We start from the raw sequence: 115,343 nt of genomic DNA, 5'->3' as shown, positions 1-115,343 counted from the left end.
GCCGTGTTAGACATAAACATCGAAAAGATACCAGTGATCAACATTAAGCCGAGCATCACAAACTTTGGATCTTGTCCAAATGGCTTCAACAACACGCGAGCTAAGTTGACGTCTAAGCGATACTTAGTGGCGGCCATCGCTAAGAAGAAACCACCTAAAAACAGCATGATGATTGGGCTAGCGAATGTCGCCATGATATCGCTGTATTTTAACAACTCACCAAAATGTTCCTCCCCATGCTCAAACCTTAAAAAGATCAGCCCTTTATCCGACAACATCAATAATTGCAGAACGATAATAACAACAGACGTCGCGTAGATCGGGATAGGCTCGAACACCCAGCACAATGCCGCTAATAAAAAGATCGCGATAACGCGTTGTTGAATAATCGTGAGGCCTTCAAATGGAAACGCTGATAGCGGCATTACGAGGATAATGAAAGGAATTAAAATAGGGATAATGTATTTAATATAGGGGCGCATAGCACACAAACTCTTCCTGAGATAACAACTACTTAGAAATTAGATTCACAGTTCTAATTTAGATCCGACAACGAATTATCGACCTCTTATCACTATCTCACTATCGGCTAGATCAATGATTACGTGATCACGATATCCCCTTTTTCGATTCTGTGCGCTACCTCTACGTTTGTGTGTGATTTACTGTTGCAATTAAATTCAGGAGAGTGGTTTCTACGTTTCTAGTAATAATCCGTTCCAGTTACTCTAGGTACTGTCAGAACAGATCAGTCACTTAAAGTCATGCCCATAAATTAAAGCCATGCCCATAAATTGAGGATCACTTCTGATAAAAGCGCGGAACAACCTTTTAAAGGATGAAGTAATGGATGCTGGCACTGCTATAAAGTGCCTTTTCCAGTAATTGGGCGCTTGTCATGTTTCCTCCGTGAAACTAATGCTGGATAAGGTGGTGGTTATGTGACTAGCATCTTTGAGAGGCATATCGAACGGTCTACACCGACATATTTGCCATACGCACTGGATTCTGAGTAAGCGTGGCGACAATAAAAGCTCACCGCTTTTGAGTTAACTCTACGTGTCGATAAAATAGCTTTTCGATACCCTTTTTCAATCGCAAAACATTCGAGCTGTTTCAATAAATATGAGCCAGCACCACCTTTGTTAGAGTACATTCGCTTAAGTTCACAAACTTCACTTTCGTGATATCTAAACACCCCACATGCCACAGCGCTATCATTCAGATACACCACGATACATCCATCTTTTGATGGGTCAAAAGCGTCAGATAAAAAAGAGCTTTCGCCTGTGTCATTAGTAGTCTGACGAAGTGACAAATTCAGCTCAGCGATTAATGACTGAAAATCTCTATGATTTGGTTCTACTTTCTTATATTCGAATTCCATACCTGCCACGCACACCGAATCAATCTTAAATTTTTGTTAGTCCTCAAATCCCAACTCTTTGCGCATCGTCTTGATTATCAAGTTTCTAGTTTCAACTAAAGAAGCTCCCAGCTCATTCATCTGAATTTTACTCGGAGTTTCGAAGTTGAATTGACCAGTAATAAAGGATTCCGGAGTAAGAGATAGCTGAATTTCCTCTATCATCTGAGGTTGTAAGCTCATCATAGCTTGGTATGTCCCCTCAAAGTCATCTAACAGTAAAGCTAACTGATTACTACATACAATTCTAAGACTAACAAGCTCATTCGTAGCTTTCATAAACCCGTCATTAATGTCTTTGGTGAAAGCATTTAGTGTTTGCTGATATTCGACTAGAGCTTCTGGGGAAGAATGGGCTTCATAGAGCTGACGTGAAGCGTTAGGCAGCGTCTCAGTCAAATATTTATCGTAGTCCTGTCCCGCTAACCTCGCGGCTTCTTCCATTTTCTTAAAGTACCCCTGATACTCTTCTTTTCTCGTATCAAATAGCTTTTCTTCTCGTTCTCGTTTCACTTTATATTTATGTAGGAGAAACGGGAAAAGACCTGACGACAACAAAACCATGAATGCTGGAACAACGTATTTTGGTTCGATCCACATAGATGCAGTTGAACATACTTCCTCTATAGCCATTTTTTACTCCTGAGTACCAACATCCCGGAAAAGTGTGAGTGAATGTGTACCATCGGGATGAAAATACAGTCCAAAATTAATGATTGACGCTATAATCGTTATTTATGATCAGGGAGGCTAATCAGCTAAAACAGCCTCTATCTTAGCTACTATTTCATCTGGACCGATTATTTTTAGTGATAGTTCTTCGATATTATTCCCAATAATATCGATTTTTATTTGTAGTGCTTCATCTTTTGAAATAGCAGACTCAACTGTTTCTTTAATTCCTTCAACTGCTGCTTCTAACATTGCTTTTTCTAGTTCATTTTGAATATTGGCTTCCGTCATCGGTTTGCCATTTATAGTCATTTCAACTTGGAACATCTTTGTATCCTTTTAAGTAAGTTGATACTTCTAATAATATTAATAAAGCTCATAGCGCCAAATTAAGTTGTGAACAACGCAGAAACCTTACCTAAACTATTTTGTGTTTTAAACACTAAACTTGCTTAAGGTAAAGGCTTCAGCGTTTCGAATCACTCTTAAATACTTTATTTAATCACTTCTTAGTACTCAACTTTTTTGAGTCTTCTCTCGGCAGTATCTTTGTAGAAGTTATCCTGACCATTAGACTTCTCAATGATAGCATTTAACCATAGGCGAGTATTATCCCATTGCTTTGCGCTCCAATAAGCTTGAGCAATTTGATATCTAAAGGCTTGCAAAGTAGGTGCATTTGGAAACTCATTTTCTAGTGAAGTAAAAGTTTCTAACACTTGTGGCATATAAGTATCAAAGTCTCGTTTTACTCCGTAAGATGAGCCATATTTCCCTCGCTCTTCCCAACCAAGTAGAGTTCTTAATTTTTCTTCATGCGCAATTCTAGCAGCCTTTGAATTTGGAAACTCAACAATAACTTTATCGTACCACTTATTAGCAGCCTCTACTTTTGGAATCCAGCTAGAGTCAATAACAAATGTATTAGCTCGGTCATCAGCCCAGAAGTCTGCATGCTTAAGATATGAGGCTGCAATTGCATTATCCACACTCTCCTTAGCATTCTCCCCAACAATTTGAGATAGCTCTTCAAGGCGGCCTTTTACAAGTTTAGCTTCGGGCGAACTCGGATAAATTTCTACTAATTTTCTCCAAGAACTTAAAGCTGGTGATACTTGATTATTTTCGAAAGAGATGTTGCCAAGTTCATAGTATGCTTTAGCTTTCACTTTACTGTTTGATTTACTGAAGATCACATCAATTAATTCTTCTTTAGCTTGTGCATGCAAGCCATGTTCGGAGAGCAGGTTCGCCTTATCTATAGATGCAGCGAAAACACTAGAGCAAGACAACGCGATAGTTAAAGCTAGTACAGCTTTTTTCATAGTTAAACACCTTTAAAAATAAACTTTACAGAACACAACACCAAGAGGTTTTCTAGCTGTAAATTAGAGCTATTAGGTGAATAATCCAATATCTAAATACATAGATTTTCAAGCTAGTCTCTTATGCTGTCTATCTTAAGTGACTTACTTCATCCACAACAATGGCTTATGTTTACTAATTTGTGATTGAACAAGAAAATGTAGATTTTTTCCTGTCTAACGAGACTAAGTGTTAAAAAAAGTGAGATCTGTGCTTAGTGGTATTGTTAAAACAAGTTTACTATTGATAATAAAGACAATATTTCCATTTCCAAAACCTGATTACTTACTCATTTGTAAATAAGATAAAAACCGAAAAATATCGAAGTTAGCTTAGACAAAGGTATTCTATCGATTCAAACAAAGCGGATTTTAATAACTCCCGACCCTTCATACGTTTACGATAAATAATAAAATTAAATTTTATAAAAACAATTTGTTCAATAAGTGCTTTTGTAAACTTTGAATTACATACTCTAAAATTTAATCTCTAATAAAAACTTGTCATAAGCCGAAATGCTCTTCCAATCTTGATTCGTAACACATGGCATTAGTGTGTTGCATATAGACTTCCTATAAAGCCGTTGGGAAGAAGGAGTTTATATTAAAATCAGGAACGAAAAATGAACCAACAACGTCAACTAAGCTGGAAAATAGCAGCCATTCTAGGTACATCTTTTGGCTTTAATGCACACGCTGCAGAAATGGTCAGAGTCGATAACGATGCATTACTACAACAAAGCCTCGTCGCTCAGTCGAAGAGTGTTGCTCCACTTGAATTAGGTTTTTCTGAAGTGAAACGGGTGGTATTGCCCAATGGGAAAACGAAAGTCCGCTACCAACAAACTCACTTAGGTTTACCCGTCTTTGATACCTCCGTTGTCGCCACCCTTTCCAAGAACCAACCCACTCAGGTGTTCGGTTCCATGGCACAAGGGATCAGTGGAGACTTATCCAGTATCGCGCCAAAGCTGAATCAGGAACAAGCGATTGAAGCTGCGATATCCTCTCACCGCACGTTTACTGTCGGCAAAAAGTCGATTGAAAATAAAAACGCGAAACTGATGGTGAGATTGGATGAGAACCAAGTCGCCCAAGTGGTGTATCTGGTCGATTTCTTTATCGCATCCTCTATGCCAGAGCGCCCTTTCTACTTTATTGATGCCACGACTGGCGATGTACTCCAAAAATGGAATGGATTAAACCACGCTAAATCGTCTGGTACAGGCCCCGGTGGTAACCTCAAAACCACTCGATATGAATATGGCAGTGACTTCCCTAGCTTTCCCATCGACAAAACAGGCACAACTTGTAAGTTAGAAAATGAATCAGTTAAGACCGTCGATTTGAGGAACGGAACGTCTGGCAGCGCAGCCTACAGCTACAACTGTGCCGACGGAACCAACTACACCGATCATAAATACATTAACGGGGCTTACTCGCCTCTTAACGATGCGCACTACTTCGGTAATGTCGTGTTTGATATGTACAAAGAGTGGATGAACACCTCGCCGTTAACCTTCCAGCTGACGATGCGAGTTCATTACAGCACGGATTATGAAAATGCTTTCTGGAATGGTACATCCATGACTTTTGGAGATGGCAAAAATACCTTTTATCCATTGGTCGATATCAACGTGAGTGCTCACGAAGTCAGCCACGGGTTCACAGAGCAAAACTCCGGCCTTGTGTACCGAAATATGTCGGGCGGTATGAATGAAGCCTTCTCAGACATTGCGGGCGAAGCGGCTGAATATTACTTGCGTGGCAATGTAGATTGGATTGTTGGTAGCGACATATTCAAATCGGAAGGTGGCTTGCGTTACTTTGATCAACCTTCAAAAGATGGCCGCTCGATTGATCATGCCTCTGAATACTACGACGGTTTGAACGTTCACTTGTCTAGCGGTGTTTATAACCGCGCCTTTTACCTTTTAGCGAACAAATCGGGTTGGAATGTACGTAAGGGCTTTGAAATATTCACAGTCGCAAACCAACTGTATTGGACGGCAAACAGTACCTTTGATGCCGGTGCTTGTGGCGTAGCGAAAGCCGCAGCCGACATGGGCTATGTGGTTGCCGATGTCGAAGATGCCTTTAACACCGTAGGCGTGAATGCTAGCTGTGGTGTCACGCCGCCAACTGGCAATGTATTAACGAAAGGCACACCGATTGCGAACCTAAGCGGGAATCAATCCTCAGAGAGCTTCTACACCTTCACTGTGGATTCTGCATCCAGCGTGACGGTTTCAATGTCTGGCGGTTCAGGCGATGCCGATCTTTACGTGAAATCGGGAAGCAAGCCAACGACATCGAGTTACGATTGTCGCCCTTATCGCGCTGGCAACAACGAGCAGTGCAGTGTGAGCGCACAACCGGGCATAACCTATCATGTATTACTGCGCGGATACTCAAACTACTCTGGCGTAACATTGCGTTTAGATTGAGTTAGAACAAAAAGTGAATCGCGTTAGTTAAATGGAGATCAACAAGGCAAAACTGTTTTGCTTATTAGGTCTTGAAATAAAAAACCTCCGGTTACCTAGGCGTGACCGGAGGTTTATTGGATAAGTTGTCATTGATACTGCAAGTAAGATAAAGCGAGTAAGATACAACTAATAATCGAGCAGTGATTAGAACTCTTCAGTATCAATTTCACGTTGAGTTGCCGCGTTATAACGTCCACCGGAGATCTTATTTTGGGGAATCATACCGTCTATCACGCGCAGCAATTCATCAGAAACCGATAACTGCTGTGCATTCCAGTTGTCCTCTAAGTGTTGAAGGCTTGTAGTACCCGGCAATGCGATAGAGTTCGGTGCTTTTTTCAAAGTCCAAGCCAATGCCAGTTGTGCCAGAGTCGGAGTTGAACCGCGATTGTCATTAATCGAAAAACCATTCTCTTCTGCAAACAACGGCAACACAGACTCAAACTGTCGTACTAAAGACAAATTAGACTCGAAGTGTTCATCAGAGAAACGTGGCATGGCTAAGCGAATATCTCCAGCTACAAACTGGTTATCTTTCACTTCACCTGTCAACATACCGCGGCCAACAGGACTGAATGACACAAAAGTTGCATCTATCTTTTGGCATTGCTCGATAACCGCGATTTCTGGATTACGTGACCAGAGCGAATACTCCGATTGCACGGCTGCTATCTTATGAACCGCATTAGCTTTGGCGATGGTCTCGGCAGAAACTTCTGACAAACCTATGTGTTTGATCTTACCCTCTTCGACCAAACGAGAAAGTTCACCAATGCTCTCTTCAATCGGCACGCTTTTATCCCAACGATGCAGGTAGTACAAATCAATGACGTCAGTATTCAAACGTTGTAGTGAATCTTCACACGTTTTACGAATCGTTTCTGGCCGCCCATCAATCGCTCGCTTGCCATCAAGCCCTTTGAACATTCCACATTTACTGGCGAGGAAAAACTCATGACGACGATGACCAACCGCCTCAGCTAACAGTGATTCATTCGCACCAAAGCCATACAACGCAGCCGTGTCGAGCATGTTATAGCCCAAATCCAACGCTTGATTGAGTAACTTAATGCCATCCGATTTCTGTGGTGGAGTGCCATAAGCATGCGACAAGTTCATACAACCTAAAGCCACTGGCGCTAATGTCTGCCCACCAATACTAGCCATCATCGTTTATCCTTTTACTGCTAAAAATACCAACTGTTCACTAACACGACTTTAAAGAACGGTTCTTCTTTAAGTCACTACTGAGCGTTAACTTACTACTCAGTTTTAATTACTCAGCTTCAAGTAACTGTTCAAGCTTGTCTAGTGTTTCCATTGCAGGAAGGCAGCTCGCCACACTTGAATTTGGCTCACGACCCGTTTTGATTGCATCGAAGAATTCACGGTCGATAAGTTCAATACCATTATTAGAAACCGCCACACCCTCTAATGAGATAGGGTTTTCTTTGCCGTCATAAAGGTCATCATAACGCGCTAGGTAAGTGCCCTCTTCACAGATGTAACGGAAGAACGTACCAAACGGGCCATCATTGTTGAATGACAGTGAAAGCGTACAAATTGCACCTGATGGCACTTTCATACCAATGCTCATGTCCATCGCGATACCCAAGTCTGGGTGAATTGGACCTTGAAGTGCTTGAAGTTTTGTTGCCTGTTCACCGGTTTGGTATTGGAAAAGATCAACAGTGTGACAAGCATGGTGCCAAAGCAGGTGATCGGTCCAACAACGAGCTTCACCTTTAGCGTTGGTGTTTGTGCGGCGGAAGAAATATGTTTGTACGTCCATCTGCTGAATATGAAGTTCACCTGCAGCAATCTTGTTCTGAATCCATTGGTGGCTTGGGTTGAAACGACGAGTGTGGCCAGCCATTGCGATTTTGCCAGATTTCTTTTGAGCTTCTACCACACGGTAGCTATCTTCGATGTTGTCCGCCATTGGGATTTCAACCAAAACATGTTTGCCTGCTTCCATACATTCAATCGCTTGTGCTGCGTGCATTTGTGTTGGCGTAGCAAGAATTACTGCTTCCACTTCATCAAGTGCAAGTGCGTCAGATAGGTTGGTAAAGCCCTTTGAATCATGACCATACTCTGTGATCAGTTGATCAAGCTTATCTTGCTCTGGAGAAACCATCGCAGTTACGCGAATGCCTTCAATTTCACGGATAGCATCCAAGTGTTTACGTCCAAAGGCACCTGTCGCGCCCACAACACATACGTTCATATTCATTCCTTTAATTTAGTACCCGCCCTGTTTGGCCGGTGTTGCTTAATGCTTTTTACTTAATGTTTGATTACTTAATGAATTACTTAGTTGCTTAGTTGCTTAATAATCGATGGCTTCTACGTTTAACCCAGTTCCGCATTCAGCTACTCACAACATTCGCTTGCTGAGATTTTCGATTTTTTGGTTATGCCGTTATTCATTCAATGCGCGAGTTCCAGTATTGGCCAATTGCCCTAATACCAAATCACTCAATGTAGATAGGTCTTGCCCTTGATACTCGACTGGCATCTTACCGAGTGCGCTATGCCACTCCATCGCACCATTCACCATCGAGCCATTCAAATTTAGTTCGCTTAAGGTATTAGATACCTCTTTAAGCTCGTTAGAACGTCGCTCCCCATGAGATAACATACGTTCCAAGTGATATTGGCCGAGATCGTTCAATGGCAGAGCTGGATACGTTGTACTGAGTGATTCGAACACATGATTTTCAACCCCCGCTTTACGCGCTGCCAACAAACATTCCGTAGTGAGAGCTTCAAGTCCTTTTACCATCACAGAACGGATCATTTTGATGCTTGATGCCTCACCCACTTGGTCAGACACCACTTCAACTTTGAAGCCAAGTGTGGTCAATATTGGTTCAATCTCTAATGCTTTTTTTCCAGAGATCAACAATGGGATCGCAGATGTTTTCTCCAACACCGGGGCCATAATTGCAACATCAAGGTAGCTTGCACCACATGCTTCAATAAGCTCAGCATTCCTTTGTTTTACTTGGGGTGAACATGAATTACAGTCCAAGAATATCTGTTTGGACGTGAATGTTTTCGCTACGTTTTTCGCCACAGCTTCAGCTTGATCGGCCGTCACCAATGAAAAGACTAACTCAGCACCATTTATCGCCTCGTGAGCTTCAAATGCACCTTGAACGCCATGCTTAATGTATTCAAGGAGAATGCTTTCGCGGTGCTGCACATGGTTACTTTTGATATCGAATCCACTGATCACTTGCGGTGCTTTATCACCCCAGCTCACCAAAAATGCTTGTGCAGCTTCACCAAAACCAATGAACGCAGCTCTTGTTATCGTCGCCATAATTCTCTTTTTACCTGCCAACTTATCTGCGTTTTTCATGACAGTTACCTTAGCATTGGCACCTACAGAGCGATAATCAAATAAATATAAGGGGTATTCAATTTTGGAAAAATGCCTTCACTTTTAGATCGCACTTGAGTGTCATAATTTAAGTTGAAAATAGAAAGCCAAACAGAAAACACAACAAGCCGAACTGAACTCAACTGAGAATAACTAAAGCTGTACACCTTTCTCACGTAACAACGTCAGAAAATGGTTTTGAACCGAGGTAGCAAACCAGTTTTTCCGCATGGTTAAACCGATTGGGCGCGACTGCTTTTTGCAATCAAATGGCAGAATGGTGAAGTGCCCCTCTTCAAGTTCGCGAGTGATCTGGTGCTGAGAGAGAATCGTTAATCGATCGCTGCCTAAAAGCAGTTCTCTTACCAACATCTGCGAGCTCGCCTCAACAATTCGAGTAGGTACATCGCGTTCCTGAGACGTAAAAATGTCTTCAAACATTCTGCGTCCAGGTGTGTTTACATTAGATACAACCCAACTCGAACCTTGTAAATCATCAAGTGTTATTTGCTCTTTCAAGCTCAATGGATGATCGTTTCTAGATAGGATTTTGTTATGTGATTGAAACAGAGTTTCTTGGCGAATATCGGTACTCGGTGATGGGAAACGCAGCGCACCAATGAGGATATCTAGGTCACCGTGGCGTAAGTGATTGAGCAAGTCTTGATACGGTCCGTCGATCACATGAATTTGGCAATCAGGGAACTTACGAGAGAACTCATTGATGGTGTTTGGTAGTAAACATGTACGAGCAAGAGGCAAACAGCCAACCGTAATCACACTGTTATGGCGGTTGCTCAATAAGCCAACCTCTTCGATGCCTTGCTTGATTTCTACGAAGGCTAATTTACTCGACATCACCAGAGCGCTACCAGCTTTACTAATCGTAATACCCGTGCTGTTTTTTTCGAATAAAGTGATACCAAGGATCTCTTCAAGATCTTTAGATGCACGATAAACTGACGACTGCGACACTTCCAAAATTCGACTGGCTTCAGTAAAGCTTTGACCGTTAGAAACCGCGATCAATGCTTTCAATTGAGTGGTCGTTATATTGAACAAATAGCGCTGAACACTGCTTTTTCGCTGGCCTTTCGCGACTTTTAGCGAATCAGCAATGCCTTTACTGATGTACTCTAACGCACGTTCAATTCGAAATGAAAACGCTTCTCCTTGTTCGGTCGGTTTCATGCCATCGGTGGTGCGTTCGAACAGCTCACTATGAATGTTTTTTTCCAGTTTCGCTATCGCTTGTGTGATGGCTGGCTGAGACAAAAACACCACTTCCGAAGCCTTGCTAATGCTTCCAGTATTCACCACTTCTGATATCGCTCTTAGGTGTCTCAAGTTTGGAATATTTAACATGTTATCGCCTCAAAAGTGCTGTCAAACTGCCATTTACATTCAAATTACAAATACAAACGACACCTTCAAAAACGGTGCTAAATACCTCATTTAAACCCCGTCAACTATCGAACACATTCAGCACATTTTTTGAATACTCTTCCAGCAGAAAAGCTGAAATCTGTGAGTTGATGTAGATAAAATGTAACTTCACCAAGGTAAAGATGTGACTTCATTCTCCAAAAAAGAAATACACAAAAATTCATTTTCAATCCCCTTTTTCAATACATAACTCACAGCTATATATCAGTAACCTACTGTTTTATAGTGCAATACAAATGGAATATCAAACTGTAACCCCAGCACGAATAGTTAATGTTATCTCAAAATTGAATAACACTTTCACTATATGAATTATCGGTTGTTAATTTTAGGTGATAACTTTATCGACGTAGAAACAGGAGGTTCACAAATGAAAACAATAACTAAACTTACACTCGCTCTATCGCTTGCATATGCAGGTTCTGCTGCTGCTCTGGACATCACTATTGGGCATGTAGATTCACAAGATTGGACGATCTCTAAGAAAGGCGCTGCAACACAGGTTTTCAAGAACCTTGTAGAGGCTGAATCTGGTGGTCGAATTAATGTAAATATCTACCCTTCAGGTCAACTTGGTGGCGAGACAGAGCTACTTCAGTCGACTCAAGAAGGCATGCTAACCATGACTATGGTTTCTGGTGCTTACTCTAAGCTTTGTAAGGAAGCGAACGTACTAGAAATCCCTTACCTGTTCCCTTCAGCGCCTGTTGCTTGGGAAGTGCTAGATGGTGAATTTGGTCAAAAGTTGAATGACCAATGTTTGAAAACAACGGGTCTACGTAACCTCGCTTATGGCGAAACAGGTTTCCGCCATTTCACAAACTCAAAACGTGAGATTACTACGCCGCAAGACTTAAACGGTCTTAAAATCCGCGTAATGACAACACCACTTTACGTTGAAATGATGAAGTCATTGGATGCAGAGCCTACACCTATTGCATTCCCTGAAGTTCCTGCCGCTCTGACCACTGGCGTTATCGACGGACAGGAAAACCCTGTCAGCGTAATCAACGCGAACAAATTCTATGAACTTCAGAAATACATCACTCTAGACGGTCACGTTTATGGTACTGATTTCTTATTAATGAATGACGATTTCTACACATCTTTGAATGCCGAAGACCGAGCCATCATTGATCGTGCTGCAAAAGTTGCAGGCACAGTAGGTCGAGCTATTCAGCAAGTGAATTCAGCAGAAGGCTTAGAAGTACTTGCTCAAAAAGGCATGAAGATTACTTCGCTAACGCCAGAGCAACAGAAACAATTCCGCGATAAGACACAGCCCGCTGTGATCAAATGGTTATCAGGCACTATCGATTCAAAATGGATTGATGATGCACTAGACGCAGTAGAAACCGCGACTAACTAATTCATAACCGAATAATCAATACAAAAACCCTACAGCAGTACTTATAAGAAATGAGTCGTTATACCTCTGATGTATAACGACTCTTCCCAAGGAGACAGGGAACATGATTGAGCAATATAAAAAGCTACTTGCGATTCTCGCCGGGGCTTCACTCTTCAATTTGTTTGCAGTGATGTTGATCACCACAATCAGCCGTTACTTTTTTAATACCTCTATCCTATGGGGCGAGGAGCTAAGCAAATACTCAATGATTTATGGCGTTATGTTCGCTACATCATTGTGTTATTTAGAAGGCTTACACATCAAATTTTCTGTTCTTGATTCAGTGAAATCAAAAGCATTTCAAAAAACGCTGGAAGTCATTGTCGACCTATCTGTTTTGTTATGTTCGGTGATCTGGGCTTACTCAGCGTACCTATTTGTGATCAAACGCGGAGGCATTGAGTCAGCTGGTATTGGAGTCTCTATGTACTACTTCCAATCAGCATTGATTGTTGGCGGCGCTTGCCTATTTATAGCCGCTACACTGCGTTTAATTCAGCACGTGAAATCAGCGCGTGTATCCACAAGAACTCAAGCTATCCAAAGCGACGTATAAGGAATCGTTATGCCTTCAATTGCCTTAATGGGATCCATGCTAATTTTTGGTATTCCTCTCGTATTCAGCATCATCTTGGCGATGTCGTTCTACGTCTCTAGTACTCCCATCTCTATCAGCCTAATAGCCCAACGTATTTTTAGTGGTTTGGATTCTTACTCTATCCTTGCGGTTCCTCTGTTTGTTCTTGCGGGTGAACTAATGAACAAGAGTGGTATCACTAGCCGTATCATTGATTTCGCTAACGCATTAGTGGGTCACTTTCGTGGTGGCTTAGCTCAAGTGAATATCTGGTCTTCAGTGATGTTTGCTGGTATCTCTGGCTCTGCAGTAGCTGATACCTCCGCACTTGGCCGCGTGTTCATTCCTCAAATGGAAAAAGAAGGCTACAGCAAAGAGTTTTCTTCAGCGTTAACGGCAGCGTCTTCGGTTATTGGGCCGATGATTCCACCTAGTATTCCAGTGATCATTTATGCGCTTATTGCGAGTGGCGTATCTGTCCCTGCCCTATTCTTAGCGGGTATTGTTCCTGGTGTATTGTCTGCGGTTGCTCTGTCTATTTTCGTGTTTATTTACGCGACTCGTCACAACATAAAGAGCAACGTGGTTCGTCAAAGCCGCCGTAAAGCGTTGGTAAAAGCGTTTGTTCCGCTAACAATGCCAATCTTCATCCTTGGTTCAATCTTGATGGGTATTGTGACGCCAACTGAAGCAGCGGCGTTCGCAGCTTTCTATGCGCTACTGGTTGGTATGTTCGTGTATAAATCTCTGAGTTTCAGTGACCTACCAGAAGTGTTCATGCGTTCAATGCGCGACTCTTCAATTGTCTTGATCCTGATTGCCGTTGTATCTGTAGCGAACTGGATTCTTACTTTCTCTCGCGTTCCTCAGTTCATCAGCCAACAGATTTTAGGCAGCATCAGCGACCCAATCATGTTCCTGATTATGGTAAACGTTATCTTGTTGGTTGTTGGGTTATTCCTTGAAGGCATTGCTGCAATGCTGATTCTTATCCCAATCTTTCATCCGATTGCGATGAGCTTTGGTATCGACCCTGTTCACTTCGGTATCGTAGTTATCTTCAACCTAATGATTGGCTTGATTACACCACCAATGGGGATTTGTCTGTTTGTGTCCAACACTATATCCAAGGTCGGAATCGCTGCAATTTCTAAGCAAGTGATTCCACTGTTCCTACTTGAAGTATTGGTATTGTTCTTCATCACTTTTGTTCCGCAAAGCGTGCTGTTCTTGCCACAGCTATTCGGATACTAGAGCACACACAAAACCATGTCTGTATATGAAATATTGCTGCCGCTGATACTGATTGTCGCGGCAGGCTTTCTCACGACTAAAAATGGCTTTTTCTCTCGCCATTTCATCGGCGATGTAAGCAAATTCGTTCTTTATATCTCACTTCCTGCGGTCATTTTTGGCAGTGTCACTCAGTTAAATTTGAGCGAAGCCATCAACAAGAACTACATGTTGATCTATGCCGTAGGCGGTTTGCTGTGTATGACCATCGCAGTGTTGTATAGCCGGTTAATCATGAAGTTGAAGTGGCAAGATTGCTTCATCAACGCTTTAGGTAGCGGGATGCCAAACAGCGCATTCATAGGCTTCCCTATCGTGTTGTCGATTTTTAATGGTCAATACGCAGAAGCGTTTCTAATGAGCGTATTGATTGAAAATCTCGTGTTTATTCCAGTGTGTTTGGTGTTCCTGGAGTTCTCGAATGAAACCGACTCATCGCTCAAAGGTCAACTTATCGAGATTGGAAACAGGCTAAGAAAGAACCCAATCATCATTTCGATCACTTTAGCGTTGAGCATCAACCTATTAGGTATTCAGCTGCCATTCGTGATTGAAGAAAGCGTTGGTGTTCTCGCCAAAACTTCAGTCGCTTTAGCACTGTTTGCGATTGGTGGAATTTTGGGGCAATCACTGGTGCTAAACCAAAAATCACGCATTGCGCTGGTTACTAGCATCAAATTAATTTGCTTCCCAATTATTGCGCTCGGTTTACTTTTGGTCTGGCCAGTAGAAGGAGATTTGAAATATGTGCTGCTTATCTTTTGTGCATCACCAATGCTCTCGATCTACCCCATTCTTGGCGGGATCTATAAGCAACAAAACTTCTGCGCAAACACATTGATTATAACGACGCTGGCCTCTGGATTTACTTTGTCTATCGTTGTTTCGCTCATAACTCATAACTCATAACTCATAACTCATAACTCATAACTCATAACTCAAATAACAATAACTAAAATGTTCACTCATAAGGTCTTAAACATGGAAAAAGTTAAAATTGCTGTTGCTGGAGCAGGCTTAATCGGGAAAACACACATCAAACTCATTGTTGAAAATGAACAATGCGAACTGGCGGCTATCGTTGATCCGTTCCCAGCGGCGAAAGAGATTGCCGATGATTACGGTGTGCCCGTTTATGAGAGCTTAGAAGCGCTGTTTTCCGATGCAAAGCCAGACGGCGTGATCCTCGCGACCCCAAATAAGTTACACGCTCTGCAAGCACACGAATGTATAGCAGCGGGTGTGGCGGCTATCGTCGAAAAGCCAGTGACAGATTCTATCGAAGATGCGGTTGAGTTATTGAAACATGCAAAACATGAGAACAGTAAAATACTGGTTGGCCATCACCGCGCTTATAGCCCTCTTTTGGAAACCGCTAAAAAGATCATCGATAGCGGTGAGCTTGGCAAACTGGTTTCTATTATGGGCAGTGCAGCATTTTACAAGCCAGATTACTACTTTGATGAAGGCGACTGGCGCAAGGTAAAAGGCGGCGGTCCTATCCTTATCAACATGATTCATGAAATAGGCAACCTGCGTCACCTTGTTGGCGATATTGTCGGTGTTCAGGCTATGAGCTCAAGCAGTGCACGTGATTTTGAAGTGGAAGATACAACAGTCATCTCTCTGCGCTTTGAAAACGGTACGCTAGGATCTTTCCTTCTGTCAGATGCGTCAGCAAGCCCACGCAGTTGGGAACAAACCTCACAAGAGAACAAATCTTACGCGACGTACGAAACCGAAGATTGCTACCACGTGGCGGGCACCAATGGTTCCCTTTCTATACCAACCATGCAGGTTAAATCATTCGCGAAAGATGTTACGCCCTCTTGGTGGAACGAGATGCTTGAGCGCAAAGAAGAAATTCATCGTGAAGACCCTTTAAAACGTCAGCTTGAACACTTCTGCGCATTGATTCGCGGCGAAGAGAAGACACCGAAGGTCAGCATTTGGGATGGCCTGCAGAATCTATTGGTTATCGACGCGATCATCAAAGCTTGTGAAACCGAGCAATACGTACCCGTTCAAGACGTAACACCGCAGCTTAAATAAGGAGCCACCATGAAATATTCAATCGCGACTGTGTGCTTGTCTGGCACGCTAGAACAAAAAATGCATGCAGCCGCTAAAGCGGGCTTTCAAGCTATTGAGATCTTTGAGAATGACCTCACTCAATACCGCGGTTCAGCTTCTGACGTTAAACGTATCGCAGACAGTCTTGGCTTAGAAATTCTTGTACTACAACCGTTTCGCGACATGGAGGGCATGCCTGCTCACCTTCGCCAGAAAAAGTACAACATGCTTGAACGTAAAATGGACCTAGCCCACCAGCTAGGCACCAGCCGCTTGATGATGTGCAGTAACGTGCATCCTCAGTCATCTCCAAACGTTGAACAGTGCGCTGAAGACTTATACGCATTAGCAGAACTGGCAAAACGTGAAGATATGCAATTAGGCTATGAAGCTCTAGCATGGGGTCGCCACATTGCCGATTATGATGACGCTTGGAACCTAGTGAAAACGGTCGACCACCCTAACCTTGGTGTGGTTCTCGACACCTTTCACATGTTTGCACGCGGAAACACATTGGATACGTTGAAGAACGATATTCCAGTCGACAAGATCGCTCTGGTTCAAGTGGCCGACGCACCAAAAATGCAGATGGATATTCTTCAATACAGCCGCCACTATCGTTGTTTTCCCGGCCAAGGTGACTTCCCAGTTATTGATTTCGTAAAAGCGCTTAAAGGCAAAGGCTACAACGACTATTTATCCCATGAAGTCTTCAACGATGAATTCCGTTCATCATCGCCAATCGAGAAAGCGATCGATGGTGTGCGTTCTTTGAAATGGCTAGAAGATCAAACTAACGATGCGTTCAATGCACCTAAGATCCACGACCTTAGCTTTATTGAATTCGCAGTTAAAGAGCGCGAGAACAACCCTTTCTCAGATGTGATTGAGTCTCTTGGCTTCCGAAAGACCCATTGCCATAAGAGTAAGAATGTTGATTTGTACCAACGCGGTGACATCAACTTCATCTTCAACTACGAGAAAAACTCGAACGCACAAACTTACCGTGAAGGCCATGGTGAGTCGGTCTGCGCGCTCGGTGTTATCACTGAAGATTCAAGCCGTCTTGTTGAGCTGGCAAGCCGCTACAATAGCCCAACCATTCATCAGACGCGCCAAGAGAATGAGTTAGACATCCCTACTCTCAAAAGCTCTGGCAACTTGCTGATTCACCTTCTTGAAGAGAACGAAGCGTCTAAGTTTTACGAAGTGGATTTTGAATCCGTAGCAGATCAAGCTCCGATGAACGACAACTTCACCCGCATCGACCACATGGGGCAAGTGGTGGCACCTGACGCATTGCTGTCTAACCTGTTCTTCTACAAATCTATATTTGGCTTTGTACCAGAAGAGAGCTTTGACTTGCCAGATGTGAATGGCCTAATCACCAGCCGTACCATCAAGAGCGCTAACAGTAAGATCAAGATTGCATTGAACAGCACCAGTGCTAAGCAAACCTCAGCACAGCGCTTCTTGAACGACTCTAATGGTGCGAGCATCAACCAAATTGCCATGGAGTGTAAAGACATCTTCTTAGCGGTTCAGGATCTCTCTCCTATCTATCAGTTGAAGATCCCGAACAACTACTACTTGGATATTCAAGCGCAATTTGATTTACCAGATGAGTTGATTCAACGCCTTAGCGACAACAATATTCTATACACGGAAGACGAAACAGGCAGCTTCTTCCATTTCTACACCAAAGAGATCAATGGCTTGTTCTTCGAAGTGGTTCAGCGTGTAGGAGATTACAGTAAATACGGCGAGACTAACGCGTTCATTCGTCTAGCGTCACAAGCAAATCAGTTCTAACAGGCATTGTTGCCTAACTCGTTTCACCCAATATATCCGTCGCCATACAACCTCACTTACATGGCGGCAGATATATTAACTTGCTATTTTTCTTCTTGAGCTTTGCTGCACTTTACTCATCTTCGGTAAGTGCAGCTTTTTTTGTGTCTAGGTTCTAGTGCCTAGTTAAGGGGAGTGAGAAGCTTCTAACATGCTTTTGGATATCGCTCATGTTGTATTGTTACTAATTTAGAACAGCTCAAGTCTTAAAAGCATGGCAAAACCCGTTTAAATGGGTATCCAGTATCTCTGAAGCAGACCACAGTTCAGACAACGATTAAACTTAACGTCATTACCAGATTAGAAAAATGAATTTTATATAGATAGCTGCAATTCACCTCCATGTATAAAGTTCTTATTAAATTACTGGTTTCTAATTAGTTTTATGTTGTTGTAGTTTCAAGTAGCCGTTAGAGTACTACAGAACTTTAACACAACCATAATATAAGGATTATGTATGGTTAATAGACTTTTATCATTATTTCCTATCTGGGCTTTGGCTTTTTCTACCGTCGCCTTTATTTCACCAGAGTCATTTACTTCTCTAAAAGATTACATTGTGCCACTTCTAACCATTATTATGATGGCCATGGGATTAACACTGAGTTTTTCTGATTTCAAAGAAGTGTTTAAGTACAAATCTGCAATACTTGTTGGTGTAATTTTGCAATTTACTGTGATGCCAATCGCGGCGTTACTGCTATCAAAAGTCATAGGCTTAGACTCAGATTTATTAATAGGGATGGTTTTGGTTGGAGCTGTCGCAGGAGGAACATCAAGTAATGTAATGGCTTTCTTGGCCGGTGCCAATGTAGCATTGTCGATCACCATGACGGCATTTTCGACGCTATTAGGTGTCATATTGACCCCATTTATTATCTCTTTTTTACTAAGTACAACCATCGAAGTACCAACATCTGCGATGGTCGTTAGTTTATTTAAGATTGTATTAGTGCCCGTTATTACTGGTGTTGTTGTCAATCAATTGTTTGGACAAATAGTTACTAAAGTACAATCAGTTTTACCTTTAATTTCTATGGTTGCAATCGTCTTAATAGTTGCAATTGTTGTCGCATTAAATAAATCAAACATTCAGCAAGTGGGTACAATTGTCGCTGTAGCTGTTGTTCTTCACAATACTATTGGGTTGGCTTTAGGTTATTTTATTACTAAGGCTCTAAAGTTTGAAGAGGCTATTTGTAGAACAATAGCATTTGAAGTTGGCCTGCAAAATAGTGGTTTAGCGGCTGCACTAGCTGTAAAACATTTTACACCTGCCGCGGCTATCGCTGGCTCTATCTTCTCAGTCTGGCACAATATTTCAGGTAGTATCCTTGCAGGGTATTGGAAAAGGAAAAGAGAAAATAAAGAACTATCTGACTCTGTTAAAGTAAACTAAACCAATATAGTGAGCACGTAGGGTAACTATCGTGCTCATTCCTACTTTGTTATAGCGCTTACCGTCAGTATGAAATAACTCGTATAGAGAGTACTCGACGCACTGTGTTACTACTCCCGTCCCATTAACTGACTCCTTAGGTTGGTGTTTTACCCTACTCCAGAACTTAAGCCGTAAAAAGCCCCTAACAATGCTAGAGGCTCAATTTTGCTGCTTATATTCGATGAGAGGTATTAGTCGTCTAACAGGAACTGAATCGCTAAGCCGTAACCTTTAGTTCCCATACCAATCACTGTGCCTGCGGCTACAGGCGATATGTAAGAGTGATGACGGAATGCTTCGCGCGCGTGAACATTTGAGATATGCACTTCAACAACGGGAACATCGACGCCTTTGATAGCATCATGCAAGGCAATTGACGTGTGAGTATAAGCACCTGGGTTGAATACCACGCCTACACATTCACCGGCAGTAAATTCACGACCTGCTTTGTGTACGGCATCAATTAGCTGACCTTCAGTGTTACTTTGAAAGCACTCGACTTCGCAATCGTACTTCGCTGCAAGTTTGCGGCAGTTTTCTTCTACATCAGCCAGTGTTTCATGACCGTATTGTTGAGGCTCACGAGTTCCTAGTAGGTTTAGGTTTGGTCCATTCAACACTAATAACTTTTTCATTGTTGCTTTCCTTACTTCTATCCTTAGACGGGATTTGAAAATTGATCTTGACGAAATTGAGTCAGTTCTTGAGGCGTTAGTTCACGGTCGGTGAACAGTTGAAATGCATCCACCGCTTGATGAAAAAACAGTTCAAACCCCGTCAAAACCGCGAGGTTCGCCTCCATCGCAGCTTTGATAAATTCAGTTTCAATTGGCGTGTACACAGCGTCAAATACCCACTTCTGGTTCTCTATCCAATGACTTGAGATAGGTATGCCCGGTGTCTTGTAATGCCCTATTGGAGTGCAATTAAGAAGGCCATCCGCCTCTCTAACGTGCTGCTCTAATGTTGTCTCTGTAAGACAAGTTACCTTAACATTTCTTTTTTCTAGCAGCTGAGCTAAACCATGCATTTTTTCGGTATCACGGTCATAAAGCGCAATATGTTCGGCTTCTAATTCTGTTAAAGCCGCAGCCACCGCTTTACCCACACCGCCACAGCCTATAAGCACTGTTTTACCGGGCTTACAATGCCGAAAAACATGGTAGGCATTAATGAAACCAGAAAAATCAGTGTTGTAAGCAAACGTACCTTCTGGGCGAAAGATTAATGTATTGGATGCTTCAACTATTTTCGCTGAAGTATCCAAAAAGTCGGCCACTTGAACCGCCATCTCTTTATAGGGATAAGTCACATTAGTAGCGTGAATATTACTCTCTTCCATTCGAGATGAATGCGCTCGAAAATCGGATATATCTCCACTCTCTAATGGGCTTAATTGATAATCGAGATCTATATTAAGTTGTTCTGCTAATAGGTTATGGAACTCGGGTGACTTGGATTTATCTATATTGGCACCAATAAGTCGACAGTTGATCATTTCGCTCCACCTTATTCTGGACTTTATTCAACGCTACCAGAATCGCGTTATTTAACGCCAATCACTTTTATTCAACACCCATTCATTTTTTATTTTCTATGGCTCCAACCCATGTGGAGTATCGCTTTTTCGCTGTCGTTATTGCAACTCTCTATCTCAAAATCTTATACCTTCGAAATAAATTGAAATAGTCGAGAATAAGCCTTGGTCGTTATAGTTGTTAGCAACAAAAACAACAAAGGACTGCCGAGATGATTATCGACTGCCATGGACACTACACAACCACACCGCCTCAGGTGGGCGACTACCGTGAAAGCCAAAAAGCTGCGCTAGCTGAAAACCCAAACCACATTGGTAGCAAAGGTTCAATTCACATTTCAGACGATGAGATTCGCGAAAGTATCGTAAACAATCAACTTCGTTTACAGAAAGAACGTGGCACAGATCTAACGATTTTCTCTCCTCGTGCAAGTTGGATGGGGCATCATATTGGCAACGAACACACAAGTCGCTTTTGGACAGAGCATCAAAACGACTTAATCCGCCGTGTGTGTGACCTATTCCCTCAAAACTTTGCCCCTGTTGCTCAGCTGCCGCAATCACCAGGCATTAACCCTTCAAAATCGGTTTCTGAATTGGTTCGTTGTGTTGAAGAAATGGACTTCATCGGCTGTAACCTGAACCCAGATACAACGGGTGGTTTTTGGAAAGATGCCTCTTTGGGCGACCGTGCTTTCTACCCACTGTATGAAAAACTGGTAGAGCTAGATGTACCCGCGATGATCCATGTTAGCGGCTCTTGTAACTCGTGCCTGCACACCACAACTTCGTATTACTTGGGCGCGGACACGACGGCTTTCCAACAATTAATGACGTCTGACGTATTCAAAGACTTCCCTGAACTGAAAATCATCATCCCACACGGTGGCGGCGCAGTACCTTATCACTGGGGTCGTTTCCGCGGTATCGCACAAGATATGGGACTGCCACCGCTTGAAGAAACCGTATTGAACAATATCTACTTTGATACTTGCGTTTATCACCAGAAAGGCATCGACCTACTGCTTGATATATTGCCAGCGAAGAACATCTTGTTCGCTTCAGAAATGATTGGCGCAGTGCGCGGTGTTGACCCAGAAACGGGCCACTACTACGACGATACTAAACGCTACATCGATGCCAGCGATAAAGTAACAGCAGAAGAGAAATCAATGATTTTTGAGGGCAACGCTCGTCGGGTATTCAGCCGACTAAAAACGTCTTAATGCCACTCTGCCCATTTTAAGAATGGGCACTTCAAACAAACTTTCTCTAAAGAAAAAGAAGCATAAGCAAAGAGCAAAAGGAATTCATCATGAGTCAGAACATCGTTGTTCAACACATTAAACGTGCAGACAAAGAGATCATTGAAGGCTTACGCAAATGTGGCGTAGCAACCATTCATGAATCACAAGGCCGCCGCGGTTTATTGGCCGATTACATGCGCCCTATTTTTCAAGGTGACGCCGTTGCAGGTTCAGCGCTGACAATCTCAGGAGCTGCAGGCGACAACTGGATGATGCACGTTGCCATCGAGCAAGCGAAAGCGGGTGACTTTTTGGTGTTCGCCCCTACTTCACCTTCAAACCACGGCTTCTTCGGTGATTTACTAGCAACGTCAGCTCAGGCACGTGGTGTTGTTGGGTTAATAATCGAAGGCGGCGTTCGCGATACCCGTGACCTGCGTGAAATGAATTTCCCTGTGTGGTCAAAAGCGGTGTTTAGCCAGGGCACCATCAAAGAAACCCTAGGTTCCGTCAATGTTCCTATGACGTGTGCTGAAGAAATCGTTAACCCTGGTGACATCATGGTCGCCGACGAAGACGGTGTGGTTGTCATCCGTCGCGAAGAAGCAGAACAAGTGCTGCATACTTCACTAGAACGTATGGAACGTGAAGAAGCAAAACGCGTGCGTCTTGCTAATGGCGAACTTGGGCTAGACATCTATGACATGCGTGGTCGATTAGAAGAAAAAGGCCTGAAGTATGTCTAATCAAGCACCATGCATGTGGATGAGAGCAGGCACTTCAAAGGGTGCCTACTTTCTGAAAGATGATCTGCCAACTGATGCCAATGAACGTGACGCTTTTTTACTGTCGGTAATGGGCTCGCCAGATGAACGCCAAATCGATGGTATAGGCGGGGCTGATCCTCTGACATCTAAGGTCGCGATCGTTGAACCATCGAGTCGACAAAATGTAGACATTGACTACCTATTTCTACAGGTGTTTGTCGACCAAGCATTGGTTAGCGGCAAACAAAACTGTGGAAACATCCTTGCAGGTGTCGCTCCTTTTGCTATCGAGCGTGGGTTAGTTGAAGCCGAAGAAGGAACAACATCAGTTCGTATCTTCATGGAAAATACACAGCAGATCGCTACGGTTGAAGTGCAGACTCCCGACAAAAAAGTGACCTATCAAGGTGATTGTCATATCGATGGCGTACCCTCTTCATCGGCACCTATTGCAATCACATTTGAAGACACGGCAGGTTCAACGTGTGGAGCTCTGCTTCCATCTGGTTCTGTTATTAACACAATAGACGGTATCGACGTCACTTTAATTGATAATGGAATGCCTGTTGTTGTGATGCGTGCGAAAGATCTCGGCATTACAGGTGACGAATCACGCGAACAACTCGACAATAACCAAGCATTAAAACAACAGTTGGAGTCAATAAGACTTCAAGCTGGTCCATTAATGAACCTTGGCGATGTTTCTGAGCTCTCTGTCCCTAAGATGTCTTTGGTCAGCGAGCCTCAATATGGCGGCGCTATCTCTACTCGCACATTCATCCCTCACCGTTGCCATGCCTCTATTGGTGTACTAGGCGCGGTTAGTGTTGCCAGTGCTTGCATACTAGACAACGCTCCAGCAAAACAACTTGCTCAAATCAACTCATCGAGCCAGGCAGAACAACTCGCTACACCGACTAAAACCAGCGTGAAAGTTGCTCTGGATGTAGAACATCCTATTGGAAAAATGAGTGTGGTTTTAGATATCAAAAATAACCAAGTTCAATCAGCTGCCATTCTTCGCACTGCGCGAAAACTGTTTGATGGCACAGTATTTGGACACCAGTAACAACAAGGAAGAATAATGGACGCTGATTACCTACCGTTTCATCAAAACCCAAGTAAGCCTAAATTTATCGCTCCGGCTGGTGCTGTCGACGCTCACTGCCATGTATTTGGCCCAGCGGCGCAATTCCCATATTCACCTAAGCGTAAATACACGCCTTGCGATGCTTCAAAAGAACAACTGTTCGCATTACGTGATCACCTTAGTTTTAGCCGTAACGTAATTGTGCAGGCTTCTTGCCATAGCACCGACAACTCAGCGTTGCTAGATGCCCTAGACAGCGCTGGTGAACTGGCTCGCGGCGTGGCTTTTGTCGATGAAACCGTTACCGATGAAGAACTGCAAACCATGGACGCGGCTGGCGTGCGCGGTATCCGCTTTAACTTTGTAAAACGCTTAGTTGATACCACACCAAAAGACGTCCTTAAGAAAATTGCGGATCGCGTTCGTCCTTTGGGCTGGCATATCGTGGTGTATTTTGAATCTCAAGACATCGACGACATTGCCCCTTTTCTCGACGAACTTGATATGACAGTTGTCGTTGATCACATGGGTCGACCAGACATCGCACAAGGTATCAATAGTGAAGCCTTTGATAAGTTCATTCGCCTTATGGAAAACAATCCAAACATTTGGACAAAGGTCAGCTGCCCAGAGCGTTTAACACTGACTCCACCAAACTACAGCGATGTTGTACCGTTTGCTAAAACCTTGGTCGAAAAATTCCCAACACGCGTACTTTGGGGCACAGACTGGCCGCACCCTAACATGAAATCGCACACACCAGATGATGGTCATTTAGTTGATGTAATTCCACAAATTGCAGAAACCGCAGTCCTTCAACAAGCACTGCTCGTCACCAACCCTATGAATCTTTATTGGCCGGAGAGTAAGTAACAACGATGACTTATTTAAAGAATAAAGGAAATATCCCAGGCACCGTTATGTTTGATGGATCAATGGCCATAAAAGGCTATGGCTTAAACAAAATGTGTTACACGCTAAATGGTCAGGCTGGTCGTGATGAGTTCAAAGCAGACGAACAAGCATACTGCGACAAGTTCGGCCTAACTGACGCACAAAAAAAAGCGATTGCTGAACGTGATGTACTAGCGCTACTTAACGAAGGCGGTAGCATTTACTACCTAGCAAAGTTTGTAGGAATGCTAGGGCTAAACATGCAAGACATCGGCGCAATACAAACCGGTATGAGCGTAGAAGAATTTAAACAAATGTTGGTTGAGGCAGGGAAATAATCATGGCTAAAGTTATTGGCGGTATAAGCACTTCACACATTCCCTCTATCGGCAAAGCGATTGAAAATAATCTTCAAGAAACGGAATACTGGCAGCCGTTTTTCAAGAACTTCCCAGGTATTCACGCTTGGTTAGAACAGGAACAACCCGACGTTGCGGTCGTTTTTTACAACGATCACGGACTCGAATTTTTCCTAGACAAGAAGCCAACATTCGCCATTGGTGCTGCAGCTAGCTACATCAACGCTGACGAAGGTTGGGGAATCCCTACCATTCCAGCAATTCCTGGTGACCCAGAGTTTTCATGGCACATTTGTAACCACTTAGTAGAGAGTGAATTCGACATCACTATCTGCCAAGAGATGAAAGTCGATCACGGTCTAACCGTGCCGATGCAGTTGATGTGGCCAAACAACAACTATTCACACATGAAAGTGATTCCAGTGTGCTTGAACGTAGAACAACACCCAATGCCATCACCAAAACGTTGTTATAACCTAGGTAAAGCCATTGGTGAAGCCATTGATTCTTACGACAAAGATCTTAAAGTTGTGGTACTGGGTACTGGCGGACTATCCCACCAGCTAGATGGCGAGCGTGCAGGCTACATCAACAAAGAGTTTGACCTTTACTGCATGGAGAAGTTAATCAGTGATCCAGACGAGCTAACTAAACTGACAATTCACGATCTTGTCGCTAATGCCGGCGCTCAAGGGCCTGAGTTCATCATGTGGATGGGCATGCGTGGCGCGCTGAATGGTGAACTAAACGTCCTGCAAAGTGACTACCATGCTCCAATATCAAACACAGGTGCGGGCACGATGTTGATTGAAAATAAGTAGTTGATCGACAACTCTAGATTTGATCACTATCGAGCTTTTTCTGCCTACTCTTTCATGAGTAGGCTTTTTTGTATCACGACGCCAACTTCAGCACTCCGCTGGTAAACAGTTCGCGCAGCCACAAGTTCACGATGTCGTCATTACGGTTGCTGTGCCAATACACGCTCAATGATGGTGTAAGGTATTCAAATGGCACTTCTAACAGCTTTATCTTGTCTTTATCAAAATACGCGTCCGCGACCCCTTTTGGGAAAGTTGCAATCCAATCACTGTTATAAATGGTGTCCGAAAAGTCAGCGATGGAATTGAGCTTTCTCGCCACCTTTCTTTCGGAAAAGATCGGGCTGTGAAGCTCGGTTAACTGGTTCACTCGATAGTTATCATGTGTCAACATCACGTGCTTTTCAGCTAAGTAGCGCTCTAAAGTTATCTGTTCTTCTATTTGCGAGTGGTTTTGGCTGCATACTACACACAGTTCATCACCCCAAATCTCTTGGCTCTGCAGTGTTGGGTGAGCATTAGTAAGATCGACGACAAGGTCGATCTTCTTCTCTCGAATATCTGTCACCATATCTTCTTTGATGTTCACCACTTCGATAACACAGTTGGGTGCTTCTTTTTGAATTCTATCCAAGATACGAGGCAGGATGACACTACTTGATATGCTCATCGCAGCAATTCTGAAGGTATAATTGCACTCTTTCGGGTCGAAATCGTGAGTTTCAGGGAGTGAGTGTGAAACCAGCTTGTGAGCTTGCTTGAAGATTGGGTACAGGTCGTTCGCGACTGGCGTAGGCTCGAGTGTGTATGATTTTCTAACGAAGAGCAGATCTCGATATTCGTCTCTAAGCTGCTTTAGGTGAGCACTGAGACTAGGTTGAGATATATTGAGCCTTTCTGCTGCGTACGTCAGGTTTCCTTCTTCATATATCGCGATAAAGTAATATATGAGGTTGAGGTTAAATCGTTTCATTCGAGCTCTTCAGGCAGTCATGTATTTAAATAAGCGATATAAATAATATCGTTTAAATGACTGTGAATTATCGCTTTCCATTCCCATATTTTAGTTATGGTTATGACAGAACATTGTTAAAACGGCAAACCAAAATAACGCGAACTAGTACGGTAGTATTCAAGGGGCGAGTTCCAAATATAGATAACAGCCTGGTTTTTATAAAGATATAGGTTTTCCTGATATCTAGTATAGGCATGGCGTTATATTAGAAGACGCTTGAGTTTGACATAATTCCCGGTTCCTAAATATACACATATAGAAATAGAGAATGATGAACCGATTTGTAAAACCGATAATAATCTCAGCAAGCCTAGTGACTTTATTTGGCTGCGTAGGTAGCAACGCAGTAACAGGTAAACTAATGGAGTTTAACGTGAAAGCCGTTGATAACCGTTACGCTCGTGGTGGCCTAAACATGTTACTTGCCCCTGCTTACGGTATTACCGTTGCTGCCGATTACATCGTGTTTAACTCACTGGAATTTTGGACGGGTAAGAACCCAATCAACAAGAAGCCACACATCTTCGATTCTAAGGTTGATACTTACATTGATGTTAATGACCAACTGGATGACAGCTTAACGGAAGCGCCTATCGACCCATTGGCAAAGCATGTAATTGACCACAGTGAAATGAAAGTACTTAACCAAGACGAAATTGCAATTGAGCTAACCTACAACGACGGTACTCGCGCGACTCTAACAGGTCAACGTTTCGGCGATGAAGTTCATTACTCTATTGATAGCCAAGTGATTGCAAAAACAAGCTTGGAAGAGATGCAGATGTACGTCGTATCAGCTGAGCAGTCTTAAGCAAGTAAGCAACATAGCATTAACTGATACCCCCCCAATCAATTCAGTTAGTCAGTACCAATAAAAAGAGAGGTTAGCTTAGTCACTAACCTCTCTTTTTCGTTTGTAGTTTTTGTTTTGGCCAATGGCGAATAACCGCCATTAGTAAGCGAAATAAGGGGAGAAACGTTTAATGTTGAGCTGACGAGTCATATTACTTAACTGTTCTTCTCGGGTGTCTTGGAATTCATCCAATCTCTGGTAAATAGTGAAGTATCGATTGATGTTGGCGACGTATTTTACAGGCTCTTGGCTAATATTTTTTCTTGCGACCACTTCAACATGATTAAACCATTTATTTGGGTTGTAGCCTTGCTTGGCGGCAAGAACGCGCATTCGTCTGATCTTAGCTGGCCCAGCATTATAAGCGGCTAAGCTAAAATGAATCTTGTCGATATCCGAGATTTCCGGCAAATCGAAATATCGGTCATAGATAAAACGCAGATACTTGCTGCCCGCATGAATATTGCTTTCTAAGTCGAACACATTATCAATATCGACATACCAATCTTTGGCGGTTTTAGGCATCACTTGCATGATACCAACCGCACCACGATGCGATATTTTTGAGTGATCCAAGCCTGATTCTTGAAAAGCCATGGCTAACAAAATGAACCAATCGATCTCGAACTTTTCCCCATAAACCATGAACAGCTTTTCTAGCTTATCCCGCTCTTTGTTTTGTATCGGGTTAGACGCTCTATTCATCCATGATGTGCTTTCGAGATAACGATTGTCGATGACATTACCCAGCAATGTACCCTGCTTTGAATCTTGCAAATATTGGTCGATTTTGGCTTTCAATTGCGGGCTATTTTTGCGAATCGCCCAAGCAATATCAGCATTGTGTCTAAAGGCAAGATTACGATGGATTCTGATGTCCTGCTCTAAGTTTCCCCATAGCTCAAGCTTGTGGCTATCCACAACGGTTGCGGTAATTTGTCCACGTTTGATCAAATCTAGCAATTCGAGATCTTGGAGGTTGTCACTTAACAAATGGATATAGATGGGTGCTAAACCTTTCTTCTTTAACTGTTTATTCACGGCATGAACACTGCTGACGTAACTGGAATTTTGCTTTAACCAGACCTCTTTACCCTGTAACTGAGTGATGTCGTTAATCAAAGGGGTAGAACGGCTTGTCACTAGCAATTCATCAATGTCTCTACGAATCGGAATACTGAAATCGACTAATTGCTCACGCTGTTTGGTCACCGTTAGGTTCGCGACTGCAATATCACCTTTCCCCTGATTCAAAGCATTGAGTAACTCGCTCCGCTCAACCGGAATCACCTTAACGCGCAGTAAAGGGTCACGCAGCTTTAGCTCTTGATCAAAGTAATAAATCTGCTCAGCAAGAATCCCTTTCGGCTTACCATTTTCAATATGATAGAACCCCATATCACCAGAAACTAAAACACGCACAACGCCTTTTTCACGCAACGCAGAGAAATCACCCACATAGGATTCGAGTGCGTTGTCGGGTATTTCAAAACCAAGAGTTGATTTGGAAATAAGAGAAAGAAAAACCAACATCTTCGATAAACGTGAAGCGCGCTTAAAATTCGTCATATTCAGTATTCCTAATGCGTTTAAGCCAAAACCCTCAATAGTTCTAGGTATTGCGTGGGAGCTATCGGGCTAGAAGCGATTCAACGTAAAGGAACATTTCTTAACGTTGTACGATTGCAATGTACGTTGATGAACAAAATGCGTTGATGCGAAAAGTGTGTTTGATGTCCAGAGCAATTTGGTGAGCGTTATGGATCGTTTAGGCGTTGCTTTGATTCGTTACTTTTTATCAAGGGAGGCGAATTATACCGAAAACCATCAAGTTCGAAATAACGCAGTGGCTATAGTAGATATAGGGTGTTCCTATAGATCTCATTCCCCTCTAAAAGCTCCATCAGAAGTCACTCTTCACGATCCCGAATCCCCCCCTAAATAGGCCATACACCACTAGGCTAGTTAATGATTTAATCAGTAAGCTATTGATTGGTTTATAAATTCGCATATATCAAGCCAACATCAGCTTGATATTTTATAAATTATTTAAATTGAGATCCTGTGCTGCACAACGAAATAAAAATAAGCTGTCTAACTTTTAAACACATTCACCTTACTGATAGGTTAATCCTTATAGGGCAAATGCTCTATTAATGATAAAAATTAAAATAAGGATTATTTATGAGACCATCTTTCTCTATCAGTATGGTGCTTGCAACAACAGTGGTTGGCTTCCAGTCCTATGCAAACAATATCGACACAACAAGCTCACTCTCTCTTTCGGAGAACGCCTCAGCACAAAAGCAGTCTTTGGCGTTGCAAATCAGTGCCCGCTACTCCGATCTTGAGCTTTCTTTAAAAGACCAAATAACAGAAAAGCAACTGTCTACACCGATAGACAAGCTTAACTCAGCTAAGCCCTACTCCGCATTTTCAAGCAAGATGCAAAAAGCCGATCTTAGCTACCGCAAGATGAAAGGGGTCAACGACTTCAGTGACTCTTTGCTAGAGATTCGCATGGCTGATGAAGCGATGATTGAAGCTTGGAAGAATGGTGAAAGCCCGCTGTTTGCCTTCGAACCCTCTGGTGACGATTCAAATTGGCAATACATCGAAGCGTACGATGTGTATGGACAAGTTCATGAATTAGACGTGTACCAAATGCCCGACGTTCCTGTGTTTGTTATTGATAGTAACGGCGCAGAAGAACTCAAAGCAGGCCTAATGGCGATGCAGACCGAGATGAACAAGCTGGGTACTGCAACTCAAATCAATGCCAACAGCGATAAAAGCAACGTCCACAAGTCTCAAAAACAGCCTTTAATGAACAAAGTTCGTCGCTCTATTTCAGAATCTGAACCTGAAGAACTGAACACCACCCAATTATCGAAGATTCGTTTGGCCATTGATAGAGAACCGTGGATCTCTGGCAAAGCTGAAATCTACGCTATTGTCACTGGAGTTAATGCAAGCCGTATAGAACCACAGATCGACTTGGTTGAGATGCCTTATCTGGACTACGACAAACAGACATACTACCCAAATCAAACGGTAATCTTCTGGCCTCGCTACCGTTGGGGCGCAGCAGATATGATTTTGATGGAGCACGATGACGGCACCGATTATAAAGCGTTAGCCAAACTGCTCGTTGAAGCCGCAGAAGAGATATTGAAGATGATTCCAGATCCTGAAGTTCAGGGTTATGCGATCATTCCTCAAATCACAAGTAAGATCATTGATGTGATTCCTGAAGGCGTATTAGTGAATGATGATGACTTCGTAGACGTGTATTACACCTTAATGCAAAACACTCCTTATGTTGATCGCCCGGGTGCTGGCGGTAATGCGGTTGCTTCGTTCACCCCTGTTACGATTTCACCGACAGAGTAAATCGCTCCTTGTTTAGTTAGGGCTTAGTCACATAAGCCCTAACTCTTCATCATCAAAGGTGAGTAAATCATAAGAGACATACTGAGAAGCTGGTTACAGGGAGTAATCAAACACAATGATGTCGTCTAAAAGCGGACGAAACACATCTTTCAGCGCATCATGCTCTGGGTGTGGAAGGTAGTTCTGACGGCCGTCTTCGTCAGCGAACGTCATTAGCACCGAATGGGTATAACCTTGGTTCTTGTTTTCAGGGCTGTCATTTAACCCCCACTCGACTGAAGTCACCCCTTCAACTTTGCTTGGCATCGCTTCAAACAGTCCTTTGAGTTTCTCAATGTCAGACGCTTCAGCCTCTTCTTTAAACTTAATCAGCAAAATATGACGAATCATTCCCGTTTCTTTTCGATTCATTCCTAGTCCTTTTCGAATCTTCGTTTGCTTGTGTGTCATTCTGAGCCCACACCTAATCGCGAGTTAAAGTTAATAGAAAGACAAAATGCCACACGTTACACACCATGCCAAGGCTAGATCACTAGAGTTTATAAAATATTCCAAATCCCAAAACGAAAAATGCTGCACCTAAGGGCACAGCATTTTTCATGACAATGGTAAGCACTGATTAAACGTTAGTCACGACGACCTGTTAACTGAATAGCTTGCTCTTGTGGCGTATTCGTTTCGAATTTCAAACCGCCAGTCGACGCTTCGTTTCTTCCTTCAAGAGTAAGATCAGACTCAACACGCTCTACGTTTACCTGATTGCCTTGGCTCATTGTCATATCGATAGTTCCTGTATAGGTTCCATCAGCAGCAAAAGCAGTATTCATTGAAATAGCCATTAAGCCTAGTGCGATTAGTTTTTTCATACATCACCTCTTATCATTTTAATACTTTGAGTACTGAGGAATTGCTTCAGTACTGTTATTCGTTCATTGCGTTTCGCTTTGTTGAGGTAACTTTAACAACCGAACACAAGGCATTCGAGGAAAAGCAAGATTTACAAAATGGAAAATCAAGGGATTAGCGAATTTCTGACGCGGTGCTGTCTTATAAGGTTTTCATTGGCACTATGATATTAGAGTCACATAATTTCTGTGCGCCTGCAGCACAGAGATTACTGCCCATAAAAGGATTCATTTGGAGAACCTGTGGACATCAATCTAGACATTCAAAATATCCTCGTCATCAAACGTATGTATGAACTTCGCAATGTTGGATTGGTTGCGGAGTCGCTCGGGAAGACATCAGGGGCGATCAGTAAGAACCTGTCGAAGTTAAAGTTACAACTCGACGACCCACTGTTCATTCAAACCAAACACGGCTTTGAGCCAACGACTTTTGTTGAAAACAATATCGACAATTTTGAACAGATACTGAGCAGTGTCGAAGCCATCAAACACCAAGTTTTCTTACCTGAATCTTATCAGGGCGATATCAAGATTTACGCCAATACCCTGTTTTGGGAACGCTACGGATCTAAGCTCTACCTTGCTCTCAGTAAAGAAGCGCCACATGCCCATTTCTCGTTAGTGAGATGGGGTACCAATGTTAAAAACAGAATCATCGATGGTGAAGAAGCGATAGCCGTTCACTATTTTGACGAAAGCCTGCCACAATCCATCTCACAGAAAGAACTTGGCAAAGGAAAAGTCGTGTTCTTCGTTCGAGAAGAGCATGAAGCGCAAACCTTTGAGTCTTTGGTCAACTATCCCATCATTCTTTTTAAAACCCCTGGGTGGAATGACAATAGATACCCAATTATCGATCGTCTCAAAAACGTCGGTTTCGATGTTACTCCGAAAGTCGAAGTCGACCACCCTGCAATGATCCACGATATTGTGTTGAAGTCAGACTATTTTGGTATCACCTTAGATGGCAGTGTGCCTGAAGGCTGTCGCAGTATTGATTTACCAGAAAAACTCATCATCGATGTTCGCTATGTAATGAGTTGTCGCCGTTCGCAAAAAGACGCACCGCTAAATCAATGGCTTTTCACTATTTTAAAGTCTGCTCTAAGTAGTAAGTAAACGTAGCTTCTTTCCAATACGTTTCTAATGCGTTTAATGAAAAAAAAGGCTCCAACAGGAGCCTTTGCGATTGTGACTATTCGCTTATGTTTTTATTTTAAAATGCTTCTTCGAGCGTTTGTTCATTCTTTTTTCCTGCTTGTTTCTCGCTTATTTCTACCTCTTTCAAGCGCGCCGTAAAGTGTCTTAACACTGGCGGTTCATAGGTAAAGTCGAGTCCTTTCACTTTGCTTGCGTTCTCTTTCACTTTCTCAAACGCTTCAATAATAAAATCCATGTGTGTTTGTGTGTAAGTCGCGCGTGGAATAGTTAAGCGTAATAACTCAGCAGGACATGGATGCTGCTCGCCCGTTGCTGGGTCGCGACCTTGCAGTAAGGACCCGATCTCAACCGCTCTGATACCTGCCACTTTATACAATTCACACGCCAAAGCATGTGCTGGGAACTGACCTGCTGGAATATGAGGAAGCAATTTACCCGCATCGACAAACGCAGCATGACCGCCCGCTTGCTGACACACGATACCCATCGCTTCTAAGCCATCAACAAGGTATTGAACCTGACCAATGCGATACTCCAACCAATCTTGACGCATGCCGTCATAAAGACCAACCGCAAGGCGCTCCATCGCACCACCCTCTAAGCCACCATAGGTTGGGAAACCTTCCTGCACGACACACAAGGTTCGACACTCTGTATACACATCCATGAAAGAGTCGTCTTTAAAGCATAACAAGCCGCCCATTTGTACCATCGCATCTTTCTTGGCAGACATGGCTAAACCATCCGCGTATTTGTATGACTCACGCGTGATTTGTTCGATAGTCCAATCTTGATAACCGGCTTCACGCTGCTGGATGAAGTAGGCATTTTCAGCGTAGCGAGCAGAGTCCATGATCACTGGAATATCGTACTTCTGAGCGATTTCGTATACGGCTTTGAGGTTAGCGATCGAAACAGGTTGTCCACCAGCCGAGTTACAAGTAATAGTGCTCACGATGTAAGGAACGTTGGCCGCGCCCGCTTCTAAGATGGCTTCTTCCAATTTGACGATATCGAAGTTGCCTTTGAAGTCGGCATTCACTGAGGTGTCGAACGCTTCTTTGGTATAAACGTTCTTCGCCACGCAGCAATTTACTTGAGTGTGGCCTTGCGTGGTATCAAAGAAGTAGTTCGACAAGGCGACCATTTTACTACGATCCAACCCCTTCTCCATTTCACGCTTCTTGATCAGAACCGGAATGTAAATCTGCTCTGCGCCACGCCCTTGGTGAGTAGGAATAGTCAGCTCATAGCCGAAGATATCTTTCACCGCATTCGACAGTGCATAGTAACTGCGACTGCCGCTGTAGGCTTCATCACCCATCAACATCGCTGCTTGCATACGTTGTGTGATTGAACCCGTACCGCTGTCGGTCAGCAAATCGATGAACACATCATCACTGTCGAGTAGAAACGGGTTCATGCCCGCTTCGACAATGGCTTGTTCACGATAGGCGCGAGTTGTTCTTTTTACTGGCTCTACGACGCGAATACGAAACGGTTCTGGTAGATGTTTGAAATTTTCCATAATAGTACCTTTCAAAAATTCAGCCTAAGGCGAAAAAGCCAAATTCATTATTTTTAGATGTCACGGGTCATCACCATTAATTTCATTTCACGCACGATCACACTCGTGATAATTACGATAAAAATTAATAGTTAGAAATAAATTATTTAATCAATGACGTATTGATTAGACTCCAATTAATAATATCTAAGAGACAAGATATCCATGCATAAAAACAAATACTAAACGCATGAGTTACGAGATGTCTTAAAGACGAAATTAATAGGATTGGGCAAAGCTCATGGGCTCTGCTGGCGCGTGACGCCTAGAGGGTACTACTCTGAAGAAAGGTGGAACGAGAGCTGATGATCTAAAGTATACCAAGCTAACAAGGTTAGCCATGTTGTTGATTGCCATTTCAGATACATGTTCACAATATATCCCTACGTTGAAATCAAGGTGATCCGAAATTTAAATATAGTGCAATTGTTTTATAAATACAGCGAAAGAAAGTATAAATGTGATCAATATTTAGAATGAAAATTAAATACCATAGCGTGTTATATAAACTGTGAATATCGTCAGTTTATATACTATTAAACTAGTTCGCGGAATTAACTAGTGCCGACAAATAACTGTAGTGATACGGAGTTGCGGTAATAGAGGATTAATTATAACTAATGGTAAATAAAACAAGCTCTGATAATCACTGAGTTTCGTTAACTTCTTCTTCAGCTTCATCAGAGCTTGGTTACCAGTTCTGTTAGATCGGGTTACTTCTTCTTAACTACTTGTTTAATCGCCATTTCAGCTAACTTCGGTGTTGCGGCTTTCAATGCACTTGGTGCCACCTTCTTACCGGCTTTTACCGCCTTGTTCAGCTGTCCTTTAACCGACGTCCCTCTTTTCATTGCTTCAAAACGTTGGCGATTTCTCTGCACGTTATTTGCGTCAGCGATACGCTCGAGCAACGTCTGCCTTAAAACATCTAAACCAAACTGCGCCTTTTCAGGAGCAATCGCCAGTGGCAATGCAATATCGGTTTGCAGCAGTGTTTGATTGTATTCGAGCGCTTGAGCAATGATCTTCGCTTTGGCCGATGTTGGGCTCTCTAAGTCATACGGCGGTTGCCAATCGTCTACAGGCTTTAATCGGTCTACCTGATTAACAACCGAGACAACTATCGGCTTCTTACGTGAGATGTTCTTAGAATCGTCATAGAAAGCATCAAACTTATCTTTCAACTGCTTATCTAAATCACGTGCAGATTGATTAGCTTTAAGTACCCATAACACCACATCGGCTTGAGTCATTTCTTTAAGCATCAAGGCTTCGGTTTTGGCGTTGCCATCAAGCCCTTGAAGATCAACAACTCGAACGTCATTGTCATCGACAAACGCGTTGTAAACGGTTGAAGTATCGGTTGATGGCAGAACATCGACCTCGGCAACCAACTCTTGCTTAAGGGCGTTAATCAGTGAGGATTTGCCCGAACTTGTTTGCCCCACCAACACAATTCGTACAGGCTCTAATTCAGGAGCAAAGCGTTGTTCATCGATTTCAGAAACATCGGACGCTTTCAGCGCGTCATCTTCAATGCTGAAACGCCCGCTGTAGAGGTCAATCGCCACCGCAGCGACTTCATCGAGTAAGGCTTGTTTGGCAGCGTATTGCATGTCATCGATCACGCCTTTAGTCATGGTAGATGTCGCTTGCTCTCGACCTAAATCAGAAATCACCTTAAGTGGATTCAAATATAGGTTTTTAAGGTGGTTACCCCAGATAGCCGCTTTGAAGATCTTCTGCCCTAGCTCACCGTATTTGTCGTAGGCTTCGTAGCCCGCTTTGATGTAAGAAACCTTGAGATACTCAATGCCCGGAATGTGTTCTTTCACCACTAATTTGTAGCGGCGGCTGACCTCTTCGAAGAGTTTTAGGCCTTCAGGAATCGAAAAATCGAGTGATTTTTTATCAAACTTTTTAGCGACAAACTCAAGCACCTCTAAACCGGTTTGGTCTAGGTTGCCCCACTCTATCTCGCCACTTAATTGCTGACGCACGTAGTGTTTCGAGTCGTTCCAAATCAACAACTCAGCTTGGGACCATTCATCGGATGCTTTGACCATCGCATCGTTTACTAACGCATCATTTACTAACACATCATTGGTGTCAGCACTCTTAGGCGATGATTCGGTTTCACCCTCGCTGGCTGGGTTTGCAGACGCATTGCTATCAGTTAGTTGGCGAGAAGAACGGCTAGAAATGTATAAAGGAATGGTGAACACCAAGGTACTCACGGCAATAGCAATCGACATTTCCAACAGATAGCCGTATTTGACGGCCAAAAACAGACCAAAACCCATCATGATGAGGCTTGGGATGATTGCCGAAATCAGCGCAATGCCCCAACGCCCGCTCGATAGGACGGCCAGTAATCGAAATAGGTTTCTAATTTTCTTCATAGCCCGACGCCGCCTTACCTTTTTTCAGGGATTCTTTGTAGATCTTTTGCATCTCTTGTTCAGACACTTCTTCGCCTTTGTTCTTATGATAGAAGTAAAAACAAGCCGCTCGACCTAAACCATAGCTGGTGCCGAAACTCATGGCCGCAGCTGCAACCGCGCCGACCGTTTGACCATAAACCGGAATCAACTTTATCAGCTGTCGAGTTCCGAGCTTCATGCCATATTGCACTGCAAAGCTGCTTCCCAAAGTGCCTATTAGCTCACTGAAGACTCTCTTGTTCCACGCAACCCCATATTGATTGGCTAAGCTATGAAGCATTTTCGCTTGAATCGCAGGCACCGACACCAAACCAACACCCGGAATCAGGTCACTCGCCGCGGCACTTCCTGCATACCAAAGCACTTCGTTTTCTACTTGGTCAAAGTTGGCTTCTTCTTGGGTGGAATGCTCTTTGTCTTGCACCATCATGCCAATAACAGGAAGCATATTAGTCAGCTGTTCAATCAAGGCTTCATAATTGTAGATTGAGCCTCCATTGTTGCTCACGTCATCCGTTTCGAAATCCACCGCGACGGATTCAAAGCTCTTACCCAAAATTTTTTCTACTTGGTTGATGTTGAACTGAATCTGCCTCGCACGGTCTGTTTCATTGGAAGACAGCACCGCAGTATGAACAAGCAACAAGTGTTTGATCTTCTTCCGTTTCTTAATCTGTTTTAGAGCCGCAAGCACAGCGGATTGTTCAGGTTCGTCGGCTTTCATCACAACGACTAACGCATTACCTGCCTGACCAATCTCTTCCAGATCTTCTTTCGCATCGTAATTCGCTTCACTTAGGCCTCTGGTATCGAGAAAGCGCATCACCGGTTTGTCTTGTGGGAATTCATAAGACATTGCCGTCATGGTGCACGGAGCAAAACCATTTCCAACTTCAACCGAAGAGTCACCCGTGACCGCCTGAATAAACGATGACTTACCCGCCCCCGTCTTGCCTAACAGCCACAATGTAGGAAGATGCTTGCGCTGATATTCATGGGCCTGAGTAAGGTCTGGGTTCTTACTCGGATTGATGAAGTCTTTTATTTGATCAAACATGTTTAGAGTAACGCTCACTTGATGTTGAGATTCGGGTTGATGACAAAGCAATACTGACTTATATAATCACAAATCATATTAAACTTATGTTTGTTCAGTCGCACAGGTTTACAATGCCTAAACACTTGTTTTATTTACGCGCTCCTTTTTGATAGACGATTTTTTATACGTGCGGGTATCATCGTATTGATTCATGTACCTAACGAACATCAACAAACACAGAGAGCTCAAAGAGAAGTATGGAACAAATTTATTTAGCTGGTGGCTGCTTGTGGGGCGTACAAGAATTTATTAAGTACGTTCCTGGCGTTATCAGCACAGAAGCAGGCCGTGCTAATGGAAATGCCCAGTTAGCAGAAAACTGGACGGTACAAAGCGATTACGATGGCTACGCAGAGTGCGTACAAATTGAATTTGATCCAAGCATCACGTCAGTAACGATTCTGATAGAACACTTGTTTGAGATTATTGACCCTTACAGCGTCAATAAACAAGGTGTCGATGTGGGAGAGAAATACCGAACAGGCGTATACAGCACTGATGCGAAACACTTAACAGAAGCTAAACACTATATTGCTTCAAGAAATGACGCCGACTGTATCGCTGTTGAGGTGTTGCCATTGACCAACTATGTTGCCAGCGACGACATCCACCAGCATCACCTAAGCCACTTCCCTGAAGATCACCACTTATGCCATATCCCTTGGGATCTGCTGCATAAATACAAACCTTAGGCTCAAGTACTTATCGATGGCTCGATTTCACCATCAAATCGAAAATCAAATAAAGTTCCCCAATACGACACACCAATAGTGAAAACTTGAAAACCAGTAATAAGTACTGACAGCCGTTCGGGAAAATGGAATGCTTTTAACACACCGATTACATTTTCCCCGTCCATTAAAAAGGTGTCATTATGAAGAAATACGTTCCAATCTTAATTGCTCTTAGTACGGTATCTTCTATGAGCTATGCGGCCACCAGCGAAGATGCTGTTGACTACTTACAGATGCGCAAAGGCGTGGCTTACCAAGTAAACCACTCAAAACCCTTTACCGGTCAATTTGAAGAGAAGTTCGATAATGGCCAAATCGCGACCCAGGCTCAGTTTGCCGATGGCCTAGAACTTGGCTTAGAAACCAACTGGTATCCAAATGGTCAAGTCGCTTCTAAAGTGAACTACGTCAAAGGTGAACTGCAAGGTAAAGCCGAAACCTGGTACCCCAATGGGCAGAAAAAAGCAGAGCTCAATTATAAAGACAATGAACTGTCGGGTGTTGCTTCTCGATGGTATCCAAATGGCGAACAAAGCCTAACGGCAGAATACAGTGACGGACAAAAAGATGGGCTGGTAACGGATTACTATCCAAATGGCAACAAAGCTAGCCAAGCGAAATTTGACGAAGGCGAAGTGGCAAACGGGAAACTCACTCGCTGGAATACTAACGGTGACAAGGTTGAAGAACTGACCTTCAAAGACCACAAAGTCATATCTAAACAAGTGTGGATGCCTACCCAAAGCTAGTTCTGTACATGCTAACTTTATATAACCAACCCTATATTAAATAGTTCATAGAGCTCATCTATATAGGGTTAATCATTATCAAAACGAGCATTCATGTAACTGTGCATGAATAGGTGTTGAAGAAGAGTTTCTGATCCACAACTCTTTGAAATAAATTGTTTTCGATTTATACCGTAACAAAAAATAGGCCAGCATTGCTGGCCTATTTCGTTTGGTTTTATGGTTCGCCTTTAGTTTAATCGTTAGATTCTAATACCTAGGGCGCGTTAACCGTGAGTGATGACATTCTGTTGCACTAACGCATCCAAAATATCTGACGGCATGGTGCCACTTAGCGTTAACTGAGGAGCAAGGTCTTCAACCACGATCACTTGCTCTGTGGTACCCAAACCATCAGGGTTGATGGTTAGCTCTACATCATTTCCATCCACTTTTGCATCGATATGTTGTAACAGCGTCGTCATGTTTACAGTGGCATCCTTCAGTTCCGGCAACACCTCTCGTAGGTCAATCTGATCGCCTTCAGATAGATTGAAATCGGTAATGGTGTCTTCAACGCCATCTTCAATATTGAGCCATACAAACGAATCCATACCATTGCCACCGGTTAGAATATCGGAACCGCCACCACCAATGAGTGTGTCGTTACCATCACCGCCAACCAGCGTATCGTCACCCGCTCCACCTACAAGTCGGTCATTTCCAGTACCGCCAGTGAGGTTGGTATCAAAGTTACTCGCTAAAAGTTGCACATCGTCTGTTTCAGAAGACAGATCGAGATCTATTGGATTGGCAACAATATTGAGATTCAGATCGATGTTTTGAGATATCGCAATATCGTTGTTGTCCGCCTCTTCAGATACCGCCTCAACTTTCAAGGTGTAATTACCCGGGGTTAACGGTTTACCTAATGATGACTGCTCGACCAATCTGAGACTATCAATCGCATCAGCCGTCGCTATCCAAGTGTCACCCACCAGCGAAACCGTCCCAACATCACTGGTTACATCAACACCGTCCGGAACATCACTTATCTTCAACGTTAACTCTTCAGTAATGTCCGTCAATGCAGCGACAATTCCAACTAAAGCGACTCCACTATTAGCGACCACAGATGAGCTGGTCGTAATATTTCTCACATAGTTGAATGCCGGATCAATAGACAAGGTTGGCGCATTCGCCACTGGTGTCACCGCGATGTTATAAACCACTGGCGCAGTTTCAATCGCGATACCAGAAGGGTTACCGCTGTCTTTGGCGATGACTTCCAATCCAATGCTATTGGTTGGAGACAAGCTCGCATCGAGGTAAACACCACTTGGACTGGTTGGCGTATCAATCAGAGCATTCAAATCGTTAAGAGTACCGACTAAGATGATCGAACCGGTGTTGTTGCCGTTAACCATCACAGTCGTCCCTGCTGGGAGTGCTACATTCAATGTGCCGTAATCCACTGTCAGCGTGACTGTCATTAAGTCATTAGCATAGGAATCAACATAATCGGGGTCAGTGACATTAATGCCACTCAACAGCTGACCGGCGTCTTCGTTAATTAAATTAGTGACGTTGTCACCATTAACAATAGGCGTATCGTTAACGCCTTGCACCACAACACTGATTTCTGCTGTATCCGTTAGGAAGTCATCAGCCCCGTTGGTTGTGCCATTGTCTTCCACGGTGTAAATGAATTTAACGTCGCCATTGTAATCATCGGCTGCTGTGAATACCCAATATGGGCCGTTGATCGAGTTGTCATCCGCACCACCGACATTTTCGAACTTCTGAATCTGTCCCTGACCTTGGTCGATAACGACTCCAGTCACGGTAATAGCATCGCCCTCAGGATCAGTCGTCGCTGCAATCAGGTCTTCAGCTTTGATGATCAATTGGCCTTCTTCAAGCATGGTACCCAAGTCAACATTGGTTGCCACTGGCTGATCATTCACTTCTGTCACCACAACGCTGATTTCTGCAGTATCCGTTAAGAAGTCATCAGCACCGTTAGTCGTGCCATTGTCTTCTACGGTATAAGTGAACTTAACGTCCCCGTTATAATCATCTGCAGCCGTAAATACCCAGTATGGGCCATTAATCGAGTTATCGTCCGCACCACCGATATTTTCGAACTTCTGAAGCTGCCCCTGACCTTGGTCGATAACGACTCCAGTCACGGTGATGGCATCGCCCTCAGGATCGGTCGTCGCTGCAATCAGGTCTTCAGCTTTGATGATCAACTGACCTTCTTCAAGCATGGTACCCAAGTCAACATTGCTTGCTACCGGTTGGTCATTGACTTCTGTTACTACAAGGCTGATTTCCGCATTGTCTGTTAGGAAGTCATCTACACCGTTGGTGGTACCATCATCGATGATGCTGTAATCGAATTTAACGTCACCGTTGAAATCATCAGCAGCCGTAAATATCCAAAATGGGCCCGTAATCGCAGCGTTATCAGCACCACCAGCGTTTTCAAAGCGCTGTAATTGACCTTGGCCTTGAGTAAGGGTTACACCCGTTACGGTGAGGTTATGATTTTCAAGGTCAGAGCTTGCTGTAATTAAATCACCTTCAACGATAACAAGCTGGCCTTCCTCGGCAATCGAGCCCAGATCAACGTTGTTTGCCACCGGAGCATCATTCACTTCCGTCACCTTAATGGTGAAGGTAGTTTGATTGGTTTGAGCGGTATTCGGATCACCCGCGTCAATCAGACCGTTATTACCACCGTCATCGAGCGTTGCATTGATCGTCACTAACCCACCCTGACTAAGGTAATTCTGGTCTGGGTCTGGTTTGAAGGTCACCGCTCCATTGGTCAATGCCGTATTGATGTCGGCCTCTTTACCCGTAATCACCAGCGAGCCATCAGATTGCAATACAAACGTCACATCTAGAGAGCTTGTAAACTCAAATACGCCCTGTGCTCCCTGCAATGTTTGGTCAATTTCCAACGTCAGTACATACGGTGCATCCGGGTTATCAAAATTAGCGTCTACGTCGTAGATGCTAAAGTTGTCAATCGCCACACCACTTGAGTCTTCTTGCGTTTCAATATTGGTGACATTCACAAACGTTGGTTGATCGTTAATAGGATCAATCACTAAATCAACATCGAAGCTCGTTGGAGTACCTAAGTATTCCGTGTTGTCAGCGTCTGTATCCACAGAGCGAACGGTAATTTGCAATGGCCCATTGATACCAAGCGCATTGCCTGTATCACTATTATGTTCCCCAGAATTGAATACGATCTTATCGAGTGACTGAGCAGGAACATCAAGTGTCCAAAGCTGCGTCGCCGGATCGTAGCTAGCCAATGTCGTGCCATCAGGATAGAAAATAGAAGCATCTTGAGGCACACCCGCCACTTCAACTCGAAGTGTTTCAGGAGCATTTTCAGTAAACGTCCCACTTCCTGTTGCAGACAGTTCTTTGTCCAAAATAGTCGCATTGATTTCGATATCAATGTTTTGACCTTCATTGCCTGTCACAGAATCGGTTGGGTTGGTATCTACATCATCGCCCACAGGTACCACATGCAGTTTGAAGCTTGGTAGATTTGCCGCCGCAGTAGGCACACCCAACAAAGATTCTTGAGTGAAGACCTCAACGCCAAACTCAGCGGTACCACTGAAATTTTTAGGAGGTAAAATCGACAACTCACTCAAGTCAAATGACAGCCCTGAGGCTTGCGGTAGTTGAACACTCCATTCACCTCCACCGTTGTTCTTTATCGTGTAAGCTGAACCCGAGTCTGCACTCATCAAGAAGCCGTCTGGCACACCTGTAAACTTAACCGAAACAAACTGCTCAGAGCCATCGAGGTCAGTCAATGCAATAGATACTGGCCCTGTTCCAGACAGTGAAATAGGCTGATCTTCATTACCCGTAATCTCAATCACATCAGGGTCACTGCCCGGCCCTGTGACAAGTACATCATCGACAACCGGAACAACATCAAAACTAACACTCGTATTGAAAGTGTCGGAGTCTGCTGACGTGCCTACAGGAGAAGCAGGATCATTATAGGATGCTGTATCTGTCACTGTGCCGCTGACATTAATCTGCACTTGGTTAATATCATTTCCAGTTGGATAATTCGCTATTGCCCTAAAGAGCACGTTATCGAGTGCACCAGCCGCGATTTCAGCTTGATTAAACGTCACAGTTGTTCCTAATGACGCGCCCGTATCGTCATAGAATGCCCCTACCGAAGGATCATCCAAGGTCAAGGTAATGGACGTAAACTCTTCTTGACCACCTTCTAAACCTGAAACTTGATCCGAAATGGTCGAGTTGAAGTCGAGCTGAATATAGGTGTCTTCGTAACCCACTGGATCTTGTCCAGCCTGGCCGTCGTTATCAACAGGATTGAAGAGATCATCAAGAGAGCCTACAACATTAACTTCAATTGTTGGGTCCGTTTCTGCATCTGGTGCTACCTTAATAACCACCTCTGTGTCTAACGTCTTCTCATCACCCGATAGAAGGTCTTTAGTCACGATCGAGATTGGCAACCTAAAGTCACCAGAATAGTCTGCAGGTAAATTGAGCAGCAACCCAGCAAAGTCTGTTGAAACACCCTGTTCTACGGTTGTCTCAAATACATATTTTCCGTTAACGAAATCGATATCACTATTGCCAGATACGCTGATTGGGAATGTAACTTCATTTGGCGTTCCTGGATTTATAGTGATGCTGTCGTCGATAACAATCGTTACTTGGTCAGTCGAGTCGTCTTCACCCGAGAAGGTAATCAAGCTATTTAATGCTATACCAAGATCGAGTTGTGTATCTTCAATGGCATCAATAACACTGTCTGGCACTAGAGCAATGTCAGCAGCAACTTTATCTGGGGCTGTCAGCACTTCAGGATAAGAAAGAGTGACCTCTCCCGTACGTTGCACTTGAGCAGACGTCTCATTGTTAGCATCACCAGGATCTGATACCAAGGTGAAAATTGTCATCTTGATATCATTGAAATCAGTAACGACATCATCTGCATCATTGGCAGGGGTGAAATCTAGCCCACGAGGAGCACTGACGCTGAAGGCATCTTCATTGGTTACAACCCAACGGCCACCACCTTCGTATGCAGCCCCGTTAACGACGAGTTGTCCCAACACTTCATCAGACAGCGCACTTCCGTCGGTATTAGTTAACTGGACTATCACTTCATCGACTTGTTCTTCTACTGTGCTTAAATCTGTTTCTTGGTATCGGACAACGTATTCATCCGAAATTGATGTGTTATCACTGTTCGTTGTAAATTTAATTACGCCATTAGCATCAGCCGTAATCGTAGTGAGATCTCCAGTGCCATTTTCGTTTGAAACAACAATCTTGTTGTCGGCATCTCCAGGTTCAACAACCGGTCTTACACGCACATCAATCGAGCCCGTGATTGTCGCTGTTGCAATCCCCTGACCAGGATCAGTTGCATCAACATACTCATGATCTCTTTCTTCAATCATGACAACCGTATTAAGCGTAAAGTCGGTGCTCGAATCTTGAGCTGGCGTTATCTGGATAAAGTTATTGTTCAGCGCGATCTGAGTAAAGTCTTCTGCCGTCTGACCACTCTTCGGAGTGATGGTTAAAGTACCTGCAGCGGCATCGTAAGCCCATGTAACATCGCCATTAACCACAACACTTTCAACATCATTCGGAATGTCACTGATGACTATCGAGGTGAAATGTTCATCATCATCAATATAATCAGTGCCCTCTGGATGCCAATCAATGTTGATCGCGGTATCTTCATCACCATTAGTAACCGTGTTGTACGTCGCAGAAGTATCGATTTTAGGTTCGACTAGCACTCGAATTTCTTGATCGAACGTAAGCGTGTGACCATCGTTCTCAGTCACAATCACTTTACCTTGAATATGAATATTCTCAGTTGAAGAGTCCACAGGTCTGATACGGATCCCTGACGTTTTACCCGCCTCAGTAATATTAGCTTCATAGATAGGTTTAGATAAGTCAGGGCTACCACCCGGCCCGGTTTCGTAACCGACAAAGTTAAGGTCAATAACCGTACCGTCCCCATCCTCCAGAATTACGCCATCAGGAATACCCGAAAGGATAACGGTTATGGATTCTGAACCATCGTCCGGTAATGGTGTGGTGCCAGTCTCCGGTTTTCTCTCACCCGACAATACGGTGAAATCAAGCTCGGCATAGCTATCGCCATTTTGGCTCTCTTGAATCGTCGTTTGCACACCATTTACTGAGCCGTCTGTAATAGCACTCCAAGCCGTGCCATTCGTTCCGCCATAAGGAGTATCAGCAACACCTTTCACCTCAACATTAACCGTTTTAGTCCCCAGGATTTCTTCATCGACTTGAGCACCCGTTGATAGGTTTGCAGTGTCTTTGACTACGCCCGTTACATCGAAGGTGAAATCTACATTGCTGTGTTTGGTTGGAACAACCTCAACGTTTGCTAAATCGGAATACGCTATTTCTTGGTAATCGATACCATTAATAGTGACCGTTGGAACGACATTCGTGGTCCCTAGGAAATAGAGCACCGCACCTTCAGTAATATTGCTGATACGAACAAACAACTCTTCAGAGCCGTCAGCGTCCACCGAGCCGTTCATGGTGATCACTTCGTCCAGCGTGAAGGCATCTTTGTTAGCCAGAGGACCGATATAATCTGGATCATCAATGTTGTCTTCGTTAATACGAATCCTGTTAACACTGAAGGTTCCCGGATCGGCATCGGCAGTCACATCAATGATAATATTCTGTTCGACAGAGCGAGCAGTTGTCTTATCGTTTGCTCCACCATTCGCCGAGTCATCGTATGGGTTGAGTGCCTCTTCTGTAATGGCTGTCGCTTTGAATTCAATTTGCCCAGAGAAGTTATCGATTGGGTTAACCACAGTGCTATTAATATCTGCAGCAGCGATAACGTAAACACCATTAACTGGTGTTAAAACATTGCCGCTTTGATCAAGTAATTCAAACTTGCCGTCGCCTTGAACAGCTTCAAGCTCATAAGTGATGGTTTCCGTTTGGCTATTGTCTTGTGACTCTGCATTCAACTGCAGCGTGACATTGTCTTCATCTTCATTCACTTGATATTGATACGTGCTATTGGCGTCATCCCAAGTCGCGATGTCCGCCACCGCTTCAATTTCGATTCTGAAGTTTGAATTGATAGTGTGATCCAGTGAACCATTGTTATCAATTTCGAGTTCATAGCGAACTCGGCCACCAGTTTCATCTGAACTAGCGTGTTGATCAGGGACGAAAAATAGGTTTTCTATCGTCGCGATAGTTTGTCTTGGTTCATTCGGATTTGGAGCAAAGCTTTGTTCGAGTTGAGGAGGACCAAATATAATGCTGCCATTTGGCTGAGGCACTAATTCAATGTACTTAGAGCTAACACTATCAAAGTAATAAAAAGTACCTTGATGACTGTCACCTCCATTCGGGCTTTTAATCGTCAACTGCCCAATAGATTCATTGTTATCTTGGTCGTATAAGTTAACTTGCAGAGCAACTTGCGCTGGCGCATTAGGCAGACCACTTTGGTTATCTTGATCATTCTCAAAAGCGGGTTCATCACCCGATGCATAAGGTATCGTTAAATCTCTACCCGCATCCTCAAACGTAGTCACTTTCAGCGAGATAGCTGACGAATTTCGATCTGTAATAGTGATATCTAATGGTGTTTCTGATGTATCTAAATCCCCATCTGTTGCAATCACATTAATAGAGAAATCTATTGTCTCACCGTTATGCTCTAGATAACTGTTAGCTCTAAACTCAACCTCACCATTTGAGTTAATACGCAATCGACCAAGTTCACGGGTATCAACACCTCCATTGTTCTGCTCGTATACTCGAACCTCTTGACTACCATTGTTTAAATCGAAACCATCACTGTAAGGCCCACTATTTCCTGTACGGAAAACGATATCAGCGCCATTGCTAGTAATACCTTCAATTCGACTCAGAACAGCACCATCAGCACCCACATCCGTCGCATTGGCAAACATGTCGACTTTGGAGTTACCATAGCCCTGACCTTCAAGACGAGTAATCGACTGGGTTGTCACCAGTGGAACATCATCAGTCACGGTAATTTTCAAATCGATAGCATTCGACTGGTCTTGGTCGAAATCTTCGGCCACGACAGAGAAATCAAGCTCTATGGTGTTTTCATCCGTGCCATCAGGGTGTTTAAGTGGTTTGAACAACTCAAATTGATAACTGTTATTTGAGGTATCAAAAATGATTTCAAACACAGGCTGATTGCTGGTTACCGTCTGAGCAACATAAGTGAAGGTTGTGCCGCTTTGTGAAACAGGCAGCCACTCTAAGCTTTCTCCATCAGAGGTTAAGCCCGCGATAACTAAGTCTTCATCGATCAGTTCATACTTAACAACGCCATCGGCACCTTCATCAACCGTGAATAGTCCGTTAATAAAGGTATCTTCGGATTGATCCGAACCAATCCCAGCAAGATCATCTTCATCAACAACCGTTTCACCTGTTGGCGCACTCATTACTGGCACATCATCGAGCACTTCGATTGGCAATACATATTGATTAGAGTCATCACCGTCACCATCAACCGCAACGACATCGAATGGAATCGTTAAGGTATTGGAATTCGGGCTTGTTGGATGATTTAGAGGACCTAACAACGTAAACGTATAAGAGCCGTCATTCGCTAACGCGAGCGTGAAGATAGGAGTACCGCTTGTCGTCGTACCTTGATAGGTGGTTGTGTTCGCGGCTCCTGTGACTTCTGTAATAGAAATCGCTTCAGTTCCAGAGGTCAATGTCGCTTCAAGCGCAGAGATATTGCGCAGTTCGTAAACCTCTACTTGGTCAGCACCTTCTGTGGTAACAAATGCACCTGTCGCTTGTGAAACCACAGAGCCCAAGTCATCTTCATCAACCACAAACGTACTCGCAACCGTCGTATCAGTTATGACTGGCACGTCATCAGTAATAGTAACCGTAAGAGGTTTCATCACAGAATCGGTATTGTCTTGGTCGACTGCGATCACTGGTAAAGTGAAGATTTGATCGTTGTTGCCTTGCACAGGCAGATGATCGAGCTCTTCCAATAAAGTGAACGTGTATTCGCCTAGCACCACACTACTAAAAGTGATAGTGAAAATATCGGTTTGGACACCACCACTTTCAACGTAACCAATATAATGATCGCTATTTAGAGGATCTTCTTTTAACTGAACCACCAAACCATCCGCTTTCAAATCGCCCGACGTGTTGAACTGGGTGGTATCAATACGGAAATGACTCACATCATCACTTCCCGCTGTGAAAGTAATCGTTTCAGTTTGGCTCACAGGTAAGCTCGGAGATGAGCCATCCACAAGATTCGCTTCTTCCAATGCAACCGTTGGTACCGTATCAATTACCGGTGGAGCACCATCTGAAATCGTCAGTGTCACAGTCGAAGTGACAATATCGCCGTCTTTATCTTCTGATGTCACGGTAATGGTCTTAACGATGTCACCACCGGAATGATCCAGATTTCGATTCGGCTCAAAGCGCATATCACCTTCAAGCGTGATAAACAGCGAACCTTCCGTAAATACGAACTCTTGCTCACCAGTATTGCTTTGCACCAGAGATTCTTCAGGCTGACTACCATAAGTAAATTTGGTTATGGTGGCGCCATCGGCACTTTGTGCAGGCATCACATCAAATGTCGTTGTGGTAGGCGTGCCCGTACTTGGCTCTGTGATGCTAAGAGCACCAGATTGCATCAATTGAACGTCATCACTGATGGTCACAGAAAGCGGTTTAGACGTTGAAATATCGCCATCGGTGTCTTGTGCATACACAGACAAATCAAAGCTGAGATCGTTGTTTCCTAATCCGTCTACATGATCCAAACGCTCTAACAAAGTAAACGTGTACTCACTCGGGTTGGTGTTATCAAATTCTAGAGTGAAGATAACTTTCTCAATACCCGAGCCATCCGTTGTGAATGCTATGTAGTCACCTGAACCAGCAGGCTCTTCACGCAAGCTCAACTCAAGGCCATCAGACTTCAATACACCGCTGTTATTAAACAACCCTACTTCGACGACAATTTTCTCGATGTCATCACTGCTTGCAAGTGAAGTAATGGTTTGGGTCACGCTGACTGGGCTGCCACTCGGCGTTGAACCATCAGCCAGTAAGCTTTCAGACAAGCTAACACTCGGCACTACATTCAACGTTGGTCCATCACCATCAACGATAGTGAGTGTGACCGTTGAAGAGGAAATATCCTTATCAAAATCAGATGAAGTAAATTCAATCAGCTTAACAATGTCGCCTGCAGAGTGGTCAAGATTACGATTTGGTTCAAACCTCACATCGCCATCCAAAGTGACAAACAGCGAGCCTTCAGTGAAAACAAATTCCTGCTCACCGCTGATGTTTTGATTCAAAGTAATCGCAGCTCCACCGTCATAGGTGAACTGTGTAATGGTTGCCCCATCAGCACTTGGCGTAGGCAAGACATCAACGGTCGAGGTAGTTGGTGTGCCAGTATTTGGCTCTGTGATGGTTAACGTGCCATCTTGCATTTGTTGGAGGTCATCTTGAATGATGACAACAACATCACGCTTAACTGAGTCATCACCATCAGTATCAACTGCATAAACAGGCAAGTTGAAGTTAAGGTCGTTATTGAGAGCGCCATCAACGTGATCGAGTGCCTCAATCAGCGTGAAGGTGAACTGACCTTTATTGACACTATCAAAATCAATGGTGAATACATTGGTTACGTTACCCGCCCCATCATCAGTAAATCCGATGTAATCGCCAGGTGAAGCAGGATCTTCTTTTAGCTGAACAACAAGACCATTTGATTTAAGTACATCACCAGGGTTGAATTCATTGGTCGCAATTCTAAAGTGGCTTAAGTCATCACTACCCACGGTGTAGGTAATGGTTTGTGTTGAACTCACCGCAGAACCACTCGGCGTTGAGCCATCTGCTAGGTTCACTTCCGATAAGTTCACGCTAGGAACAACATCGATTACCGGATCAATACCATCTTGGATCGTTAATGTGACATCCGCGGTATCAGTATCGTTGTCAAAGTCGCTGGTCGTTACAACAATCGTTCTAACAATATCACCCGCTGAATGATCCAGATTTCGATTTGGCTCAAAACGAACTTCGCCTTCAATCGTGATGTACAGTAAACCATCGGTTACGGTAAACACCTGCTCTGTCGATACATTCGGATCTAACGTGACAGCTGTACCACCATCGTAAATAAATTGGGTGACCTTTGCGCCATCAGCACTTTGAGTCGGCATAACATCGATGATTGGCGTAGTTGGTGTGCCCGCCACGAGATCAGCCAGTGAAGGCTCAACAATATTCAATGACCCGTCTTGTACACCTTGTACATCATCAGTAATGGTCACTGTCATTGGTGACATTGCAGACTCATCACCATCGGTATCCACTGCTAAAACAGGTACATCGAAGTTTAAAGTGTTGTTCTGCAAGCCATCCGCATGGTCTAACGCTTCAAGCAGTGTAAACGTGTATTGACCTAAATTGGTGCTTGAGAAACTGATCGTGAAGACGTTGGTTTCTACATTAGCACCATCTTTTACAAAGCCAATGTAGTTACCAGAGTTCGCTGGCTGCTCTTTAATCTCAACCTCTAAGCCATTCGACTTCAAAGCCCCCGAAGTATTGAACTGAGCAGGGTCAATTCTGAAATGACTAACATCATCACTACCCTCGGTATAGGTAATCACTTGAGTCATCGATACTGGATTGCCCTTTGGCGCAGAGCCATCAGCCAGATCGACCTCAGAAAGACTCACACCAGGAATGACGTTGATGATTGGTAGATCGCCATCGGTAATGGTTAGCGTTACTGTCGAAGTCACCACATCACTATCAGAGTCGCTTGAACTGACGACTATCGACTTGACGATATCCCCGCCCGAGTGATTAAGGTCGCGGTTCGGTTCAAAGCGCACATCGCCTTGCAGCGTGATATAGAGCGAGCCTTCAGCAACCACAAACTTCTGCTCTCCCGTATTACTCTGGTCAAGCGTAAACACTGTGCCGTTGTCGTAATTGATTTGGGTGATGGTCGTACCGTCTGCGCCTTCTTGATCAAGAACATTCACAGTCGTGGTTGTCGGTGTGCCCGAGGCTAAATCAGCCACAGTCGGCTCTTCAATGCTGAGAGCGCCATCCACCATGACTTGAATGTCATCGGTAATCGTTACAGCCAGAGGCGACATCAGAGAGTCATCACCATCACTATCGACCGCGTACACAGGCAAGTTGAACGTTAGGTCGTTATTACCTTGAATTGGTGTGTGGTCAATCGCTTCTAAAAGAGTGAAGGTGTATTCACCTAAAGTCGTGCTGCTAAATGCAAGTGTGAAGACCGTGGTTTCTACATTTGAATTGTCGGTGGTGAAGCCAATGTAATTACCCGATCCCGCAGGCTCTTCTCGAATCTCAATCACAAAGCCATCAGATGTCAGGGTACCGCCAGTATTAAACTCACTCGGCTCTAAGCGGAACTTTTCAACATCATCACTTTGATTCGTGAACGTGATGGTTTCTGTTTGGCTAACCGCACTACCACTTGGTGATGAGCCATCAGCCAGATCCGCTTCTTCAAGTGCCACACTCGGAACAGCATCGATAGTCGGGTTATCGCCATCGGTTATGGTCAAAGTAACGGTTGCTGTCACCGGATCGTTATCAAAGTCATTGGATGTCACGACTATCGACTTAACAATGTCTTCACTAACGGAATGGTCTAAGTTACGGTTGGGCTCAAAGCGCATCTCACCTTGAAGGGTGATGTACAACTCACCTTCTGTGAAACTGAATTGCTGTTCGCCTACGATGCTCTGATCCAACGTTTTAACGATGCCACCAAAAGAAAACTCAGTAACCGTTGCACCATCAGCACTTTGGTTTGGCATTACATCAATGGTATTGGTTGTTACCGTGCCATCAACCAGATTTGGCTCAACGATATCTAGAGTGCCATCTTGCATGATTTGAACATCATCACCGATGGTTACATTAAGTTGAGACACCAAAGAATCATCGCCATCGCTGTCTACCGCATAAACCGGAAGATCAAAGCTCAGATCATTGTTTGCTAGGCCATCCACATGGTCTAACGCTTCCAATAAAGTAAAGGTGTATTCACCAAGGTTCGTGGTCGAGAAGCTAATCGTGAACACCGGAATTTCAGCATTTGAACCATCAGTAATGAAGCCGATATAAGTGCCAGGATTAGCAGAATCTTCTTTTATCTCTACCGCAAACCCATTCGATTTGAGAGCACCGCCGGCATTGAACTCGGTTGGTTCAATGCGGAAACTGGTCACATCATCACTTTGACTAGTAAAGGTAATCGTCTCAGTTTGACTTACAGCACTACCACTTGACGCTGAGCCATCAGCAAGGTTGCTTTCAGACAGAGTAACGCTTGGCACCGTATCAATGGTCGGGATATCACCATCGGTAATCGTCAGGGTGACGGTAGAGGTCACTGTATCCTTATCGAAATCGCTTGAGGTGACCTCGATCTGTTTCACGATATCTCCACTAGTATGGTCGAGATTACGATTCGGCTCGAAGCGAACGTCACCTTGGATAGTGATATACAGTGAACCTTCAGCAACAACGAACTTCTGCTCACCAGTATTGTTCTGGTCAAGCGTTAATACAGCCCCGCCATCATAAGTGAATTGCGTGATGGTCGCACCGTCTGCCCCTTCTTCATCAAACACATTAACGGTCGTTGTTGTCGGTGTTCCCGCCGCTAAATCAGCAACCGTCGGCTCGACAATATTTAGAGCCCCATCTTGCATGATTTGAACATCATCACCGATGGTCACATTCAACTGTGACACCAATGAATCATCGCCGTCGCTGTCTACCGCATAAACAGGAAGGTCAAAGCTCAGATCGTTGTTCGCTAAACCATCCACATGGTCTAACGCTTCCAATAAAGTGAAAGTGTATTGGCCTAGGTTAGCACTAGAGAAACTGATCGTGAACACGTTGGTTTCGACGTTCGAACCATCAGTCACAAAACCGATATAGCTACCTGGTGTGCTTGGGTCTGCTTTTAGCTCAACCACCAGCCCATTTGATTTGAGCGCCCCACCAACATTGAACTCTGTCGGTTCAATACGGAAACTCGCCACATCATCACTTTGATTAGTGAAGGTAATCGTCTCTGTTTGACTTACTGCAGCACCGCTTGGCGTAGAACCATCACTCAAATTAGTTTCGGATAAAGTAACACTCGGGACATTATCAATCGTTGGGATGTCACCATCAGCAATAGTCAACGTGACCGTAGAAGTAACAACATCATTATCTGAGTCGCTTGAAGTCACAACTATCGACTTAACGATGTCTCCACTTGTATGGTCGAGATTACGGTTTGGTTCAAAGCGCACATCACCTTGCAGCGTGACATAGAGCGAACCTTCAGCAACCACAAATTTCTGCTCTCCCGTATTGCTCTGGTCAAGCGTAAACACTGTGCCGTTGTCATAATTGATTTGGGTGATGGTCGTGCCGTCAGCCCCTTCTTGATCAAGAACATTCACGGTCGTGGTTGTCGGTGTGCCCGTGGCTAAATCAGCCACAGTCGGCTCTTCAATCGTAAACGCGCTATCTGCCATGACCTGGATATCATCGGTGATCGTCACTGCAAGAGGCGACATTAGAGAATCATCGCCATCGCTATCGACTGCGTACACTGGCAAGTTAAACGTTAGGTCGTTGTTACCTTGAATTGGTGTGTGGTCAATCGCTTCTATCAGCGTAAAGGTGTATTCGCCTAATGTCGTGCTACTAAATGCTAGTGTGAAGACTGTGGTCTCGACATTTGAATTGTCGGTGGTGAAGCCAATGTAGTTACCCGATCCCGCTGGCTCTTCTCGAATCTCAATCACTAAACCATCAGATTTTAGAGTACCGCCAGTATTAAACTCACTCGGCTCCAAGCGGAATTTTTCAACATCATCACTTTGGTTGGTAAAAGTGATGGTTTCTGTTTGGCTAACCGCACTACCATTCGGGTTCGAACCATCACTCAGATGAGTTTCAGATAAGCTAACCGTTGGAATAACATCAATGGTTGGGATATCGCCATCAGTGATGGTCAGTGTAACCGTTGAAGTAACCGAATCTTTATCGAAGTCACTTGAGGTCACCACAATCGACTTCACGATGTCTTCGCTCGTGGTATGGTCGAGATCGCGGTTTGGTTCAAATCGCACCTCACCTTGCAGCGTGATGAACAACTCGCCTTCAGTGAAACTAAACTGTTGCTCGCCAGTATCATTCTGGTCAAGCGTTCGAAGTTGACCGTCATAGGTGAACTGAGTAATCGTCGCGCCATCTGCACTTTGATCCGGCATTACATCGATAGTATTCGTTGTAACCTTACCGTCAGCCAGATTAGGCTCAACAATATCTAATGTGCCATCTTGCATGATTTGAACATCATCACCGATAGTCACATTAAGTTGCGAGACCAATGAGTCATCGCCATCGCTGTCTACCGCATAAACTGGAAGATCAAAGCTTAGATCGTTTTTATCTAGGCCATCCACATGGTCCAACGCTTCCAACAAAGTAAAGGTGTATTCACCAAGAGTGGTGGCCGAGAAGCTAATCGTAAACACTGGTATTTCAGTATTTGAACCATCGGTAATGAAGCCGATGTATGTGCCCGGATTCGCTGAATCTTCTTTTATCTCTACCACAAAACCATTCGATTTGAGTGTACCACCTACATTGAACTCGGTTGGCTCAATGCGGAAATTCGCCACATCATCACTACCAGCGGTAAAGGTAATCGTATTGGTTGTGTTTACTGTGCTTCCACTTGGTGTAGAACCATCAGCTAGATTCGTTTCAGATAAAGTAACAGGCGGAATAAGATTAATCGCCGGGTTCTGACCATCAGTAATACTTAACTCAAGCGTTGATGTATCAGTGTCCCCATCACCGTCTTCGGCTAAGAATGAAAACTGTTTGATGATAGTTTCGCTACTTGAATGATCGATATCACGAGCAACTTCAAAACTGAAATCACCGTTTAACGAGATAGTGACCACACCCTCTGTAAAACTGAAGGTTTGAGGCGCATCAGGTAGTAAGCTTTGATCTAATGAATAATCAACGCCGTCGTAGTTGAATGATTGAATTGTCGAACCATCCGCACCTTCGAAATTAAACAGGTTATATGAGACAACGGTATCGCCCGCCAAGGTCGGCTCAGTGACAGATTCAACCTTATCGACTAACTCAACAACATCATCTGTGACATTAACGAGAATCTCAGCAGCTTCTGGTGTGTTCGAACCTCCAGATAGTGCAGAGCGGTCGCCATCTGCATCAACGGCATAAATTGGCAATGCAAAGGTCAACAACGCGTCTTCAGCGCCTTGGTGAGAAAGCTCTTCATACAGATTAAATTCGTAGCTGCCTAATGAAGGGCTATCGACTTTAACGTCAAAGACTGTAATTCTCGAACCATTGACCTCAACATAACCTTCGTAAGTTCTTACACCGTTGGTTTCATCAATCAACTCAAGTAGCACAGCCTCGCCATTTGAAACCAAGCTGCCACCAGTATTAAACTCTGCTGGTTCAAGTTCATAATGGTCAATGATATCACTTTCAAAAATGTCCGCGGTGATACTGCCGCTGCCTGAAACTGTCGCCGTGCCCTCTTGTGAGCCGCCAACAATGCCCGCTTCATCAACATCAATACTGTCAACATTAGTGATAACAGGGCTATCACCATCAGTGATGGCAATGTTGATGGTATTGGTTACAACATCTTGGTCAAAATCGGTAACCGTGATTGGTAATGCAAACAAAAGAGTGTCGGAGCTCACTTCTTCGATTGGCTTAAACTGTTGGAAATTGTACGTGCCATCGGTATCAAGCGAGATAGTGAGAACAACCTCACCTCGGCCTTGGATGGACAGAGTAATCGTTGTTCCATCATCAGAAAGTCTGGCAAGCGTGTTTTGATTATCACTAAGCAACCCATCAAACTGGTCCAGAGCACTAACATCAAAGACTGCCGATTGAAGATGATCACTTCCAATAATCGAAAAGGTTCCTTCGATAGCTGCACTACTAGTTTCAACGTTAGTGATAGTCACGCTTTCTGCTGACGGGTCCTCCCAGTCAAACACCGTAACTTGTGCGCTGATTGGTGCTGCTATCGGGTTGCCTGCGGAATCTTCACCTTGAACATCAAAGGCAATATTAATTTGATCGCCAGTATAAGAAACCTGGCCACCACCAATAGAAGGCACATGGTCAATAGGTTGAGAAACTGTTGTGGTCAGCGATAGTTCAATGTTATTTCCAACACTGATAGCTTCAATATCAATGCGTAGTACTTCGTCCGAACCTAGAACACCGACGATAGAATTGGTCGCCGCATCATAAGTGAACGTAACGGGCTGACCACTTGAGGTAATATCACTGTTTAGTTCATTGAGTAGTGAAGCAAGGGATAGTGCTTCTGGAGCGAAGGAATCAGGAGAGAGAGCCAAACTACCAGCAACAATCGTTTCGATAATCGTTAAGGATTGAGGATAGGTATTGCCTGATATCGAGCCTTCATGGAGCTCTTCACTAATAGATTGACCACCAGCTGAACGGGTTATCGTTCTGAACTCTTCTCTGTCTTCATCAACGGTTTGTTCTGCTAGACCAGCGGTCTCAAAGAATGTCGATGGCTGAGTTTCGGTGTAGTTATAATCAATCGTCACAAAGCCAGCATTTGCAGAACCTAATCCGCCACCAGCAGCCGTTGCCTCTAAGATTTGAGTCGGATCCGCACCACCTAAAATGGCTTCTTGAATTGCAGCAAAGTCGTCTTCGGTGAAGGTTTCTGCGTCTGTTTGCTGTAAGTCAAAATTAACCTCACCGGCGACTGGAGCGTCTACCCATGCGGCAGTCTCATCAACACAGCCAACACAATTCTCTCCAACCGGAATCGAATCATTCTGAACGCCTAATACAAGCTCTGACTTGTTGGCCGTAATCACGATCTCATTTTCACGGATGATATCGCCAACTGAAATCTTTCTTGCGCTGCCGTCAGGCTTAACTACGACGACATCTCCACTAGTTGCTTCAACTACCGCAACCTGGCGCGAAACTTCGATATCCATATATCCCCCGTTGTCACAAAGCACTATTCTCTAGAGCTGTGAAAATTATTTGTAATAGCAATTTCAGGTTTTAATTAAACACATATTTAGCTCTCATCAATGGCAATCCATTGTTATGCCCAATCGGCTTGAAAAGAGAGAAGTATTTCACCTGTTTTTTTATAGTTTACTTACCCTTAAGCCTAGTCTTCCCCATAAAAAATGCCATGTCTGTGCGACGAGACGTCTTTTCACAAATCTAGGTATTGTGGCTGGGATTTGAAAACCTGAGTTAAAAGTTAGTAGGATGCTGATTTATATGCAAATAAATGCACAGTGTAATTGCACCTCTTCGTTTTATAAATATATACAGTAATAAGGTTGATAAATCATTAGCGAATATAGGGTATTAATAGAGGTGAGATATGCGTTAACAGCAAAGCAGAGGTAAGTCCCATATTTGAGACAACAGCCAGAGTAAAGATGATGTTTTTCTACCCAGAATCAATTAAACGACTTGCATAAGCAACACCTGATAGCGCATTAATTCATAACAGGGAGAAGCTGCTCATTTCCAACGATGAGTTACTCTATTTGTCCACCACCAAAAATAAAAAAGCCCACTAAGTTGAACCTTAGTGGGCTTTAAAATCAGTATGTAGCGTTACGCTGCTAACAATCAAACACTATGATTTAGCGAGGCGATTTGCAGTCCAAACGTAAAGTAGCTCGAGGGCAATCGTCGCACCAGCTAATGCCGTAATCTCACTTTGGTCGTACGCTGGAGACACTTCTACAACGTCCATACCAACCATATTGATACCCTGTAAACCGCGGATGATTTTCAGAACTTTATCTGAATTCAAACCGCCGCATACCGGTGTACCTGTACCCGGAGCAAAAGCAGGATCCAGACAATCGATATCAAACGTTAGGTAAACTGGCTTATCACCAACAATGCCTTTCACTTGAGCAATGATCTCGTCCACGCTCATGTCGTTCGCTTGCATCGCGTTAATTACGTTAAAGCCGTGACCTTCCTGCTTGTATTCTGTACGAATACCAATTTGCACTGAATGTTCAGGCGAAATTAAACCTTCGTTTGGCGCATGGTAGAACATAGTGCCGTGATCGTAACGACTGCCCTGACTGTAAGTGTCAGTGTGCGCGTCGAAGTGAATCAGAGCCATCTCACCGTACTTCTTGCCGTACGCTCTAAGCAAAGGCAGTGTAATGAAGTGATCGCCACCTAAACCTAACAAAGTTTTACCACTGTTTAGAATCGCATCAGCTGCTGCTTCCAAACGTTGAGTTAGGTCTTCTGCATCACCACAATCAAATACAAGGTCGCCAGCATCAATCACCGAGGTGTGTTCAAATACATTGAAGTCCCAAGGGAATTTTTTGCCTTCCCACGCCAAGTTAACTGACGCACGACGAATCGCATCAGGGCCCATACGAGCACCCGGTCGACCAGACGTCGCCATATCTAACGGCGCACCTAGCACAACCACATCAGCATTATTGTCGATTGGGTTCTGCACCAATGGACGGCGCATAAACGTCATCGCATTGGAATACAGCGAGTAATCTGGTTTCGTAAATAGATCGTTCATTAAAAATCCTCAAGATAGGTATAACCCATCAAGCCTTGCTCTAACTCTTCAAGTACGCTTTGCTGCTCTTGAGCTGGTACTTTAGCCGTTACCAATTCTTTGTAGTTCTGACGAATTAGGTCCATATCAATGTGAACGTAACGCATCATGTCTTCTACTGTGTCGCCTTCGTTGATGTAGTCAATGTTCGCTTCTCCGCTCTCATCAACATTCACCACAACACTGTGCGTATCACCAAATAGGTTATGCATATCGCCCAAGATCTCTTGGTACGCCCCTACTAGGAAGAAGCCCATCAGGTATGGTTCATCTGGGTTCCACGCTGGTACTGGCAAGGTTGTTTCAATGCCTTGACCATCAACATACTGGTCAATCGTACCGTCAGAGTCACAAGTGATGTCCAACACCACAGCACGACGCTCATCCGCATTGTCTAAACCGCTCAGTGGTAATACAGGGAACACCTGATCAATACCCCAAGCGTCTGGCAATGACTGGAACAGTGAGAAGTTCACAAAGAACTTGTCCGCTAGTCGCTCGCTCAACTCATCCAAGATAGGACGGTGGTAACGGTTCTTAGTGCTCATACGAGTGCTTAGCTCGTAGTTGATACGCAAAGACATCTGCTCAGCCCAAGCACGGTGCTGAAGGTTCAGCATACCGGTCGCAAATTGGTTGTGTGCTTCGGCAATATCACTCTGCGTGTCGTTGTAGATCTCAATCAACGCACGGTCATCGTTACCAGCATCGAGCTCTAAGAAGTTCTTCCACATGTTGTTAAGCAACAGTGGTGCGTCTGCTTCTGGCGCTGCCATATCTTCCGGTGAGTAGCTTTCAGTACCAATCACGTTGGTGATCAACACAGCATGGTGCGCAGTCAATGAGCGGCCAGACTCCGAAATAATTACAGGTTGTGGTTGATTGTAGAGCTTACAAATATCCCCGACTGTCATCACGATATTACGAGCGTACTCAAGCAAGCCGTAGTTCATTGAGTTTGAAGATTGGCTGCGCGTGCCGTCGTAATCGACCGCCAAACCACCACCAACATCTAAGAACTTCAGTTGAGCGCCAATATCACGCAGTTCACAGTAGAAACGAGCCGCTTCACTTACACCATTTCTCACATCACGAATGTTCGCCATTTGCGAACCTAGGTGGAAGTGCACGAGTTCAAGAACATCCAGCTGGTCTTCTGCTTTCAAGCGTTCGATAACGGTAAGCACTTGTGATGCAGACAAGCCAAACTTCGACTTCTCACCACCACTTGCTTGCCATTTACCTGCACCTTGAGAAGCAAGACGGATACGTAAACCCAAACGAGGTTTCACACCAAGCGCTTTCGCTTCAGAAAGAACAAGATCAAGCTCAGACAATTTCTCTAGAACGATAAATACCTTGTGCCCTAACTTCTCGCCAATCAGCGCAAGACGGATGTATTCTCTGTCTTTGTAACCGTTACATACGATCACAGAGCTCGCTTTTTGAGCCAACGCCAATACCGCTAATAGCTCAGGCTTGCTGCCCGCCTCTAGGCCTAGCTGCTTCTGCTCTAATTGAGCTTGGCTCGCTAAGATCTCATCAACCACTTCTTTTTGCTGGTTAACTTTAATCGGATAAACAAGTAGGTAACGGTTGTCGTACTGATACTCTTCGATCGCTTGATTAAATGCGTTACAGATATTGTGCACACGCTGATGCACGATTTGAGGAAAACGCACAAGAGCAGGCAAACCAATATTTCTTTGCTCTAACTGTTTTACGATCTTACTTAGTGGGACTTGATGATCCGTTTCGCTCGGTGATACATACACTTCACCGTTATCATCAATGCCATAAAAACCTTGGCTCCAGTGCTTTACATTATACTCAGCACGGATGCGTTCCAAATTAACCGAATTTTCCAATTCTAGAGACCTCACACTATAGGGCCATCGACAGAAGATACCTCTTTGGAATAGCGAGGTATAACCCAACAAAAAGCGTTCAAAAACGATTTGTTGGCTGCATTAACCGATATTATTAAGAGCGAGTCCAACCATTGATATTTGTGGTTACGATTACGTTTTTTTATCGACAGATCGACTTAAAGTGACAGCTAAGGAATTACAAGGTTTTAGGGTAAAAAACAGGCTGAAGCGCATTAAATATAAAGCAATTTCTCACATAAAATTAGGGAGACAAAAAGTGTAGGAACCATAAGATTCTTAGTAAATTGAGTGAGGTTAAGTCAGGGTTGTGACAAATATAAGCACTTCCCAATCTGAACTTTCACTATCACTGCCATAGCGGGTGTCCCCTAATTCAATGCCGATTAATACTTCCTTCTTCCAACTAAAAATCGCTCACTTCAATGTTTTAACCGCTCAATTATTGAACTTTTCTTGCGCATATCTTGTATTCGGCTGGATATTCTTGTAATTTCAACCGACCAACCAATCGGTCAGCATTCAAATTTAGGGGATACTATGAGTCATAATCTAGACCTTGAACCAAACACGTCGAACACCAACGACATGGATCAACTGTTCAACCGACAAAAAGATCACTACCGCAATAATGTAAATCCGACACTAGGACAGAGAAGAGCCGATCTCGCAACGCTCAAGTCATTACTAATGCGTTATCAAGAAAAGTTGATTGAGGCAGTATCAGAAGATTATGGCCATCGAGCAAAGCACGACAGCTTAATCGCTGACATCACCCCTTCCCTACACCAAATCAATTACAGTGATAAAAACCTTAAGAAATGGTTGAAGCCTTCACGACGTAAAGCCGGTTTGATGCTAACACCAGCTAAGATTACTGTTCATTATCAGCCTGTGGGCGTGGTCGGTATTATTGTTCCTTGGAACTTCCCGGTGATGCTCTCTTTAGGTCCTCTGATCACAGCGTTGGCGGCAGGTAACACGGCAATGCTTAAGATGTCTGAGTTCACCCCTGCAACCAACCGTGTGTTAAAAGCGATGTTGGCAGAAGGGTTCAGTGAAAATCAGGTTGCGATTATCGAAGGCGAAGCGGATGTTTCCGCAGCATTTAGCCAGCTGCCGTTCGACCATATTCTATTCACTGGGTCGACGGCTGTAGGAAAGCACGTTATGAGAGCTGCAGCCGCGAACTTAACGCCAGTGACACTTGAGCTAGGTGGAAAATCTCCAACCATCATCGCTCCTGATTTCGATGTCGCTGACGCGGTTGAACGTATCTTGTTTGCCAAGAGCTTGAACGCAGGTCAAATCTGTGTCGCACCGGATTACATCTTGCTGCCACGAGAGAAAGTCGATGCATTTATCACGGCTTACAAGCGCTACTTCAAGAAGCTCTATAAAGCGGGAATTGAGAGCAAAGACTTAACCTCAGTGGTTAACATGCGCCAGTACAATCGATTAAAAAGTGTGGTTGACGATGCGAAATCAAAAGGTGCTGTGATACACACCGTCACCGAGCAGGCACAAGACGACGTGAACCATAGAATGACACCGCACCTTCTCACCGAAGTGAATGATGACATGGTGGCAATGCAAGAAGAGTTGTTTGGCCCTGTGCTTCCTGTCGTGCCTTATGATTCGATTGAAGAAGCGATAAGCTACATCACCACTAGAGAACGTCCACTTGCGCTGTACCTAATGAGTCACGATAAACAGACTCAAGACCGATTCTTATCAGACACACACTCAGGCGGTGTTTGTATTAACGACTCTCTAGTACATGTAGCAGCAGAAGACGCACCGTTTGGTGGTATTGGCCCTTCAGGCATGGGACACTACCACGGCATTGAAGGCTTCAAAACGTTTAGCCATGCGAAAACCGTGTTGACTCGAGGCAAGATCAACTTCACTAAGTTGATGCACCCTCCATACAACAACCCAATCAAAAAAATGATGTTCAAAGTACTGAATCGATGATTACAAAAAGGCAAAAAATCCTAGATGCTGCGCTCCTACTCTTCTCTCAACAAGGGTTAGAGGGCACATCTACTGGGCAGATAGCGAAGACCGCAGGTGTAGCAAAAGCGACGCTATTTCATCACTTTGAAAACAAATCTCTACTGATTGATGAACTGTTTCGTGAACTGAAAGTAGAGCTATTTTCTACTCTTGACCAGCACGCAGAAGTCGCTGAACAAAACCGCTATCAAGCCTTTAAATTCATGTGGATGACAGGGATTGAGTGGGCATTAGAAAACCCAGTCGCCATGAAGTTCTTCACCAATGTTCATTTTGACCCAACGACTCAAACTCGTGAAGTCATCGTGTCGCAGATGTTCGCATCACTCGATGACATCGTACTGAAAGGACAAGAGGCTGGTGAGTTAATGGTGTTAGACATTAATCTTGTTAGACACTTCATTCACAGCCATTTTTTGATTTGTGCAAACTGGCTAATCGAACAGGACGAGTTATCGCAAGAGCAATCAGCCAAGTACATCAATGATAGCTTTGATATGTGTTGGCGTGCCATTGGTGGTCAAGCGCAGTAACTCCCAAAGTGCTACAGCTCGATAAAGCAGACAGGCACCTAAACAGTTAGATTAGTTAGGCGAGTATTGTTGCGGATACTCGCCTTTCTCGATTGAGACAAGTAAACTACGCGCCTCGAACATCTATTCATAAGGCTAAGGTTTGCATACTCTAGAACAATTAAAATCAGGGCAACTTAAAGGTATTAAGCGCTTAAAGCTATCAGAAGGTCTCACTGAGTTTCCATTAGAGCTCTTAGATCTCGCCGATTCACTAGAGATTCTCGATCTTTCGGGGAATCAGCTATCAGAGCTTCCACAAGAGTTAGTACAGCTTACTAACCTGCGTATTATCTTTGCGTCAAATAACCTATTTACGCACCTTCCTGATGTTCTTGGGTCACTTCCTAAACTTGAAATGATCGGTTTCAAGACCAACCAAATCAAAACCGTGAGTGAAGAGTCTCTGCCACCTCAATTACGCTGGTTGATCCTGACAGATAATGCAATCGAGGTTCTGCCTAACTCACTGGGTGAAAGAGCACGACTGCAAAAACTGGCACTCGCAGGCAACCAACTTCGTACTTTACCTGAGAGTATGGAAAAGCTATCCAACCTCGGACTGGTTCGATTGTCTGCAAACCAACTGACGGAATTCCCAGAGTTCCTTATTAAGCTTCCGAAACTGGCGTGGTTAGCGTTTGCGGGTAATCCGTTTTGCAAACACCCGAGCAGCTTAGATAGCGTGCCTGCGGTGAGCTCTCAAAGCTATTCGCTGAACCAAGTGCTTGGCCAAGGCGCATCAGGCGTGATATCTCATGCTAATTGGTCAAACAGTGATTTTGATTTCCCTCAGGAAGTGGCAGTTAAAGTATTCAAAGGCGAAGTAACAAGCGACGGCTACCCACATGATGAACTGGAAGCGTGTCTTCAAGCTGGTCACCATAGCAACCTAGTGAAGTCTATCGCTCAAGTGGACGAGCAAGATTACCTTGCGTTGGTAATGGAGCTTATCCCAAGCAACTATTACAACCTAGGCTTGCCACCGACACTCGAGACTTGCACCCGTGATACTTTCCCAGAAGATTTCGAACTTCCAATCGCGCAAATCGACAACATCGTTACTCAAATGATTGATGTATTTAATCACCTACACGACAACAAGGTGTGCCACGGTGATTTGTATACGCACAACACCCTAGTCAATGAGCAAGGCCAAATGATCTTTGGTGACTTTGGCGCTGCAACTATCTATGGCTACCTAACTGAAGAACAGCAACAAGGCATTCGTCGTATCGAAGCTCGCGCATTAAAGTACTTTATTGATGACTTGCTAACGGTTTGCGCGAAACAAGATGTTGGAAGTGAACTGCACTCTCGCCTAACAAACTTTGAAGCGTAAACGCCGCCGATAAACAGAACTTAAAGAATGCTAACGCTTAGTTAGCTTCGCCAGAAACAACAAAGCCAACATCACTGTTGGCTTTGTTGTTTCTGGGAATATTGCTCACTTTAGTAAGCTCGATGAAAGGAGTTAACACTCAGCTTGCACTAGCTTCAGATACGAATGCAGGTCGCCGTTCTTATGTTCCACCGCTGAATGGATATTAAGATCTGCCCTAGCAACAACCGCAAATTGATATCGGTTATCGCCCTTAGTAATCTCAACGTGCAATAAGCCGTCTTTTAACTGCCATTGCCCTACCGTTTTAAAGCGGTCAAACAAACGGTACTCCGTTAGAGTGCCATCCGCTTTAAAATGCACTTCAGTAATGTAACCACCCGGGCAGCTTTTTACCCAAACACGGTTTTCAATATCACTGATAACAAAGTCGCGCTTGGTTGCACGCCAAACTAAAAACGCTTCGCTGTCGTAAAGATCGATGTCGAGATCGGTACGAGGAATTAACGGCTGGTCAGTTTGCTCACGACAATAAAGTTGAAGCAAGATTTGCTGCTTAGTGTCGCTCGAGAGCTCAGTCATAATCCCTCCTATCTATCCAAGAACTTTACTAAACGTGCGTTGTTAGCGATTAAACCAGCTCGTAAGAGACAACGTAAAGCTGAGAAATACCTGGGTAGATATCTTGAATCACATCTTTCAGAACTTGCAGCGTCATGTTCTCTTGTTGTGCATGAAACTCACCCAGTTCATCGAACAGGATTGGTTCTACGCTGATGATCTTAAGATTACAGAACACGCGACCTTCTTCTAACGTTGATACTTCAACAACGCTACCGGGTTGGTAATCGCGTTCAGATTCATCACGAATGGTAATGGTCTTTTTGCCAGAAAGGATGTCAGCTTCAAAACGTCCAAAGAACGTCATAGTAGTTGGTGCGGTCATTTATATCGGTCGCTTAACATTTAAAGGTTAGGTAGATGTTTATATACCAGAATGCCAGATCAAGCGAATAAAAATTAGATGCGAGAGAATATGGCAGAGCCAAATAGCAGGCAATAAAAAAGGAGAACCGAAGTTCTCCTTTTCTTAAACCTTTAAGCTAACTCTAAATTATAGAGATGCTTTCGCTTTTTCAACTAGAACAGCAAATGCTGCTTTGTCGAATACTGCGATGTCAGCAAGAATCTTACGGTCGATCTCGATAGATGCTTTCTTAAGGCCATTGATGAAACGGCTGTAAGATAGACCATTTTGACGAGATGCCGCGTTGATACGTGCAATCCAAAGTTGACGGAATTGACGTTTCTTGTTGCGACGGTCACGGTAAGCGTATTGACCAGCTTTGGTAACTGCTTGGAAAGCTACGCGGTAAACACGTGAACGTGCTCCGTAGTAACCTTTAGCTTGTTTTAGAACTTTCTTATGACGTGCACGAGCTTGTACACCACGTTTTACGCGAGGCATTATGCTTCTCCTAAACTAAACGAATTTATAAACTAAAAAGAATTAAGCGTATGGCATCATACGTAGAACTTGAGCAACTTCACATTTAGGAAGGATCGAGTTCGGACGTAGCTGACGCTTGTTCTTAGTAGTACGCTTAGTCAGGATGTGACGTTTACCAGCGTGCTTAAACTTAATACCACCAGCAGTTTTCTGGAAACGCTTAGCAGCACCTTTGTTGGTTTTCATCTTAGGCATGATGAATAACTCCGCATTGTTGAGTTGTTAATAACATAGTAATTAGGGCGAATAAAACCCCGCAACCTGAGGCTGCAGGGTTTAATTACTTGCAAAGCCGTTAATTACTTCTTTTTAGGGGCCAACACCATGATCATCTGGCGACCTTCAATTCTCGTTGGGAAAGATTCGACTACTGCAAATTCTTCAGTATCCGCTTTCAAACGATTAAGAACGTCAACACCGATTTCTTGGTGAGCCATTTCGCGGCCACGGAAGCGAATTGTTACCTTCACTTTGTTGCCGTCTTCTAGGAAACCAGTCAGGTTGCGTAGTTTTACCTGATAGTCTCCAATATCAGTTCCAGGTCGGAATTTAATTTCCTTGATCTGAACCTGCTTTTGCTTCTTCTTCTGCTCTTTCGCAGCTTTGCTCTTCTCGAAGAGGAACTTACCGTAGTCCATCACACGACAAACTGGCGGCTCGGCGTTAGGGCTGATCTCTACAAGATCCATACCAGCTTCATTTGCAGCTTCCATCGCTTCAGCGATTGATACTACACCAACAGCTTCGCCGTCTGCGCCAGTTAGACGCACTTCACGAACGCCACGAATGTCACCGTTTAAACGGTGCTGGTTTTGTTTGGCCGGTTGTTGGCCACGTCTTCCGCCTTTAATAGCTATTCCTCCAGATTGAGCTTACGGCTTGAAACCTCGGCTTGGATGTATGAAATAAAGTCATCCACTTTAAATTTGCCAAGGTCCTTACCTTTACGTGTACGTACTGCAATTTCGCCGGCTTCCATTTCTTGGTCACCACACACAAGCATGAACGGTACACGTTTCAAAGTATGTTCGCGGATTTTAAAGCCAATCTTCTCATTTCTCAAGTCTGCTTTGACTCTAAATCCACTTTTTTGCAGTTTTTTCGTAATTTCTTGTACATATTCAGACTGTTTGTCTGTAATGCCCATTACAACTGCTTGTTCTGGCGCCAACCACGTTGGGAAGAAGCCAGCGTATTCTTCAATAAGAATACCGATGAAGCGTTCTAGTGAACCTAAAATCGCGCGGTGGATCATAACTGGCGTGTGACGCTCGTTATCTTCACCTACGTAAGTCGCACCTAAACGTTCTGGTAATGCAAAATCGAGCTGCACTGTACCACATTGCCAAGCGCGGTCCAAACAATCATGCAAAGTAAATTCAATCTTAGGTCCGTAGAACGCACCCTCGCCTTCTTGAATCTCGTATGCAATGTCCATTGCCTCTAGCGCTTGCTTAAGGTCAGCCTCTGCACGGTCCCACATTTCGTCTGAACCTACACGCTGTTCTGGACGAGTAGATAGCTTAACAACGATGCTTTCGAAGCCGAAAGTTGTGTAAGTATCGTAAACCATTTCAATACAAGCTTTAACTTCTTGTTGAACTTGGTCTTCAGTACAGAATACGTGAGCATCATCTTGAGTGAAGCCACGAACACGCATAATACCGTGAAGTGCGCCAGACGGCTCGTTACGGTGACATGAGCCGAACTCAGCCATACGTAGCGGTAGATCACGGTAAGATTTCAAACCTTGGTTGAAGATTTGAACGTGACCAGGACAGTTCATTGGCTTGATAGCGTATTCACGGTTCTCAGAAGAAGTTGTGAACATTGCTTCAGCGTACTTATCCCAGTGACCAGAGCGTTCCCAAAGAACACGGTCCATCATTAATGGGCCTTTAACTTCTTGGTAATCGTACTCAGTCAGCTTCTGACGAATAAATACTTCTAGCTCACGGAAGATAGTCCAACCGTTATGGTGCCAGAACACCATGCCTGGTGCTTCTTGCTGCATGTGGAATAGGTCAAGCGCTTTACCGATTTTACGGTGGTCACGTTTAGCCGCTTCTTCTAGGCGCACAAGGTGAGCTTTAAGCGCCTTCTTGTCGTGGAATGCAGTGCCGTAGATACGTTGAAGCATCTTGTTGTCACTGTTACCACGCCAGTATGCACCTGCTACGTTAAGTAGAGTGAAGTGCTGACAGAAGCTCATATTAGGCACGTGTGGACCACGACACATATCGATGTATTCTTCGTGATGGTACAGGCCTGGACGATCGTCTTTAGAAACGTTCTCGTCCAAGATTTCAATCTTGTAAGTTTCGCCGCGAGCTTCGAATGCGTCGCGCGCTTCCTGCCAGCTAACTTTCTTCTTAACAACCTGGTACTTGGTCTTCGCTAGCTCTTTCATGCGCTTTTCAATCTTTTCTAGATCTTCTTGCGTTAGAGAGTGCTCAAGGTCGATATCGTAGTAGAAGCCGTTATCGATAGTAGGACCGATCGCCATTTTCGCTTCTGGAAAAAGCTGCTTAACCGCGTGGCCTAAAAGGTGAGCACAAGAGTGACGAACGATCTCAAGGCCATCAACTTCATCTTTAGCTGTGATGATTTCTAGGCTTGCATCGTTTTCGATAAGATCACAAGCATCAACACGCTCGCCATCTACACGACCAGCAATGGTTGCTTTCGCAAGACCAGGACCGATTGATAGGGCAACATCTAGAGTTGATACAGGGTTGTCAAATTGACGCTGACTACCGTCAGGAAGAGTAATAATTGGCATTATTTGTCCTTTACAGTGGTGTTGCACACCAAGCAACACATGAAAATGTTTAATATATGTCTTTCAATCAACTAGTACGTTGATTGGGGATATATGCATAATAAATATACCCACATAGAAGCAAATACAGATGCCACATTTGTGAGTAGCCGAACATTGTAACGAAATAATATGAAATGACAATGTTAGTCCCGTAGCACCACAAAAACTATATGACTGAAATGTCTCTTCTATATAGATCCTTCTAACGCCTTACCCATAGCTCAATCATTAATTCATTGGCTTTATCTACAATACAAAAAAGCCGAACGTTTAAGTTCGGCTTTAGAAATCATATTGAACCTATTAATAGAGAAAGACTACTAACAGAGAGGCAACTACGCACTCATGATTCTTGAAACTGCATTGCGAATATCTGAATCAGCAGCATTAGCAGGTAAGCTAAATGAAATGTATTGGTCACCGCGGAAGCTCAGTGAGCGGTCAATTTCGGCTAAGCAGTGAACCATAGAACCATCTACTATGAATGACAGTTCAATCTCTTTGTTATTCATAAAGCCGCCGCTGCGAAACTCAATCTCTTGGTAACAGCCTGAGCGAGAAGCAAAGCTATTGCCTTTTAAGAAGCCCTTCTCTACGTCTGCCTTCACCATTGCCATGCCCGATGCTTCCACACCTTGGATGATTTTAGCGACTGTTGGCAGTGGGTGTACGGAGATAAAGTCACGGTCTTTAGGGTCAATCGCGAAGCCAATATCTAGGTTGGTTTCTACCCAAACATGGCACTGGTTCATTTTTGCGTTCAACGCAGTCACTGGCGTTTCATCATTTAGCTTAAGACGGAATGGCACCAACTTAGTTTCGCCGGGTTGAATCACGAACGGCTCTACGGCTTGAATACGGCCAAGTGAAAAGGTTTCGTAGCTGGTGCTGTCTTCTGTTTCCACTTTCACTTCTGTGTTGAGAACCAAGTTAATCAGGTCGATTTGTTGCTCAACGTCGCCACCAACAATGTGCACATTGCCAGACAACTCTCCACCTTGGAAAACGTCAATATTATCTAAGACAGTATCAACCTTTGCTGCACCAATGCCCAACGAGGCCTTCAATTTCTTAAACATATTATTTCCCTTTCTAATTATTTGATTTACGAATAGTTATTGCGTGACAATTTGCGACACTTGCCTCACAGAATCAAGCAATTTGCCCCATCTATGTTGAATAAGGTCACATTGCCCGAGGAAATGTTGAAATCATGAAAAAATCCGTTACTCTATTTGTATAGTCAAATAAGGTTTCATTATGTCGAAAGCGCCGCTCTACCTTCAGATAAAACAGTTCATAGACGACAAAATCACCAATGGTCACTGGCCGGTGGGTTATCAAATCACCACCGAACTCGAACTCACAGAGCAGTTCAATGTGAGTAGAATGACGGTCAACAAAGCCATTCGAGATCTTGTGTCTGAAGGCAAGCTAATCAGGAAACCAAGACTAGGTACTTTTGTTTGTGAACCAGACGAAAAAGCGCAATCTCCACTGCTTGATATCAACAACATCGCGCAAGAAATCAAAGACCGAGGCCAAACGTATACTAGCGAAGTTATCAAGCACGATAGCATCAAGGCTGATGAAAGCACGGCTACACGGTTAGGTGTGATGATTAACGCAGAGGTGTTCTATAGTGAAATCATACACTTTGCCGACAACACGCCGATACAACTGGAAGCGCGCTGGGTGAACTCTCAAGCCGCTCCAAAATACCTAGAGCAAGATTTTTCAACCTCTACACCCAACGAATACCTTTCAAAAAGCTGCCCGTTGAGTGCGATCGAACACACGGTTGAAGCTATTATTCCGGACTCTCAAATTAGAACGTCACTAAAGCTTTCTGAATCAGAGCCTTGCCTTCTTTTGAATAGAAGAACATGGAGTAAAGAACGTCTCATCAGCTTTGCATTACTCTACCATCCTGGCTCTAAGTACAAATTAAGCTCCAAGATACTTCTAGATTAAAGAACATCATCCTGATCGCCGATCACATTTTTGCAACATCAACTTGATTCGGTTCAGCGTTTAGCCTATTTATTTGTATATACATTTAATGTTTAGCAAAGATCTAGGTGATTATGAATTTGATCCTCAAAAACGCACGAGTGGTCTCCATGAGTTCGGGAGCCGATGGTTATCAGCCCTCTTCCCCTCAAGATATCGTTATCGAAAACGGTAAGATCGTGTCCATCTCTTGTTCAAACCACGAGGCCCTTGCTTCTGAGTTAGAGCAACCGAGCATTGATGGTTCTTTGGATTACGTCACCTATGACTGCAAGAACAAGCTAGTAACACCAGGGTTAATTGATTGCCACACTCATCTCGTATTTGCAGGTAATCGCGCCAACGAATTTGAACAGCGTTTGAATGGTGTCTCTTACACGGACATCGCCAAACAAGGCGGTGGGATTCTAGCAACAGTCACGGCAACACGCGCAGCACAAGAATCCGAACTGGTTGAAATGGCTTTGCCGAGACTCGATGGCCTGCTAAGAAGTGGCGTAACCAGCATCGAAGTAAAATCTGGCTATGGTTTAACGCTTGATGATGAACTCAAGATGTTACGCGCGGCTAAAGCGTTAGAAAATCATCGTCGTATTAAGATCACCACTACTCTCCTCGCTGCCCATGCTGTACCACCAGAGTATAAAGAGCAGCCCGATCGTTACATTGATCTGGTTTGCCAAGAGATTATCCCTAAAGCTGCAGAGCAAGGTTTAGCTGATGCAGTTGACGTGTTTTGCGAATCTATCGGCTTCAACCTAGAACAAACCGAACGCGTATTTGCAGCGGCCAAAGAACATGGGCTCGCAATTAAAGGCCACACAGAACAGCTTTCTAATATGGGTGGTAGTGCGCTTGCAGCTAAATACGGTGCTCTCTCTGTTGATCATGTTGAATACCTTGATGAAACCGGAGTAAAAGCGCTGGCGGAATCAGGCACAGTTGCAACCTTATTACCCGGTGCTTTCTATTTCCTAAAAGAGACTCAACAGCCACCTATTGCCCTACTTCGCGAACACAACATTCCAATGGCGATAGCGACCGACTTAAACCCCGGTACTTCTCCTTTTGCTGACCTAACGTTAATGATGAACATGAGCTGCACCCTGTTTGGCACAACGCCTGAAGAAGCACTGCGTGGCGTGACGTGTAATGCTGCGGCTGCCATTAGCGACTCACAAACCAAAGGCAAAGTCGAAGTGGGTTATGCCGCTGATTTAGCTATCTGGAATATCGACCACCCTGCCGATCTAAGCTATCAAGTAGGTGTACCTCATCTGCACAAACGCATTGTTAATGGCGAGGTGTGTCATGACTCAATCTAAGTCCAACGGCATTCAAGAGAGCGTAAAAACCATACATAACTTTGTGTGGACTGGGCGTAATGATCTTGAAGATGGCGCACTCGGCACTCGCGTTCATCACATTACCAAGCAAGTGCAAAGTAGTGATTTAAGTGACGATCTGACTGACAGCGCTATCGCCTTGGTGGGCTTTGCCAGCGATGCCGGTGTCGCAAGAAATAAAGGGCGCGTGGGCGCGAAACAAGCACCCAACCTGATTCGTCAAGCGTTGGCTAATATGGCTTGGCACAGTGACGCACACATCGCGGATCTCGGTGATATCGAGTGTAATGATGGTCAGCTCGAAGTTAGCCAAAAACAGTGTGCTTCTGTGATTGCCAATGTTCTATCCACTAACAAAGTGATTACCCTTGGCGGCGGTCACGAAGTGGCTTGGGCATCGTTCCAAGGCCTCGCTGAGCATCTACATAAAAAAGCTGAACACCTTGATAAAATTCAACCAGAGCGCAAACCTAAGATAGGCATCGTTAACTTTGATGCTCACTTTGATCTTCGTGAATTTGAAAGCGACATCGCTGACGTCAAACCAAGCTCAGGCACACCGTTTAACCAAATAAGTGACTACTGCCAAACGTATCAATGGCCGTTTCATTACGCTTGTCTTGGTGTGAGTGCAGCTAGCAATACCAAAGCGCTGTTTAACAAAGCCGACCAACTGGGCGTTTGGTATGAACACGACCGCAACATGACCCAAGTAAACCAAGCCGCTCAACTGGTTAAGTTGCAAAAATTCATCGCTGACTGTGATTACCTCTATCTCACCATTGATCTCGATGTCTTCCCTGCGGCGACTGCACCGGGTGTAAGTGCACCAGCAGCAAGAGGCGTGAACTATGAAGCACTCGCTCCTTTTCTAGAACAGATTTTCAAACACAGTGAAAAACTCATTATCGCGGACATTGCGGAATATAACCCAGACTACGACGTCGATGGCCAAACGGCTCGATTGGCGGCTCGTTTGTGTTGGGATATTGCCAGTACAATGGCAGGCGACTAATCCAGCTATACCGATAACTACAACTACAACTACAACTACAACTACAACGATATAACGTGAAACAGAAGGAATTCCAAAATGACGGAACACCACAACAGTGACCCTCGTCTCGACACGACTCGCGAAATTCGCGCACCTCATGGCACCACTTTGCGCGCTAAATCTTGGTTAACAGAAGCACCGCTGCGTATGCTGATGAACAACCTAGACCCAGATGTGGCAGAACACCCACATGCACTGGTTGTGTATGGCGGTATTGGTCGCGCTGCGCGTGATTGGAAATGTTATGACAAGATTGTTGAAGTATTAGAACGTTTAGAAGACGATCAAACGTTACTTGTTCAATCAGGTAAACCTGTAGGCGTGTTCCCGACTCATAAAAACGCACCTCGCGTACTGATCGCTAACTCGAACCTTGTTCCACACTGGGCAAACTGGGAACACTTCAACGAGCTCGATAAAGAAGGCTTGATGATGTACGGCCAAATGACCGCAGGTAGCTGGATTTACATTGGCTCACAAGGCATCGTTCAAGGTACTTACGAAACCTTTGTCGCGATTGCGAAGAAACACTTCCAAGGTGAAGCGAATGGCAAATGGGTACTCACAGGTGGCCTTGGCGGCATGGGCGGCGCTCAGCCTCTTGCTGCAACTATGGCTGGCTTCTCAATGATCGCGGTTGAATGTGATGAATCACGAATCGACTACCGCTTACGTACTGGCTATGTAGACAAAAAAGCCACCAGTTTAGATGAAGCAATGGCAATGATTAAAGAGTCAGACACACCTATCTCTGTTGGTCTATTAGGTAACGCCGCAGACGTATTCCCAGAGTTAGTTGAACGTAACATCACGCCTGACGTAGTAACTGACCAAACATCTGCCCACGATCCTCTGAACGGTTACTTACCGCAAGGTTGGACAATGGAGAAAGCAGCGCAAGAGCGCACCATTGATGAAGCAAAAGTGGTGAAAGCCGCGAAACAATCGATGGCGATTCAAGTTCAAGCGATGCTCGACCTACAATACCGCGGCGCAGCAACCGTAGATTACGGCAACAACATTCGCCAAATGGCACTAGAAGAAGGCGTGGAAAACGCATTTGATTTCCCAGGCTTCGTTCCTGCTTATATTCGACCTTTATTCTGCGAAGGTATTGGTCCTTTCCGTTGGGCTGCCCTATCTGGTGACCCGGAAGACATCTACAAAACAGACCAAAAAGTAAAAGAACTGATTCCAGACAACCCGCATCTACATAACTGGCTAGATATGGCGCGTGAACGCATTCAGTTCCAAGGCCTACCAGCGCGTATTTGTTGGGTTGGATTGAAAGATCGTGAACGTTTAGGCCAAGCATTCAATGAAATGGTTAAAAATGGCGAACTAAAAGCACCAGTTGTTATCGGTCGTGACCACCTAGATTCAGGTTCAGTAGCGAGCCCGAACCGCGAAACTGAAGGCATGATGGATGGCTCAGATGCAGTGTCTGATTGGCCTCTATTGAATGCCCTTCTGAACACAGCTGGTGGCGCAACTTGGGTTTCTTTGCACCACGGTGGCGGCGTTGGTATGGGCTTCTCACAACACTCGGGTATGGTGATTTGTTGTGACGGCAGTGAAGATGCTTCGCAACGTATTGCTCGCGTACTTCACAATGATCCAGCAACCGGCGTGATGCGTCATGCAGATGCGGGTTACGATATTGCCAAGCAGTGTGCTAAAGAACAGAAGCTTGATTTACCTATGCTAAACGAAGAACTTCGTCGCCTTTAATACCTGGAGATAACATGTTGAATTTATTACTTAAGCCAGGACTTCTAGGCCTATCTGAACTTCGTAAAATCAGCCGTAGCCCTGTGAACCTGTCACTGGATCCTGCAGCTATCCCTGATATTGAAGCGAGCATGCACGTTGTCGAACAAGTGATTGCTGAAGATCGCACTGTATACGGCATCAACACAGGTTTTGGCTTACTAGCAAATACCAAAATCGCCCCTGAAGATCTCGAAGTTCTACAGAAAAGTATCGTACTTTCTCACGCAGCGGGCATTGGCAAATTTATGTCTGATGAAACCGTGCGTTTGATGATGGTATTGAAGATTAACAGCTTGTCTCGCGGTTACTCGGGTATCCGCCTCAAAGTGATTAATGCCCTTATTGATCTTGTAAACGCACAGGTTTACCCATGTGTACCACAGAAAGGCTCAGTAGGTGCATCTGGAGATCTTGCTCCCCTTGCCCACATGAGTACCGTTCTGCTAGGTGAAGGTCAAGCACGTCACAACGGCAAGATCATCACAGGTTTAGAAGCAATGCAGATCGCAGGCCTTGAGCCAATCACGTTAGCGCCGAAAGAAGGCTTAGCGCTGTTAAATGGCACACAAGCATCGACTGCATTCGCATTAGAAGGTCTGTTCGCAGCGGAAGACTTGTTTGCATCTGCAACAGTGTGTGGCGCGATGTCTGTTGAAGCAGCACTCGGTAGTCGCCGCCCATTTGACCCTCGTATTCACCGCGTTCGTGGTCATCGTGGCCAAATGGATGCAGCGCTTGCTTACCGCCATATGCTCGATCAAAAGAGTGAGATTGGTGAATCACACACTTGTTGTGAAAAGGTTCAAGATCCTTACTCACTGCGTTGTCAGCCTCAAGTGATGGGTGCCTGCTTACAGCAGATTCGTAACTCAGCTGAAATTTTAAATGTTGAAGCGAACTCGGTATCGGACAACCCGCTGGTTTTCGCTGATGATGGCGATATTATTTCAGGGGGTAACTTCCACGCAGAACCCGTCGCAATGGCAGCCGATAACCTTGCGTTGGCCATTGCCGAGATAGGTAGCCTGTCAGAACGAAGAATGGCATTGCTGATTGATAGTGCACTAAGCAAGCTACCACCTTTCTTGGTCGATAACGGCGGCGTGAACTCAGGTTTTATGATTGCTCAGGTTACCTCTGCAGCATTGGCGAGTGAGAACAAAACCTTAGCGCACCCTGCGTCAATAGACAGCCTACCTACTTCTGCAAACCAAGAAGACCACGTATCAATGGCCACCTTTGCCGCTCGTAGGCTTAGGTACATGGCTGAAAACACCCGTGGAATATTGGCAGTAGAATACTTAGCAGCAGCACAAGGACTCGATTTCCGAGCACCAAATCTATCGTCCCCTCGTGTCGAAGAAGCGAAACAGATTCTGCGTGAAAAAGTCAGCTTCTACGATAAAGACCGATATTTTGCTCCGGATATTGAACAAGCTAACCTATTACTCAAGTTATCAGTGCATAACCACCTAATGCCTGAGGGGACTCTGTGTAGCTTTTAAGGCAGAAACAATCTGAACAACGCTCATTAGAGTGTTATATAAACAAGGGCTATTGATTAGCCCTTGTTGCATTGAGCTAATCACCATATCCTCCTTAAAACCCCCACATACCATCCAACGTATTTATCTAATCGGTTGATATATAAGAAAAGTTAACTGGATAGACCATTAGAGCGAAGTTAGTTAGCTATAATCCACCCCAGATTTGATGACTAATAGCGATACTATGTTTCTGACACCTTACTTTTCTACTGAAGACAATCAATTTCAATTCACTCGTGAACAGGCTAGCCACTTTGCTAAAAAAGTAGCCGCTGACTTCAACCCAATTCACGATGAAGACAACAAGCGCTTCTGCGTGCCTGGCGACCTTTTGTTTGCAGTCCTTCTGCAGAAAGAAGGCATCAGCCAAAAAATGCGTTTTGATTTTTCAGGTATGGTTGGTAACGGTATTGCGCTAAGCGTTGACAACAAATGTGAGAAAGAAAGCTCACTGGTTGACGAGAAAGGCAAAGAGTACCTACACATGTCTTGTGAAGGTGAAAAGAGCCACGACCAAGCGTTCATCGAGCACGTAGTAACAAACTACGTTAAGTTCTCTGGCATGAACTTCCCACACATCATGGTTCCTCTTATGGAAGAACAACAGATGATGATCAACTGCCAACGTCCTCTTGTGATTTACGAGAGCATGGAAGTTGAATTTACTCGCCTAGACCTGTCTCACCCAGAAGTTGAATTCTCTGGCGCAACTTTTGATGTTGAAGGCAAGCGTGGCATCGTGACTCTGAACTTCGACTTCAAAGAAGACGGCGAAGTAGTCGGTAAAGGCGTGAAGCGCATGGTAGCAAGTGGTCTTAAGCCATACGACCAAGCTTCTGTAGACGACCTAGTAAACCGCTTCAACGAGCGTAAAGAGATGTTTCTAGCTCAGTTCGCAGCCGCCGCTTAATCAGCATCCTTATTTACACATCTCGATGTAAATAAGCTCTAGAGTAAGATCAATAAAGCCCAGCTTGATATCCTCAAGCTGGGCTTTTTCATTCTTAACAATAGACCATGGTTTAAATGACAGTCACAGGTCTTTACTGACTACCTTCCCTCTTAAATAACGAAAATGACTTACGTCTCATCGCGCCGCCTAAAAGCATCACCAGCCAATACCAACCTAGTGAACCACCTGTCTTTTTGATGATTGGGTCTTCCGTTAAGCTTAACTCTTTAATCTCATCGGTATAAGCAAAGTTCTTAATGGTCACTCTGTCATGCCCTGCAGCCCCCACCTCATCTTTGCTGTACGCAATCATAAAACTATTGTCTTTAGCTCTCGCCATTGGCAATTCAACAGTCCCAGATAGTTGCCCCGCAAACGCGCCGACTTCAAAGCCGTTAATATAGATCTCCATATAGTCATGTTCTTCTTCAGAAAATACGGTTAGATCCAAAGACACAGTACCAGTTGGGATACCTTCAACAATGAATGCGGTGGATTGACCATTGCCGATATCCGGTGAAGCTATCGTATTCCCTTCAACATCCCAAGCTTCGGTGCTGTATACACCATTTTTAGGTAGAGTGACGAGCACGTTCACCGTGTCAGAAACCTCATTCGCGCCAATAGCATATGCCTTTGACGTCACCACATCGACTAGTGAGTCGGTCGAAAGCTTGACACCAAAACCATGGTTACCCACTGAGTCTATGTTGTAGCTTACAGCCACTTCACAACTCTCATTCGGCGATAGCGTCATACAACTATTGCTCTTTATGATTGCACTGCCATTGTAAGTTATGGGATCGTTTGTACCGACAGCTAAAGATACGTTGGTTACATTAATCTCTTGATCTGATTTGTTCGTAAATTCAAACTTGTGTTCAAGTAGGCCCAAAGGTTGAGCGCCTAACATCACTTTAGTTTGGTAACTAAAACCTGCCGTCTTCTTATCAATCCAGTCAGCAAAGTGGCTTATGTTGGTGTATACGCCGAATGCATTTGGCTGTGCACAACCTTCCCCCCAACTCACAAGACCTAGCTGTTCGTAGTTACCATTGGTGTATAACATGATTGGGCCACCGCTATCTCCATTACATGAGTCACGACCACCTTCTTTGTAACCAGCACAAAAAGCATCAGAGCCAATATCTGAATATCCATCTCCTTGACCAAGGTTACATTCACGCTGACTAACCAAGGGAACATTCACTTGATTCAACTTACTCGTCGATGAGTATTGCTCTTCTGATGAATTCTGGTCACCCCACCCTATGACCGTTAGCATCTGACCTGCATTCAAATTATCACGGACATGACCATCGACAAGGTTGACCGCAGACTTCGTGGGCCTGTCACTAAGCTCAATAATGGCAATGTCATTGCTCGCAGGCTCTTGAGTATAATTTTCATGGGTATAAATTTGCTCAACAGAATAGCGGTGCTGCTCTACGTCGGGCGAAGAAAGATCAGAGACACCAATGACAACCTCAAAATCTTGGTTACTGCTTGCTTCGATACAGTGTGCTGCTGTAAGTACATATCGCTCACCAATGAAACTTGCGCCGCAGAACTGCCCTTCGTAGGCGTCCATATTTTTTGAAACAAGCGCGACCATGAATGGCCAACTACCTTTTGTCGCTTCGTTACCGTTGATAATTTGAGGAGAGATATCTGCCAACACCGGCATTGAAGAGAGGCCAACCGCATAAATACTTAGTGGCAACCATTTTGTCTGGATAACTTTCATTACCTAACCTTTCATTTGTTTTAATAATGACGGGCAGGTTATTTGATAAAAAATAAATATAAAAGGTAAGCACACCAAAATATGGCTTACCTTGAAAACGTAACGGATATTAGTGGTTGGTTAACTCATTACCCCACAGAAAAAATCACACCCAACGTCTAACCTTTTGTTTGTAATCAACATATTCCGCACCGAACAATTGCTCTAGTGCTCGCTCTTCTGGTTTGATTTGGAAGTAATTCATGTAGATTACGAAGCCAAAGCTGAGTAGTACACTGAAGATATTCTGGAAGAAGTAACCAAAGCTGAACAGTAGGATGAATAGTCCTAGATACATTGGGTTTCGCGTGTAGCCAAAAATCCCGCTATCGACGACGGTAGAAGCTGTCTCGACCTTAATAGGATTAACGGTAGTTTTCTGTTTTCGAAATTCCCAAACACCAGCCAATCCAATAACGCCGCTCAAAACTATTCCGACACCAAGAATGATGAACTTAAACGGCAATCCTACTGCCCCTGTATTCAACTGTTGAGCGCTGAAGTAAGAGGCGACTAAGACCAATATAAAAAGAGCAACCGGGGGGACTTTTAATTCAAGAAATCTCATAGCTTTCCTTATTAACAATTCCATTGTTAGTTTAGAAAAAAGCCCAGCAATTGCTGGGCTAAATGTATTAAAGAATTTTGGCTAGCGCCTGTAATGGGTGGGCAAGCTTCTCACCCTCAAAACGCTTCACTTGGCTTCGGCATGAATATCCTGTCACTAAGCAACGCTCTTTCGGTAAGTCTTGCATCCTTGGCTTCCAACTTAGACCGTATATGTCTTTCGACATTTGTAGCTTATCGACTTCGTGACCAAAAGTACCCGCCATACCACAACAGCCGACAGGAACACTGGTTAACGCAGCACCAAAGTGTTTAAAGATTGCGCCCCACTCTTTTTCAGCGTTTGGCATCTTGGTCTTCTCAGTACAGTGAGCGAACAAGTACCACATCTCTTCACTTGATGAGCGCGCTTCGAATTCACCCAACGATGGCATTAACCATTCATGCACCGTGAGCACATCAAAGTCGCCACGTTTGTCACCTAAGATCTCGACATATTCATCGCGATAACAAAGTACTAACGCCGGATCAACACCCACTAAAGGAATGCCGATGTCAGCTACCATCGACAAGAAATCAGAAGTCGATTTCGCCTCACGTGCAAAACGATTTAAGAAACCCTTGATGTGCAGCGCTTTACCATTCGGTTTGAACGGCAGTAGTACTGGTGTTTTGCCAAGCTTTTGAGCCAGAGTGACGAAGTCTTCAATCACCTCTGCATCATAGAAGCTGGTAAACGGGTCTTGAACGATCAACACATGCTGTTTCTTCTGTTCAGAAGACAAGCCTTCTAAATACTGTAAGTCGAAGAGTTGCAGCTCTTTACTTGACAGACGATTTTTTAGCGTCGGCACCGACATCAGTGGTGCATCAACATAACCAATCGTTTTAGCCGTTGCGGTTTGGATCCACTTTTGACCCAATGCTGCGTTCACCACTTTCGGCGCTTTCGCCATCAATGGCAGCATGGTCTCGATATTAGCCACCAAGTAATCTTTCGCAGGACGTTGGTAGCGTGAGTAATAGATATTTAAGAATCGTGAACGGAAACTCGGCACATCAACTTTGATCGGACACTGGCTCGCACATGCTTTACATGCAAGACAACCGTTCATCGCTTCATGGACTTCATGCGAGAAATCGTACTCATGGCGTTTGTTCATCGTGTTGCGAACACGCTCAACCATGGTTTTAACGGGTGTGTTGTCTTTCAACGCTTCTTGTTCAAGGTCGAGAATATCTACACCCTGTTCAGTCAGTTGGCGCAACCATTCTCGAACCAAGCCTGCGCGGCCTTTCGGTGAATGACGTCGGTCAGCCGTAACTTTCATTGAAGGACACATTGGCGAGCTCGTATCGTAATTGAAACACAAGCCGTTACCGTTACATTCCATCGCTTGCTTGAAGCTGTCACGAACTTGTACGTCGATCTGACGATCGTAGAAACCACGCTTAGTATCAGTGACCTTCACCAATTCAGCGTCACTTTCTAAGGGCGTACAGATCTTGCCAGGGTTCATTTTGTTGTGCGGGTCGAATGCCGCTTTAACACGTCTTAATTCGGTAAATAGCTCTTCACCAAAGAAGTCTGGTCCATACTCAGAACGGAAGCCTTTACCGTGTTCACCCCACATTAAGCCACCATATTTCGCCACCAACTTAACCACTTCATCAGAGACCTCATGCATCAAGGCTTCTTGCATCGGGTCACACAAATCTAATGCTGGACGAACGTGCAAAACGCCAGCATCAACGTGACCAAACATGCCGTAGTTCAACTTTTTTGAATCAAGCAGGACTCTAAACTCAGCGATGAAGTCAGCCAAGTTTTCAGGGGGGACACAAGTATCTTCCGCAAAAGCGACTGGCTTAGCTCGGCCTTTCGCCGCACCTAATAAACCCACCGCTTTCTTACGCATGTTGTAGATTCGGCCAATGCTCGCCAAGTCGCTACACACTTGGAAGCCAATCACGCCCGCTTCTTCGCTTTCAACCATGGTTTCAAGGCGCGCAGTCAGCGCTTGAACTTGCTGTTCAACTTCCGCTTCATCTTGACCTGCAAACTCAACCATGTTGATGCCAAGCATCTCTTTGTTCGGTACATCGGTCAGCAGGTCGCTCACGGTGTGCCAAACAATGTCTTGCTTCGCTAAGTTCAATACTCTTGAATCCACCGTTTCAACAGACAGCGCTTTAGCTTCTACCATGAACGGCGCATTACGCAGCGCAGAATCAAACGTGTTGTATTTGACGTTGACCAGTGTGCGCGCTTTTGGAATCTTGGTTAAGTTTAACTTTGCTTCTGTAATGAATGCTAACGAGCCTTCAGCGCCACATAGAACGCGAGTCAGGTCAAAGCTATCGTCTTGTTCACTTATCGCGTTCTTTAGGTCATAGCCTGTTAAGAAGCGGTTCAGCGAAGGGAATTTATCTAAGATTTGAGCGCGCTTGTCTCGACAAACCGCCTCAGTCACCGCAAGTGCATGGTGAGCGAATTCACCCTCAACGGGTAAGCCATGTGATAAATCAGATTCTAGACATGAACCATCTGCGAACACCGCTTGCAGCGACAATACATGGTCTGACGTTTTACCGTACTTCAATGACCCTTGACCCGAAGCATCGGTATTGATCATGCCGCCTAAAGTTGCTCGGTTACTGGTAGAAAGGTCTGGAGAGAAAAAGTAACCATAAGGGCGAACTGCATCATTCAATTGATCTTTAACGACACCAGACTGAACTCTTACCCAGCCTTCTTTCTCGTTAATCTCAAGAACCTTATTCATGTATCTTGATAGGTCAACCACGACACCTTTTGTTAAAGATTGTCCGTTGGTTCCCGTACCACCACCGCGAGGGGAGAAAGTCACACGTTCGTAAGCGGATTTAGAAACCACTTTACCGATAAGCACAACGTCTTGCGTTGTTTTAGGAAGGATGACCGCCTGCGGCAATTGCTGATAGACACTGTTATCAGTCGCCACAGCCAAACGGCTAGAATATTGAGATTCAATGTCGCCAGTAAAGCCCGCTGTTTTTAGTTCATCTAAAAAGCGTACGACAACTGGATCGACATCAGCATTGAGTTGAAGTCTTGGTAACATTTGCTTCCTGCCCCTACTTCGCTGATCCTATCAGCATTGGGTTATCTGAGATTTTTAATAATTTTCTTTGAATTTCGTCACTTTACTACTATTAAGATCATATAAAAAGGTGATCAAATCAGAATCTCAGTGCAAGAATGGAGAAATAGTCACTTTCGTCTTAATTCAGTAGTAATATACTGAATAACATTTTGTTTAAGACATCTCCACGAGCACATCACAATGAAAAAAAACAAAACAGTCACAACTGAAGATATCCTTCTTAAACTATGCCAATCAGTCTCAAGCGTACTTACTTCAGCGACGGCTTCTCAGGTGTCCTATTCAGCCATGGTTCAAAAGATCAACAAGACAAGCTTAAAGCCAGACTTTGGTTGCTTCGTTCTGTTTGACGGCGGTTTTTCTGGTCTTGTTGTTATCAATTTTACGTCGAAAGCAGCGCTAGAGATCTACACCAATTACATGCGCAATATGGGCATGCCTGAAAACGAACTCGCTGTACTTCATACTTCAGACGAAGTAGGTGATGTATTAGGTGAATTGATGAACCAATTGGTTGGTGACTTCACCAATAAGATCCGTAAAGAGCTACAAACTAACATCACACAAAACCAACCGAAGATGCTTGCGCTGAACAAGCAAGTGAACTTGTCTGTTGATACCAACCTAGATCGCCCACAAGCTCGCCGTGTGACCTTCTCTACTGCAAATAACAACATCTTCTATCTTGAGCTTGCAATGGATAAGACAGAGTTCATCCAGTTGGAAGAATTTGAAATCGCAGAAGACGAATGCCCGGATAGCATTCTTGAAGCAACTCAGAAAAAAATGCAAGAATCAAACAAGCCAGCACAAAGCTCAGGCAACGATTCTGCAGCAGATCTACTCGATGAACTGGGTATCTAGCGTGCTAATGCTCTAGTCACTCTAAAAAATCAAGTCACTAACGCCATCAATGCTCTTGATGGCGTTTTTGTTTGTGTAACCAAGTTGGATCATGCAGTCCAATGTTCACCGCCTCACTTATTCATCAAATCAGTTTTGCCTTTCTGTTACCCGCGAAAACATGTAAAATGTTGGACTTTTAAAAATTTGCGGTACTGATTAAATTGTCGATGGATAAGAAAAAAGCCCTAAAGAAAATTGCCAAGTGTCTTGAGCTTGGAAATTCTGCGAACGTCAATGAAGCTGCCAATGCGATAAAAATGGCGCATAACTTGATGCTGAAATATGGTCTCGAAAAAGACGATATTGAATTTATCAAGATGGGGAAAACTCAGTCCAGTCACCTGTTACCTGCAAATATCAGTTCTACACTGCTGCGTGTTATTCGCGGTATCAACACCAAGTTTGGCGTAGAAGCCGTGTTACTGAATCACAAAGGCCTTAAGCGTGTTGAGTTCATTGGTGAAGCCGATCGCGCTATCTTCGCAGCCTTTGCGTTCGATATTATTTATCGCGAACTGAATGAGCACACTGGCCAATTCAGAAATAGCTTTGCTGGCTCAGGCACAGGATCCTTAGAAGTGACACGTCGCGTTAACTCGTTTGTTTCAGGTTGGGTAGAAGGTGCGCTTGAAAAGCTGCCAACCATCACTCCAGACGACGAATCAAACAACAAGATCAATAACTACATTGATAAAGAATTCAAAAATATAGACCGCGAAACGTTCAAGCAACAACTCAAAGAAGCGATGAAAAACCTTACTGCTGATTATGAAGTTGGTTTGAAGAAAGGTCGTAAATTGTCTGTTAATCGACCGGTTGGCGGCACCCAGGCAGCTAAAAAGATAACTAAATCATAGAGCCACTTTACATTGCTTCAGCGTATTGATAAAAACCATCAATAAGATTTACAGGACTATGTTTGTCATTCACATTCATTCGTTTGACAGAAGTACATGATGGAGAAAATACGTTGAAGAAAATCACACTAGCCCTAGCACTTACTGTCGCTCTAACGGGTTGTCAGGCAACTCAACGCCAAAACGCGACAACTGGCGAATCTGAGACTAACTCTGCAACTCAAGGCGCTCTAATTGGTGCACTCGCTGGTGCCGTTGCTGGTGCTGCAACTGGTGACTCTAAAGACCGTGGTAAACGTGCACTTATCGGCGCAGCAGGTGGTGCGGCTGTTGGTGGTGGTATTGGTTACTACTTTGACCGACAAGAAGCAGCCCTTCGTGAAGAGCTAATGAATTCAGGCGTTCAAGTTGAACGCGTCGGTGAGAACCAACTTCTACTTCGCCTAGAAAACGGCATCGGTTTTGATTCTGGCTCTTACGCTTTGGAATCAAGCATTCACAACACCCTTCGCGGCGTTGCTCGCATCCTCGTTGAATACCCAGACACTAGCCTAGTGATTGAAGGTCACACTGACAGCACTGGTAGCGAATCGACGAACCAAATCCTTTCTGAGCGTCGTGCTGAATCTGTTCGCGCATTCTTGATCTCTCAAGACGTTGCAGCAGGTCGTGCTATTGCTCGTGGTAACGGTGAACGTTACCCTCTATGTGACAACAATACCTCTCAAGGTCGTGCTTGCAACCGTCGCGTAGAAATTCAAATCTTGCCGCTTAAGTAGCACGATTAAAGCCCAGTCCGTCTTTATCTATTGAATTAACCTCTATATAGTTGTTCATCAGTTATGTTACTCAATTAATGTAATACTAATAACCAACAACCATAAAGCGTATTCATACTGACATATCGACTCTGGGCTTTTTTACGAGACTTATCTTTTGCTTATCCTATCCAACTTTTTGTCATCGTCACTGCTTAGAACTCTATTTCTAGCCCTCACCTTTTCCACGATACCGTTGGCCACACCACATTTCGTGCACGCTGCAAGTAGTGACGAGCTTTCGCTAGAATCACAACCTCAAGATCCCATTTCTCAATACCAATTAGCTCAAGCTTATGAATCGGGTGTTGACGTCCCTCTTAGCACCAGTGATGCATTATATTGGTACACGCAATCAGCAGAAAGCGGTAACCCAAACGCGCAATTTAGACTGGGCGAATGGTACTTGGCAGGAACTGGTGTTGAACAAAGTAATAAGCTTGCTTTGGAATGGTTTATTAAAGCAGCATTGCAAGGTAACCAGCGCGCGCCTATCGAAGTCGCAAAGATCTACGAATCCTCGCTAGAACAAGACCTCCTTCAACCGCTAGATGAAGCGCAGCTATGGTATGAAGCAGCCTTAAAAGATAATCCACAAGCAGAAGTGGGTTACAACCGTATTTTGGAAGCGCAATTCAATCAGCAACGTGCAAAGCAGATCTCTTCGATTGAGAAGCTCAACGACAACGTCAAAACTGAAACCAGCGCGAATCAAGGGCTATCTAATCAACAGGGAGCAAGCACTCTCCCTTCGCCTCTGCCATACGAAGAGCAGGCGACACGTTCCAACCTAACGTATTCAGACTATCTGATTGGCACAGCCTTGACCGTGTTGATTTCAATTATCAGCATCATTGCTACTCTCGTTATCTTAAGAAAAAGACAAGCTCTAAAGTCAGGTGATTCGCGACAGCAACAACAATCACTTGAAGCGCAGCTTAGCTCGAAGGACCATACGATTAAGCAGCAAAAACGCCAGCTGCACACTATGTTCCACGAATTGAAGAAGCAGAAAAACAGTAAAGGTCTGAGTAATTTGCAGGTGGCCTGCGCGCTATTTGGCTACACACCTAGCTCAATCCCTGACCAAAAAAGCATCAAGATCCGATACAAACAGCTATCAAAGATCTACCATCCAGATGGTCACGGATGTGACGAAGAAATGAAACGTTTGAACAATGCGCTAAAAACCATTTTACAAAATGTTACAAAACCGTAAACAAATACACATCTTCATTTTTCTAGATCTCAAAGATATCGATTTTATTGGTGTTGCAATCGATCCCCCTCTCAAAAACGGGTAACAAACTATTAACTAATGGGTCTTACTTGTGTCATAATTTGCGCCGAAAATACACCTGACTTAAACAGGTGAGGAGAGAATATGTTCACAATAGAAGGCGTTTGTGATTGGTGCAAAAAGCCAAGCCTAGTTAAAAAGCACGACTACCTAGATGGTAAGTGTCATCATGCATGTAAAGAGTGCAATGATATTGCAACCATTGATGTTCGCCAGTTCAATATTGGTGAAATGGAAATGAGAGCAAAACTCTCCCAAGCGACATTGAGATAAGCAACACCGTGAAATATAAGAAAGCGCCTAAGGCGCTTTTTTTGTGCCTGTGGTTTTAGATCTTCTATCTCTATCTCTATCTCTATCTCTATCTCTATCTCTATCTCTATCTCTATCTCTATCTCTATCTCTATCTCTATCTCTATCTCTATACAGGTGTATACAGTACTTTTCTGTCAAAACCACTGTATACACCTGTATAAAGCTCACATTTTTTTCAACTTATGAGACAAAATAGCAAATTCATTCAAATTTAATTTATCAAATTATTTCAATGACTTAATTGCGTTTCATTCATAATCTCAGACGAAATCGTCCAATAATCCCGCAAAAAACGCTTGATCTTATAAGCAACTAAAACTACTGTATACACATACAGCATGTATATAAGGACAGCAAAATGATTCAAGCACACGTTAAAGCACAACACTCTAGCCCGCTAGTTCACTGCGTATTTACATCAGTTTCTCGTAAAAGCAAAAATTCAAACGAGGAAGCGTTGTTTGCAAGAATGGCGTTGCTGTCCAATCAACATCAGTGGTTACTGTTTACAGCTCAAACACCAAGACCATCGGCAAAGCAGCTTAAGCAACATAATGTTTGCTGTGACCGCGTTATTCATATGAAAGCCTCTCACCAGATGACGGAAGTTGAAACGGTCGAGAAAGCCATCCGCTCTAAGAATGCGAGTGCGATTGTTGCAAGTGCATCGATTGATCAGTTCAGCCAACAGTACCTAAGAACATTAGGGTTACGTTTTCAATGTGAAGTCTTCTTTATGGATGCAAATTCAGAGCGTATTCACTAAGCTACCTTGCTTAGCCTTTTAGCTAACAAACATAGCTTAACCTTTGAGCTCACAAAACATAGCTCCAAAACACAGTCCAAATATACTGCCTTCCCCTGCCCTATAATTCGCCCATTTTTTAGCGGATTGTTAGGCGGGGGTTTTTATTTAAACAATAGATTTAGCAATCGTTTGCTTTTTCTCTGGAAGCAAATAGTAGATTGAGTATAATGCCCGTCTAATCATGTGCACATTGCACTTCTCTGTATGACGTTTGATAAAAGATAGGAATGTCTAAATGAGCCTCGCTGATCAAGTTCTTGCCGTAAATGATGACCTCCCAATCCGCACTGATAAACCTGTCCACAGTGGCAAGGTTCGTTCGGTTTACTGGTTAACTGAAGAAGATAGCCAACGACTAATTAAAGAGAAAGGCTACGATGTAGCACCAGATGCACCTTTAGCAATCATGGTGATCAGTGATCGTATCTCTGCATTTGATTGTATCTGGCGTGGTGAAGGGAATCTGAAAGGTGTTCCAGGTAAGGGAGCGGCTCTGAACGCTATCTCTAACCACTGGTTCAAATTGTTTAAAGACAACGGACTTGCTGACAGTCATATTCTTGATATCCCTCACCCGTTCGTATGGATTGTACAAAAAGCTCGCCCAGTGATGATTGAAGCGATTTGTCGTCAATACATCACAGGTTCTATGTGGCGTGCTTACGCAAATGGCGAGCGTGAATTTTGTGGTATCGAGATGCCTGAAGGCCTTGAGAAAGACAAAAAGTTGCCTGAGCTACTGATCACGCCTTCAACAAAAGGGATTTTGAAAGGCATTCCTGGCGTTCCAGAAGCTGATGATGTGAACATCACACGTAGCAACATCGAAGACAACTTCGCAGCCTTCAACTTTACTCAAGCAAGTGACATCGCGCATTACGAAAAACTTCTTAAAGAAGGCTTCAACGTAATCAGCCAAGCGCTAGCAAAAGTAGACCAAACCTTCGTTGATACCAAATTTGAGTTCGGTTACGTCAACGATGCTAAAGGCAAAGAAAAACTTATCTACATGGACGAAGTTGGTACTCCAGATTCATCTCGCATTTGGGATACTCAGGAATACAACAACGGCAACATCGTTGAGAATTCAAAAGAAGGCTTCCGTCAGTTCTTGCTTAACTACTTCCCTGATGCCGACATTCTTTTGAACAAAGAACGCATGCCAGAACGTGAAGCATTGGCTCGTGACAATGAACTGCCTCTTGATTCGCTAATGTCTCTGTCTCGCACTTACCTTGATATCGCAGCGAAAATCACAGGTGCGGAGATCGTACTGAGCGAAAATCCTAAGCAAGAGATCATTGATGTACTGCGCGCTGACTATGGTCTAATCGACTAGTCGCTTAATTGCTTAATCTCAAAATAAAAAGCTAGAAAGCTAATAAGCTCGTAAACACAGATTTTAGATACTAAAAGGGCCTCAACATTGAGGCCCTTTTCACGTGTACGTTTTACTATTCCTGAGAGAGGTTATCGGCGAACTGAAGTTACAGCCTAATAGTGAACTCTTCTCCTGAATTACCCGCAATCACTAAATGACTGCGCGATTCAATATACTCGATCTGCTCTTCTTCAAGAGAATATGGCATCACCACTTTGAGCTCATTGATTCCTTCCAGCTTCGCGAGCTTGAGTAAGGTCACAATGTTCGACTCATCACTTTTACGCGTCGACATCGATTTCAATGCCATCTGCCATAAACGATCTTCAGGGCTTGCTAGCTCTTTAATGCTATCTCGCCAGACGGTACTAAACACTGGCGCAATTGTGGTGAGTGCTTCCAGAAAAGTCCATTTTTTACTGCATGAGGCGCCAAGAAATGTTGTGTAATCGAACTCTACACGCGTCTCTTCCTGTTTATCCATGATGTCCCCCGACACTTTGGCAACACAATATACTCAATATCTATCAACTCTTTCTTTATAGCAATAGGATATAGAAGAATAGTCTTTTATGACCTTTTGATTGGTTAAAAAGGCATATAAAAATCAAACTTGTAACAAAATAAGCACTGAAAAATCATATATGCACCTATTTGATTAATATTTTAGAGATAAAACTTATCCATCTATTTGATATCAATTATTCGGCTCGCTTTTTTGTACTGAATACGCCAGCCTGACCATGTCGGCAGCTCCCAACGTTTTGGCGATAACTTTCGACTACCCGATTGATAGTGAACGTAAATCAGCTTTCTCGCAGGCAAGTATTCTACATCGAGTTGCAAGTCGGCAAGGCTCAATGCAAACGGATATTTCTCCGAAAATTCTGAATAGAACCAAGTTGGAATACCATCGAACGGTATGTCTGCGTGGTCAAACATTTCCAATTCGCTGACATCAGTAACACCTAACACTTCAAGCTGCTCTATAAACCATAGCTCAAAGTTAATGTTCTCAATTTCTGGTGTGTATTGTGTTTGCTCATCGAGACCGAGTTTCACATACAGTTGCCAGTGTTTGATTTCTTGAGTGCGAACCTTTGCAAAACCGGGAAGCTGAACCCCACTTAACACAAGGTCGACGATAGGCTTCAATGATAGTTGCCCTTCAGCCACGACGAGCTTGGTTGTAATTGTACGGCCTGCATACATCAACGCCATCTCGGTAAAAACGCCATCGTCATTTACTACTGTTTCGCCTTGCTCCCACTCTCCTAGCTGAGCATCAACTATAAGCTCAAGAGGAATGGGGGCCGTGACCGTCGCTAAGGTCAGCGTCTGCTTAACACCTCTTCCCGGCAAGCTGTGGGTATCAAGCACCAACATCGCTTGTGCATTGTCTGGGAAACGGTTCTGACGACCAAGTACTACCTCTAACGCTCCATTGGCAAAGGCTTCTTTCCTTTTCAGTCGGCGCACAAACACCAATTCAGGATGCAGATTTACAATAGTCTTAAGCAGTTCAATGCGCTGGAAACGTGACGCGACTTCTAACTGAGGAAGTTCAAACACCTCACGCATTTGCTTCGCCAATCCTTGTGCTTCATTCAGTGCTTGTTGATCTATTTCTAGATTCGGATATTCGCGACCACGCACAATCTGAATCAACAGGCATAAATCACACCCTTCTTTCTCCTGTTGCGCGAGCGCTTCCAGATGTTCTGCATTGCTCGGTAATTGATACAAGCGAGCCGGAACGGATAACGCCGCTGTGAGATCGACCATCGCTTCTTTTAATGCTTTGGTTTTGATTCGAGTAACGATATCGGCATACAAAGCGTCAATCGGCAACGGATACAGCTTTTTGCCATGCTCGGTAATTTGATGGTTGCCGTTAATTGCTTCCATCGTCAGCAAGGTTTGAGTTGCGCTATTTAGCGACTTCTCAGGAATAGGATCGAGGAAAGACAAACTCTCAAGCGGAGATCCACAACATGCCGCGGCCAACATAGGCTCGGTCAGCTCTTCACGCTGCAATTCAGGCGGTGTGACTAACTCTAACGCCGCATGCTCACCATATAGACGCACACAAACGCCGTCCATGACCCTACCCGCGCGGCCAGCTCGTTGTTTGGCACTGGCTCGTGATATGGATTTAAGCATCAGAGTTGTTCTGCCATTACGCTGAACAGTGCGCCTTTCTAATCCTGAATCTATCACCACACCGATGTCAGGAATGGTTAATGAGGTTTCTGCAACGTTGGTCGCAAGAATGACCTTTCTCAAACCATTACCTACAGTATCGATATTCCGACCCGATAACGCTAAATCTCGCTCTTTATCACTGACCGACGCATGCAATTTAATGACTTGGATATCTGGATTTTTCGCTAAGGCTTGTTCGCATTGCACAATCTCTTTTTTACCCGGCAGAAAAACCAACATATCGCCGAAAGACGCAATTAATTGATGATTCACTTCTTCCGCGATGCGCTGCTCTAGATGTCGGATATCAGGCAGAGTTCTGGATTCATTCGCTCTGTGTTCAATCTCAACTTGATAAGTTCGGCCTTCACAACTGATTCGATTCGCATCCAAATAATAAGCAAGGCGTTCACCCTCAATGGTTGCTGATGTGATCACCAAACGGTGACTCGCTTTTTGTTTCAGAATCGCCACCAGCAAGTCGATGTCCCAGCGTCTCTCATGAAACTCATCCACCACGATCACGTCAAAGCTAGCGAGCCCATCTTCTGACAGCCAACGCAGCGCGATACCAGGCGTCACAAAAACAACGTCAGTTTGCTCGTTGTACTCAGACTCAAGCTTAATCGCATAGCCCACTTTGCTCCCAAGCTTCTCGCCCGATTGTTGTGCGAGATATTTAGCCAGTGATGTACACGCGATGCGTCTTGGTTCCACCACCAACACTCGCCCATGTTGGGAAGCCCAAATTGGCAATCGCGTAGATTTACCCGATCCGGTTTCAGCCTCTACGACAAGGTGAGAATTAACGATTTGTTCGTGGAATACATTTTGATAAGCATCGATGGGAAGTAATGACATAAAAAAGGAGCGTCGCGAAAAAGTGTGAGCAAAGTATAACGAATTATCGTGTTGAAATTCGATAAGTGTGGGACAGAGGTAAGAATATCATTTTGTTTGCTCAGATCGCGGAGAAACTATTTACAATTGAATAACTAAACCGTTATCATTTTTCAGTTACCCTTTCTCCCATATTAGGCATCCAATGAACAACGATAAACGCCCTCTATATATCCCTTATGCTGGTCCTGCTCTACTAAGTACACCTCTTCTAAACAAAGGCAGCGCATTCTCTGCTGAAGAACGCAGTTCTTTCAACCTTGAAGGCTTGTTACCGGAAACAACCGAAACAATCCAAGAGCAAGTAGGACGTGCATACAAACAATATTGTAACTTCGAAAGTGATATGGATAAGCATATCTACCTTCGCAACATCCAAGACACTAATGAAACGCTTTTTTATCGTTTAGTTCAAAACCACATCTCTGAAATGATGCCTATCATTTACACGCCAACGGTTGGCGCAGCATGTGAGAACTTCTCAAATATTTACCGTCGTGGTCGTGGTCTGTTTATTTCATACCCGAACCGCGATCGTATCGATGATCTACTGAATAATGCGACAAACCACAACGTTAAAGTTATCGTGGTTACGGATGGTGAGCGCATTCTTGGTTTGGGAGACCAAGGCATCGGTGGCATGGGTATTCCAATTGGTAAGCTAGCACTTTACACAGCGTGTGGCGGCATCAGCCCAGCTTACATGCTACCAATCGTGCTCGATGTGGGTACTAACAACCCTCAACGTCTTGCTGATCCAATGTACATGGGCTGGCGTCACCCTCGTATCACAGGTGCTGACTACGATGCATTCGTTGAAGAGTTCATCCAAGCGGTTCAACGCCGTTGGCCTGATGCATTAGTTCAGTTCGAAGATTTCGCACAAAAGAACGCAATGCCACTGCTTGAGCGTTACAAAGATCGCATCTGTTGTTTCAACGATGACATCCAAGGCACAGCTGCCGTAACGGTTGGCTCTCTACTTGCAGCATGTAAAGCAGCAAACAGCAAACTGTCAGATCAGCGTATTACCTTCTTAGGTGCCGGTTCTGCAGGTTGTGGTATTGCTGAAGCTATCATTGCTCAAATGGTGTCTGAAGGTATCAGCGATGCACAAGCTCGCTCTCAAGTTTACATGGTTGACCGTTGGGGTCTGCTACAGGAAGGCATGCAAAACCTGCTTGATTTCCAACAGCGTCTGGTTCAAACCAACGAAAACACCAAAGACTGGGAAAGCGACGGCACTGGTTTCTCTCTACTAGACGTTGTTCGCCACGCGAAACCAACAGTATTGGTTGGTGTATCTGGTGCTCCAGGTCTATTCAGCAAAGAAGTCATCAAAGAGATGAACCTGCACTGTGAACGCCCTATCGTGTTCCCACTGTCGAACCCAACAAGCCGTGTTGAAGCAACACCAAACGACATTATTCGTTGGACTGATGGCCAAGCACTTGTTGCGACAGGTAGCCCATTTGAGCCAGTAGTTCACAACGGCACGACTTACCCAATTGCTCAGTGTAACAACAGCTACATCTTCCCAGGTATTGGCCTTGGTGTATTGGCTGTGAATGCTTCACGTATCACTGACGAAATGCTAATGGAATCAAGCCGTGCACTTGCTACGTGTTCTCCACTCGCTATCAATGGTTCGGGCGCTCTACTTCCACCACTAGAAGAGATCCACACCGTATCTAAGAAGATTGCTTTTGCTGTTGGTAAGAAAGCGATTGAGCAAGGTGTTGCTCTAGAGATCACTGAAGAAGCATTACAACAAGCGATTGACCAGCACTTCTGGCAACCAGTTTACCGTCGCTACAAGCGCACGGCATTCTAATAAAGCGTGCTGTACTTTAAATAAAGCGTACTGCGCTTGGAATAAAGAGCGTTAATTCCTCTTCTAAGAGCCTCTGCTATTGCAGGGGCTTTTTTCTTTACACTGTCTTGTCTTTTTAACTGATTTTTCTCATTTTTATTTGGTATTATCGAGCACTCAAAAAATAATGCTCAGTCAAAGGACTATGCCGAGAGTGAAATTCAATTCTCACATTTGCCGAAACTACTTACTAAAAACATACAAAAAACTGCAAGGTTTTCTGTATGGCTCATTTATTGTGTTCTTGGTAGGCAGCGCTGCGGTTATTGCGATCGATTATTGGGTTTCATGGCAAGCGGAAGATCGCATCATCTACGATATTGATGAAGTGCCCGAGCTTGAGGTTGCAGTTGTGCTTGGCACAAGCAAATATTTGGGTAGAACACTCAACGACTATTATAAGCACCGAATTGAAGCGGCGATTGAGCTGTTCGATCGTGAAAAAGTGGACCAATTTCTACTGAGTGGCGATAACGCTCATCGCTCTTACAATGAGCCGTGGACGATGAAGCGCGACTTGTTGAAAGCAGGCGTCCCCGATGAACGTATCAATCTCGACTACGCGGGGTTCAGAACCTTAGACTCGATTGTTCGCGCCAAAAAGATATTCGATACCGATAACTTCCTGATCATCACTCAAAAATTCCACTGTGAAAGAGCGCTATTCATCGCCAATTCTTACGATATTCACGCGCAGTGTTTAGCCGTTTCAGGACCAACCCACCATTCCGGAACCACGATACGTTTACGTGAAGTGTTTGCGCGTACCAAAGCATTCCTTGATCTGTATATTATGGGGACAACGCCAAAGTTTCTTGGACCTAAAGAGCCTATTCAACCGAGTCCAAAACCGGAATCATTTCCGATTCCAAACCCTATTACTGACCCCACTGTAAACCCTGTTGTCGACCCTACAACAAGCCCGATTGCAGCCCCTGAAGAGACCGATGTGTAGAAAACTACACATTTTGAATTTGTTGCCTCACACTTCCCCATTGTTAAGCAAAAACACACCAACACTCCTTTATTAACTTGAGTAACATTCTTCCAACAAAGTCTGACCCTACATCAAGCTATATACCTCGAAAATAATAAGCACGACTCAATGAAGTCGTGCACCAATAAAACGAGGATAAACAAAAGGAGCGTCTTATGACGGCACTTGTTACTACACTGAAACACTGGTTGTTTACCCGCAACAGCATGATATTAATTGGTAATTTCACGCTATTTGCAGTTTTGCTTAATACCCTGCCATTCGAAGCGCAAGTGAATACAGGTTTAAGTATTCTCGTGTTCGTTGCCATTCTATGGTTAACAGAAGCTATTCACGTCAGCATAACCGCTTTGCTCGTTCCCCTATTGGCTGTCTTGTTTGGTGTATTCAACACGCCCGCAGCGCTGGCTAACTTTTCAAACCCAATCATCTTCTTGTTCATGGGTGGCTTCGCATTAGCAGCCGCACTGAACAAACAAGAGCTAGATAAAGCGATTGCTGACAAAGTACTGCTGATTGCAAAAGGCAGAATGTCGGTCGCTGTGTTCATGTTGTTCGGTGTGAGTGCCGGTCTATCAATGTGGATCTCAAACACAGCCACCACTGCAATGATGCTTCCTCTTGTTCTTGGCATCATGAACAAAGTCGACCAAAGTGAAGACCGCAACACCTACGTGTTCGTGCTATTGGGTATCGCTTACTGTGCATCAATCGGTGGCATCGCAACCTTGGTTGGTAGCCCACCAAACGCAATTGCAGCGGCAGAAGTTGGCTTGAGCTTCACAGAGTGGATGGCGCTTGGCTTACCTATCTCAATGATCTTACTGCCAATCGCGATGATTATTCTTTACGTGATGACTAAGCCAAAGCTTGACCACAAATTCGAGCTAGACCATGCCCCAGTTGAGTGGACAAACAGCAAGAAAATCACACTGTCTATCTTCCTTTTAACGGTAACGCTTTGGATATTCGGTAAACCAATCAACGCAATGATTGGCGGATTCTCTAAATTTGATAGCTTGGTAGCGATTGGCGCAATTGTACTGCTTGGCGCTTCTAGAGCGGTGGAATGGAAAGATGTAGAGAAAACAACAGACTGGGGTGTGCTTATCCTGTTCGGTGGCGGTATCTGTTTAAGTAATATTCTGAAAGCAACAGGAACCAGCGTATTCCTAGCACACTCACTAAGCGGATTTTTAGAAACAGCTGGCGTACTGCTTACGATTCTAGCCGTGGTAGCGTTCGTGGTATTCCTAACGGAATTTGCGAGTAACACGGCGAGTGCGGCATTGCTTGTCCCTGTATTTGCGACTATTGCTGAAGCGCTGGGGATGTCTCCAGTTATCTTGTCTGCACTGATTGCGGTTGCTGCATCTTGTGCCTTCATGCTACCAGTAGCCACACCACCTAACGCAATCGTGTTTGGCTCGGGCCACATCAAGCAGAAAGAGATGATGCGAATCGGTATGGTGTTGAACCTAGTTTGTATCCTAGTTCTGACTCTGTTCGCTTGGATTTTCTGGTAAGCACTAACGTCCAATAGACTTATGTTTATAGACAAGTACTTTTAGAGAATGCTCCCCTAAACTGGTTGAGTTTCCCCCAGCTCAACCAGTACAAAAATGCCCGCTCAGTTTGAAACTATCACTTAGTATGAAGTCACCACTGAACGGGCACATAAAAAAAGAAACGCTTTTCCCTTTTGGTGGCTCCGCGCCACCTTTTTTGTTTTGGCTATTTATTGGCTAAATCAAACCGCTCACCGCTCTTCAGAACAACAGCATTAAATCGCACTTGGCACTAAACGCGTCCAACCTAGCAGCAACATCGAAGCACACAATACCCACACTACGGTCGCTAACGAGAGAGTCGACACCAAGTTATAACGATAACTGAACACATACACTGCGCCAAGATAAGCGGCGTACGGCACAAGCGAAAACAGACCAAACAGCGCTGTGGTACGTAACTCCACCATGGTTTGTTCCGTGCCGACAATGTAGTGAGCAATCAGAGCAAAGGTCGGAAACAGCGGCACTAAACCAGAGATGTAGAAGCTCTTACTCTTCGACAATAGCGCAATCAACAAAACCGCAGCTGCACCCAGCAAGCATTTAAAGAACAGAGAAATCATTTTTGTACATTTTCCAAACAAACAAAGGCTCTAGAGGGTAAACTCATCTATCAGCCATAAAAACGCCACACGTCACATATGCACGCGTGGCTTATAAACTAATCAAAACAATTTTCAGATTAGTGACTCAAGATCACCTGATTTCGACCTGAATGCTTCGCTTGATATAAAGCTTCATCAGCGCGAGCAATGGTCTCTGTCACTCGCTCTTGTTTCATCTCAGCAACACCAATACTGCATGTCAGTGGATCGCCATGAACCCAAAGGTGCTGGCTGACTAAGAGTCGGATTTTCTCAGCCTTTCGTTGTGCTTCGCCAAGATCAGTCTCCGGACAAAAAACAATAAACTCTTCACCACCCCACCTCACCAACTTATCGGAAGCGCTGATCGAACTGCCGACCACCATACTGAACTCTCGTAAAATATCGTCGCCCATTTGGTGTCCGTACTTGTCATTCACGCTCTTGAAATAGTCGATATCAAGATACAACATACTTAGCTTTCCATGCCCCTGCTTAACCTGCTGAGACTGCATTTTTAGCCAATCACGAATAGCGTGACGATTTAAAACTCCAGTTAATTCGTCTCGATGAGCCATTTCCGAGAATTCGAAATTCTGTTCTCTCAATGCTCGATTGACGTTCTTTAAGTGATGATGTCTTTTCTCTGCGATCACCATGCGCTTTCTGGAAGTATGTAATTCTGATACCAAAAATACGCTGCCTGTTCCAACCCAAACAAACAGTAAAATAAGGAACAAGCTTTCGCCTGAAATATAAGATCCCTCGAACTCAATACTACGGATAACAATTCGATGGTGGCCAAGCTTTGCACCAGATGCAGTAGCAAATTCAACCATATTCACATTCGAAAACTCAGGTGCTGAGTGCTCTAACGCAATGTCGTTATCCGCCAACCACCATGTCATCACTTGCAGGTTTTTAATCGGAATCTCAATCACACCACCATCGATTCCTGGAGAAAACTCCATTCCGTTGTACTTATGTGTGTACTCGTTATCCGGAACTGAATAAGCAGGGTTGTAGTTACGTAGGTAGGTTCTCAAACGGCCGCTTGAGTCAGCCTCCGCATGGTAATCAATATTGACTCTAAAGGTGTGATACTGAGAGAGATCAAGGCCTTCGGTAATGTCTGGATTGATACGAATCGACAGGCCGCAATAAGGCCAAGGATATTCCGACTCTTTAAGTTCACAGTCGAGAATATACTGCCCATTTTCGTAGGATAATTGGGATGTACTAACGCCCTTATCAACTCGATCGCTAGTCGCGATAAATTCATATTTATCAGGGGTTATTGCTGTTATCACACGATTTCCGCTCACACGGTAATACTGCACAATGGCAAGCGTTGCGATAACGAGAAAGATAACAATCTTATGGATCCACTTCACGTCTAAGCTTCCGGCTTAAGATCCCCATAGTTGGGATTTCACGATAAAAAACAAGTCAGATAAATTAGTGATCTTGATGCCAATAAATCACTAAAAAACGTTATATCACGGCTGAACAAAATGTCATACTATATTTTTATGCCTATATTTCATTCAGATTATTTACATCGAGAATCAAGTAATATTGCGTATAAAAACAGGTACCATTTGTTATACTCATCGCATAATCATCGTTAACCGTACTGCCTGCTCACAGCGCAATCGAGTCGACGAAATAATAATCAAAATACAACGAGTAATGTCATGTCTTTATTAGCAAAAGGAACACTCAAAAAGATGAGTGCTTCCCTTGATGGCGCGGTTACCTACCGTTTGCCTGTAGGCGAAGAGTTTGTAGAGCTAAACCCTCTGATTGGTAAAACCATCAACCTCACTCACACTGGCAATATTTTTTGCTGCTCGTGTGGTAAGAAAACCAAGAAAAGCTACTCTCAAGGCCACTGCTTTGTGTGCATGAAAAAGCTAGCAAGCTGCGACATGTGCATCATGAAACCAGAGACTTGCCACTACGATGAAGGCACTTGTCGTGAGCCTCAATGGGGTGAAGAGAACTGCATGGTTGATCACTTCGTTTACTTATCGAACACATCAAGCCTAAAGGTAGGTATCACTCGCCATACTCAAATCCCTACCCGTTGGATTGACCAGGGCGCGACTCAAGGTTTACCTATCTTGAATGTAAAAACACGTCAGATTTCTGGCCTGATCGAAGTTGAATTAGCAAAGCACATTGCTGACAAAACCAACTGGCGCACGCTACTAAAAGGCGACGGTGACGATATGGAATTGGTAGAAAAAGCCAAAGAACTATTGCCATTGGTTGAGGATAAAATCCAAGAGATCAGAGCGAAGTTTGGCGACGATGCCATCGAGATTCTGAGCGAAAACATCACTTCACTGAGCTACCCCGTTGAACAGCACCCAGTGAAGATTGTATCGCACAACTTTGATAAGAACCCTGAAGTGACTGGTGTACTTCAAGGCATTAAAGGTCAATACCTTATCTTGGATACTGGTGTGATTAACATCCGTAAATTCGGTTCTTACGAAGTTGAGGTTTCTGCTTAATAAGCAGAGCGCCATCACAAGTGAGATACAAAAATGCCCTGAGGCTTCTGCTTCAGGGCATTTTTCATTTCAGATGAGACGATCAGCTTTAATAAAGCAACATACAAAGACTAGAGCGCGACCACATCTCCATCGACACAGTTCTTGCCGTTGGCTTTCGCGCGATAGAGAGATTGATCGGTTAAGTTCACGAGTGCGTCAATAGTGACACCGTCTTCACAGGCTCGGCTATCACTTATTCCTATACTGACACTCACATTAAATCGAACCTTCTCATCGATTTTGAACTCGGCTTGATTGAACTCTTGACGAATTTGTTCTGAAACCTCGCGCGCAGTTTCAAGAGAGGCATGTGGGATAAATATAATGAATTCTTCACCACCCCAACGGCCCGCCACTCCTCCGACTTTCTCGGCATTGCGCTTGGTGATGTTAGCCAAAGCACAAATCACCTCATCGCCCACCATGTGACCGAAAGTATCATTAATCGACTTAAAATCATCGATATCCAACAGCATACAAACGAGGTAATTTTCAGAGATAATATGCTCTCTTAGCCATTCGTAAATCGCCCTACGATTGAGCAGATCCGTCATTTCATCGTAGTTCGCTTGGTGAACCAACTGCTTTTCCAACATCACCTTTTGCGTCACATCTTCAAGCACAACCTGAACCGCGGGCTGACCTTTCCACATAATGGCATTGTCGTAAATATTGAAGAATCGATGAACACCGTCGAAGCCAATGTTTTCGACCACCGTGCTGGTCCCCGACAACTCCCCCGACACAATCGCGTGATAATGTTTACTGATACCGTCTGTATTCTGCTGTGGCACCAATCCGAGGATCGAATCCAGCGCTAATACTTGCTCTATGGAAGTGCCACCTTGTAATTTGACCCACGATTGATTGACCATCAGAGGTTTGAAATCTCGATGAACCAAAATGCCCTGTCCTGATTGCATAATCATATCTTGATACATCTTGTCTTGTTCACGCACTGCATTTTGTAGCTGAATAGCTGGGGAAAGATCGATAACCGTGACTTGAAGTGCCGGTCTTCCCTGCCACTCCGTTACATGGTCGATAGAAAACACGGTGAACTCTCTACCATTGCGATCAACATTGGTATAAGTGTGGACCTGAGGGTCGCGTTGACCACTGACGGTTTCAAGATAATTTTGGTAAGCGAGAACGTGAAACTCTTCAGGTATGAGATCGAGAAAGCTATCTATATTGGAAAGTAGTTCTTCTGGTGATTGATATCCATAAATACGAGCATAATTAGCATCAACACTAACTACATTCATATCTTGAATAGTTATTACACCGTAAGTGGATTCGAAATTTATTGAAGACATTGCCAACTCCGTACTCTAGCTATACTTCATCACTGGAGCATAAGAACACATCCTGCCAACGCTTCCACATAATCTATTACGCGCTAGGGACATTAATATAATATCTAGTATATCGTACTGTTGGTGGCTTCTCTACAATTCAATCGCTAACACGAGTCACCAAAAGTAGACAAGCATCTCAATCTGATTACGCGCGTCAAAAAACAAAAAAAGATAACGTATATCTATGTAAGCATTACCTTTTCTGCTTTCGGCTTAAATCTAAGTTGCTTAGCTAGTATTCACCGCCTAAAACTTGTTCGCTATTCATTCCAATCCGAAAAATAGGAGATTAAGAAGTCGATCGCCAGTCGTGCTCTCTGGGGTAAAAAACGGCGGTTTTGATATACGACCCAACTGCTGGTTCCTGCTCCCCAATATTCTTCAAGTACTGGGACAAGCTTTCCATTAGTCAGACCGCCATTGAAACTGCTTTTGGGAAGGTAGACAACACCAAGCCCCTCTTCACATGCTTTCAGTACTGCGCTCGAATTGTTGCTGCGCCAGCGCCCATGAACTCGTACTGCATTTAACGGTTTTCCCTCTTTCTCGAATAACCATTGGTCACTGTTGGCGATAATACAGCTGTGCATTTTTAGCTGTTCTGGATGAGTTGGCGTACCAAATTGCTCTATATAGTCTTTACTGGCTGCAGCCGCCATTGGGCGATCGACAAGCTTTCTTGCCACCAAACCGGAATCATCCAACCGTCCGTAACGAATGGCGAAGTCGATACCATCTTCGATGAAGTTAACCATCTTGGTGTTGAAGTTCATTTCAATAGTCAGATCGGGGTGATCTTTCGCAAATTCCATCAGTGCTGCCGCGACATGGTTTTCTGCAAATGCACCTGCAGCACTGACACGCAAAGTACCGCTAAGCTGAGCTTGCTGAGACGTAACTTGTTCATTCGCTTGTTGCAACCCAATCACTAGGTCTTTGCACTGTTGATAATAAGTATGGCCAGACTCTGTCAGGCTAACCAACCTTGTTGAACGCGCAAGCAGAGCCACTCCCACTCTCTCTTCCAACCTTGAAACCTGCCGACTCACATGGCTGGTACTGCAACCTAACTGCTTGGCGGCTGCTGAAAAGCCGTGACACTCAGCAACCGCAACAAATTCATTAATCCCTTCAAAGCTATCCATACTTAATCTACTCGTATTTTATCTTTGCTATATAGCAACAATGTTTTGCCTATTTTGCATATTATCACTTAATTGGTTTGGAACTAGTATTAGATACAACAAGACGGCGATAGCTAAGTAACAACACGATACCTAGCGCTAAGCGTCAGCGCTTAACGAAAAGTGTCAGCACTTAACGAAAAGCGTCAGCACCTAAATAAAAACAGCAGCTCAAAGGGATGAATCATGAAAAAAATACTAATTCCAGTAACTAACCACGCAACACTTGGCGATACAGACCAAGCTAACGGTACTTACGCTCCAGAACTTACCCACGCTCTTAAAGAGATCATGGCTGCTGGATTCGAATACGATATCGCTTCTATCAATGGTGGCAAAGCCCCACTCTACGGAACGGATATTGAGGGAGATACGGTTAATGCTGATATCTTGGCGGATGATGATTTCCAAAACCGCATCAACAACACGATTCCAGTAAGCCAAATTAATGCAGAAAGCTACGACGCTATCTTCTACCCAGGTGGTTTTGGTCTACTTTCAGACTTAGCAACCAATGAACAGTTCGCTAGCATCGCAGCAAAGCATTATGAAGATGGTGGTATTGTCGCTGCAGTATGTCACGGCCCTGCAGCTCTACTTCCTATCGTACTGAGCAACGGAGAGAAGCTACTAAGCTCTAAATCGGTGACTGGCTTTACACGTGAAGAAGAGATCGACTTTGGTACCATCAATGACATTCCGTTTCTACTAGAAGAATCGCTTGCTCGTGGCGCAGCACGTTTCAACAAGGTTCAACCTTGGCAAGAGCTTGTGATTGTTGATGAGCGAGTAATTACAGGCCAGAACCCAACTAGCGCACACGCAGTGGGTGTAGCGATTGTTGAGCAACTTTCTTAGTCGAATTACTGTCTTGATTAGATCACTGGCGCTAACTCAATAAGCACGGTGAAACCAAAAAGAGCATACTTCCAACTCAATATTCATGAGAGAAATATGCTCTTTTCTAATTCTGTCGCTATTAAGTGCTAGTGACTTTTTGCTAATTACTTCTGCTAATGGCTTCGCAAGATCCCTTCAAGCACATTGAACAGCAAGTCGATCTCTTCAATCGAATTGTAATGCATACAACCAATACGCACTACACCCTGCTCTTCAATACCCAACTGCTTCACTAAACCTAATGCGTAGAAATGTCCGTTCCACACACAGATATTATGCTCACCCAACTTCTTAGCGATGAACTCTGGAGAGTGGTTATCAAAGGTGACGGCGAACGTTGGCGTTCTCAGGTTCGAATCAAATTCCGTCTTACCATAGAGTTTTGCCCCTTCAAGATCGGCCAAGCGCTTTAGGAAGTACTCGCTCAACTGGCTTTCATGCTTGTTATAAAGCGCGTAGCTTTGTTCCAAACGAGAACGCAGTGAATCTGTTGGTTCACCAAACTGCGCTAAATAATCCACCGCCGCAATCACACCCGCTAGGCCTTCGAAGCTTTGTGTACCTGTTTCAAATCGGCCTGGGCCAATGTTAGTTGCAGGCTCAACCTTGTATGGCTTTAACGTATGCAGCCATTGAGGCGCAATGTATGCAATGCCAACATGCGGGCCGAAGAACTTATAAGCCGAGCACGCTAAGAAATCACAATTTAGTTTTTGAACATCGATCAAGTGATGAGGAGCGTAGTGAACCGCATCGACATAAACCTGCGCACCGTGCTGATGTGCAAGCTCAATAACTTTCGCCATGTCGACAATCGAGCCTGTGGTATTCGAAGCAAAGGTCACAGCAACCAGCTTGGTCTTCTCATTTAACAGAGACTCAAAGTGTGCCATGTCTAGGCTGCAATCCGACTCGTCTACACGAACTTGGCGGACAATCGCGCCTTTGTCGTCTGCTGCTTGTTGCCAGCTCGATACATTCGAGTAGTGGTCTAGTGCAGTAACAATCACTTCGTCGCCAACTTGCCAATCGCGGCTAATCGCTCGGCTCAATTGGAAGGTCAGCGATGTCATGTTCGCGCCGAACACAACGTTGCCAGAAGACTCAGCATTGAGTAGCGCTTGTGCTGCTTCTCTCGCTTGCTGCATTAAGCTTGTCGTCTTTTGGCTAGAAAAGTAGTGACCGCCGAGGTTTGAATTAAAGTGCCCAAGGTATTCCGTCATGGATGCTAAAACATTTTCAGGAACCTGAGAGCCACCCGGCCCATCAAAAAAGGTCACCGGCTTACCGTTATGGTACTGGCCTAGCGCGCTAAACTGCTGGCGCACATCATTAAGAGTGAAGGACATTGCGCGCATCCTTAGCCGTTAGAACAAACACATCCATGTAGCCCATTTCATCGTGGTCTATGGTACGAATCGGTTGTGCGTTGTGCCAAAGCTTGCTGTCGGCCAGCATTGCGACTTCACCGTCTTCCAGCACTTTTCTAAAGAACGGTGCTTCATGTGAGTCTTGGTACAGCATGATTTCGCCACCCACAATGTTATGACGGTTAACGCCAATTAAAGCGATGTGGTCGAAGCCATCTTGGTGAACACCTTCTGGTGCAACCTGCGTCTCTTCAAAAATGGCAGCGATACGGATTTGGTGGATTTCGATTTCTTGTCCGTCTTCAAGCCCATTGGTTTCAATAAACAGTTCACACATCTCTTGCATGCCTTCGCTGCTTAGAATTGGTGCTTCAATTGGCTCGAATTGGCGAACAACGTCACCTTGAAAGTGATTAATGTCTTCAGACTGAACAAAGTTATGTTTGTCTAGCTCTACGACTTGTCCATTACTGAATTGAACCACCGAGTACCTTCTCAATCGAAACTGACCATCCGCGTGCTCTGTACTTGGAAGCTTAGAGAATGACGGTGACAACTCCTCAATTGCGTGGTTACTGAGGTGGGTAATATGTAGGGTATTTTCGTGAGCATGTAACATCATCGACTCCTTAATGATTGTTAATTAACTTTCGATATTTAACGTTTTGTTTACATAAAGGATACTTGAAGATCTTGCCAAATCAACATTAAACAATCATTTATCCCGTCAGATTTAATAATTCAGACACTAAATCTAAACTGAAATTCAAAAGCAGTGTATAACACCAGAATAAAAGATGACCAACTCTTAAAACTAGCACACTCCACTAGCTAGTTATAAATCCCTACAAATTTAAATTTAACGATATTATTAACTGGCAAGTGATATTTCATATTGTGTCAGCCCTTTCGCTTCAATACGCCAGCCTCCTTGCATGAGTTCAGGCATCACACTCGTCATCATTCATTTCTATGCTTTTGCACAGCGAAATACGACCTACCTATCAATTGCCAAGCTATTGATTATTTACACAACAAACTGAAATTGGTTAATTTATGACTAAGCCAGAAACCAAACGCCTTTGCTTGCGCGTCTGGAACAGGTCGAGTTCGGGGGGAACTCGGCCGCCCTAAATGGCTCATTTCTTTTAAGGGAGCGACTTGGTAGCTCTTTTAGTCTCGAAGATATTTGAAGTGGAATGTCGCGGGTGGGATTTGAAAACAAGAGTATTAAGCGTTGGAAATCCACTATGGTAATGGATGTAGCTTCGAGATAAGCGGCATGTATTCACAAATGTTAGTCGCTCTTCCCTAACACTATTTGTGCCGTTATTTGGTAGGCATTTTACTAAATCAGATCCTGTCCATGGCTTTGCCCTACTAAAAGTTATCCATTCATCTAATGTTGCTCGTTGTGAATCCCCGTGTTGTATCACGGGGAAAATTTAACTAAATATTAAGACTCTTGTTACTTACTATTTATTTTGACATCAGTGTTTTCTAATATTAAATCTTTTACTATTCCATCAACTGAAGAGATGCTTGTAACCTCTTTTCTAAACTTAGACTCTTGAGAATTGGAAAAATCTACTATCTCACTCTCGAAAGCTACGACGTTAGAATGAGATACGTTGCCAAGTTTACTCTTAAAAATATTTTCTTTTTCTCGAATTGTCTCGTCAAGAGTCTTGACACTATTTTTGATTATTTGGTCGCCGCTCCTGCGTACAGTATTCAGTTGTACTTTGGATTCAGCAGAGAGTTCTATCTTCGCTCTCTCTATTAACTTTTCAATCTCGTGCTCTTTAGGTTGTATATAAAAAGCAGTTACGGCTAACGTTACAATAACGAGTGATGTATACACTCCGAGGATAGTAGCTCGGAAATCATTACGAATTAATGCAATTACACCACCTTTGCCATCTTCTTTTTTAATTTGGATAGGATTTGTTGTAAGTTGCATTGTCAAAATAAACACGATAAGTATTAGACCTATTCCGATCATGTAAATCGGTGATAAAGCACTTTCGTCTTTAAACATAGCTAACGCAGCTGTGATAATGAACGTAATAATTGCACTAAACACGCCTAGTGTTTCAACATTAGTTTTGTTCAGTTCTTTAACTTCTTTTTCTATCAGAGCCTGCTTCGCAATCGCTTCAGAATCAATGTATTCACGAGTATAAATCAAGTTTTCAAACGCTTGATTGGTTACCGATAATAAGGCAATACTCCCATAAATTGGATCACTTTTAATTTTATGCAATCGCTCTTTAGCTTTAGAGTACTCGCGTTTTTCAAAGTGGTCTTTACAAATCCCCAACTCTAACTCATGGGTGTCCCTAACCAAATATTCTGCAAAATCAATACCCAAATTTTTACCCGGGGCCATCAGAGATAAAGCTAAATTGTTTTTCTGCCTAATAAGCTCTTTGCAGTCCCAGTCCTGAATACATTCTTTATAGAGCCTTAGAGCTTCTTCTTTGTTTGTCTTCTTAGCAACATGCGCGTATGAGTGCTTGAAATCAGGGTTGAACGGATACTTTTGATATAGCTCTTTTACACGACCTTCGTTTGAGTCATTGACAGAACCGTTAAACATTAAAATTTCCACTTCTAGAAAGCTTAATATCTCTACTGCTTTGTCATCTTTTTCAAAATTTTGTCGTTTTTTTACATGTAACAAATACGCTGAAATATCTTTTTGTCTTCCTAATTCTTGAAAGTACAGCCAGAACAAATAAGACTCTCCAAATGACAACCATTTTTTAGGGGAGGCGTTAGCAAATGATGTTAGCTCATCGATGAGCGTATTGAAATGTTGAAACTGGGAGTTATCATCTGTTTGAAGAATCGTTTGCCCTATACCTGTCAAAGCCTGGAACTCTTCAAAGCGTTTTTCGTAATCGATCATATTTATTTAGTTTATTAATGGTATTTAGCTGATAATACTCGTTTTTCTTTCTGAGAAAAAGCCGCCTCTAATGGTTCAGCTCTTTATATGACTTTATCGGGATTTACCAAACGTTTGGATAACATTTTGAATTGACCGCAATCTTCATGTGCTTAGTTTCAAGCCTTTTGTATTGAGTCGGAATTGGTTTCATTTCTCCCAACCCCTGAAGGTTCTCACGAACCAAAGGCGCTCACGCAGCATCGTTGTTTCATGAACTGACCAAACAGGATGAATAGTTGCCCTATCAAAAAAAGGGATTCTTTGTTTCAAGCAAAGACTCTCTATCAATAAGAATCAAACCATATTGCACGATAATAGCTAGATGAAAAAACCGATAAAGTAGTGATGATCTTGTGGTATCACTGCATAGCAAACGCCCTATATCTTGTATCCATATCCAAAACCTACACACGACGATTTCCTTACGTATAGCTCCAATTAATCTACTTCCTTTTTCAGGTGGTGGTTTCGCCGATCTTTAAGCCACGAAAACGTTTGTCTCCATTAAGTTCTAACGTATAACGAATAATTACACTTCAACCCTTGTTTAACCTTTTATTGCCTCCATATTTTCCATACAATCCTAAGCGATTATAAATAAAAACAATTTCAATTTCGGAGTCCTCATGAGCGACGTAAAGCACTGTAATTTATTGATTCTTGGTTCTGGCCCTGCTGGCTATACAGCTGCAGTTTACGCTGCTCGTGCAAACCTAAACCCAGTACTTGTTACCGGTATGCAGCAAGGTGGTCAGCTTACCACCACAACAGAAGTCGAAAACTGGCCGGGTGATGCTGAAGGTTTAACGGGTCCAGCTCTAATGGATCGCATGAAAGAGCACGCAGAGCGCTTTGAAACAGAGATCCTGTTCGACCACATTAACGAAGTCGACCTATCAAACCGCCCTTTCCGTCTTAAAGGCGATTCAGGCGAGTACACGTGTGATGCGTTGATCATCTCAACAGGTGCATCAGCTAAGTACCTAGGTTTAGATTCTGAAGAAGCATTCAAAGGCCGCGGCGTTTCTGCTTGTGCAACGTGTGATGGTTTCTTCTACCGCAACCAGAAAGTAGCGGTTGTAGGTGGTGGTAACACGGCTGTTGAAGAAGCACTTTACCTATCTAACATCGCGTCTGAAGTTCACCTAGTTCACCGTCGTGACACGTTCCGCGCTGAAAAGATTCTAGTTAAGCGTTTAATGGACAAAGTAGAGAACGGCAACATTGTTCTTCACACTGACCGCACGCTAGACGAAGTTCTAGGCGACGACATGGGCGTGACTGGCGTTCGTATTAAAGATACTCAGTCTGATAAGACGGAAGATATCGAAGTAATGGGCGCGTTCATTGCTATCGGTCACCAGCCAAACACGGAAATCTTCAAAGGCCAAGTTGATATGAAAGATGACTACATCATCGTTCAGTCTGGTCTTGAAGGTAACGCGACACAAACAAGCATCCCTGGCGTATTCGCTGCAGGTGACGTAATGGACCACAACTACCGCCAAGCAATCACTTCTGCAGGTACAGGTTGTATGGCTGCACTGGATGCTGAACGCTTCCTAGATGGCCTTAACGATAAGTAAATCTGAGATTGCAGATTTGATTATCGGTGCTCTCGCCTCAGTAGATGCAGGGCGTCATCACATTTTGTTGTAAATCCCTAGAGCCCAGTGGTATATCCACTGGGCTTTCTTTTGTATACTAGCCGCCCTCAACAAATAATAATTATCATTAAGCCTTCATAATGGATAAGAAAAAACAACGCAGCTTGAACAAGTGGCTTAAGCAACAGAGTAAGTTAGCGAAACGCTGGCTTATGATTGCGATTAGCCTTGGCGTACTTTCAAGCGTGTTTTTAATTGCTCAAGCAGCTCTTCTCGCCTCTATTCTTCACCAACTGATCATCGAGAATGTCGATAAATCTGAACTGGTTGGTCATTTCGCAGGCTTGGCATTATCGGTCGTTGGCCGTGCGGGCTGTACATGGGGACGTGAGATCGCAGGTTATCGCTGTGGTGAACAGATCCGTGTCTATATCAGGCAACTCATCCTTGATAAGTTACGCGAGTTAGGCCCTGCTTACATTAAAGGTAAACCTGCCGGTACGTGGGCAACGCTGTTGTTAGAACAAGTAGAAGACATGCAAGATTTCTTCTCTCGTTATTTACCTCAGATGTCTCTATCGGTAATGATTCCGTTCATTATTTTGGTCGTAGTATTCCCTGTAAACTGGGCAGCAGGACTGATTTTCTTGATTACTGCTCCACTGGTGCCGATGTTCATGGCACTTGTTGGTATGAAAGCAGCCGATGCAAACCGTAAAAACTTCAAAGCACTGCAACGTCTTTCTGGTCACTTCTATGACCGTTTGCAGTCAATGACAACCATCCGTCTTTTCGACCGTACTAGCGCTGAAACAGAAGTATTGAAAGGTGCATCTGAAGTGTTCAGAACGCGTACCATGGATGTATTGAAGATCGCTTTCTTGTCTTCTGCTGTGCTTGAATTCTTCACGTCTATCTCTATTGCGATGACGGCAGTTTACTTTGGTTTCACCTACATTGGTGAGCTTAACTTCGGTCACTACGGTGCAGGCATTACGCTATTCGCTGGTTTGTTTATCCTTATCTTAGCGCCAGAGTTTTACCAGCCTCTGCGTGACTTAGGTACGTTCTACCACGCGAAGCAACAAGCTGTAGGCGCGGCTGAGAGTATTGTCGAGTTTCTAGAAACCGACATCACTAAGGTTAAATCAGGTGACACTCAGCTAGACCCAGCTCAAGGCATCAATATTGAAGCTCAAGATCTCAAAGTGTTAAGCCCTGAAGGTGTTCAATTGGTTGGCCCTATCTCGTTTGCACTGAACACTCGCCAGTCAACTGCGTTAGTTGGCCCAAGTGGTGCGGGTAAAACAAGTTTGATCAATGCGATTCTTGGTTTCATGCCTTATGAAGGAAGCTTGAAAATCAATGCTGTTGAATTACGTGACCTCGACTTAGCCTCTTGGCGTAAAACGATTAGTTGGGTTGGTCAAAACCCATTGTTGTTGCACGGCAGCATTCGTGACAACGTCACTCTAGGTAAGCATGATATCACTGACCAAGTTGTCCAAAACGCGCTTGAGCAATCATTTGCTAACGAATTCGTAAACGAGCATGGTTTAGATTACATGATTTCTGATCGCTCAGGTGGCCTGTCTGTTGGTCAATCTCAACGTTTGGCTTTGGCTCGCGCAATGATTCAAGACGGTCAATTCTGGTTGCTTGATGAACCGACTGCCAGCCTAGACACTCGTAGTGAACAGCTCGTGATGAAAGGCATCAACAGCAACATCGAAAGTCGCACTGCCCTGCTTGTGACGCACCAACTTGCTCCTCTTCAATCGGTCGATAACATTCTGGTTATGCGCGATGGTGGTCTTGTGGAACAAGGTCATTACTCTCAGCTTTCGACTGCGGGTGGTTTATTCGAAGAGATGCTAAACGCGAACTTAGCTCAACAAGACAATAAGGGTAATTTAGATGCGTGATTTACTGCCTTACCTGAAACTCTATAAAAAGCATTGGTTTGGCCTATCGCTAGGCATGCTATTAGCTTTTGCTACTCTATCGGCTTCTATCGGCTTGTTAACGCTATCAGGTTGGTTTATTTCAGCTTCTGCGGTTGCTGGCCTTACGATTGCGCGTGAAACCTTCAACTACATGCTACCGGGTGGTGGTGTGCGTGGTTTGGCGATGAGCCGTACTGCGGGTCGCTGGGGTGAACGTGTTGTTAGCCACAATGCAACATTCAAACTATTAACTGATCTGCGTATCTTCTTCTTCAAGAAGCTGGCTCCGCTGATCCCAGGTCGTATTTCAAACCTTCGTGACGCTGACCTACTTAACCGCTTGGTTGCTGATGTCGACGCAATGGACCACGTTTACTTGCGCTTAGTAAGCCCTGTGACGGTTGGTGTATTGGGTATCTTCTTCCTGACGCTGTTCTTGATGTGGTTTGATACCTCGCTAGGCCTGATCTTAGGTTCTATCCTTCTGATCATGCTGTTGGTTTGGCCTATCTTGTTCTACAAGCTGGGTAAACGTAACGGTGGCGAGCTTACACAAAACAAAGCAGACCTTCGTGTAACGACACTAGATTGGATTGAAGGCTATAGCGAACTGACTCTGTTTGGTGCGGAAGAGCGTTACCGTAATGCGATTCTAGAAACCCAACACAAGCTAATGGCGAACCAGTTTGTAAACGCTAACCTAACCGGTATGGCTTCAGCTGCGCTCATGCTGTTCAACGGTTTAACGCTGGTTCTAATGCTTTGGCTTGCGGCTGATGGCGTGGGTGGCAATGCACCAGACCCGTTCATCGCGCTAATGGCGTTCGCAACTATGGCAAGTTTTGAATTGTTAATGCCAATCGCAGGCGCATTCCAGCATTTAGGTCAAACTCTGTCTTCAGCGCGTCGCTTGAATGAAGTCATTCTGTCAGAGCCTGAAGTTCAGTTCGCGGAAGAGAAACTGGACATCAACAAGCCGCTTGATATTACGTTCTCAAACGTGACGTTCAACTACCCTGATTCTGAGCGCAGTGTTCTGAACGCTGTTGACCTAACGATCCCTGCAACGAACAAGATCGCAATTGTTGGTCAAACGGGTTCTGGTAAATCAACTCTGATTCAACTGCTGACTCGTTACTGGGACCCTAAAAAGGGTTACATCTCTATCGCAGGCATTGAGCTGACACAATGGAACGAGTCACAACTGCGTGAATCGATCAGTGTGGTAAGCCAGCGTGTCGACATTCTAAATGGTACTTTGCGTGACAACTTGTTGATTGCAAGACCAGAAGCAACCGATGATCACTTAGCAAATATCCTAAGAGATGTTGGTCTAGAAAAGCTGCTTGAGAATACTGCACTTGATAGCTGGTTAGGTGACGGTGGCCGTCAACTGTCTGGTGGTGAGAAGCGCCGTATTGGTATCGCACGTGCGATTCTTCATGATGCCCCTATTCTGCTTCTCGATGAGCCAACAGAAGGCTTAGATAAGCAAACTGAACAGAGCATCATGGCACTGTTTGAGAAGCATTTTGAAGGCAAGACGGTTATCTTCATTACGCACCGTTTGATTGGTCTGGAATCGATGGATTCGATTGTTCTGATTGAACAAGGCGAGATTGTTGAACACGGCTCCCATGAGAAGCTGTTAAACGAAGAAGGACGTTACTTCCAACTTCGCCAGGCAATCTAGCTCCTTCATAAGTTATAAAAAAAACCATTCAAAGCCCGAGTCCATGCTCGGGCTTTTTTATTGTCTGTGATTCGAGTATCGAGCAGCTGCCGAATGATAACCCTAATAAATAACATCCCAGCCATTTGTAAGTACAGTCAATACACAACTTACAATAGCTTACCAAGAGCAAACGCCATTTCTTGTAACATACAGGCTTTATAGCTTGCAGATAACGTGGTCTCCTATGGTACACAAACTCACTATTCCAACTCTTGTTTTTACAGCGATGCTTACCGCTTGTGGCGGAAGCAACGACGGTAATAACACCAACGCATCAAAGAATGTCATCGACGCATCAAGCGCTAGCTCAGTGGTTAACTTAGGAAGTAATTACTCACTGCAATTCAGCGTAAAATCGATTGCTGCGGGTACAGACAAAAACGTGAACATTGATATTACTCAGTATGGTAATACACAAAAAGCGAGTGGTAATTTCGCGCAAGTTCACGGTATTCCTGAGCGCAATTACAAAACCCAAAACGATGCTGATATTACCTTTTCAGTAACGGCAACAAACTCTGCAGGAAAAACGTTTAGCGTTGAAAACTTCGATATTTACTACGAAAACTTTAACTCAACAACGACACCTGAAATGCTTGCTATCGCAGAGGTCGAAAACAACATAAACAACGTCATTCGATGGAAAAAAGCGGATACAGTGACTATCAATAAGCAGTTCATTATTGATAACAGTGGCATCAAATTTAATATCGACCAAATGAGACCTATGAACCTTTATGTTCGTGTCGGTAACACTTTAAGTAATGGCATTCAATTTGTACCGTACTTCGCTCAAAGTAATTCTGAGGTGTTCGCTCGTGTACCAACTAACGACTGTTCTGTTATCACAAATACCACAGGTGATTTGCTCGCCAATGGCATCAAGCAACGCACATGCGTAGAAGCACACGGTTATAAGATTCCACTGTTGATTGAAGACCAGTCAA

At 44.1% G+C, this 115,343-nt stretch carries 84 protein-coding genes (2 of these 84 cut by a window edge); 44 read left to right on the top strand and 40 right to left on the bottom strand.

All coding sequences use genetic code 11. The features are described 5' to 3' along the window. From FTW16_RS02575 to FTW16_RS02555, 5 genes are all read right to left on the bottom strand, one after another. Positions 1 to 482, bottom strand: partial view of an SLC13 family permease gene (locus FTW16_RS02575; RefSeq protein ID WP_146489937.1) — the 5' end (the start) only. The gene continues 937 nt to the left of window position 1, outside the view; 482 of the gene's 1,419 nt are visible here — the first part of the coding sequence; the start codon lies at positions 480 to 482; its stop codon lies beyond the left edge, outside the window. 455 nt (positions 483 to 937) lie between these two features. Next, positions 938 to 1,387: a GNAT family N-acetyltransferase gene (locus FTW16_RS02570; protein ID WP_146489936.1), complete on the bottom strand. Its 450-nt coding sequence runs from the start codon at positions 1,385 to 1,387 to the stop codon at positions 938 to 940. Positions 1,388 to 1,423: 36 nt separating this feature from the next. Then, complete coding sequence (locus FTW16_RS02565; protein ID WP_146489935.1) at positions 1,424 to 2,059, bottom strand: hypothetical protein; 636 nt, start codon at positions 2,057 to 2,059, stop codon at positions 1,424 to 1,426. 117 nt (positions 2,060 to 2,176) lie between these two features. Continuing rightward, positions 2,177 to 2,425, bottom strand: a complete 249-nt coding sequence (locus FTW16_RS02560; protein WP_146489934.1) for a hypothetical protein — start codon at positions 2,423 to 2,425, stop codon at positions 2,177 to 2,179. 182 nt (positions 2,426 to 2,607) lie between these two features. After that, a complete protein-coding gene (locus FTW16_RS02555; protein WP_146489933.1) occupies positions 2,608 to 3,423 on the bottom strand; it encodes a tetratricopeptide repeat protein in 816 nt (271 codons plus the stop codon). Positions 3,424 to 4,085: 662 nt separating this feature from the next. Here FTW16_RS02555 and FTW16_RS02550 point away from each other — a divergent pair. Then, positions 4,086 to 5,909 (top strand): M4 family metallopeptidase, encoded by a 1,824-nt coding sequence (locus tag FTW16_RS02550; RefSeq protein ID WP_146489932.1) that lies wholly within the window; start codon positions 4,086 to 4,088, stop codon positions 5,907 to 5,909. A gap of 186 nt (positions 5,910 to 6,095) precedes the next feature. On the opposite strand, the gene FTW16_RS02545 is transcribed toward FTW16_RS02550, so the two are convergent. The 4 genes from FTW16_RS02545 to FTW16_RS02530 all read right to left on the bottom strand — a co-directional run bounded on the left by FTW16_RS02545 (position 6,096) and on the right by FTW16_RS02530 (position 10,707). Continuing rightward, on the bottom strand, positions 6,096 to 7,121 hold the full coding sequence (locus FTW16_RS02545) for an aldo/keto reductase (RefSeq protein ID WP_261383399.1): 1,026 nt from the start codon (positions 7,119 to 7,121) through the stop codon (positions 6,096 to 6,098). A gap of 106 nt (positions 7,122 to 7,227) precedes the next feature. Next, positions 7,228 to 8,181, bottom strand: a complete 954-nt coding sequence (locus tag FTW16_RS02540) for a Gfo/Idh/MocA family oxidoreductase (RefSeq protein ID WP_146489931.1) — start codon at positions 8,179 to 8,181, stop codon at positions 7,228 to 7,230. Positions 8,182 to 8,376: 195 nt separating this feature from the next. Beyond that, complete coding sequence (locus FTW16_RS02535) at positions 8,377 to 9,321, bottom strand: DUF1932 domain-containing protein (protein ID WP_261383398.1); 945 nt, start codon at positions 9,319 to 9,321, stop codon at positions 8,377 to 8,379. A gap of 174 nt (positions 9,322 to 9,495) precedes the next feature. Continuing rightward, the gene (locus FTW16_RS02530) at positions 9,496 to 10,707 is read right to left on the bottom strand and encodes a LysR family transcriptional regulator (RefSeq protein ID WP_146489930.1); all 1,212 of its coding nucleotides are present in this window, start codon (positions 10,705 to 10,707) and stop codon (positions 9,496 to 9,498) included. A gap of 451 nt (positions 10,708 to 11,158) precedes the next feature. Between FTW16_RS02530 and FTW16_RS02525 the strand changes: the two genes are divergently transcribed. The 7 genes from FTW16_RS02525 to FTW16_RS02495 all read left to right on the top strand — a co-directional run bounded on the left by FTW16_RS02525 (position 11,159) and on the right by FTW16_RS02495 (position 19,392). After that, positions 11,159 to 12,157, top strand: coding sequence for a DctP family TRAP transporter solute-binding subunit (locus tag FTW16_RS02525; RefSeq protein WP_146489929.1), 999 nt, complete (start codon positions 11,159 to 11,161; stop codon positions 12,155 to 12,157). 103 nt (positions 12,158 to 12,260) lie between these two features. Beyond that, positions 12,261 to 12,755: a TRAP transporter small permease gene (locus FTW16_RS02520; RefSeq protein WP_146489928.1), complete on the top strand. Its 495-nt coding sequence runs from the start codon at positions 12,261 to 12,263 to the stop codon at positions 12,753 to 12,755. 9 nt (positions 12,756 to 12,764) lie between these two features. Next, positions 12,765 to 14,030, top strand: a complete 1,266-nt coding sequence (locus FTW16_RS02515) for a TRAP transporter large permease (protein ID WP_082241965.1) — start codon at positions 12,765 to 12,767, stop codon at positions 14,028 to 14,030. A gap of 15 nt (positions 14,031 to 14,045) precedes the next feature. Further along, positions 14,046 to 14,978 (top strand): AEC family transporter, encoded by a 933-nt coding sequence (locus FTW16_RS02510; protein WP_146489927.1) that lies wholly within the window; start codon positions 14,046 to 14,048, stop codon positions 14,976 to 14,978. Between the two features lie 72 nt (positions 14,979 to 15,050). Continuing rightward, entirely contained in the window at positions 15,051 to 16,121 is a 1,071-nt protein-coding gene (locus FTW16_RS02505; protein WP_146489926.1) for a Gfo/Idh/MocA family protein, read from the top strand. Positions 16,122 to 16,130: 9 nt separating this feature from the next. Next, positions 16,131 to 17,954, top strand: a complete 1,824-nt coding sequence (locus FTW16_RS02500) for a bifunctional sugar phosphate isomerase/epimerase/4-hydroxyphenylpyruvate dioxygenase family protein (RefSeq protein WP_146489925.1) — start codon at positions 16,131 to 16,133, stop codon at positions 17,952 to 17,954. 496 nt (positions 17,955 to 18,450) lie between these two features. Further along, positions 18,451 to 19,392, top strand: a complete 942-nt coding sequence (locus FTW16_RS02495) for a bile acid:sodium symporter family protein (RefSeq protein ID WP_146489924.1) — start codon at positions 18,451 to 18,453, stop codon at positions 19,390 to 19,392. Between the two features lie 233 nt (positions 19,393 to 19,625). Here the strand turns inward: FTW16_RS02495 and aroQ are convergent, their stop codons facing one another. After that, positions 19,626 to 20,069, bottom strand: coding sequence for a type II 3-dehydroquinate dehydratase (aroQ, locus tag FTW16_RS02490; RefSeq protein ID WP_050621174.1), 444 nt, complete (start codon positions 20,067 to 20,069; stop codon positions 19,626 to 19,628). 23 nt (positions 20,070 to 20,092) lie between these two features. Then, positions 20,093 to 20,932, bottom strand: coding sequence for a shikimate dehydrogenase family protein (locus tag FTW16_RS02485; protein WP_261383396.1), 840 nt, complete (start codon positions 20,930 to 20,932; stop codon positions 20,093 to 20,095). Positions 20,933 to 21,183: 251 nt separating this feature from the next. Here FTW16_RS02485 and FTW16_RS02480 point away from each other — a divergent pair, with 251 nt between their 5' ends. The 6 genes from FTW16_RS02480 (at position 21,184) to FTW16_RS02455 (ending at position 26,149) form a co-directional block, all read left to right on the top strand. Then, positions 21,184 to 22,197: an amidohydrolase family protein gene (locus FTW16_RS02480; protein WP_146489923.1), complete on the top strand. Its 1,014-nt coding sequence runs from the start codon at positions 21,184 to 21,186 to the stop codon at positions 22,195 to 22,197. An 89-nt stretch (positions 22,198 to 22,286) separates the two neighbouring features. Further along, complete coding sequence (locus tag FTW16_RS02475; RefSeq protein ID WP_146489922.1) at positions 22,287 to 22,964, top strand: 4-carboxy-4-hydroxy-2-oxoadipate aldolase/oxaloacetate decarboxylase; 678 nt, start codon at positions 22,287 to 22,289, stop codon at positions 22,962 to 22,964. After that, the gene (locus tag FTW16_RS02470) at positions 22,957 to 24,054 is read left to right on the top strand and encodes a 4-oxalomesaconate tautomerase (protein ID WP_146489921.1); all 1,098 of its coding nucleotides are present in this window, start codon (positions 22,957 to 22,959) and stop codon (positions 24,052 to 24,054) included. Before FTW16_RS02475 ends, FTW16_RS02470 begins: the two co-directional genes overlap by 8 nt. A 15-nt stretch (positions 24,055 to 24,069) precedes the next feature. Further along, the gene (locus tag FTW16_RS02465; RefSeq protein WP_146489920.1) at positions 24,070 to 24,948 is read left to right on the top strand and encodes an amidohydrolase family protein; all 879 of its coding nucleotides are present in this window, start codon (positions 24,070 to 24,072) and stop codon (positions 24,946 to 24,948) included. A 5-nt stretch (positions 24,949 to 24,953) separates the two neighbouring features. Further along, positions 24,954 to 25,307: a protocatechuate 4,5-dioxygenase subunit alpha gene (locus tag FTW16_RS02460; protein WP_146489919.1), complete on the top strand. Its 354-nt coding sequence runs from the start codon at positions 24,954 to 24,956 to the stop codon at positions 25,305 to 25,307. A gap of 2 nt (positions 25,308 to 25,309) precedes the next feature. Then, positions 25,310 to 26,149, top strand: a complete 840-nt coding sequence (locus tag FTW16_RS02455) for a class III extradiol dioxygenase family protein (protein ID WP_146489918.1) — start codon at positions 25,310 to 25,312, stop codon at positions 26,147 to 26,149. 73 nt (positions 26,150 to 26,222) lie between these two features. On the opposite strand, the gene FTW16_RS02450 is transcribed toward FTW16_RS02455, so the two are convergent. Next, on the bottom strand, positions 26,223 to 27,122 hold the full coding sequence (locus tag FTW16_RS02450; RefSeq protein WP_146489917.1) for a LysR family transcriptional regulator: 900 nt from the start codon (positions 27,120 to 27,122) through the stop codon (positions 26,223 to 26,225). Between the two features lie 310 nt (positions 27,123 to 27,432). Between FTW16_RS02450 and FTW16_RS02445 the strand changes: the two genes are divergently transcribed. After that, positions 27,433 to 27,975: a DUF3332 family protein gene (locus FTW16_RS02445; protein WP_146489916.1), complete on the top strand. Its 543-nt coding sequence runs from the start codon at positions 27,433 to 27,435 to the stop codon at positions 27,973 to 27,975. A gap of 141 nt (positions 27,976 to 28,116) precedes the next feature. Here FTW16_RS02445 and FTW16_RS02440 read toward each other — a convergent pair whose 3' ends face one another. Further along, a complete protein-coding gene (locus tag FTW16_RS02440) occupies positions 28,117 to 29,586 on the bottom strand; it encodes a transglycosylase SLT domain-containing protein (RefSeq protein ID WP_261383395.1) in 1,470 nt (489 codons plus the stop codon). Positions 29,587 to 30,201: 615 nt separating this feature from the next. Between FTW16_RS02440 and FTW16_RS02435 the strand changes: the two genes are divergently transcribed. Next, positions 30,202 to 31,410: a DUF3103 domain-containing protein gene (locus tag FTW16_RS02435; protein WP_146489915.1), complete on the top strand. Its 1,209-nt coding sequence runs from the start codon at positions 30,202 to 30,204 to the stop codon at positions 31,408 to 31,410. A gap of 93 nt (positions 31,411 to 31,503) precedes the next feature. Here FTW16_RS02435 and FTW16_RS02430 read toward each other — a convergent pair whose 3' ends face one another. After that, the gene (locus tag FTW16_RS02430; RefSeq protein ID WP_186728012.1) at positions 31,504 to 31,821 is read right to left on the bottom strand and encodes a Dabb family protein; all 318 of its coding nucleotides are present in this window, start codon (positions 31,819 to 31,821) and stop codon (positions 31,504 to 31,506) included. 215 nt (positions 31,822 to 32,036) lie between these two features. Then, on the bottom strand, positions 32,037 to 32,276 hold the full coding sequence (locus tag FTW16_RS02425; RefSeq protein ID WP_146489914.1) for a hypothetical protein: 240 nt from the start codon (positions 32,274 to 32,276) through the stop codon (positions 32,037 to 32,039). Between the two features lie 282 nt (positions 32,277 to 32,558). On the opposite strand from FTW16_RS02425, the gene FTW16_RS02420 reads away from it, so the two are divergent. After that, positions 32,559 to 33,437, top strand: a complete 879-nt coding sequence (locus tag FTW16_RS02420; RefSeq protein WP_146489913.1) for a LysR family transcriptional regulator — start codon at positions 32,559 to 32,561, stop codon at positions 33,435 to 33,437. Between the two features lie 97 nt (positions 33,438 to 33,534). Here the strand turns inward: FTW16_RS02420 and tnaA are convergent, their stop codons facing one another. The 3 genes from tnaA to FTW16_RS02405 all read right to left on the bottom strand — a co-directional run bounded on the left by tnaA (position 33,535) and on the right by FTW16_RS02405 (position 38,547). Beyond that, on the bottom strand, positions 33,535 to 35,007 hold the full coding sequence (gene tnaA, locus FTW16_RS02415; RefSeq protein ID WP_146489912.1) for a tryptophanase: 1,473 nt from the start codon (positions 35,005 to 35,007) through the stop codon (positions 33,535 to 33,537). Positions 35,008 to 35,759: 752 nt separating this feature from the next. Beyond that, the gene (locus tag FTW16_RS02410) at positions 35,760 to 37,448 is read right to left on the bottom strand and encodes a GTPase family protein (protein WP_146489911.1); all 1,689 of its coding nucleotides are present in this window, start codon (positions 37,446 to 37,448) and stop codon (positions 35,760 to 35,762) included. Further along, on the bottom strand, positions 37,435 to 38,547 hold the full coding sequence (locus FTW16_RS02405; RefSeq protein ID WP_146489910.1) for a YcjF family protein: 1,113 nt from the start codon (positions 38,545 to 38,547) through the stop codon (positions 37,435 to 37,437). Before FTW16_RS02405 ends, FTW16_RS02410 begins: the two co-directional genes overlap by 14 nt. Positions 38,548 to 38,786: 239 nt before the next feature. Here FTW16_RS02405 and FTW16_RS02400 point away from each other — a divergent pair, with 239 nt between their 5' ends. After that, a complete protein-coding gene (locus FTW16_RS02400; protein ID WP_146489909.1) occupies positions 38,787 to 39,281 on the top strand; it encodes a peptide-methionine (S)-S-oxide reductase in 495 nt (164 codons plus the stop codon). 182 nt (positions 39,282 to 39,463) lie between these two features. Continuing rightward, positions 39,464 to 40,072 (top strand): toxin-antitoxin system YwqK family antitoxin, encoded by a 609-nt coding sequence (locus FTW16_RS02395; protein ID WP_061018270.1) that lies wholly within the window; start codon positions 39,464 to 39,466, stop codon positions 40,070 to 40,072. 266 nt (positions 40,073 to 40,338) lie between these two features. Here FTW16_RS02395 and FTW16_RS02390 read toward each other — a convergent pair whose 3' ends face one another. From FTW16_RS02390 to speA, 3 genes are all read right to left on the bottom strand, one after another. Continuing rightward, a complete protein-coding gene (locus FTW16_RS02390) occupies positions 40,339 to 58,281 on the bottom strand; it encodes a retention module-containing protein (RefSeq protein WP_146489908.1) in 17,943 nt (5,980 codons plus the stop codon). Between the two features lie 665 nt (positions 58,282 to 58,946). After that, positions 58,947 to 59,876 (bottom strand): agmatinase, encoded by a 930-nt coding sequence (gene speB / locus FTW16_RS02385; protein WP_146489907.1) that lies wholly within the window; start codon positions 59,874 to 59,876, stop codon positions 58,947 to 58,949. Continuing rightward, on the bottom strand, positions 59,876 to 61,783 hold the full coding sequence (gene speA, locus FTW16_RS02380) for an arginine decarboxylase (RefSeq protein WP_105057850.1): 1,908 nt from the start codon (positions 61,781 to 61,783) through the stop codon (positions 59,876 to 59,878). The genes speB and speA overlap by 1 nt, the downstream gene beginning before the upstream one ends. A 561-nt stretch (positions 61,784 to 62,344) precedes the next feature. Between speA and FTW16_RS02375 the strand changes: the two genes are divergently transcribed. The 3 genes from FTW16_RS02375 to FTW16_RS02365 all read left to right on the top strand — a co-directional run bounded on the left by FTW16_RS02375 (position 62,345) and on the right by FTW16_RS02365 (position 65,737). After that, positions 62,345 to 63,781: a coniferyl aldehyde dehydrogenase gene (locus FTW16_RS02375; RefSeq protein WP_146489906.1), complete on the top strand. Its 1,437-nt coding sequence runs from the start codon at positions 62,345 to 62,347 to the stop codon at positions 63,779 to 63,781. After that, positions 63,778 to 64,356, top strand: coding sequence for a TetR/AcrR family transcriptional regulator (locus tag FTW16_RS02370; RefSeq protein WP_146489905.1), 579 nt, complete (start codon positions 63,778 to 63,780; stop codon positions 64,354 to 64,356). Before FTW16_RS02375 ends, FTW16_RS02370 begins: the two co-directional genes overlap by 4 nt. Positions 64,357 to 64,498: 142 nt before the next feature. Beyond that, the gene (locus FTW16_RS02365; protein WP_146489904.1) at positions 64,499 to 65,737 is read left to right on the top strand and encodes a leucine-rich repeat-containing protein kinase family protein; all 1,239 of its coding nucleotides are present in this window, start codon (positions 64,499 to 64,501) and stop codon (positions 65,735 to 65,737) included. A 132-nt stretch (positions 65,738 to 65,869) separates the two neighbouring features. On the opposite strand, the gene FTW16_RS02360 is transcribed toward FTW16_RS02365, so the two are convergent. From FTW16_RS02360 to FTW16_RS02330, 7 genes are all read right to left on the bottom strand, one after another. Further along, positions 65,870 to 66,319 carry a hypothetical protein gene (locus FTW16_RS02360; protein WP_146489903.1) on the bottom strand — a complete coding sequence of 150 codons (450 nt, stop codon included), beginning with the start codon at positions 66,317 to 66,319 and terminating at the stop codon, positions 65,870 to 65,872. 49 nt (positions 66,320 to 66,368) lie between these two features. Further along, positions 66,369 to 66,683, bottom strand: coding sequence for a N(4)-acetylcytidine aminohydrolase (yqfB, locus tag FTW16_RS02355; protein WP_017055195.1), 315 nt, complete (start codon positions 66,681 to 66,683; stop codon positions 66,369 to 66,371). 168 nt (positions 66,684 to 66,851) lie between these two features. Then, positions 66,852 to 67,205, bottom strand: a complete 354-nt coding sequence (rplT, locus tag FTW16_RS02350; RefSeq protein WP_004733517.1) for a 50S ribosomal protein L20 — start codon at positions 67,203 to 67,205, stop codon at positions 66,852 to 66,854. 42 nt (positions 67,206 to 67,247) lie between these two features. After that, positions 67,248 to 67,442 carry a 50S ribosomal protein L35 gene (gene rpmI, locus FTW16_RS02345; RefSeq protein ID WP_004738430.1) on the bottom strand — a complete coding sequence of 65 codons (195 nt, stop codon included), beginning with the start codon at positions 67,440 to 67,442 and terminating at the stop codon, positions 67,248 to 67,250. A gap of 104 nt (positions 67,443 to 67,546) precedes the next feature. Further along, a complete protein-coding gene (gene infC, locus FTW16_RS02340; protein ID WP_076654893.1) occupies positions 67,547 to 68,098 on the bottom strand; it encodes a translation initiation factor IF-3 in 552 nt (183 codons plus the stop codon). A gap of 2 nt (positions 68,099 to 68,100) precedes the next feature. Next, the gene (gene thrS / locus FTW16_RS02335) at positions 68,101 to 70,029 is read right to left on the bottom strand and encodes a threonine--tRNA ligase (protein ID WP_016768282.1); all 1,929 of its coding nucleotides are present in this window, start codon (positions 70,027 to 70,029) and stop codon (positions 68,101 to 68,103) included. Between the two features lie 377 nt (positions 70,030 to 70,406). Then, complete coding sequence (locus FTW16_RS02330) at positions 70,407 to 71,150, bottom strand: sporulation protein (protein ID WP_146489902.1); 744 nt, start codon at positions 71,148 to 71,150, stop codon at positions 70,407 to 70,409. A 181-nt stretch (positions 71,151 to 71,331) separates the two neighbouring features. Here FTW16_RS02330 and hutC point away from each other — a divergent pair, with 181 nt between their 5' ends. From hutC to FTW16_RS02300, 6 genes are all read left to right on the top strand, one after another. Further along, positions 71,332 to 72,045 (top strand): histidine utilization repressor, encoded by a 714-nt coding sequence (gene hutC, locus FTW16_RS02325; RefSeq protein WP_102393422.1) that lies wholly within the window; start codon positions 71,332 to 71,334, stop codon positions 72,043 to 72,045. Between the two features lie 113 nt (positions 72,046 to 72,158). Next, positions 72,159 to 73,409: an imidazolonepropionase gene (gene hutI / locus FTW16_RS02320; RefSeq protein WP_146489901.1), complete on the top strand. Its 1,251-nt coding sequence runs from the start codon at positions 72,159 to 72,161 to the stop codon at positions 73,407 to 73,409. After that, complete coding sequence (gene hutG / locus FTW16_RS02315) at positions 73,396 to 74,445, top strand: formimidoylglutamase (RefSeq protein WP_146489900.1); 1,050 nt, start codon at positions 73,396 to 73,398, stop codon at positions 74,443 to 74,445. The genes hutI and hutG overlap by 14 nt, the downstream gene beginning before the upstream one ends. Positions 74,446 to 74,523: 78 nt before the next feature. Continuing rightward, positions 74,524 to 76,218, top strand: coding sequence for a urocanate hydratase (hutU, locus tag FTW16_RS02310; protein WP_048615115.1), 1,695 nt, complete (start codon positions 74,524 to 74,526; stop codon positions 76,216 to 76,218). Between the two features lie 14 nt (positions 76,219 to 76,232). After that, positions 76,233 to 77,765, top strand: a complete 1,533-nt coding sequence (gene hutH, locus FTW16_RS02305; RefSeq protein WP_048663594.1) for a histidine ammonia-lyase — start codon at positions 76,233 to 76,235, stop codon at positions 77,763 to 77,765. A gap of 226 nt (positions 77,766 to 77,991) precedes the next feature. Next, positions 77,992 to 78,717, top strand: a complete 726-nt coding sequence (locus FTW16_RS02300; protein WP_010438254.1) for a DUF3581 domain-containing protein — start codon at positions 77,992 to 77,994, stop codon at positions 78,715 to 78,717. Between the two features lie 133 nt (positions 78,718 to 78,850). On the opposite strand, the gene FTW16_RS02295 is transcribed toward FTW16_RS02300, so the two are convergent. The 3 genes from FTW16_RS02295 to FTW16_RS02285 all read right to left on the bottom strand — a co-directional run bounded on the left by FTW16_RS02295 (position 78,851) and on the right by FTW16_RS02285 (position 84,216). Next, positions 78,851 to 80,506, bottom strand: coding sequence for a trypsin-like serine protease (locus tag FTW16_RS02295; RefSeq protein WP_146489899.1), 1,656 nt, complete (start codon positions 80,504 to 80,506; stop codon positions 78,851 to 78,853). 145 nt (positions 80,507 to 80,651) lie between these two features. Continuing rightward, positions 80,652 to 81,113: a methyltransferase family protein gene (locus tag FTW16_RS02290; RefSeq protein WP_146489898.1), complete on the bottom strand. Its 462-nt coding sequence runs from the start codon at positions 81,111 to 81,113 to the stop codon at positions 80,652 to 80,654. Positions 81,114 to 81,180: 67 nt separating this feature from the next. After that, on the bottom strand, positions 81,181 to 84,216 hold the full coding sequence (locus tag FTW16_RS02285) for an FAD-binding and (Fe-S)-binding domain-containing protein (RefSeq protein ID WP_146489897.1): 3,036 nt from the start codon (positions 84,214 to 84,216) through the stop codon (positions 81,181 to 81,183). A 222-nt stretch (positions 84,217 to 84,438) separates the two neighbouring features. On the opposite strand from FTW16_RS02285, the gene FTW16_RS02280 reads away from it, so the two are divergent. The 7 genes from FTW16_RS02280 to FTW16_RS02250 all read left to right on the top strand — a co-directional run bounded on the left by FTW16_RS02280 (position 84,439) and on the right by FTW16_RS02250 (position 90,601). Further along, entirely contained in the window at positions 84,439 to 85,122 is a 684-nt protein-coding gene (locus tag FTW16_RS02280) for a DUF3334 family protein (RefSeq protein ID WP_019821868.1), read from the top strand. 209 nt (positions 85,123 to 85,331) lie between these two features. Further along, positions 85,332 to 86,021, top strand: coding sequence for a DUF2786 domain-containing protein (locus FTW16_RS02275; protein ID WP_123961915.1), 690 nt, complete (start codon positions 85,332 to 85,334; stop codon positions 86,019 to 86,021). Positions 86,022 to 86,134: 113 nt separating this feature from the next. Then, positions 86,135 to 86,800, top strand: coding sequence for an OmpA family protein (locus tag FTW16_RS02270; RefSeq protein WP_019821864.1), 666 nt, complete (start codon positions 86,135 to 86,137; stop codon positions 86,798 to 86,800). 157 nt (positions 86,801 to 86,957) lie between these two features. Beyond that, entirely contained in the window at positions 86,958 to 88,058 is a 1,101-nt protein-coding gene (locus tag FTW16_RS02265; protein WP_146489896.1) for a tetratricopeptide repeat protein, read from the top strand. A gap of 165 nt (positions 88,059 to 88,223) precedes the next feature. Beyond that, a complete protein-coding gene (locus tag FTW16_RS02260) occupies positions 88,224 to 88,412 on the top strand; it encodes a hypothetical protein (protein WP_004733419.1) in 189 nt (62 codons plus the stop codon). A gap of 400 nt (positions 88,413 to 88,812) precedes the next feature. Further along, on the top strand, positions 88,813 to 89,220 hold the full coding sequence (locus FTW16_RS02255; RefSeq protein WP_146489895.1) for a SulA-like leucine-rich domain-containing protein: 408 nt from the start codon (positions 88,813 to 88,815) through the stop codon (positions 89,218 to 89,220). A gap of 277 nt (positions 89,221 to 89,497) precedes the next feature. Then, positions 89,498 to 90,601 carry a phosphoribosylaminoimidazolesuccinocarboxamide synthase gene (locus FTW16_RS02250; protein ID WP_146489894.1) on the top strand — a complete coding sequence of 368 codons (1,104 nt, stop codon included), beginning with the start codon at positions 89,498 to 89,500 and terminating at the stop codon, positions 90,599 to 90,601. A 148-nt stretch (positions 90,602 to 90,749) separates the two neighbouring features. Here FTW16_RS02250 and FTW16_RS02245 read toward each other — a convergent pair whose 3' ends face one another. Both FTW16_RS02245 and FTW16_RS02240 read right to left on the bottom strand, forming a co-directional pair. Beyond that, a complete protein-coding gene (locus FTW16_RS02245; RefSeq protein ID WP_019821854.1) occupies positions 90,750 to 91,127 on the bottom strand; it encodes a hypothetical protein in 378 nt (125 codons plus the stop codon). 203 nt (positions 91,128 to 91,330) lie between these two features. Next, a complete protein-coding gene (locus tag FTW16_RS02240; RefSeq protein ID WP_146489893.1) occupies positions 91,331 to 93,709 on the bottom strand; it encodes a helicase-related protein in 2,379 nt (792 codons plus the stop codon). A gap of 184 nt (positions 93,710 to 93,893) precedes the next feature. On the opposite strand from FTW16_RS02240, the gene FTW16_RS02235 reads away from it, so the two are divergent. The 3 genes from FTW16_RS02235 (at position 93,894) to FTW16_RS02225 (ending at position 98,144) form a co-directional block, all read left to right on the top strand. Then, positions 93,894 to 95,582, top strand: coding sequence for an NAD-dependent malic enzyme (locus FTW16_RS02235; protein WP_060982468.1), 1,689 nt, complete (start codon positions 93,894 to 93,896; stop codon positions 95,580 to 95,582). Positions 95,583 to 95,775: 193 nt separating this feature from the next. Next, positions 95,776 to 96,576, top strand: a complete 801-nt coding sequence (locus tag FTW16_RS02230) for a vancomycin high temperature exclusion protein (RefSeq protein WP_029405420.1) — start codon at positions 95,776 to 95,778, stop codon at positions 96,574 to 96,576. A gap of 197 nt (positions 96,577 to 96,773) precedes the next feature. Further along, the gene (locus tag FTW16_RS02225; RefSeq protein ID WP_048607137.1) at positions 96,774 to 98,144 is read left to right on the top strand and encodes an SLC13 family permease; all 1,371 of its coding nucleotides are present in this window, start codon (positions 96,774 to 96,776) and stop codon (positions 98,142 to 98,144) included. A gap of 257 nt (positions 98,145 to 98,401) precedes the next feature. Here the strand turns inward: FTW16_RS02225 and FTW16_RS02220 are convergent, their stop codons facing one another. Beyond that, the gene (locus FTW16_RS02220; RefSeq protein WP_017631289.1) at positions 98,402 to 98,752 is read right to left on the bottom strand and encodes a GlpM family protein; all 351 of its coding nucleotides are present in this window, start codon (positions 98,750 to 98,752) and stop codon (positions 98,402 to 98,404) included. Between the two features lie 119 nt (positions 98,753 to 98,871). Continuing rightward, complete coding sequence (locus FTW16_RS02215; RefSeq protein ID WP_146489892.1) at positions 98,872 to 100,167, bottom strand: GGDEF domain-containing protein; 1,296 nt, start codon at positions 100,165 to 100,167, stop codon at positions 98,872 to 98,874. A gap of 303 nt (positions 100,168 to 100,470) precedes the next feature. Between FTW16_RS02215 and FTW16_RS02210 the strand changes: the two genes are divergently transcribed. Then, positions 100,471 to 101,295 (top strand): DUF2797 domain-containing protein, encoded by an 825-nt coding sequence (locus FTW16_RS02210; RefSeq protein ID WP_146489891.1) that lies wholly within the window; start codon positions 100,471 to 100,473, stop codon positions 101,293 to 101,295. Positions 101,296 to 101,405: 110 nt separating this feature from the next. Here the strand turns inward: FTW16_RS02210 and FTW16_RS02205 are convergent, their stop codons facing one another. Continuing rightward, positions 101,406 to 102,656, bottom strand: coding sequence for a sensor domain-containing diguanylate cyclase (locus tag FTW16_RS02205; RefSeq protein WP_146489890.1), 1,251 nt, complete (start codon positions 102,654 to 102,656; stop codon positions 101,406 to 101,408). A gap of 302 nt (positions 102,657 to 102,958) precedes the next feature. Next, entirely contained in the window at positions 102,959 to 103,843 is an 885-nt protein-coding gene (locus FTW16_RS02200; RefSeq protein ID WP_146489889.1) for a LysR family transcriptional regulator, read from the bottom strand. Between the two features lie 225 nt (positions 103,844 to 104,068). Here FTW16_RS02200 and FTW16_RS02195 point away from each other — a divergent pair, with 225 nt between their 5' ends. Beyond that, the gene (locus FTW16_RS02195) at positions 104,069 to 104,740 is read left to right on the top strand and encodes a type 1 glutamine amidotransferase domain-containing protein (RefSeq protein WP_146489888.1); all 672 of its coding nucleotides are present in this window, start codon (positions 104,069 to 104,071) and stop codon (positions 104,738 to 104,740) included. 155 nt (positions 104,741 to 104,895) lie between these two features. Here FTW16_RS02195 and FTW16_RS02190 read toward each other — a convergent pair whose 3' ends face one another. From FTW16_RS02190 to FTW16_RS02180, 3 genes are all read right to left on the bottom strand, one after another. Next, positions 104,896 to 106,131, bottom strand: a complete 1,236-nt coding sequence (locus FTW16_RS02190; RefSeq protein WP_146489887.1) for a cysteine desulfurase-like protein — start codon at positions 106,129 to 106,131, stop codon at positions 104,896 to 104,898. Then, the gene (locus FTW16_RS02185) at positions 106,115 to 106,771 is read right to left on the bottom strand and encodes a 2OG-Fe dioxygenase family protein (protein WP_186728011.1); all 657 of its coding nucleotides are present in this window, start codon (positions 106,769 to 106,771) and stop codon (positions 106,115 to 106,117) included. The genes FTW16_RS02190 and FTW16_RS02185 overlap by 17 nt, the downstream gene beginning before the upstream one ends. 849 nt (positions 106,772 to 107,620) lie before the next feature. After that, positions 107,621 to 109,066, bottom strand: coding sequence for a hypothetical protein (locus FTW16_RS02180; RefSeq protein ID WP_048659553.1), 1,446 nt, complete (start codon positions 109,064 to 109,066; stop codon positions 107,621 to 107,623). A gap of 668 nt (positions 109,067 to 109,734) precedes the next feature. Between FTW16_RS02180 and trxB the strand changes: the two genes are divergently transcribed. From trxB to FTW16_RS02160, 4 genes are all read left to right on the top strand, one after another. Further along, a complete protein-coding gene (gene trxB / locus FTW16_RS02175) occupies positions 109,735 to 110,694 on the top strand; it encodes a thioredoxin-disulfide reductase (RefSeq protein WP_004733400.1) in 960 nt (319 codons plus the stop codon). 161 nt (positions 110,695 to 110,855) lie between these two features. Then, entirely contained in the window at positions 110,856 to 112,640 is a 1,785-nt protein-coding gene (cydD, locus tag FTW16_RS02170) for a heme ABC transporter permease/ATP-binding protein CydD (RefSeq protein ID WP_146489885.1), read from the top strand. Continuing rightward, on the top strand, positions 112,633 to 114,354 hold the full coding sequence (cydC, locus tag FTW16_RS02165; protein ID WP_146489884.1) for a heme ABC transporter ATP-binding protein/permease CydC: 1,722 nt from the start codon (positions 112,633 to 112,635) through the stop codon (positions 114,352 to 114,354). Before cydD ends, cydC begins: the two co-directional genes overlap by 8 nt. Positions 114,355 to 114,580: 226 nt before the next feature. Then, positions 114,581 to 115,343, top strand: the 5' portion of a protein-coding gene (locus FTW16_RS02160) for a hypothetical protein (protein ID WP_146489883.1). 647 nt of this gene lie beyond the right edge of the window; 763 of the gene's 1,410 nt are visible here — the first part of the coding sequence; it begins with the start codon at positions 114,581 to 114,583; its stop codon lies off the right edge, out of view.

The organism is Vibrio sp. T20, assembly GCF_007858795.1.
Classification (GTDB): Bacteria; Pseudomonadota; Gammaproteobacteria; order Enterobacterales; family Vibrionaceae; genus Vibrio; species Vibrio satsumensis.
This window is presented reverse-complemented; position numbering and strand designations above follow the sequence as displayed.

Coding starts and splice junctions, on each gene's coding strand:
- FTW16_RS02535 (WP_261383398.1), bottom strand. CDS start 9,321: ATGAAAAACGCAGATAAGTTGGCAGGTAAAAAGAGAATTATGGCGACG.
- FTW16_RS02260 (WP_004733419.1), top strand. CDS start 88,224: ATGTTCACAATAGAAGGCGTTTGTGATTGGTGCAAAAAGCCAAGCCTA.
- FTW16_RS02440 (WP_261383395.1), bottom strand. CDS start 29,586: ATGACGAATTTTAAGCGCGCTTCACGTTTATCGAAGATGTTGGTTTTT.
- FTW16_RS02435 (WP_146489915.1), top strand. CDS start 30,202: ATGAGACCATCTTTCTCTATCAGTATGGTGCTTGCAACAACAGTGGTT.
- FTW16_RS02290 (WP_146489898.1), bottom strand. CDS start 81,113: ATGAGATTTCTTGAATTAAAAGTCCCCCCGGTTGCTCTTTTTATATTG.
- FTW16_RS02360 (WP_146489903.1), bottom strand. CDS start 66,319: ATGACTGAGCTCTCGAGCGACACTAAGCAGCAAATCTTGCTTCAACTT.
- FTW16_RS02410 (WP_146489911.1), bottom strand. CDS start 37,448: ATGAAGAAAATTAGAAACCTATTTCGATTACTGGCCGTCCTATCGAGC.
- FTW16_RS02200 (WP_146489889.1), bottom strand. CDS start 103,843: ATGGATAGCTTTGAAGGGATTAATGAATTTGTTGCGGTTGCTGAGTGT.
- FTW16_RS02455 (WP_146489918.1), top strand. CDS start 25,310: ATGGCTAAAGTTATTGGCGGTATAAGCACTTCACACATTCCCTCTATC.
- aroQ (WP_050621174.1), bottom strand. CDS start 20,069: ATGAAAAAGTTATTAGTGTTGAATGGACCAAACCTAAACCTACTAGGA.
- FTW16_RS02520 (WP_146489928.1), top strand. CDS start 12,261: ATGATTGAGCAATATAAAAAGCTACTTGCGATTCTCGCCGGGGCTTCA.
- yqfB (WP_017055195.1), bottom strand. CDS start 66,683: ATGACCGCACCAACTACTATGACGTTCTTTGGACGTTTTGAAGCTGAC.
- FTW16_RS02295 (WP_146489899.1), bottom strand. CDS start 80,506: ATGAAAGTTATCCAGACAAAATGGTTGCCACTAAGTATTTATGCGGTT.
- FTW16_RS02525 (WP_146489929.1), top strand. CDS start 11,159: ATGAAAACAATAACTAAACTTACACTCGCTCTATCGCTTGCATATGCA.
- FTW16_RS02445 (WP_146489916.1), top strand. CDS start 27,433: ATGATGAACCGATTTGTAAAACCGATAATAATCTCAGCAAGCCTAGTG.
- FTW16_RS02485 (WP_261383396.1), bottom strand. CDS start 20,932: ATGATCAACTGTCGACTTATTGGTGCCAATATAGATAAATCCAAGTCA.
- FTW16_RS02185 (WP_186728011.1), bottom strand. CDS start 106,771: ATGTTACATGCTCACGAAAATACCCTACATATTACCCACCTCAGTAAC.
- FTW16_RS02180 (WP_048659553.1), bottom strand. CDS start 109,066: ATGATCGATTACGAAAAACGCTTTGAAGAGTTCCAGGCTTTGACAGGT.
- FTW16_RS02425 (WP_146489914.1), bottom strand. CDS start 32,276: ATGAAAAAACTAATCGCACTAGGCTTAATGGCTATTTCAATGAATACT.
- speB (WP_146489907.1), bottom strand. CDS start 59,876: ATGAACGATCTATTTACGAAACCAGATTACTCGCTGTATTCCAATGCG.
- FTW16_RS02205 (WP_146489890.1), bottom strand. CDS start 102,656: ATGTCTTCAATAAATTTCGAATCCACTTACGGTGTAATAACTATTCAA.
- FTW16_RS02470 (WP_146489921.1), top strand. CDS start 22,957: ATGTCTAATCAAGCACCATGCATGTGGATGAGAGCAGGCACTTCAAAG.
- hutC (WP_102393422.1), top strand. CDS start 71,332: ATGTCGAAAGCGCCGCTCTACCTTCAGATAAAACAGTTCATAGACGAC.
- hutU (WP_048615115.1), top strand. CDS start 74,524: ATGACGGAACACCACAACAGTGACCCTCGTCTCGACACGACTCGCGAA.
- hutI (WP_146489901.1), top strand. CDS start 72,159: ATGAATTTGATCCTCAAAAACGCACGAGTGGTCTCCATGAGTTCGGGA.
- FTW16_RS02395 (WP_061018270.1), top strand. CDS start 39,464: ATGAAGAAATACGTTCCAATCTTAATTGCTCTTAGTACGGTATCTTCT.
- FTW16_RS02195 (WP_146489888.1), top strand. CDS start 104,069: ATGAAAAAAATACTAATTCCAGTAACTAACCACGCAACACTTGGCGAT.
- FTW16_RS02210 (WP_146489891.1), top strand. CDS start 100,471: ATGTCTTTATTAGCAAAAGGAACACTCAAAAAGATGAGTGCTTCCCTT.
- FTW16_RS02545 (WP_261383399.1), bottom strand. CDS start 7,121: ATGATGGCTAGTATTGGTGGGCAGACATTAGCGCCAGTGGCTTTAGGT.
- FTW16_RS02430 (WP_186728012.1), bottom strand. CDS start 31,821: ATGAATCGAAAAGAAACGGGAATGATTCGTCATATTTTGCTGATTAAG.
- FTW16_RS02505 (WP_146489926.1), top strand. CDS start 15,051: ATGGAAAAAGTTAAAATTGCTGTTGCTGGAGCAGGCTTAATCGGGAAA.
- FTW16_RS02370 (WP_146489905.1), top strand. CDS start 63,778: ATGATTACAAAAAGGCAAAAAATCCTAGATGCTGCGCTCCTACTCTTC.
- rpmI (WP_004738430.1), bottom strand. CDS start 67,442: ATGCCTAAGATGAAAACCAACAAAGGTGCTGCTAAGCGTTTCCAGAAA.
- hutH (WP_048663594.1), top strand. CDS start 76,233: ATGTTGAATTTATTACTTAAGCCAGGACTTCTAGGCCTATCTGAACTT.
- FTW16_RS02550 (WP_146489932.1), top strand. CDS start 4,086: ATGAACCAACAACGTCAACTAAGCTGGAAAATAGCAGCCATTCTAGGT.
- FTW16_RS02500 (WP_146489925.1), top strand. CDS start 16,131: ATGAAATATTCAATCGCGACTGTGTGCTTGTCTGGCACGCTAGAACAA.
- FTW16_RS02375 (WP_146489906.1), top strand. CDS start 62,345: ATGAGTCATAATCTAGACCTTGAACCAAACACGTCGAACACCAACGAC.
- FTW16_RS02255 (WP_146489895.1), top strand. CDS start 88,813: ATGATTCAAGCACACGTTAAAGCACAACACTCTAGCCCGCTAGTTCAC.
- FTW16_RS02515 (WP_082241965.1), top strand. CDS start 12,765: ATGCCTTCAATTGCCTTAATGGGATCCATGCTAATTTTTGGTATTCCT.
- FTW16_RS02400 (WP_146489909.1), top strand. CDS start 38,787: ATGGAACAAATTTATTTAGCTGGTGGCTGCTTGTGGGGCGTACAAGAA.
- FTW16_RS02570 (WP_146489936.1), bottom strand. CDS start 1,387: ATGGAATTCGAATATAAGAAAGTAGAACCAAATCATAGAGATTTTCAG.
- hutG (WP_146489900.1), top strand. CDS start 73,396: ATGACTCAATCTAAGTCCAACGGCATTCAAGAGAGCGTAAAAACCATA.
- FTW16_RS02280 (WP_019821868.1), top strand. CDS start 84,439: ATGAAAAAAAACAAAACAGTCACAACTGAAGATATCCTTCTTAAACTA.
- FTW16_RS02460 (WP_146489919.1), top strand. CDS start 24,954: ATGACTTATTTAAAGAATAAAGGAAATATCCCAGGCACCGTTATGTTT.
- FTW16_RS02330 (WP_146489902.1), bottom strand. CDS start 71,150: ATGTTTAAGAAATTGAAGGCCTCGTTGGGCATTGGTGCAGCAAAGGTT.
- FTW16_RS02390 (WP_146489908.1), bottom strand. CDS start 58,281: ATGGATATCGAAGTTTCGCGCCAGGTTGCGGTAGTTGAAGCAACTAGT.
- thrS (WP_016768282.1), bottom strand. CDS start 70,029: ATGCCAATTATTACTCTTCCTGACGGTAGTCAGCGTCAATTTGACAAC.
- FTW16_RS02540 (WP_146489931.1), bottom strand. CDS start 8,181: ATGAACGTATGTGTTGTGGGCGCGACAGGTGCCTTTGGACGTAAACAC.
- FTW16_RS02405 (WP_146489910.1), bottom strand. CDS start 38,547: ATGTTTGATCAAATAAAAGACTTCATCAATCCGAGTAAGAACCCAGAC.
- FTW16_RS02240 (WP_146489893.1), bottom strand. CDS start 93,709: ATGTCATTACTTCCCATCGATGCTTATCAAAATGTATTCCACGAACAA.
- FTW16_RS02190 (WP_146489887.1), bottom strand. CDS start 106,131: ATGTCCTTCACTCTTAATGATGTGCGCCAGCAGTTTAGCGCGCTAGGC.
- FTW16_RS02465 (WP_146489920.1), top strand. CDS start 24,070: ATGGACGCTGATTACCTACCGTTTCATCAAAACCCAAGTAAGCCTAAA.
- FTW16_RS02565 (WP_146489935.1), bottom strand. CDS start 2,059: ATGGCTATAGAGGAAGTATGTTCAACTGCATCTATGTGGATCGAACCA.
- FTW16_RS02560 (WP_146489934.1), bottom strand. CDS start 2,425: ATGTTCCAAGTTGAAATGACTATAAATGGCAAACCGATGACGGAAGCC.
- FTW16_RS02450 (WP_146489917.1), bottom strand. CDS start 27,122: ATGAAACGATTTAACCTCAACCTCATATATTACTTTATCGCGATATAT.
- rplT (WP_004733517.1), bottom strand. CDS start 67,205: ATGCCTCGCGTAAAACGTGGTGTACAAGCTCGTGCACGTCATAAGAAA.
- trxB (WP_004733400.1), top strand. CDS start 109,735: ATGAGCGACGTAAAGCACTGTAATTTATTGATTCTTGGTTCTGGCCCT.
- FTW16_RS02555 (WP_146489933.1), bottom strand. CDS start 3,423: ATGAAAAAAGCTGTACTAGCTTTAACTATCGCGTTGTCTTGCTCTAGT.
- cydC (WP_146489884.1), top strand. CDS start 112,633: ATGCGTGATTTACTGCCTTACCTGAAACTCTATAAAAAGCATTGGTTT.
- FTW16_RS02225 (WP_048607137.1), top strand. CDS start 96,774: ATGACGGCACTTGTTACTACACTGAAACACTGGTTGTTTACCCGCAAC.
- FTW16_RS02475 (WP_146489922.1), top strand. CDS start 22,287: ATGAGTCAGAACATCGTTGTTCAACACATTAAACGTGCAGACAAAGAG.
- FTW16_RS02250 (WP_146489894.1), top strand. CDS start 89,498: ATGAGCCTCGCTGATCAAGTTCTTGCCGTAAATGATGACCTCCCAATC.
- FTW16_RS02480 (WP_146489923.1), top strand. CDS start 21,184: ATGATTATCGACTGCCATGGACACTACACAACCACACCGCCTCAGGTG.
- FTW16_RS02285 (WP_146489897.1), bottom strand. CDS start 84,216: ATGTTACCAAGACTTCAACTCAATGCTGATGTCGATCCAGTTGTCGTA.
- FTW16_RS02530 (WP_146489930.1), bottom strand. CDS start 10,707: ATGTTAAATATTCCAAACTTGAGACACCTAAGAGCGATATCAGAAGTG.
- FTW16_RS02495 (WP_146489924.1), top strand. CDS start 18,451: ATGGTTAATAGACTTTTATCATTATTTCCTATCTGGGCTTTGGCTTTT.
- FTW16_RS02275 (WP_123961915.1), top strand. CDS start 85,332: ATGGATAAGAAAAAAGCCCTAAAGAAAATTGCCAAGTGTCTTGAGCTT.
- FTW16_RS02245 (WP_019821854.1), bottom strand. CDS start 91,127: ATGGATAAACAGGAAGAGACGCGTGTAGAGTTCGATTACACAACATTT.
- tnaA (WP_146489912.1), bottom strand. CDS start 35,007: ATGGAAAATTTCAAACATCTACCAGAACCGTTTCGTATTCGCGTCGTA.
- FTW16_RS02235 (WP_060982468.1), top strand. CDS start 93,894: ATGAACAACGATAAACGCCCTCTATATATCCCTTATGCTGGTCCTGCT.
- FTW16_RS02300 (WP_010438254.1), top strand. CDS start 77,992: ATGTTTCTGACACCTTACTTTTCTACTGAAGACAATCAATTTCAATTC.
- FTW16_RS02510 (WP_146489927.1), top strand. CDS start 14,046: ATGTCTGTATATGAAATATTGCTGCCGCTGATACTGATTGTCGCGGCA.
- cydD (WP_146489885.1), top strand. CDS start 110,856: ATGGATAAGAAAAAACAACGCAGCTTGAACAAGTGGCTTAAGCAACAG.
- FTW16_RS02220 (WP_017631289.1), bottom strand. CDS start 98,752: ATGATTTCTCTGTTCTTTAAATGCTTGCTGGGTGCAGCTGCGGTTTTG.